The organism is Actinophytocola sp. (assembly GCF_009379765.1).
GTDB lineage: Bacteria > Actinomycetota > Actinomycetes > Mycobacteriales > Pseudonocardiaceae > Actinophytocola.
The window spans coordinates 1-87,120 of sequence record NZ_WHTD01000010.1; the positions used below are offsets into that span (position 1 = coordinate 1).

At 69.2% G+C, this 87,120-nt stretch carries 64 protein-coding genes and 5 pseudogenes; 31 read left to right on the forward strand and 38 right to left on the reverse strand.

Annotation, left to right across the window (positions count from 1 at the left end; all coding sequences use genetic code 11):
• Window positions 1-580: 580 nt before the first annotated feature.
• From GEV28_RS04650 to GEV28_RS04660, 3 genes and pseudogenes are all read right to left on the reverse strand, one after another.
• Window positions 581-1,738 carry an MFS transporter gene (locus GEV28_RS04650; RefSeq protein ID WP_291409044.1) on the reverse strand — a complete coding sequence of 386 codons (1,158 nt, stop codon included), beginning with the start codon at window positions 1,736-1,738 and terminating at the stop codon, window positions 581-583.
• A gap of 65 nt (window positions 1,739-1,803) precedes the next feature.
• A pseudogene (locus GEV28_RS04655) lies at window positions 1,804-3,134 on the reverse strand (FAD-dependent oxidoreductase).
• Between the two features lie 106 nt (window positions 3,135-3,240).
• On the reverse strand, window positions 3,241-3,609 hold the full coding sequence (locus tag GEV28_RS04660) for a helix-turn-helix transcriptional regulator (protein ID WP_291408922.1): 369 nt from the start codon (window positions 3,607-3,609) through the stop codon (window positions 3,241-3,243).
• A 122-nt stretch (window positions 3,610-3,731) separates the two neighbouring features.
• On the opposite strand from GEV28_RS04660, the gene GEV28_RS04665 reads away from it, so the two are divergent.
• The 4 genes from GEV28_RS04665 (at window position 3,732) to GEV28_RS04680 (ending at window position 7,382) form a co-directional block, all read left to right on the forward strand.
• A complete protein-coding gene (locus GEV28_RS04665; RefSeq protein ID WP_291408924.1) occupies window positions 3,732-3,965 on the forward strand; it encodes a hypothetical protein in 234 nt (77 codons plus the stop codon).
• Window positions 3,962-5,140 (forward strand): M28 family peptidase, encoded by a 1,179-nt coding sequence (locus tag GEV28_RS04670; RefSeq protein WP_291408927.1) that lies wholly within the window; start codon window positions 3,962-3,964, stop codon window positions 5,138-5,140. The genes GEV28_RS04665 and GEV28_RS04670 overlap by 4 nt, the downstream gene beginning before the upstream one ends.
• A gap of 32 nt (window positions 5,141-5,172) precedes the next feature.
• Window positions 5,173-6,039, forward strand: a complete 867-nt coding sequence (locus tag GEV28_RS04675) for a GNAT family N-acetyltransferase (RefSeq protein WP_291408928.1) — start codon at window positions 5,173-5,175, stop codon at window positions 6,037-6,039.
• Between the two features lie 170 nt (window positions 6,040-6,209).
• On the forward strand, window positions 6,210-7,382 hold the full coding sequence (locus tag GEV28_RS04680; protein WP_291408930.1) for an MFS transporter: 1,173 nt from the start codon (window positions 6,210-6,212) through the stop codon (window positions 7,380-7,382).
• A gap of 109 nt (window positions 7,383-7,491) precedes the next feature.
• Here GEV28_RS04680 and GEV28_RS04685 read toward each other — a convergent pair whose 3' ends face one another.
• From GEV28_RS04685 to GEV28_RS04730, 10 genes and pseudogenes are all read right to left on the reverse strand, one after another.
• The gene (locus GEV28_RS04685) at window positions 7,492-8,094 is read right to left on the reverse strand and encodes a hypothetical protein (protein WP_291408932.1); all 603 of its coding nucleotides are present in this window, start codon (window positions 8,092-8,094) and stop codon (window positions 7,492-7,494) included.
• Between the two features lie 22 nt (window positions 8,095-8,116).
• On the reverse strand, window positions 8,117-8,944 hold the full coding sequence (locus tag GEV28_RS04690) for a helix-turn-helix transcriptional regulator (protein WP_291408934.1): 828 nt from the start codon (window positions 8,942-8,944) through the stop codon (window positions 8,117-8,119).
• A gap of 177 nt (window positions 8,945-9,121) precedes the next feature.
• Window positions 9,122-10,216 (reverse strand): ABC transporter ATP-binding protein, encoded by a 1,095-nt coding sequence (locus GEV28_RS04695; RefSeq protein WP_291408935.1) that lies wholly within the window; start codon window positions 10,214-10,216, stop codon window positions 9,122-9,124.
• Between the two features lie 9 nt (window positions 10,217-10,225).
• Window positions 10,226-11,968 (reverse strand): iron ABC transporter permease, encoded by a 1,743-nt coding sequence (locus tag GEV28_RS04700; protein ID WP_291408937.1) that lies wholly within the window; start codon window positions 11,966-11,968, stop codon window positions 10,226-10,228.
• 205 nt (window positions 11,969-12,173) lie between these two features.
• On the reverse strand, window positions 12,174-13,241 hold the full coding sequence (locus tag GEV28_RS04705; protein WP_291408939.1) for an extracellular solute-binding protein: 1,068 nt from the start codon (window positions 13,239-13,241) through the stop codon (window positions 12,174-12,176).
• A 41-nt stretch (window positions 13,242-13,282) separates the two neighbouring features.
• Window positions 13,283-14,641: an MmgE/PrpD family protein gene (locus GEV28_RS04710; protein ID WP_291408941.1), complete on the reverse strand. Its 1,359-nt coding sequence runs from the start codon at window positions 14,639-14,641 to the stop codon at window positions 13,283-13,285.
• A gap of 94 nt (window positions 14,642-14,735) precedes the next feature.
• On the reverse strand, window positions 14,736-16,094 hold the full coding sequence (locus tag GEV28_RS04715) for an MmgE/PrpD family protein (RefSeq protein ID WP_291408943.1): 1,359 nt from the start codon (window positions 16,092-16,094) through the stop codon (window positions 14,736-14,738).
• Window positions 16,095-16,229: 135 nt separating this feature from the next.
• Complete coding sequence (locus GEV28_RS04720; protein ID WP_291408945.1) at window positions 16,230-17,048, reverse strand: alpha/beta fold hydrolase; 819 nt, start codon at window positions 17,046-17,048, stop codon at window positions 16,230-16,232.
• A gap of 11 nt (window positions 17,049-17,059) precedes the next feature.
• A complete protein-coding gene (locus GEV28_RS04725) occupies window positions 17,060-18,001 on the reverse strand; it encodes an ABC transporter substrate-binding protein (RefSeq protein WP_367115031.1) in 942 nt (313 codons plus the stop codon).
• Window positions 18,002-18,478: 477 nt separating this feature from the next.
• Window positions 18,479-18,661, reverse strand: a pseudogene (locus GEV28_RS04730) (GntR family transcriptional regulator); the annotation flags it as partial.
• A 315-nt stretch (window positions 18,662-18,976) separates the two neighbouring features.
• On the opposite strand from GEV28_RS04730, the gene GEV28_RS04735 reads away from it, so the two are divergent.
• The 9 genes from GEV28_RS04735 to GEV28_RS04775 all read left to right on the forward strand — a co-directional run bounded on the left by GEV28_RS04735 (window position 18,977) and on the right by GEV28_RS04775 (window position 28,555).
• On the forward strand, window positions 18,977-20,194 hold the full coding sequence (locus GEV28_RS04735; protein WP_291408947.1) for a hypothetical protein: 1,218 nt from the start codon (window positions 18,977-18,979) through the stop codon (window positions 20,192-20,194).
• The gene (locus GEV28_RS04740; RefSeq protein WP_291408949.1) at window positions 20,191-21,855 is read left to right on the forward strand and encodes a thiamine pyrophosphate-binding protein; all 1,665 of its coding nucleotides are present in this window, start codon (window positions 20,191-20,193) and stop codon (window positions 21,853-21,855) included. Before GEV28_RS04735 ends, GEV28_RS04740 begins: the two co-directional genes overlap by 4 nt.
• A 50-nt stretch (window positions 21,856-21,905) precedes the next feature.
• Entirely contained in the window at window positions 21,906-22,880 is a 975-nt protein-coding gene (locus tag GEV28_RS04745; RefSeq protein ID WP_291408952.1) for a tripartite tricarboxylate transporter substrate binding protein, read from the forward strand.
• Window positions 22,881-22,906: 26 nt separating this feature from the next.
• Entirely contained in the window at window positions 22,907-23,356 is a 450-nt protein-coding gene (locus tag GEV28_RS04750) for a tripartite tricarboxylate transporter TctB family protein (protein WP_291408954.1), read from the forward strand.
• A gap of 172 nt (window positions 23,357-23,528) precedes the next feature.
• Window positions 23,529-25,112 carry a tripartite tricarboxylate transporter permease gene (locus tag GEV28_RS04755; RefSeq protein ID WP_291408956.1) on the forward strand — a complete coding sequence of 528 codons (1,584 nt, stop codon included), beginning with the start codon at window positions 23,529-23,531 and terminating at the stop codon, window positions 25,110-25,112.
• A gap of 68 nt (window positions 25,113-25,180) precedes the next feature.
• Window positions 25,181-25,870 carry a GntR family transcriptional regulator gene (locus GEV28_RS04760; RefSeq protein WP_291408958.1) on the forward strand — a complete coding sequence of 230 codons (690 nt, stop codon included), beginning with the start codon at window positions 25,181-25,183 and terminating at the stop codon, window positions 25,868-25,870.
• An 18-nt stretch (window positions 25,871-25,888) separates the two neighbouring features.
• Complete coding sequence (locus GEV28_RS04765) at window positions 25,889-26,563, forward strand: DUF4286 family protein (protein ID WP_291408960.1); 675 nt, start codon at window positions 25,889-25,891, stop codon at window positions 26,561-26,563.
• Window positions 26,564-26,694: 131 nt separating this feature from the next.
• Window positions 26,695-27,954, forward strand: coding sequence for a flavin-dependent oxidoreductase (locus GEV28_RS04770; protein ID WP_291408962.1), 1,260 nt, complete (start codon window positions 26,695-26,697; stop codon window positions 27,952-27,954).
• Window positions 27,955-27,973: 19 nt separating this feature from the next.
• Window positions 27,974-28,555, forward strand: a complete 582-nt coding sequence (locus tag GEV28_RS04775; RefSeq protein ID WP_291408964.1) for an amino acid synthesis family protein — start codon at window positions 27,974-27,976, stop codon at window positions 28,553-28,555.
• Here the strand turns inward: GEV28_RS04775 and GEV28_RS04780 are convergent.
• Both GEV28_RS04780 and GEV28_RS04785 read right to left on the reverse strand, forming a co-directional pair.
• Window positions 28,500-29,144, reverse strand: coding sequence for a hypothetical protein (locus GEV28_RS04780; protein ID WP_291408966.1), 645 nt, complete (start codon window positions 29,142-29,144; stop codon window positions 28,500-28,502). The genes GEV28_RS04775 and GEV28_RS04780 overlap by 56 nt on opposite strands.
• On the reverse strand, window positions 29,134-29,376 hold the full coding sequence (locus GEV28_RS04785) for a hypothetical protein (protein ID WP_291408967.1): 243 nt from the start codon (window positions 29,374-29,376) through the stop codon (window positions 29,134-29,136). The genes GEV28_RS04780 and GEV28_RS04785 overlap by 11 nt, the downstream gene beginning before the upstream one ends.
• A gap of 335 nt (window positions 29,377-29,711) precedes the next feature.
• Between GEV28_RS04785 and GEV28_RS04790 the strand changes: the two genes are divergently transcribed.
• The 4 genes from GEV28_RS04790 to GEV28_RS04805 are packed head-to-tail and all read left to right on the forward strand — an operon-like array spanning window position 29,712 to window position 33,712.
• Window positions 29,712-30,545, forward strand: coding sequence for a tripartite tricarboxylate transporter substrate binding protein (locus tag GEV28_RS04790; RefSeq protein WP_291408969.1), 834 nt, complete (start codon window positions 29,712-29,714; stop codon window positions 30,543-30,545).
• 28 nt (window positions 30,546-30,573) lie between these two features.
• Complete coding sequence (locus tag GEV28_RS04795) at window positions 30,574-31,080, forward strand: tripartite tricarboxylate transporter TctB family protein (protein ID WP_291408971.1); 507 nt, start codon at window positions 30,574-30,576, stop codon at window positions 31,078-31,080.
• 15 nt (window positions 31,081-31,095) lie between these two features.
• Window positions 31,096-32,622, forward strand: coding sequence for a tripartite tricarboxylate transporter permease (locus GEV28_RS04800; RefSeq protein WP_291408973.1), 1,527 nt, complete (start codon window positions 31,096-31,098; stop codon window positions 32,620-32,622).
• A gap of 55 nt (window positions 32,623-32,677) precedes the next feature.
• On the forward strand, window positions 32,678-33,712 hold the full coding sequence (locus GEV28_RS04805) for a CapA family protein (RefSeq protein WP_291409048.1): 1,035 nt from the start codon (window positions 32,678-32,680) through the stop codon (window positions 33,710-33,712).
• A gap of 2 nt (window positions 33,713-33,714) precedes the next feature.
• Here GEV28_RS04805 and GEV28_RS04810 read toward each other — a convergent pair whose 3' ends face one another.
• From GEV28_RS04810 to GEV28_RS42140, 10 genes and pseudogenes are all read right to left on the reverse strand, one after another.
• On the reverse strand, window positions 33,715-34,446 hold the full coding sequence (locus GEV28_RS04810; RefSeq protein WP_291408975.1) for an ABC transporter permease: 732 nt from the start codon (window positions 34,444-34,446) through the stop codon (window positions 33,715-33,717).
• Between the two features lie 128 nt (window positions 34,447-34,574).
• Complete coding sequence (locus GEV28_RS04815) at window positions 34,575-35,633, reverse strand: ABC transporter substrate-binding protein (protein WP_291408977.1); 1,059 nt, start codon at window positions 35,631-35,633, stop codon at window positions 34,575-34,577.
• A 52-nt stretch (window positions 35,634-35,685) separates the two neighbouring features.
• Window positions 35,686-36,501, reverse strand: coding sequence for an ABC transporter permease (locus GEV28_RS04820; RefSeq protein WP_291408979.1), 816 nt, complete (start codon window positions 36,499-36,501; stop codon window positions 35,686-35,688).
• A gap of 53 nt (window positions 36,502-36,554) precedes the next feature.
• Window positions 36,555-37,352, reverse strand: coding sequence for an ABC transporter ATP-binding protein (locus GEV28_RS04825; RefSeq protein ID WP_291408981.1), 798 nt, complete (start codon window positions 37,350-37,352; stop codon window positions 36,555-36,557).
• A complete protein-coding gene (locus GEV28_RS04830; protein WP_291408983.1) occupies window positions 37,345-39,066 on the reverse strand; it encodes a hydantoinase B/oxoprolinase family protein in 1,722 nt (573 codons plus the stop codon). Before GEV28_RS04830 ends, GEV28_RS04825 begins: the two co-directional genes overlap by 8 nt.
• A complete protein-coding gene (locus GEV28_RS04835; RefSeq protein WP_291408984.1) occupies window positions 39,059-41,191 on the reverse strand; it encodes a hydantoinase/oxoprolinase family protein in 2,133 nt (710 codons plus the stop codon). The genes GEV28_RS04830 and GEV28_RS04835 overlap by 8 nt, the downstream gene beginning before the upstream one ends.
• Entirely contained in the window at window positions 41,188-43,380 is a 2,193-nt protein-coding gene (locus GEV28_RS04840) for an acetate--CoA ligase family protein (RefSeq protein ID WP_291408986.1), read from the reverse strand. The genes GEV28_RS04835 and GEV28_RS04840 overlap by 4 nt, the downstream gene beginning before the upstream one ends.
• Window positions 43,381-43,756: 376 nt before the next feature.
• Window positions 43,757-44,761 carry a CoA ester lyase gene (locus tag GEV28_RS04845; RefSeq protein ID WP_291408988.1) on the reverse strand — a complete coding sequence of 335 codons (1,005 nt, stop codon included), beginning with the start codon at window positions 44,759-44,761 and terminating at the stop codon, window positions 43,757-43,759.
• A 108-nt stretch (window positions 44,762-44,869) separates the two neighbouring features.
• Window positions 44,870-45,490, reverse strand: a complete 621-nt coding sequence (locus GEV28_RS04850) for a GntR family transcriptional regulator (protein ID WP_291408990.1) — start codon at window positions 45,488-45,490, stop codon at window positions 44,870-44,872.
• Between the two features lies 1 nt (window position 45,491).
• Window positions 45,492-45,677 (reverse strand): annotated as a pseudogene (locus tag GEV28_RS42140) (ABC transporter permease); the annotation flags it as partial.
• Between GEV28_RS42140 and GEV28_RS04855 the strand changes: the two are divergent.
• From GEV28_RS04855 to GEV28_RS04885, 7 genes are all read left to right on the forward strand, one after another.
• Window positions 45,631-46,023: a hypothetical protein gene (locus GEV28_RS04855; protein WP_291408992.1), complete on the forward strand. Its 393-nt coding sequence runs from the start codon at window positions 45,631-45,633 to the stop codon at window positions 46,021-46,023. The pseudogene GEV28_RS42140 and the gene GEV28_RS04855 overlap by 47 nt on opposite strands.
• 237 nt (window positions 46,024-46,260) lie before the next feature.
• Complete coding sequence (locus GEV28_RS04860) at window positions 46,261-47,292, forward strand: tripartite tricarboxylate transporter substrate binding protein (RefSeq protein WP_291408994.1); 1,032 nt, start codon at window positions 46,261-46,263, stop codon at window positions 47,290-47,292.
• Window positions 47,293-47,324: 32 nt separating this feature from the next.
• Complete coding sequence (locus GEV28_RS04865) at window positions 47,325-47,828, forward strand: tripartite tricarboxylate transporter TctB family protein (RefSeq protein WP_291408996.1); 504 nt, start codon at window positions 47,325-47,327, stop codon at window positions 47,826-47,828.
• A 145-nt stretch (window positions 47,829-47,973) separates the two neighbouring features.
• Window positions 47,974-49,530 carry a tripartite tricarboxylate transporter permease gene (locus tag GEV28_RS04870; protein WP_291408998.1) on the forward strand — a complete coding sequence of 519 codons (1,557 nt, stop codon included), beginning with the start codon at window positions 47,974-47,976 and terminating at the stop codon, window positions 49,528-49,530.
• A gap of 17 nt (window positions 49,531-49,547) precedes the next feature.
• Window positions 49,548-50,396, forward strand: a complete 849-nt coding sequence (locus GEV28_RS04875; RefSeq protein WP_291409000.1) for an alpha/beta fold hydrolase — start codon at window positions 49,548-49,550, stop codon at window positions 50,394-50,396.
• A gap of 226 nt (window positions 50,397-50,622) precedes the next feature.
• Window positions 50,623-51,627 (forward strand): LLM class flavin-dependent oxidoreductase, encoded by a 1,005-nt coding sequence (locus GEV28_RS04880; RefSeq protein WP_291409003.1) that lies wholly within the window; start codon window positions 50,623-50,625, stop codon window positions 51,625-51,627.
• Between the two features lie 8 nt (window positions 51,628-51,635).
• Window positions 51,636-52,448: an LLM class flavin-dependent oxidoreductase gene (locus GEV28_RS04885; RefSeq protein WP_291409005.1), complete on the forward strand. Its 813-nt coding sequence runs from the start codon at window positions 51,636-51,638 to the stop codon at window positions 52,446-52,448.
• 472 nt (window positions 52,449-52,920) lie between these two features.
• Here the strand turns inward: GEV28_RS04885 and GEV28_RS04890 are convergent, their stop codons facing one another.
• The 12 genes and pseudogenes from GEV28_RS04890 to GEV28_RS04945 form a co-directional block, all read right to left on the reverse strand.
• A complete protein-coding gene (locus GEV28_RS04890; RefSeq protein WP_291409007.1) occupies window positions 52,921-53,346 on the reverse strand; it encodes a carboxymuconolactone decarboxylase family protein in 426 nt (141 codons plus the stop codon).
• Window positions 53,347-53,455: 109 nt separating this feature from the next.
• On the reverse strand, window positions 53,456-53,770 hold the full coding sequence (locus tag GEV28_RS04895; protein ID WP_291409009.1) for a hypothetical protein: 315 nt from the start codon (window positions 53,768-53,770) through the stop codon (window positions 53,456-53,458).
• A gap of 23 nt (window positions 53,771-53,793) precedes the next feature.
• Window positions 53,794-55,140, reverse strand: coding sequence for an acyclic terpene utilization AtuA family protein (locus GEV28_RS04900; protein WP_291409011.1), 1,347 nt, complete (start codon window positions 55,138-55,140; stop codon window positions 53,794-53,796).
• 253 nt (window positions 55,141-55,393) lie between these two features.
• On the reverse strand, window positions 55,394-56,149 hold the full coding sequence (locus GEV28_RS04905; RefSeq protein WP_291409013.1) for a spermidine synthase: 756 nt from the start codon (window positions 56,147-56,149) through the stop codon (window positions 55,394-55,396).
• 413 nt (window positions 56,150-56,562) lie between these two features.
• Window positions 56,563-58,212 carry a glutamate--tRNA ligase family protein gene (locus tag GEV28_RS04910; protein WP_291409015.1) on the reverse strand — a complete coding sequence of 550 codons (1,650 nt, stop codon included), beginning with the start codon at window positions 58,210-58,212 and terminating at the stop codon, window positions 56,563-56,565.
• A 365-nt stretch (window positions 58,213-58,577) separates the two neighbouring features.
• Complete coding sequence (locus GEV28_RS04915) at window positions 58,578-58,724, reverse strand: hypothetical protein (RefSeq protein ID WP_291409017.1); 147 nt, start codon at window positions 58,722-58,724, stop codon at window positions 58,578-58,580.
• Window positions 58,725-58,876: 152 nt separating this feature from the next.
• Window positions 58,877-59,107: a hypothetical protein gene (locus GEV28_RS04920; protein WP_291409019.1), complete on the reverse strand. Its 231-nt coding sequence runs from the start codon at window positions 59,105-59,107 to the stop codon at window positions 58,877-58,879.
• A 206-nt stretch (window positions 59,108-59,313) separates the two neighbouring features.
• A pseudogene (locus tag GEV28_RS42145) lies at window positions 59,314-59,400 on the reverse strand (hypothetical protein); the annotation flags it as partial.
• 332 nt (window positions 59,401-59,732) lie between these two features.
• Complete coding sequence (locus GEV28_RS04930) at window positions 59,733-60,455, reverse strand: MgtC/SapB family protein (RefSeq protein ID WP_291409023.1); 723 nt, start codon at window positions 60,453-60,455, stop codon at window positions 59,733-59,735.
• Between the two features lie 577 nt (window positions 60,456-61,032).
• Complete coding sequence (locus tag GEV28_RS04935) at window positions 61,033-63,252, reverse strand: hypothetical protein (RefSeq protein WP_291409025.1); 2,220 nt, start codon at window positions 63,250-63,252, stop codon at window positions 61,033-61,035.
• Window positions 63,222-70,031 (reverse strand): neuraminidase-like domain-containing protein, encoded by a 6,810-nt coding sequence (locus tag GEV28_RS04940; protein WP_291409027.1) that lies wholly within the window; start codon window positions 70,029-70,031, stop codon window positions 63,222-63,224. The genes GEV28_RS04935 and GEV28_RS04940 overlap by 31 nt, the downstream gene beginning before the upstream one ends.
• Before the next feature lie 228 nt (window positions 70,032-70,259).
• Window positions 70,260-77,210: a SpvB/TcaC N-terminal domain-containing protein gene (locus GEV28_RS04945; RefSeq protein WP_291409029.1), complete on the reverse strand. Its 6,951-nt coding sequence runs from the start codon at window positions 77,208-77,210 to the stop codon at window positions 70,260-70,262.
• Window positions 77,211-77,477: 267 nt separating this feature from the next.
• On the opposite strand from GEV28_RS04945, the gene GEV28_RS04950 reads away from it, so the two are divergent.
• Window positions 77,478-80,390 carry an AAA family ATPase gene (locus tag GEV28_RS04950; protein WP_291409031.1) on the forward strand — a complete coding sequence of 971 codons (2,913 nt, stop codon included), beginning with the start codon at window positions 77,478-77,480 and terminating at the stop codon, window positions 80,388-80,390.
• Window positions 80,391-80,747: 357 nt separating this feature from the next.
• On the opposite strand, the pseudogene GEV28_RS04955 reads toward GEV28_RS04950, so the two are convergent.
• A pseudogene (locus tag GEV28_RS04955) lies at window positions 80,748-81,057 on the reverse strand (flavin reductase family protein); the annotation flags it as partial.
• Between the two features lie 145 nt (window positions 81,058-81,202).
• Here GEV28_RS04955 and GEV28_RS04960 point away from each other — a divergent pair.
• The 6 genes from GEV28_RS04960 (at window position 81,203) to GEV28_RS04985 (ending at window position 86,918) form a co-directional block, all read left to right on the forward strand.
• Window positions 81,203-81,448: a WD40 repeat domain-containing protein gene (locus tag GEV28_RS04960; RefSeq protein WP_291409033.1), complete on the forward strand. Its 246-nt coding sequence runs from the start codon at window positions 81,203-81,205 to the stop codon at window positions 81,446-81,448.
• Between the two features lie 185 nt (window positions 81,449-81,633).
• Entirely contained in the window at window positions 81,634-82,893 is a 1,260-nt protein-coding gene (locus GEV28_RS04965) for an amino acid ABC transporter substrate-binding protein (RefSeq protein WP_291409035.1), read from the forward strand.
• A gap of 6 nt (window positions 82,894-82,899) precedes the next feature.
• Window positions 82,900-83,769 carry a branched-chain amino acid ABC transporter permease gene (locus GEV28_RS04970; RefSeq protein WP_291409037.1) on the forward strand — a complete coding sequence of 290 codons (870 nt, stop codon included), beginning with the start codon at window positions 82,900-82,902 and terminating at the stop codon, window positions 83,767-83,769.
• Entirely contained in the window at window positions 83,766-85,655 is a 1,890-nt protein-coding gene (locus tag GEV28_RS04975) for a branched-chain amino acid ABC transporter ATP-binding protein/permease (protein WP_291409038.1), read from the forward strand. The genes GEV28_RS04970 and GEV28_RS04975 overlap by 4 nt, the downstream gene beginning before the upstream one ends.
• Window positions 85,648-86,352 carry an ABC transporter ATP-binding protein gene (locus tag GEV28_RS04980; protein WP_291409040.1) on the forward strand — a complete coding sequence of 235 codons (705 nt, stop codon included), beginning with the start codon at window positions 85,648-85,650 and terminating at the stop codon, window positions 86,350-86,352. Before GEV28_RS04975 ends, GEV28_RS04980 begins: the two co-directional genes overlap by 8 nt.
• A 308-nt stretch (window positions 86,353-86,660) precedes the next feature.
• Window positions 86,661-86,918 carry a hypothetical protein gene (locus GEV28_RS04985; protein WP_291409042.1) on the forward strand — a complete coding sequence of 86 codons (258 nt, stop codon included), beginning with the start codon at window positions 86,661-86,663 and terminating at the stop codon, window positions 86,916-86,918.
• Window positions 86,919-87,120 lie beyond the last annotated feature (202 nt).

Here is an 87,120-nt window from a genome sequence, read left to right on the forward strand (position 1 = left end):
CGAACTCGCCACCACTGGCCGCCGCATACACGGCGAGTTGTTCCAGCGAGTGTCCCTCGTTCTGCCAGGCCGCTCGCGTGAACCCGCGTGCCGTCGCCAGCGGTATGGCTCCGGGGGTGGGGTCCTCGGGTAGATCGACAAGCGGCTCGCACATATGTTCAGTCTACCGAAGACCGTGCGCAATTTCCGTTGTGTGGCAAGGATTTCACCCCATCGGGTCAGCATGCACCCACCGTGTCCGCTCCGACCGCGAGCGGCGGGCCGTGGTCCCGGCCACCAACCTGCCGCTTTCCCGTGGGTTGGCGCGACACTCGGTCTGAATACACGGAAGTGCCTGTCCTGCAAGGGGAAAATCGGGATTGCGACGGTCCGAGGTCTGGCGCAGACCGGTCGGGTGTGGGCTCGAGCGGGCGCTCTCGGCGGCGTTGAGGCCATGGCGACCGCGGTTGGCGGCGCATGGACCCGGGCAAGATCGTGGCCGACCTGGCGATCGCGGTCACGCCGCGCAAGCAGCGGCCGGGGTCGCTGACCGGCGCGTGCGGCGGAGTGCGGAGCAGGTGCCCGATCGGCCCGACGACGTTCATGAGAGTTCCTTGTGGAGCTTGGGAACGGTCAAGTTGGCGAGCGCGGCGGCCACCGCCGCGAGTGCGCCGAGGATCAGGAAGGTCGTGCTGTAGCTGCCGAGCAGGTCGGCGGTCGCGGCGCCGGCGAACGGAGCCAGCGCCATGGTGATCGTCATCGGGGCGGACAGCAGACCGGTGAGGTGGCCGTAGTACCGGCGACCCCAGCGGTCGGTGACCGCGGTGGCCTGCAGAAGGGTGAACACCCCACGCGCCATGCCGGCCACCACCGCGCCGGCGACCAACGTGACCACGGTGGTGAGCACGCCGAGCAGCGCGGTGGTCACCGCGATCGCGAGCAGGATCGCCACCGTCCGGGCGAGCACGCTGGTGCGGCGGACGATCGTGGCGTAGCCGAGCCGGCCGACGACCTGGCCGGCGCCACCGAGCCCCAGCGCGACCGCGGCAACCCCCGTCGAGATGCCGCGCTCGGCGAGCAGCGGCACCAGGTTGATCACCGCGGCGAACGTGGCGAGTGCGGTCAGGCTCAGCGCCACGGCCAATGTGACGAACGCACCGCTGCGGGCGGTCTGCCGCGGATCGGTGTCGACGGGGCCGGGTTCGGGACGTGGCGGCCAGGGCTGGCGCAGACCGAACCAGTGCGCCGGAATCGTGACCACCGCGAGGATCCCGGCGAGCACCAGATAGGTGGCGCGCCAGTCCAGGTGCGCGGCGAGCACGGCGGTCAGTGGGGCGAACACGGTGCTCGCCAGCCCGCCCGCGAGGGTAAGGATCGTGAGCGCCCGCACCGGGTCGGGGCCGTGCCAGCGGGTCAGCGCGGCGAACGCGGGCGGGTAGAGCACCGCCCCCATCGCCACCCCGACCGCCAGCCAGGCGGCGAGGAACCAGGCCAGGTTCTGCGCCGTCGCGACCGCCACCACCGCCGGCACGGCGAGCACCGACCCGGCGGTCATCACGGCCCGCGGGCCGTGCCGGTCGAGATGGCGGCCGATCGGGATCCCGACCAGCGCGGCCACCAGCTGGCTGGCCGACAGCGCGGCGGTGATCGCCGCGGTGGACCAGCCGGTGGCCGCGGTGATGTCGCCTGCCAGCACGGGAAAGGCGTAGTAGAGCACACCCCAGCTGGTGACCTGGGTCGTGCACAGGGTCGCGAGCACCACCCGCTTCCCCGTGCGCGACACCTCCCCCGGCGCGGTGGTCCTCGTGCCGCCGCGCGGACCGGTCACCGCGCCGACGGCGCCGACAAGGTCAGCATCTCCGGCGCCGCAACCGGACCGCAGCAACCACCCGACTGGTCCTGCGCGGGATCGTCGAACACGCCCGCGCCCCCGCACACCCCGGTCTCCGGCAGCACCAGCTCGACCCGCTCCGCGGCCGCATGGTCGCCGGAGATCGCGGCGACGATCGAGCGGACCTGCTCGTATCCGGTCATCGCCAGGAAGGTCGGTGCGCGGCCGTAGCTCTTCATGCCCGCGAGGTACACATCGGGCTCGGGGTGTGCCAGCTCCTTGACGCCGTGCGGGTACACGGTGCCGCAGGAGTGGACGTTCGGGTCGATGAGTGGCGCCAGGGCGACCGGCGCCTGCAGCGTCGCGTCCAGCTCCAGGCGCAGCTCCGAGAGCCACGACAGGTCCGGCCGGAACCCGGCCAGCACCACTACCTGGTCCACATCGGACACCCGCTGCCCGTTGCCGGACAACAGAACGAGGCGTCCTGCGTCATCGCGCTCGACGGCCTCAGTCCGAAACCCCGTCACCACCTGGACATGGCCAGCGGCCACCGAACCCCGCGCGCGCCGGCCGAGCGCGCCGCGCGCCGGCAGCTGGTCGGCATCGCCGCCGCCGAAGGCGTCACCCACGACGCCCCGGCGTAGCACCCAACTGATCCGCGTCCCCGTGTCGGCCAGGTCGGCGAGCGCGACCAGCGCGGTCAACGCCGAGTGTCCACTGCCGACCACCGCGACATGCTTGCCCGCGTACCGGGCCCGCACTGCCAGGTCCGACAGGTCCGGCACTCGATACGAGACCCGATCCGCCGCCGCGTGCTCGCCGAGCGCGGGCAGCCCGTCGCCGCCCACGGGTTCGGCGTGCCCCAGGTCCCCGACGCGTCGACCACGGCCCGGGCATTGACCCGCTCCTCGCGACCGTCCAGCTGTCGGATGTGGACGGTCAACGGCTCGGTGTCCCGGCCGGCGTCGACCACCCGGTCGCGCCCCCGCCGCGCCACCCCGATGACCTCGGCGCCGAACCGGACCCGCTCCCGCAACACGGCGGCGAGCGGCCGCAGGTAGCGGCTCGCCCACTCCTCACCCGTCGGGTAGCCCTCGCCGCCCGGCCGGACCCAGCCCGTGGTCTCGAGCAGCCGGCCAGCAGCGGGCGCGACGAGTTCGGACCAGGGCGAGAACAGCCGCACGTGGTGCCACTGCGCCACGGCCGCACCGGCCTGATCCGCCTTCTCCAGCACCAACGGCTCCAGCCCACGCCCGACCAGCTCGGCCGCCGCCGCCAGACCCACCGGCCCAGCCCCGACCACCACCACGGGAAGCTCCGACATCACTCAACTCCATTCATCGATCCCACTCGATTAACTGCGGCCGACAGTATCGACCATGTTCGATGAACGCAACCATCGATTCGAATCGATTATCGGCCGCGTGCTCCTACGCCGGGGCGAGCCCAGGCGTGTCGAGCAGGGCGGACAGCCGCTCGAAGACCTCCGGCCGTGGCCAGTAGTACACCCACGTGCCTCGCCGCTGACTGTCCACCAAACCCGCCTCACGCAGCACCTTGAGGTGGTGCGAGATGGTCGGCTGGGTCAGGTCGAACGCCGCGGTCAGATCGCAGACGCACACCTCGCCGCCGGCCGAGGTGATCAGCGACAGCAGCCGAAGCCGAACCGGGTCGCCCAGCGCCTTGAACATCCGGGCCACGGAGTCCGCCTGGTCGACCGCGAGCGGCGCGGCCGTCAGCGGCGCACAGCACCCGCCGATCTCGACCCGCACGTCCTCGGCCACATCCTGGTTCGACATACTTCTATATTGACACTCATCGAAGCAACGGGCAAGCTGGCCTCGTGCGGCTGCTTAGACAGCCATCTAATCAGAGCCCTGGACCGCGCCCGCGGTCATCGCATCGACACGAGGAGTGGGACATGAGCACGGACGCGACACCTGGCGGCTTCGTCGGCGACCCCGCCGAGGCCTTCACCCCGCCGGCCGTCGGTGGCTGTTGCGGCGGCACCGTTGCGGCCGGGACCGGCACCGCCGGGACCGGTTCGGCGGCGGGCGGCTGCTGCGGTAGCGCCGAGGCCACCGCCGCGGGCGAGTGCTGCACGCCGGCCGCTCGCACGGAAGCCGTCGACGCCGGTGCCGGGTGCTGCGGATGAAGCCGCGAGTGGGGTCGGCGCCGGTCGCCGACCCCGGCCCGGCCGAGCTCGACGCCGCTCGGATGACCGCCACCGTCTCCCACCTCGCCGCCGACGCGTTCACCGGTCGCCGGGTCGGGACCTCCGGCGGGCGAGCGGCCGCGGACTGGCTCGCCGGACAACTGGCCGAGCTCGGAGCGACGGTGAGCATGGAGAAGTTCCCGGTCGCGGCGGTGCGGGAGCTGTACGCGACGCCAACCCTGCGCTGGTGGGACGAACCGCTCGTCCACCGGCGGGACTTCGCGGAGCACCTTGCCTCGGCCGACCTGCCCACCCCGCACACGGGCGCCCTGGCCATCGAACCGGTGCGCGGGTGCTGGGTGCTGGCCGCCGCGGCCGACCACGACCTCGCCGCCCGGGCCGGTGCGGCCGGCGCCCTGGGGCTGCTGGTGCCCCGCGGTGTCGACGCCGAGGGCTGGATGCCGAAGATGATCGCCGGCCCGCCCCCGCTCGCGCTCCCGATCCTCGCCGTGCGGACGGATCTCCACGCGCGGATGGTCGCCGAGCTGGGCGAGGTGGTCGCGTCGATGCCGTTGCGCACGGTCGCGGCAACCGGCACCAACGTGCACGGCATCGTCGCGAAACCCGCGGACGGGGCCGTGTCGGTACTGCTGACCGCGCACTACGACGGTGTCGGCGACGACCCGGACCAGCGACTGCCCGCCGCCGGCGACAACGCCTCGGGCGTGGCGGTCGTCCTCGAGGCCACGCGCCTGCTCGCGACATCACGACCCGCCGGGTTCGGCCTCGCGGTCGCGCTGCTCGATGCCGAGGAAGCAGGTGCGCACGGCTCCGCGCACCACGCCGCCCAGCTACCCGCGGAGACCAATGTGATCAACATCGACGGCGCCGCCGCGCTCGACGACGCGGCCGCAGTGGAGGCCGGCGGCCCGGCGCAGTCGCTGCTCGCCGCGCTGGACCGCGCCGGCCGCGAGGTGGGAGTGCCGCTGCGCGCCGGGTCGATGGCCTCGGACAACCGCCGCTACGCCGCCGCGGGCCTGCCCGCGATCGGCATCGGCATGGGCATCCCCGGCTACCAGACCCCCGCCGAAACCCCTGACCGCGTCGACCCCGCCACGCTCACCACCGCGGCCCGCCTGCTGGTAGCCACGGTTCGCCGGCTCACTATCGATTGACGCATCATCGATCCGTATCGATAATCGGCGGCATGACGACCACCGCCCCACCCGCACAGGTTCTCCCGGAGCAGGAGGCCGCGACCTACGCCGAGTGGTTCGCCAGCCTTTCGGAGCCGACCCGGGTGCGCCTGCTGCACGTCGTCGCCACCACACCCGGCGGGATCACCGTGGGCGCGCTGACCGACCTGCTGGGCATCAGCCAGTCCACCTGCTCCCACCACGTCCGCAAGCTCGCCGACGTCGGCTTCCTGCTGCTGCACAAGGAAGGCACCAGCACCAGGGTGACCGTCAACCAGGCCTGCTGCGTCGGCCTGCCGCACGCCGCCGACGCCGTGATGGGGCTGCTCGCACCCCGCCCCTGCTGCCCCGCCGACGTGCCGGACGACGTCACCGTCCGCGCGCTCGAGCCCGCCGACTGGGCCGCGGTGCGCCGCATCCACGCCGAGGGCATCGGCACAGGTGTCGCCACCTTCGAGACCGCAGTCCCCAGCCGCGCGTCGCTGGACGCCAGGTGGCTGCCCGACCACCGGTGGGTCGCCGAGCTCGGCCAAGGCGGCACCCGCGAGGTCGTCGGCTGGACCGCGCTGTCCCCCGTCTCGGCCCGCGAGTGCTACGCAGGCGTCGCCGAGAGCTCGATCTACGTCGCCGACGGCCACCGCGGCCGCGGCATCGGCAAAGCCCTCATCCGCCAGCAGGTCCTCGCCGCCGACGAGGCCGGCCTGTGGACCCTGCAGACCGCGATCTTCACCGAGAACCGCGCCAGCATCGCCCTGCACCACTCGGCCGGCTACCGCACCGTCGGCGTGCGAGAGCGGATCGCCCAGCTGGGCGACACCTGGCACGACACCGTCCTCGTCGAACGCCGCGCCGACTCCGTCGCCGGCCCCGCCTGCTGACCGTCGCGTGAGGACGCCCCGAGGAGAGCGGAGTGAAGGTCGTGGTGGACGACCTCGAGCACATCGTTCGTTCATGACGAGGGTGCTCCGACGATGACTCGGCTCCCGCGACGGCGTCGGTGATGGCGTCCAGCACCGGCGGTCGGCGGTCGTGGAGCGTCCCGGCATGGGTGCGGCGCCCTCGAGCACAGTCGCTCGCCTATCCCGTACTGCTCATCCTGAGCGCGGTCGACTCCGCCGGCTACAGCGTGATCGCCCCGACCCTGCCCACCCTGGCCGAGCGCCACCACGCCGGCCCCGCCGTCATCGGCGCACTGGCCAGCACCTTCCCCCTCACGATGATGGTCGGGTTCGCCGCCGCCGGACGCCTCGTCCGCGCCGGCCGCACCCGCACCACCCTGCTCACCGCCATCGCGCTGGCCGCGGCCGGCGCGATGCTGTTCGCGACCGCACCCGGGCTCCCCGCGCTGTTCGCCGCCCGCGCCCTGATGGGCCTGGGCTCCGGCGGACTCTGGATCGGCGTCACCTTCGCGACCCTGGCCTACTGGCCCGGCCAGGAGTACCTGTGCATGAGCCGCATCTACGCCGCCTACTCCGCCGGTGCCCTCCTCGGCCCGATGCTCGGCGCACTCGGCGGCACCGCCGCGCCGTTCCTCACCTACGCCCTGCTGCTCGCGATCGTCGCCCCCGCCGCGGCCGCCCTCCCGAAGCCGGCGGCCGACCAGTTCCACCCCGACCGCGCCGCGCTGCGCACCCGAGGATTCTGGGTCTCCGCCATCGGGATCATGCTCGCGATCCTGGCCACCGGCGCGCTCGACGGCGTCCTCCCCCTCCACTTCGCCGACCGACTCTCCCAGACCGGCATCGGCCTGACCTACCTCGGCGTCGGCGCGCTGATCGCGATCGGCTCCGCCGCCGCCGGCCACCAACCACCCGCCCGCATGCTCATCGCCGGCGCAGCAGCCATCACCACCGGACTCACCCTCACCGGCGCCACCACCACCTACGCCCCCTGGGCAGCCGGCCTGCTCCTGATCGGCCTCGGCGCCGGCGCCGCCCAAACCGGCGCCACCGGCCTGCTCCTGGCCGCCGTCCCGACCAACCGCATCGTCACCGCCATGGTCGTCTGGTCCCAACTCGGCATCCTCGGCTACCTCGCCGGCCCCGCCCTCGGCGGACTCCTCGCCCAACACCTCGGCTACGCAGCCCTCGGCCTCCTCCCCGCCGCCACCCTCGCCCTACTCGCGTTGGTCGCCGGATCCACAAAGGTCTCGTCCGCTGCTCGGACTCCACATCCGCCGCCCGCGCCACCGCCTCGGCGTCAGCCGCCCGGTCATCGATGATCGAGTAGTAGGTGGTGACCGTGGTCCCGCCACCCGGTACGAGGACGAACCGGCGCCTTGCCAGCAGAAACCTGGATCCGCCGATATAAGCAACAGACTTCGCGGAACGCTAGCGCCGGTGGCAACCGACGCGCACCGCGGTGTCCCAGGTCTGCCCGCTGTCGGTCGTCTCCTGTTGCAGCCATTCGAACGCGTGCGTGGTGATACCGGCGAACACGTCGCGACTTGTCGTGCCGGTGCTGAAGTACAGGTCGCCGCCCTGCTGGTGACCCGGCATCGACTGGGTAACCGGGCCGAACCCGGCGACGTCGCTCGCGCCGACGAAGCGCCACTCGCCCGCCTGCGGGTCGTACAGCGTCAGTGCCTGCGAATACAGGTCACGGCCGAGCGGGCGCAGCGGCGGCACCAGGTCCTTCTTCGCCTGGTAGTACAGGTGCTCGACACCGAAGCCGCCGACGCTGTACTTGAATGCCCAGGTCGACGGGAAAGCCGAGGAGCCGTCGTCGAAGCGGAGCGCGCAGCTCCACACGCCGACCAGCCGGGCGAACAGCCGGTTCTGCGCGGGCGCGGCGAGCGCCGGATGGCCGAAGCCGCCGGCGAGGAACTGGCGGATCGGGGCGGGTAGGCCGGGAGTGGCGCTCGTGGTGGGTGCCCCGCCGACAACCAGGGTGGCGACCACCAGCAGCGCGGCCGTCAGGTGACGTGTTCTCACCGGGCCAGCATCGCCGGACGTGTCACGTCGAGGCTTGTACTTTCGTGCTCAGTTCGGTCCGGAGCCGCCCCGGCGTGGTGTTCGCGTGCCGGCGCACGATTCGCGTGAGGTGTGCCTGGTCGGTGAAGCCGTACCGCGCGGCAAGCGCGACGAGGCTCTCCGCTCCACTGGTCAGGTCCTCCAGCACGGCCCGGACCCGCAACTCGTTGCGGTAGTGGGTGAGCGTGCGCCCGGTCACCCGGCGAAACGTCCTGCTCAGATGTGCTGGCGACGCGCCGACGAGCGCGGCCAGATCCGGCAGTCCCGCGGTCAGGTGCCCGCCGGACAACGCGTCGAGCACGGAGTCGGCCAGCCGCCGGTGTGCCGCCTCGGTGCCGGGCCGGCGCCCGGTCGGGACGTCTTCCCTCGGGGACAGCGAGCCGAGCAGGCCGAGCAGGCGTTCGGTGATCTCGAACCGGTCCGCTCCGCGCGCGCACGCGGCCAGCATCGCCCGGTGCCGCACGTCGAACTCGGTGTCGGTGCGCAGTCGCCAGTCGACGAGGTCATGCAGGTGCTCGTCGTGGGCCTCGCGCGTCAGCCCGATCAACGTGACCCGCTGCGTGCCACCGGCCGGGTACGCCCACCGCTCCTCCACGCCGTGCACACTGACCAGACCGCCGCTCGGGTCGATGACCGCGTCCTGGCCGGCGGCCTGCCGGCGGAACGCGCCCGCACGCACCAGGATGACCGCGTATCCCTCGTCGGCGGCGACCGGGGTCCAGCGCGGGGACCCGCCAGCACACCCGATGTCCTCGACGATCATGCTGTCGGTGTTGGCGAGCCGGCGCCTCGCCAACACCCGCTCACTCATGACCGCATGATCGCACTTTCCCAGCCGGCCCGGCCACAACCCTCCGCCGAAGCGGCTCGCCGGGCTCCCGGTCACCACGATCCTCGTGGCCCGCGACCCGGTCCTCGCCCGCTTGACGTCGTCCACCATCGCACTCGGCCGTCCGGGCCGCCGCCCGGCCGAGGTGGCCGCGCGGGGTCAGGGCCGGCCGTCGTCGGACACCAGTCGGCATCGCGGGATCGGGATGGTCACCGACACGGCCTCGCCGGGCGCGAAGTTGGTGCTGGGTGGGGTGATCACCCGGATGGTCCGGTCGGAGGTGGCGAGGCGCAGCACGTAGTCGCGTGCGTGACCGATGTAGGCCTGCCGGGCCACGGTTCCGTGGAGCATGTTGTGGTCGCCGCGGACGGCCGTGCCGGTCGCGGTGAGGGTGGCGTCGTGCGGCCGGAACGCGATGGTTACCTTCGCCCCGGCCGATATCGTCGAGTCTGCCGGCAGCCGCAGGGTCTCCGGGCACTCGGACAGCTCGACGGCGTCGGGTCCGGCCGCGGTGGCGGGCAGCAGGTTGACGGGGCCGATGAACCCGGCGGCGAACGCGGTCCTGGGGTTCTCGTACAGCTCTTCGGGTGAGCCGATCTGCTCGATCCGGCCGCCGTTCATCAGCGCGATCCGGTCGGAGGCCACGATGGCCTCGGAGATGTCGTGTGTGACGTACACGGTGGTGATCTTGAACTCGTCGTGGATCCTTCTGATCTCGAACCGCATCTCCTCGCGCAGCGATGCGTCCAGGTTGCTCAGCGGCTCGTCCATCAGCAGCACCCGCGGCTCGACGGCCAGCGCGCGGGCCAGGCCGACCCGCTGCTGCTGGCCGCCGCTGAGTTGTCCGGGGTAGCGGTCGGCGAGGTGGGCCATCTTCACGACCTCCAGCGCGGCCAGCACCCGCCGCTTGGTCTCGGCGGCCGGGAGCTTGCGCAGCCGGACCCCGTAGGCGACGTTGTCGAACACCTTCTTGTGCGGCCATACGGCGTAGCTCTGGAAGATCATCGACATGTTCCGGCGCTCCGGCGGGACGAGCAGCGTGCTGTCGCGCGAGAGCGTCCGGCCGTCCAGCTCGACGGTCCCGGACGACGGGTTGAGCAGCCCGGCGATCATGCGCAGCGTGGTCGTCTTGCCGCAGCCGGACGGTCCGAGCAGGGAGACGAACTCACCGGCGCGTACGCTCAGGTCGATCCCGTCGACCACCAGGATGTCGTCGAAGTCCTTGCGCAGCCGGGATATCTCCAGTCCGTCCACAGTGGTCCCTCAGTTCGTCCGCATGTTCACGATGTCCTTGCCGATCACCCGGTAGCCGATCCCGACGATCACCAGGGTGACCGCGAGCAGGAGGATGCCGACGACGGCGGCGTCCTCGTACCGGCCGTCCCCCTGCAGGTCCAGCAGCACGATCGAGAGCACTCTGGACTTGGAGGTGTAGAGGAGCACCGAGGCGCTCAGCTCGTGCAGCGACACCATGAACACGAGGATCCAGGCGGACATGATGCCGCCTTTCATCAGCGGGAACACGATGCGGGTGAGGGTGCGGGTCCGGGTGGCGCCCATGATCCGGCTGGCGTCCTCGAGATCGGTGTCCAGCGAGCTGATCGCCGAGCTGGTGTTGATGTAGGCGTAGGGCAGGAACTTCGTCACGAAGGCGATGAACAGCACCCAGATCGTGCCGTACAGCACGAACGGCGGCCGTGCGTAGGTCATGAACAGGCCGACGGCGAGCACGAGGCCCGGCAGCACCACGGGCGCCATCGTCAGCACCGGCAGCACCTGGTGGCCGCGGACCAGGCGCCGCGAGGTGACGTAGGAGATCAGCGCGGCGAGCACGGCGGCCGCGGTCGCGGCGAGGATGGCCAGGGTGAGGCTGTTGAACAGGGCCGAGCGCGCCGGCCGGTAGTCGAACAGCACGTAGGTGAAGTTGTCGAGGGTCAGGTTGGACAGCCCGAAGCCCTGCCCCCAGGACTTGGACAGGGCCACCCACAGCAGCACGGCCACCGGCAGCACCAGGGACACGACCACCAGAAGCCAGCAGTAGCCGAGTGCCAGCCATTTCCACCTGCCGAGCGCGACCGGCCGCCGGCCGCCGGACTTGCCGGTCACCGTCACGTAGCTGCGCCGGCCGATGAACCGCCGTTGCAGCCAGACGAGGATCAGCGTGATGACGAGCAGCGGCATCGACAGTGCCGCGGCGAGCTCGAGGTGCTGCGGGTACTGCAGCAGGGCGTAGATCTGGGTCGTGATCACGTGGAAGCCGCTGGGGATGGCGAGCATCGCGGGTGGCCCGAACACCGAGATGGCCTCGAGGAACACCAGGATGAACCCGCCGAGGATCGCGGTGGTGACCAGCGGGATGGTGATGCTGACCGCGACCTTGCGCCCGCTGGCACCGAGGATGGTCGCCGCGTCCTCGGAGTCGGCGGGGATGTTCTCCAGCGCCGTGGAGAACAGCAGGAAGCACAGCGGGTACATGGACATGGTGATGACGAAGATCAGCCCGCCGAGGCTGTAGATGTCGACCGGTCCCTGGGCGGCGCCGGTGATCGCGCGGTAAGCCCGGTTGAGCAGCCCCGCGTTCGGCCCGGCGAGCAGGATCCAGGCCAGCGCGCCGAGGAACGACGGCAGCACGAAGCTGCCCACGATGAGCGTGCGGATCGTCGTGCGGTGCGGCATGTCCGTGCGGGCCACCGCCCACGCGGCCGGGGCCGCCAGCAGGATGCACAGCACGCCGACGCACCAGCCGATGAACAGCGACCGGCCGATGGCGCTGAGGTAGCGGTCGTCGGACAGCACCGTGGCGAAGTTGCCGAGGGTCAGCCCGCCGCCGCCCTCGACCCGCGTGCTCAGGACCAGCAGCCAGCCGAGCGGGGGGAGGATCAGCACCGCGAGGACCAACCCGGTGACGACGGGCAGCGGGTAGCGGTGCAGGGCCGACCTCGCGCGGGAGCGCAGGCCGGTCCCCTCGCTGTCGTCGCGCAGGTCCGGCGCCGTCATGGTGGCCATCGTCATCCTTCCTGCCCGGTGGTGATCCCCTCCTCGTGTGGCTAGCGTCCCCCGCCGGGAGTCTGTTGCTTGAGTCGGTGAGTCCAGGTTTCTGCTGGCAAGGCGCCGGTTCGTCCTCGTACCGGGTTGTACTCGGGCGGACCGGCAACGCCGCCAGCAGGACGCTGGGCCGGCGAATCAAGTGACGAACTTCCGGCGGGGGACACTAGACCCCGAACACCTTCTGGAAGTGGGTGACGATCTCGTCGTGCTTGGCGGCGAACTCCGCGGGGTCGACCACGTAGAGGTTCTGGTCCCCGCTGGTCGGCGGCACGTAGCCGGCCGGGTACGTCACATCGTCGCGGAACACCGTGCGGGACGCGTCGGCCATGATCTGCTGGCCCTCGCGCGACAGGATGTAGTCGAGCAGCTCGCGTGCGGCGTAGGGGTGTGGCGCCTGCTTCGCCACGCCGACACCGCCACCGGAGGTCGGCACGCCCTCCGTCGGGTAGACGGCCTCGACCGGCGCGCCCTTGCCGTCGGTGTAGAACCCGGCGTCGTTGACCACGACCGCGACCTTGCGTTCGCCGGAGATGACCGCGGCCATGCTGTCGTGCACGGACTGGTTGATCAGGGGCTTGTTCGCGGCGATCTTGTCCATCAGGTCGAGGCCCAGGCCGGGGGTCTGGGACCAGAAGAACGGCACGATGGCCGCGCCGACGCTGTAGCCGGGGTGGGAGATCGCCAGCGCACCGCTCCACTTGGGATCCGCGAGGTCGGCGTAGCTCTTCGGCGCCTCGGACTCCGGCACGAGGTTGGTGTTGTACACCATCCAGAACCGGTTCGCGTACGGCACGTAGTAGGCCAGGTCCTCGTCGTAGTAGGCCTTGTCGAAATGCGACAGCTCGGCCGAGCGGTACGGCGCGAGTAGGTCCCGCTTCTTGAAGTCGACGAAGTTCCCCTCGTTGCCGGTGTAGATGACGTCGGCCAGGTGCACCTCGGCGTCGCTTTCCTGGAGCAGCCGGGTGGCCACCTCCTCGCCGCCGAGCCGGATGGCGTCCACCGAGATGCCGGTCTTCTTCTCGAAGCCGGCCACGATCGTGTCGACCAGGCTCAGCTCCAGCCCGGCGTACCAGACCACCTCACCCTCGTCCTGGGCGAGGGAAAGCTGGTCGTCCTGCCGGTCGACCTCGTTGGCGCCCGGCTCGGGCGCCGCCTCGCCGCAGCCTGCGGCCACCAGCACGGCCGTGCACAGCAGGGCTCCCAGGCGTAACCACCGGTTGCGCAATCTCATGTCGTCGCCTTTCTGGAATGGGAAGAGTGGGGCCGGCTAGGCTAGGCGAGCAGCGCGACGATGTCCCGGACATCGCCGACACCCTCCAGCCGGAGGATCAGGTCCTTCGCCTGCTCGGTCCGCGAATCGTCCAGCGGCTTCGCGCCCGCCGTGACGCAGTCCCGGTACCGGTCGACCAGCTCGTCGGTCGTCTGCGGGTTCGACCCGTGGCCCTTCGCCGCACCGACCGGCTTCGACCGCAGGACCTCGCCGCCGGCGAGCTCGACCTCGACGTGGCAGTCCTTGCGGTCACCGTTCAGGTCCACCTCGATCCGGCCGGCCAGCGACCGGATTCGCGGGTCGGCGAGCGCCTCGTCCTCGAAGTGGCGCAGCCGAAGGTCGCCGTCCACCGCCACGCAGGCCACCACCCACGGCAGGCTGAACTGGGCCTCGACGTGGCTGCGCGGCGCACGCCGGTGCTCGGCCGGCTCGCACATGATCTCGGCTCGCGGCGTTGCGAAGACCGTGATCCGGGCGAGCTCCTGGCCGGGTTCGACGCCGAGGGAGCGCAGCGCGTCGAGCGCGGGGTGCGCCACCGCGCCGCACGGGTAAGCCTTGTAACCCAGCCTGGTGCCATGGAAGTCCGCGCCCAGATCGTCCACGATGGACTCCTCGTCGACCTCGAGGCCACCGAAGTGCAGCCGGAACATCCCGTACCTGCCGGTGAGGAACTCCGCGGTGCCGGTGGCGCCCAGCTTGGCCAGCTGCGCCGCGCTGATCCCGTTGCGGACGCCGAACCCGCTCTGCATCCGCACCCCGAGCACCCCTTCCACCTGACCCTGGAAGTTCCCGCACGCCTGGGCGTAGGCGAGGCCGAGCGCGTTGGTCAGCCCGGGCCCGGTCAGGCCGAGCACCTTCCCGGCCGCCATCGCCGCGCCGAACGCGCCGAAGATGTAGGTGCCGTTCCAGCCACTCTCCAGCAGGCCGTGCACCGAGCGCACCAGCCTGGCCTGCACGTCGGTCGCCGAGGCAATGGCAGCGAGCAGGGTCCTGCCGTCCACGCCACCGACCAGCTCCGCGGTGGCCAGCGCCGCGGGCACCACCGAGGTGCCGATCGCGTAGCCGTGGCCGTCGTCGATCCACAGCTTGTCCTCGTACTCCAACGCCTTGGCGAAACAGCCGTTGACGAACCCGGCGACGCTGGCCGGCAGCCGGTCGCCGACGCCCAGAACCGTCGCTTGTGGACTGCCGCCGAGGTCGCCGGCGAACCGCAGGATCAGGTCCGAGCCCTCCGCCCCCGACCCGGCGACCGAGGTCCCCAGTGTCCACAGTGTCTCCCGCCGGGCCGCGTCCACCGCGTCGGGCGGCAGGTCGTCGTACGACACACCGGACAGAAAATTGATGAGTTCCTTCTCCAGCATCCTGGCGACTCCGCTCTTCGGGCTCTCGGATGGACCGCGGCGACCGCGGGACGTGCGGAACGGGGTGCGACAGGGCGTGCGGTAGCGGGCGCGGTCAGGTCCGTGGTACGAGCAGCCGAGTCAGCGCGCTCAGGTCGTCGACGCCGTCCAGCCCGGCGATGACGTCGGCGAGCTCGTCCACTTGGGCCGGTCCGAGGTCCTCGTCGACCATGCCGTGGCACTTGCCCACCAGCTCGTCCCAGGTAATGTCCCCGGCGCGGCAATGGCCGTGCGGCCAGCGCACGTGGCGGAACAGCTCCCTGCCGTCGGTGGTCCGCAGGGTCACCGCGGCTCCGCGGCCCCGGTGGTTCTCCCGGTCCATCTCGGCGTCCGCGGTCAACGTCATCGTGTCACCGAGCCGCTTGACCTCCGGGTCGCGGAGGTTGTCCTCGTTGTGGGCCTCGGCGAAACCGAGCTTCCCGGCGATCATGGCCACCGGCAGCATCACCTGCGCGCTGATGCTCGGCATCCGCCTGCCGTCGACCACCTCGACGCACTCGGTGGTGGCGCGAACATCGATGCCGGCGATGTCCGCGGTCCGCAGCCCGTGGTCGCGCATGAGCCCGAGGGTCGCCTCGATCTGGGCGTGGATCGGGTACCCGGCCGAGTAGAACTTGAAGTTGACGTCCATGACAGCGAAGTCGGTGCCGAGCCCGGCCAGGAGAACGCCGGCCCGGTCGTGCCCGCCCCATGCGGCGAGGACGCCGTGCTTGGCGCCGAACACGTCGTCGTTGCCCTCCATACCCAGCTCTGCGAGCACCGCGGCGGTGACCCCGGCGTAGGCGCCGTGCCCGTAGGTGAACGACTTGCTCAGGTGCTCGCGCTCCTCGAAGAATGCCGCGAGGCTGATCGCCTGGCACGCGGTGAGTGCCCAGGCGTGCCGGTGCTGGTCCGCCGACAGGCCCAGCAGCCGGCTCGCGCCGGCCGCGGCCCCGAAGGCGTGCAGGAAGTCGGTGTGCACGTGCCGGGTGGTGAGCAGGTGGTACCGCCCGCCGACGGTGTCCACGAGCCGGGTCGCGAGGTCGTAGCCGAGCACGAGCGCGTTGAGCAGCTCGCGGCCCGATGCCCGCTGCTTCTCCGCCACCGCAAGGCACGTCGCGACCAGGGTGGCCCCCGGATGGCCCTCGGTGATGTGCGCGCCGTCGAGCTCGTCGGCGTGCCCGGCGGTGCCGTTGGCCAACGCCGCGAACGCACGCGGCGCCCGGACCGCGGTGCCGGCCACCGTGGCCTCCTGGCCGCCGCCGAGCGAGGCGACGTACCGGCCGAGCAGCTCGCCCGCCGGCAACCGCCGGCCCAGCACCATGCAGCACAGCTCGTCGAGAAGCACGCCCTTCGCGCGGAGCACCGCAGCGGCGGGCACCGCCTCGTACCTGGTCGACACGCAATAGTCGGCCAACTCTGTCGACAGTGACATCGCGGTACCTCGGTTCAGCCGCATCGCCTGACGGTGACGATATATCGTAGATTATAGGGTGTCAAGAATGATCTGCTCTGCGCCTACACCTCGCCGAGCTCATCCCGATCCGGAGCCGCGGGCCGCACCCGGGACTCAGGAGCTGTCCAGGGACTGCCAGAAGGTCAGGGCCTCGGTGACGCATCGGTCCGGGGCCAGGAGGTTCGCGCCGTGGCCGTAGTCGTCGAAGACCACGGTGCGGGCGTTTCGCAGGCGGGAGGCCGAGGCGATCTGTTGTTCGGCCACCCAGCCGCTGGCGCCGCCGATCAGGAGCAGGGTCGGGGCCGCCACCTCCTCGATCCGGTCGGCGATGCTCACCCGGCCGAAGCAGTTCGTCAGGCCCGCCGCCACGTGGACCGGGGTGCGGCCCATCTGCTCGACGTACCAGGCGACCAGCCTGGGGTCGGCGTGCCGGGTGTCCAGGCGGTAGTCGATCGTCTTCGCGCACCATTCGGCCACGCCGTACTTCTCCAGGGCGGCCGCCGTGCTGGGCTCGCCCATCGGGTACACGTCGTCGTGGATGCGGCGCGGGATGTGGGTCGGGGCGTCGCACAGGACGAGGCTCGCCACCCGGGACGGGTCGGTCAGGGCGACCATCATGCCCAGCAGGGAGCCCGAGTGCTCGCCCACCCAGTGGACGCGCTCCAGCCCGAGGCCGTCCATCACGTGCAGCAGGTCGGTCGCCAGGTTCGCCGCCTCGAACTCGAAGTCCTCGGGCGGCACGGGTGAGTCGCCGCAGCCGCGGATCTCCGGGCGGTAGACCCGGCGCTGGTCGGCGACCCTCGGCACCCAGCAGTCCCAGAAACGCGCGTTGCGGCCGAACCCGTGCACCATGAACACCGGCACCTCGTCCGCCCACGGCCATCGGTAGTCGTCCACGAGGCAGTTCAGCTCCGCGCCATCCGGAAGCGTCACCGTCGCCATGCTCACCGTCCCTTTGCGAGTGCCTTGGTCACGAAGTCCGCCGGCACGATGTCGGCGTAGTCGAAGTCCGCCGTCGAACCGTTGCCGCGTTCGAAGTCGGCCAGCACGTCGAACGACTCCTCAGTGATGAGCGGCGAGTCCGGGATCACCGGCAACACGTCGACGAACGCCGCGTCGAACGCCTCCGGCTTCATGTCCGGGAAGGACTTCCGCACGATCTCCTTGCACTCGTCCGGGTTCGAGTCGAGGAACTCGAACGCCCGCTGCAGCCCGCGGATGACGCCCTCGAACCGCTCCGGCTGGTCGGCGAGTTGCTTCTTGGTCGTCGAGCCGATCAGGTACGGGTAGTCCTTGAGCCCCGGCACCTCGGACGGCCGCATGAAGAGCGCGCCGGTGCCCTCGAACTCCGCGGTGACGCCGACCGGCGGTGATCCCGCCATCACGTCGATCTTCCCCTGGCGCAGGGCGGCCATCTCGCCTTGCGGGTTGTTCAGGGCGGTCATCGTGGTGTCCTTGTCCGCGTCGAGGCCGTACAGCTTGAGGACGTGGCGGTAGAACCGATCCATGGACCCGCCCGGCGTGTCGTAGCCGAGCCTGGCGCCGCGCAGCGCCCGCACCTTGTCCTCGATGGCCGAGTCCGCGGTGATCCCCCGGTCCTTCAGGAAGTCGGCCCGTCCGGTCAGCTCGACCGAGTAGCCGAGCCCGACCGTCACGAGCAGTTGGAGCGGGGCGCCCTGGGTGATCGGCTGGATGACCGACGGCCCGCCGGTGAAAGCCATGAACGAGTCGCCCTGGATCATCGACGCGAGCGCGGTCGGCGCCCCGTGCTGGATGTTGACCAGGTCGACGTCGAGGCCCTCGTCCTTCCAGAAACCCTTCTCCAGGGCGACATGCGGTGCAGCGAAGTTGATGGTGTTGCCGATGACGATGGTGACCGGGGTCAGGGATCCGGTGCTCTCGGCCGAGTCCTGCCCACAGGCGGCTAGTACTACAGGGCTAGATCAACTTCTGCCGGCCCGAAGCTCGCTGGTCACGGTCGTGTCCGGTGGTTGGCTCCCCGGGCATTGCCGCAGGTCGCGCGAAGATCTGTCCCTGGAGCACTAGTGGGAATGATCACCAGCCGGACTCGACGGCGTACAGCTCCAGCTTCGGGCAGGCGGCGCAGCGGTACGCCCCGATGTCCAACCGCTCTCGCCCGAACGGCTCGACCCGCCGAGGATGCCGCTGACACGGGCCGTGGGGTGGGACGACACGCGTCCATCCCACCCCACAGGTCAGTCACCGGATTGACGTTTGGTGATCTCTTCGTTCAACAATGCGACCAGCTCACGGAGCCGCCTTGCATATTTGCGCTCGTACTCGTCGGGGTGGTGCTCGTATCTGGCGACCAGGTCTTCGGCTGCCCGCACAAGGATTTCGGTGACCTGCCCCTCCCCTTCCAGGATCTTGAGCGCTTCACGCACCGGAACCCGGCTGACGCCCAGCCGCTCCGCCACCACGTCCTGCACGATCTGCTGGCCCGGCACGAGCTCGCCGGACACGATCGCGCGCCGCAGTTCGTTCAGGACCGCTTCCTGAGCGGTGGGGGGTCGCCGGAACGCCACTGTTGGTGTACCTCCCTAGTCGCCTACTGCATCCGCGGGCACAGGTCGTACCGGTTCGAGCACCGTCTTGATCGCAGACATCACGTCCTGCTGACGGTCACGGCCGGCCCGGTTGATCCAGCAGACGCGACCGTCGCGCAACTCCTCGACGACCGAGTTGGGTGACCCGAAGCAACCGGCCCGGCACGTTTCACCATCTGGACACGAAGAGTTACTACTTGCTTGTCGTCAACTTTTCTGTCCTAATGAACCACCGACAGACAGTCGGCCTGTCTGTTTGTCCGACAGATAGGCTCTGAAGTAGGGAAATGGTCGATGGTGGCGGACGTCGAAGTAGTCACGGTCGTCAATGCGGGCCGGCTGCTGAGCGGGGACCTGAGCGCTCCCGTCGCTGAGGGTGACACCATCCGCGTCGTCGGTGGTCGGATCGACGCTGTTGGCGGGCCCGAGGTCTCCGGCGGCGCGGCGGGCACGGTGATCGACGTCCGGGGGATGACCGTCGCTCCCGGACTGATCGACTCCCACTCCCACGTCCTGTTCGGCGACTACACCCCCCGTCAGCAGTCCGTCGGGTTCCTCGAGCGGTACGTGCACGGGGCCGTGGTCCAGGTCGTCTCGGCCGGAGAGATCCACATCCCGAACCGGCCGCAGGACCGGGAAAGCGTCAAGGGTCTCGCCCGGCTCGCCGCCGGGTCCTGGCGCCACCACCGGCCCGGCGGGATGAAGGTCAACGCCGGCGTCGTGCTGCTCACCCCCGGTCTCACCGCCTCGGACATGAGCGAGCTGGCCGCGGAGGGGATCCGGCTGGCCAAGTACGGCTTCGCCGTCTACCCCGACCTGGCGGCCGCGCGGGAGGACGTGCGCAACGCGCAGCGCAACGGGATCGTGGTCACCGCCCACTCCGGCGGGCCGACCGCCGCCGACGGCGTGCCGGTGGGCGCCGAGCTGCTGATGGAGCTCGGCCCGGACATCGCCGGCCACGTCAACGGCGGCCCCACCTCGCTCGACGACGACGGCGTCCGCTCCCTGGTGCGCCAGACCGACATGAAGCTCCAGCTCGTGCAGGCCGGCAGCCTGCGCTCGGCGCTGGTGATCCTCGATGCCGTCCGCGAGGCCGGCGCCCAGGACCGGGTCATCCTCGGCACCGACACCCCGACCGGCACGGGGGTGATGCCCCTCGGACTGCTCAAGACCGTCGCCGAGCTCAGCTCGCTCGGCGCGGTCGAGCCCGCCCGGACCTGGGCGTGGGGCTCGGGCTGCGTCGCGGACGCCTTCGGCCTGTCCGGGGGGCGGCTCCAGGTCGGCCAGCCGGCCGACCTCGCGGTCATCGACGCGCCGTTGGGTTCGGTGGCCGCCGACGCCGAGGGCGCACTCGCCCGCGGCGACATACCCGCCGTGGCCATGGTGATGATCGACGGTGTCGTCCGCGTCGATCCCAGCGCCGTCTCGCCAAGACCCCGCGAGACGGTGCTGACGCGGCCCGCCTCGCCGCACACCGAACCGCCCGCACGACCCAGGAGTGGATCGCATTGACCAAAGCCGGCGCAGTGCTCGTCGAGGTGCTTGCCGCACACGGTGTGACACACGTGTTCGGCCTCATCGGCTCCTCCACGATGGAGGTGTATGACGCGCTGTTCGACCACAAGGACGTCCGCTACATCGGCGCGAAGGACGAGCGGGCCGCCGCCGGGATGGCCGACGGGTTCGCCAGAACCGCCGGGCGGCTGGGCGTGGTGATGGCGGGCCAGAGCGGCCCCGGCGTCACCAACCTCGTCAGCGGTCTCGCCGCGGCCAAGGCCGCCCGCTCCCCCGTGGTCTCCATCGGCGGTGCCGTGTCGACCGGACACTGGCAGCTGGACGCCTTCCAGGAGGTCGACCAGGAGACGCTCCTCGCGCCCGTGACCAAGGCCGTGCTCGCCGCCTACCGGGGTGACCGGGTGGCCGACGTCGTCGACCGCGCGTGCCGGCTGGCCCTGACGCACCCGATGGGCCCGGTGCACGTCAACGTGCCGCGCGACGTGCTCGCCGAGGAGTGCGCGCCGACCGACCGGGCCGACATCGCCCCCATCACGCGCCCGGCCGTGGCCGACCGGCGGGCCGCCGACGAGGCGGTGCGCCTGCTCGCCGCCGCCCGCCGCCCGGTGCTGGTGGCCGGCGCCGGGGTCAAGTGGACACACTCCGGTGAGCTGGTCGTCGCGCTGTCCCAACGGTTCGAGGCGCCGGTCGCGACCTCGGCCGGGCACCGCGACAGCGTGCCCAACGACCACGGGCTGTTCCTCGGACAGATGGGGGCACGCGGGTCGGCGCTGGCCAACGAGGTGATCAGGGAGGCCGACCTGGTCCTCGGCATCGGCACCCGCTTCGGGTTCAACTCGACGTTCTTCGACCCGACGGTCTTCGCCCCGGACGCCACGGTCGTGCAGTCCGATGTGGACCCCGCGATGCTCGGTCGCTACGTCACCGGCGCGCACACCGTGCACGCGGACAGCCGCGCGCTGTGCGAGCTGCTGCTCGACGCCACCGAGGGCGTCGAGCCGAGCACCGACACCAGCTGGGCGACGACGGTGGGCGCACGGGCCGATGCCATGCGACGGGACCGGCGAACGGCGCCGCCGGACGCGCCTTCGCTGAACCCCGACGTGTTCTTCCACGTCATGCGCGGGCGGCTGCCGAGGAACACGATCGTCACGCTGGACGCGGGGACGTGGTGCCTCAAGGCATCCGAGCTGCTCGACTTCTACCAGACACCGTCGATGCTCACCCCGCTGGACTTCGCCTCCCTCGGGTTCGCGTTCCCGGCCGCGATCGGCGCCAAGATCGCCAGTCCGGACCGTCCGTGCGTGGCCGCCATCGGCGACGGCGGCGCACTGTTCGCGATCAGCGAGCTGGCGACCCTGCGCGAGTACGACGTGCCGGTCGTGCTCCTCATCATGGACAACAACGCCTGGGGCGCGGAGAAGGCGTACCAGCAGGACTACTACGAGGGCCGGTTCATCGGCAGCGACCTGCCGTCGAACGACTTCGTCGCGATCGCCGAAGGCTTCGGCGTCCGCGCCCGCCGCGCGGCCACCGCCGCGGAGCTGGCCGACTGCCTCGACGAGGCGATCGCCGCGAACGAACCCAGGGTCGTGAGCGTCGCCGTCGACCCCGGCATCCTGCACAGCTTCCGCAAGGACATCTTCGGCAAAGCCTGACCACCGACCCGGTTGCCGGACCGCGCTGGTCACTCAGAAGGAGTTATGTGATGCGAACCAAACGATTCACCGCCGTGGTGGTGAGCGGCCTGCTGATCATGGCGGCCGCCTGCACGAGAAACGACCCGGCCAACCAGGACGACGCGGCGGCGTCGGACTACCCGAGCCGCCCGCTGGACATGACCGTCGCGTTCGGCGCCGGCGGTGGCGTGGACATCATGTCCAGGACGATCTCGAAGCTGCTCACGGAGAACGACCTGTACCCCGGCGACATCTCGGTCACCAACCGGGAGGGCGGCAGCGGGTCCAAGGGTTACGGCTACGTCTTCAACCGCAAGGGCAGCGCCTACGACATGACCGCGACCAGCGGTAGCTTCATCTCCACGCCGATCCAGGCATCGACCCCGTGGAGCGCCACCGGGTTCACCCCGATCGCGCTGCTCGGCACGGACGAGGACGTCGTCTGGGTCAACGCCGACTCGCCGTGGAAGTCCCTCGACGACCTGGTCAAGGCGTCGAAATCCACGCCGCTCACCGTCGGTGGCGCGGGCCTGACCACCATCGACTTCATCGCCTTCAAGCAGTTCGCCGACGTGGCCGGCGTCAAGTTCAAGTACGTCGCGCACGACAGCGGCCCTGAGGCGGCCAACAGCCTGCTGTCCGGCAGCATCAATGTCCTGTCCCACAGTGCCAGCTCGCTGTACGGGCTCTACAAGTCCGGTGACATCCGGCCGCTCGCGATCGGTGGGGTCGATCGGCTGGATCAGCTGCCGGACACCCCGACCTTCCACGAGCTCGGCTACGAGATCACGGTCAGCCAGCCGCGCGGCCTGGTGATGCCGCCCGACGTGCCCGACGAGGTCGTGCAGTGGTGGCAGGACGCGGTGACCAAGCTCGTCGAGCTGCCGGAGTGGAAGGACTACCTCAAGCAGAACTTCGTCTCCGAGCGCGTGCTGGTGGGCAAGGACTTCGCCGACTACCTCAAGGAGACCGTCGCCGGCTACACCCAGGCGCTCAACGCCTGACCGCCGCGACGGCGGAGGGAGATGCCATGACCCGAACTGTCACCGCCTCGGTCTTCCTGGTCTACTCGCTGGCCTTCCTGCTCATCGGTCTGCAATACCCGCTGCTCACCGACGACGGGCAGTTCGGCCCAGGGTTCTTCCCCAGAACGACCGGTGTCGTGCTCGTGGGACTCTGCGCGTGGAACCTCTATCGTGAACGCGGAGCCGAGTCCGCGAAGCCGCAACCGCTCGACGTTCGCGACGCGCTGGCGGTGCTGGCGCTCATCGTCGGCTACGTCGTCGGGATGCACCTCGTCGGCACGACGATCCCGACGTTCCTGTTCGCGGTGTTGCTGCTGCTCTGGTTCAACCGTGGTCACCTCGTGGCCAACGTGGTGTTCTCCTGCGTGTTGACCATCGTCGTCTACCTGGCCTTCGACGTCTGGTTCCGGATCTCCCTGCCCGAAGGCCTGTTCACCGTCGGCGGTCTGCCATGACACCCCTTGTGCCAACCTCAGCCAGTCGAGCAACCGGGAACCCGCACGAACCACGTGCCTGCCAACCGCACCCAAGGGGAACGGGACGCAACCCAGCCACCAGTACGCGCCGAACCGGACGGCACCAACGCACGGTGACCACAACTGTTAATTCCGGGGAGGCGGTCTAGTCATGACCGTTCTCGACAACGTCCTCGGCGGGCTGCAGTCCGCGTTCTCCGCGCAGAACCTGCTGTTCCTGCTCATCGGGGTGGCGCTGGGCGTCGTCGTGGGCATCCTGCCCGGCCTCGGGCCGACCGCGGGGATCGCGATCCTCATCCCGATGACCTTGGGCATGGACCCCACCGCGGCGGTCATCATGCTCGCGGCCATCTACTACGGCGCGATGTACGGCGGGTCGATCACGGCGATCCTGATCAACCTGCCCGGCGAGTCGGCCTCGGTCGCGGCCACCTTCGACGGCTACCCGCTGGCCCGGCAGGGCCGCGCCGGGCCAGCGCTGGTGATGCAGGCCGTCGCCAACTTCGTCGGCGGCATCTCGGCGGTCATCCTGCTGTCCGTCCTCATCGGACCGATCAGTGGCGTCGCGCGGTCGTTCGGGCCGAGCGAGCTCCTGCTGATCGTGCTGCTCGGCCTGGTCACGATCATCGCCGTGGTCGGCCAGGACAAGGTCAAGGGCGCGATCTCGGCGCTGTTCGGGTTCAGCCTCGGCACGGTCGGGGTCGACCTCGCCAGCGGCGCGAGCCGGTTCACCTTCAACGAGCCGTCACTGATCAGCGGTGTCAGCTTCGTCGCCCTGGTCATCGGGCTGTTCGGCATCGCCGAGGTGCTGCACAACATCTCCGACGGCCAGCATCGGGTCACCGGTGCGGTCATCGCGCCCTCGATGCGCAAGGACTTCCTCCCCTCCCGGCAGGACTGGCGGGAGAGCAGGTTCACCTTCCCCAGGGCCACCGGCGTCGGCTTCCTGGTCGGCCTGGTGCCGGGCGCCGGCGCCTCGGTCGCCTCCTTCATCGGGTACGCCCTGGAGAAGTCGGTGTCCAAGGTCAAGCACAAGTTCGGCAAGGGCGCGATGCCCGGACTGGTCGCGGTGGAGTCCTCCATCAGCGCCTCCTCGCCCGGTGCCATGGTTCCCATGCTGGCACTGGGAATTCCGGGCTCGGCGGCGACGGCGGTGCTGCTCGGGGCGTTCGTGCTGTGGGGCCTCACGCCCGGCCCGCAGCTGATGACCGAGCACCCCGACTTCGCCTGGGGCGTCATCGGAAGCCTCTATCTCGGCAACATCGCGCTGCTGGTGTTCTGCGTCGCGGCGATCCCGCTGTTCGTGCAAGTCCTGAAGGTGCCCTACGCCTACCTCATCCCGAGCATCATCGTGCTGTGCGTCATCGGCACCTACGCGGTCGGCGCCAGCTTCATCGACCTCGGCATCGTGATCGCGCTCGGCGTGGTCGGCACGTTGATGAAACGCCACGGCTACTCACCGGCCGCGGCGGTGGTCGCGTTCGTGCTCGGGCCGCTCGCGGAGAACTCGCTGCGCCAGACGATGATCATCTCCAGCGAGGACCCGACGTTCATCCTCGGCCGCCCGTACTCGATCGGTCTCGGCGTGCTGCTGCTGGCGATCCTTGCCGGCTCGGTGGCCATGCGCGTTCCCGCGGTCCGCGACCGGGTCCGGCGCCGGCGGCCGGCACCGGACGACGGCGACTCGGGCGACTCGTCGAGAACCGGCTCGGACGGGGAGGGCGTTCGCCGATGAGGTCCGGTCCGCTGGTCGATCTGGTATGGGTAACCGACTCGGCACACGCAAGAACAGGATGGTGACCAATGGCCGCCGGCAAGCGTCCGATCGCACTGACCAGGACCGTAGCGCCGATCCGCACGCAAGTCGCGGACCTGCTCCGGGCGATGATCGCCGACGGAACGTTCGCACCGGGTGAACGCCTGGTGGAGCGCGTGTTGTGCGACATGATGGGCGCCAGCCGGTCCACCCTGCGCGAGGCGTTACGCGAGCTGGAGACCGACGGCCTCGTCACGGTCGTTCCCGGCCGGGGACCGGTGGTAGCGGAGGTGGACGAGAAGGGCATCCGCGACCTCTACGCCGTCCGGGAGTCGTTGGAGCAGCTGGCGATCACGCTGTTCCTGCAGAACGTGACCGACGAGGCGATGGCCGCGCTGGAAGGCGCCTTCGGCCTGCTCGAGGCGGCCTACCACGCCGGCGACATCAACCGGATCATGCGGGAGAAGCAGACCTTCTACCGCGCCCTGTTCGCCACCGCGGACAACGCGGTCATCGGCGACGTGGCGGACAAGCTCTACGCCCGCACGACGAGCGTGCGGCTCCTCTCCTATGCGCGCGAGGGCCGCCTGGCCGAGGGCCTTCGGGAGCTGGAGCTGGTGATGGCGGCGATCCGGAGCTCGGACGCGGCCGCCGCGCGGGAGGCGTACGCCACGCACATGGCGAACGCGATGAACGCCGCGGTCGCCTCCCTCCAGGACAAGCAGCCCAGCTCCTAGCAAGAAAGGACCTCACCCGTGGCAACGTCCCCCTCGGCCCTGCTGTTCTCCCAGATGACCCCGCCCGCCGCGCTGGAGCCGGAGTTCAACGCCTGGTACGACGAGGAACACGTGCCGGCACGGCTGGCCCTGCCTGGGTTCCGGTCCGCGCGGCGCTATCGGTCCACCGAGGGGACCGGCGAGTACGTCGCCGTCTACCACGTCGACGAGTTGGCCGCCTTCGACACCGACGGCTATCGGCGGCTGCGCGCGGCGCCGTCCGCCCGCACCACGGCGATGCTCGACGCGGTCAGCGGCTTCACCCGGTTCACCTGCACCGTGGACACCGAGGTCGGCACCATGCCGGACACCGCGTACCTCTATGTCGTCGCCTTCGCCGTGCCGGCCGACCGGGTGGCCGCCTACGACGCGTGGTACGAGCAGGAGCACACCGAGATGCTCATGGCCGCCGACGGCTGGACCGGGGTGCGCCGCCTCGTGGTCGTCGACGCCGCCGGAGGTCCGTGGACGCACCTGACGTTCCACCATCTGTCCACATTGGACGCGCTCGACTCGCCGGAACGGGGGGCCGCCCGCGCGGCACCGATGCGGGCGAAGCTCGTCGAGGAGCCATGGTTCAGCCGCTCGCGCCGATCGATCTACGCGCCGCTACCCGTCACCACCGTACCGAGCAACGAAAGTGGGCCAGCATGAGCGAGCTTGCGAGCGAATCAGTGTCACAGGGCGACCGCGAGCCTGCGAGGGGGAGTCATGAGCGAGCTTGCGAGCGAATCAATGTCACAGGGCGACCGCGAGCGGCTCGACCGAGCCTGCGAGGGGGAGTCATGAGCAAGGACACGGACGTGGTGATCATCGGGGCCGGAGCGGCCGGGCTCGTGCTCGCCCTGAGCCTGCACGAGATCGGCGTGGCGTGCCGGGTGTACGAGGCGGTGCCCGAGCTCGAACCCCTCGGGGTCGGGATCAACCTGCTTCCGCACGCGGTCCGCGAGCTGGACCAGCTCGGGCTGGTGGACGCGCTGGACGCCTGCGCGGTACGCACCAAGGACGCCTCGTACTTCACCCGGTTCGGCCAGCACATCTTCACCGAGCTCGCCGGCGAGAGCGCCGGGTATCCCTGGCCGCAGTTCTCCATCCACCGCGGCGACATGCAGGGCGCGTTCCTCGACGCGGTGCTCGAGCGGCTCGGCCGCGACAGCGTGGCCACCGGGCACCGGTGCGTGCGCGTCGAGCAGGACGAGTCGACGGCGACCGCCCACTTCGAAGACCCGGACGGCGCGCCGCTTCCGCCGGTCACCGGGTCGGTCGTGGTCGCCTGCGACGGCATCCACTCCGCGGTCCGCAAGCAGTTCCACCCTGGCGAGGGCGAGCCGGTCTACTCGGGACTGACCAGCTACCGCGCCGCCGTGCCGTTCCCGCCGTTCCTCAGCGGTGCCAACACCGCCCGGGTCGGCTGGATGGACGTCGGCAAGCTCATCATCTACCCGATCCGCGACAACATCGACGACGCCGGTCGCCAGCTGGTCAACTTCGTGGTCACGTTGAAGCGCCCGCACCCCAACTCCTACAGCTGGACCCGGGAAGCGGAGCCGGCGGACTACTTCCCCCCGTTCGCCGACTGGCATTTCGACTGGCTGGACGTGCCGGAGCTGCTCCGCTCCGCCAACCCGGTCATGGTGTTCCCGATGGTCGACCGCGATCCGTTGCCCCGCTGGAGCTACCAGCGGGCCACCCTGATGGGCGACGCCGCACACCCGATGACCCCGCGCGGATCCAACGGCGCCGGCCAGGCCATCCTGGACGCACGATTCCTCACCGGCTGCCTCAAGCGTCGCGGTGTCGGTCCCGATGCCCTCGCCGAATACGAAGCCACCCGCCTGCCGGCCACGGCGAAGGTGGTGGCGATGAACCGCACCAACCCGCCCGACGCCATTCTGCGCGAGGTCTACGAGCGCAGCGGCGACCGTCCGTTCGACGACATCAACGACGTCATCCCGGAGGCGGAGCTGCGGCAGATCATCCAGCATTACCGGGAGGTGGCCGGGTTTGACGTCGAACAGCTCAAGGCACGACCGTCGTTCGTCTGACCAGGAGCTCGGGTACGCCGTGCGAAAGTGGGTCGGCCACGTCGAGGAGATCGAGCACGACGGCGGCCCGCGCCCGCACGAGCCGATGCGCAGGGCGGTCGCGGCAGTGGTGATCGCCAACCCGCTCGCCGGCCGGTACGTCGAGGACCTGGGAACGCTCGTCGAGCCGAGTGGCCAGCTTGGCGAGGAACTTGGCCGCCGGGCACTGGCACTGCTCGACGGGCGCCCGGTCGAGGGCTACGGCAAGGCGGGCATGTGCGGGGTGCACGGCGAGCAGGAGCACGTCGCGGCCTGCCTGACCACCACCTTCGGCGACGGGTTCCGCCGCGGCGTCGGCGGCGGCCGCGCCTGGCTCGCGTCCACGAAGAAGGTCGGCGGCCCGGGAGAGAGCCTGGACATCCCCCTCGCCTACCGCCACCACCTGTACGTGCGCTCCCACTACGACACCGCGACCCTGCGGGTGGTCGACGCGCCCCGACCGGACGAGCTGCTCCTCGCGGTGGCGGTGACCAGCGGGGGCCGGGTACACGCCCGGGTCGGCGGCCTCACCCGCACCGAAGCCGACACGCGGGCCGACCCGAACCAGAGGATGCGCGGCTGACCCGGTCGCGCGAACCACGTCCTGCCGCTCGCACACCGCTTACCTCGCGACCCCGCCGCCACCAGCTCGTCCACCTGCGCCGGGGTGAGGCCGAGCTCGGCCAGGATCTGCGCGGAGTCCCTCGCCGACCACCGCGGCCGGGCGGCGTCGAGCAGTCCTGGCACGCCTTGGCCATCCGGTAGCCGAAGGTGTTGCGTTCCTCGTCGGCCTCCAGGATCTGCTGCTCCTCGGTGATCACCGCCGGCCGGCCGAGCTCGCCCCAGACGTCGGCGTCCCGCGCGGCGAGCTGGCCGGTCGAGCCGCCGATGCCGATCACGTGGCCGGCCCGGCCGGCGAAGTGGGCGATCAGGTACCGCAGCCGGCCGTACTGCGCGATCACCACGTCGTACTCCGCGGTGCCGAGGGCCGAGGAGATGGTCTCCGGGAAGTGCGGGTCGCCGTGGATGTGCCGGACGTCGCCGGTGAAGTCCACCTCGTGGAATCCACTGTGGAAGGTCGTGACGTCGTAGCCCCGGGCGCAGAGCCCGTTCACCACGTCCGGTCCGGTCGGTCCGGTGCCACCCACCACCAGTGCGGTTTCATGCCCCACTCCTCCTTGCCGGTCGGCGCGCGGCGTTCGCCCTTCGCAACCGTGGCTTGCCGAGCCAGACCATGATCATCACGATCGGCGCGGTGATCGCGGTCATGACGAGCGCGAGCGCCGCCACTCGGTTGAAGATCCCCTGGTCCCACCCGTCGAGCAGGACGAAGCCGATCACCGGGGTGCGTCCGGTGGCGAGCGGTACCGCCACCGGCAGGTCGCCGAGGACCCGGACGAACACGAGTGCCCACGCGGCGAACAGCGGGCCGGAATCTGGCGGTCAACGCCGGGGTCCGCTGATCAGCAGCCAGCCAGCCTGCCGCACAGCACCTTGACTGCTGCGCGCGACCTGCGGTAGCGTCCGCTATCTAATATATCCTATGGGATGCGGGTCCGAAGATGCACCCTGTGCAACGTGGTACTTCCCGGCGCTCGACTGGAGTCCTCGCCCTGCTGGCCGTGCTGGCGCTCGGCGCCTCAGCCTGCAGCGAAGGATCGACGGCGTCTGGTTCCGACGATGACGGTTATCCGCAGAAGCCGATCGACATCGTGATTCCGTACGATCCAGGCGGAGGTGTGGACACCACGGCACGCCGGGTCATCGAGACCATCGGCAAGTACGTGGACGCTCCCGTTCGCGCCGTCTCCCGCCCGGGCGGCGGTGGGACCGTCGGAACCCAGCAGGTCAAGCAGGCCAAACCGGACGGGTACGAGCTGCTCATGGCGTCCAGTGGCGCGGTCGTCACGCCGCCCCTGACGCAGGACGTCGGTTACCAGGCGTCCGACTTCACGCCGATCGCGCAGGTGGCCGATGTCTCCTACGTCCTCGTGGTTCGGCCGGACTCGCCGTACAAGTCCTTCGACGAGATCGTCGAGTACTCCAAGTCCCATCCCGGCGAGATCACCTACGGCACGTCCGGGCCGGGAAGCACCGGCCATCTCATCGTGTCCGCGCTGACGGACGAACTCGGCGTCGAGTGGAAGCATGTGCCCTTCGATGGCGGAGCCTCGGCGGTCGCGGCCGCGCTCGGTGGACACATCGAGGTGGCGGTGCCGGGGTTGGCCTCCACGACCGGGCAGCTCGCGCAGGGCGTGGTCCGTGGGTTGGTGAGCACCGGTACCGAGAGTCCAGAACAGTTCCCGGAGCTGCCGACGCTCGAGAGCCTTGGCCACCACGTGGCATTCCGGGCCGCCTGGATCGGGCTACTGGCACCGCCCAAGACACCCGACAACGTCGTCAAGTACCTCGAAGCCGCGCTGAAGAAGGTCGTGGCGGACCCCGAGTTCGTCGAGGCGCACAAGAAGGAAAGCGGCGAGCCGCCACAGTTCCTCGGGTCTGCCGACTTCGGCAAGCGTATTCAGGACGAGACCGCGGTGCTGAAGAAGATCGTGGACAAGGGCGGCTTGTAGGCCGGCGGCTCGAGAGGAGCTAGTTGGCATGAATCCGGATCCTCAACCCGGCGAGCCCGACGCTCGCACCGACGAGGACGGCGGCGAGCAACGGCATTCCTACGGGCACCTCATCGTGCCGATGCTGTTGACCGCCGCGGGCACCTTCCTCATCGTCGAGTCGGTGCACAGCCTGCCCTACCGCACGACCGAAGGACAGCCAGGTCCGGGGTTCCTCCCGATCTGGCTGGGCGGAGTGTTGATCGGCATCTCGGGTTTGATCGTTTTCCAGGACCGGCGGTCGCTCCGCGGCGACACCGCGTCGCCCGCGGCGAACCCGGCACGCTGGAAGATCGTGAAGTTTCTCGCGGTCATGGCGGCGGGCATCCTCGCCATCCAGTTCGCCGGAGCACTGGTCGGCATCGCACTCCTCATCGTCGCCGAGTTGTGGTGGGTCGAAGATCAGCCCTTCTGGCGCTCGGTGGCGGTCGCGGTACTGATCTCCGCCGCCACGTACGCGTTGTTCGAAGTCGCCCTCGACGTGCAGCTCCCGTGACCGGCGAAGGTTGACATGGGCGTCCTCAATTCCTTGCTCGACGGATTCGCCGGGGCGTTGGAGCCGTTCAACCTTCTGATGGGCTTCACGGGCGCGGCGCTGGGCACCCTGGTCGGCGCCCTCCCCGGGCTGGGGCCGGTGACCGCGATCGCCTTGTTACTGCCGGTCGCCTACGGCATGGATCCGATAGCGGCCCTGATCATGCTGGGCGGCCTGTACTACGGCGCGATGTACGGCGGAACCATCACGGCCGTACTGCTCAACGTGCCCGGCGAGGCGTCCTCGGTGATGACGGCCGTCGACGGCCACCAAATGGCGAAGCAGGGTCGAGCGGGGGTCGCCCTGACGGTGTCGGCCGTGGCCTCGTTCATCGCCGGGACGACGAGCGTCGTGCTACTGATGTTGCTGGGACCGGTCATCAGCAAGTTCGCGCTCAGATTCGGACCACCCGAGTACTTCGCTTTGATGTTCCTGGGGCTGACCCTTGTCTCCGGCCTGGTGGGAGACCGGCGGGCCAAGGGTTACGCGATGGTGGTTCTCGGCCTGGCCATTGCGGTGGTCGGGCTGGACCCGATCTCCGGTGTCGCCCGGTTCACCCTGGGTTTCCTGTACCTGGACAGCGGGTTCGGCTTCCTGCCCATCGCGATCGCGTTGTTCGCGATCGCCGAGATCATGTCGAATCTCGAGCGATCCGTCCGCAACGGCGGCCGGATCGACAGCATCCCGCCGGGACCGATGCTCCCCGGGAGGTCGGACTGGCGACGTTCCGCGTTCCCGATCGTCCGCGGCACCGGGTTGGGGTTCGGCATCGGCGCCCTGCCCGGAGCGGGCGCGACGATAGCGTCTTTCATGAGCTATGCCGTGGAACAGAAGATCTCGCGGGAGCCACAGAAGTTCGGAAAGGGAGCGATCGAGGGGGTGGCGAGCGCGGAAGCCGCCAACAACGCGTCGACCGGCGGGTCGCTGCTGCCGATGCTCACCCTGGGCATTCCCGGCTCGGGGACGACGGCGCTGCTCCTGGTCGCGCTCCTGCAGTTCGGCTTCGCCCCGGGCCCCCGGTTCTTCGTCGACCACGCCGAGGTCGCCTGGGTGTTCATCGCCAGCATGTACGTCGGCAACGTGATCCTGGTCGTGTTGAACACCGCCTTCATTCCCGCGTTCGTTCGCATGGTGCGATCCAGCACCCGATACATAAACCCGATCGTCATGGTGCTCGGCATCGTCGGTACCTTTGCCGTGCAGTACGCGTTGTTCGACGTCTGGATCATGTTCGGCTTCGCCGTCGTCGGCTACCTGTTGCACCGGTACGGGTATCCCCCGGCGCCGCTGATCCTCGCCGTCGTACTCGGACCGCTCGCCGAGCAGAACCTTCGGCGTTCGCTGATCTTGTCGGACGGATCGGTAGGCGTCTTCTTCACCCGCCCAATCGCCGCGACGATGATGATCCTGGCGATCGTCGTGATCACCTGGCCGTTGGTCAAACCCGGCATACGTTACCTGCTTGGAAAATCGAGAAGGGTCGAGCCCGCAGGGAAAGTATGAGGCCGGTCGAGGTTATGGAAAAGGAGTAGTGCCGATGTCAGATTCAACCGTGGAGATGGTGTTCGTCGGCGATGTGTACATCAAGCGGGACAACCCGGCTTCGATGTTGACGTCCGTCAGGTCCGTCCTCAGCGACGCCGACATCTCATTCGGCAACCTCGAAGCCCCGATCACCGACCGCGGGCAACCGCTTCTCGGCAAGCCGATCGCCGGGGTGCACTTCCAGTCGCCGCTCAATACGGTGACCGCCCTCTCCGATGGCGTGTTCGACGTCATGTCGCTGGCCAACAACCATTCGATGGACCTCGGCCCCGAAGGCATCATGCAGACGGTCGAGGTGCTGGACAAGGCAAATATCCAGCACTGTGGTGCGGGGGCGGACGACGCGGCCGCACGGATGCCCGCGATCATCAGTCGAGGTGGCAGCCGGTTCGCCTTCCTGTCCTACAGCTCCGTCTTCCAGCCTGGCGCCTTCCCGGCGACAGCCGATCGACCGGGCATTGCGACGGTCAGGGTGCATACCGCTTATCAGCCCTCGCCACGGGTGTTCGAACAGCCCGGGTCGCCCGCCATCCCGATCACCAGGGCGGACGAGGTGGATCGTGAAACGCTGATGGCGGACATCCGCCAGGCCCGGGAGGTGGCCGACTTCGTGGTCGTCTCCTGGCACTGGGGCATCTCCCAGTCGTACCGCAAGATCGCCGACTACCAGGTGGAGCTGGGACGAGCCGCGATCGACGCCGGCGCGAACATGGTCATCGGTCATCATCCGCACGTACTGCAGGGGATCGAGTTCCACGGCAACGGACTGATCTGCTACAGCCTGGGCAACTTCGCGTTCGACCGCGAAAGTCCCCACTTCGACAGCGAAACCATCATCCTGACCTGCCGCGTCGTGAACGGCAAGATCGACCAGGTGACGGTGATCCCGGTGCTCATCAACGACTCCCGTGAGCCGGAGATCGTCGAGAGCGACCGCGCCGGCGCGGTGCTGGACCTGGTGGAGCGCGAGTCGGCACCCTTCGACACCTCGGTCATCAGGAAGAACGGGGTCGGCGTCCTCCAACCCGCCGCCGCATCCGCCGGCTGACCTCAGATGACACTGGCATCCGATCGCCACGCGCCGGCCTTTGCCCGGCCCCACGTGACGATCGCGTTGACGATGGTCGACAGCAGGACGATGATCACGATCGCGGCCAACACCTCGGCGACGTTCAGGGTCCGGGCGGCGTCGCGGACCAGGAACCCGAGTCCCTGTTGCGACACGATCATCTCGCCGCCCACCGCGCCGATGAACGCGCTGGGCACCGAGATCTTGAGGCCGTCCAGAATCCACTCCCAGGTCGAGGGCAGGATGACGTGGCGCAGCAGCTGCCCGCGCGACGCGCCGATGACCTGCACCGCCTCGCGGAGGTCGACGTCAACGGCCCGGACGCCGTTGAGCGTGTTGTAGAAGATGAAGAAGAAGACGATGATCGCGACCAGGGCGATCTTCGACACGAGGCCGACGCCGAACATCAGCACGAACATCGGCGCCAGCGTGATCTTCGGTAGCGCGTAGACCGCGGTGACCGCCGGATCCAGCGTGCTGGCCAGGAACGGGAACACGCCGAACAGGGCACCGACCGTGATGCCGAGGACACCACCGATCAGGTAGCCGACCGTTGCCTCATAGAACGTGACGCCGACATGCGGCAGCAGCTCCAGGGGTTCGCTGACCCAGCCGATCAGCACGGACCAGACCTCGCCTGGGCTGCTGACCATGTTGGCCGGTAGCACCGGCCCGGACAGGAGCGACCAGATGATCAGTATGGTGGCCAGCACACCGAGTCGCTCGAGGTTTATCCGCCATCGGCTTGGCTTCGACATTGCACTGTTTCCCTTGGCGGTCTCGGCGCGACGGGCGAAGACGCCGACGAACAACTGTCTTCGCCCGTCGCAACCGGTCGGTTCTACGGCTTGAAGTCCGCAACGGCGTCCTGGGCCTCGGTGGCCAGATCGGTGTTGATGATGTCCTCCTCCGCGACCGCGGGCTCCTTCCCGGCGATATCCCGCTCCAGCGCGTAGTAGTTGTCCACGTCTTCCTTGTCGATGACGGGGTCCGACGGTATCCCCGCCTTGAGGGTCTTCCAGGCGGCACCGAAGACCGCATCATCCAGATCCGGGTCGACCTGCTTGTGCACGAACTTCTCGGTCTCGTCCGGGAACGTCTGCGCGTAGATCATCGCCTTCGCGATAGCCCGCAGGAACGCGACCAGCTTGTCCCGACTCCCGTCGATCGTGGCGTCGCGCGTGATCAGGACCGAGTGGAGATACCCACCGTCCGCGGCCAGCTCGTCGGCGCCGATGAAGACCGAACCGTCCGAGGTCGCCCCCAGGATGTCGACGTCAGGGTGGCTTCTGGCCACCGCGTCGATCTGCCCCTGCTGGAAGGCCGCCTGGTTCTCGCCCATTCCGCCGAGGGCGACCAGCTGGAGCTCGGTGTCGCAGTTGACGTTGTACTTCTTGCACACGCCCCGCATGAAGGTGTCCGTCCCGGAACCGGCCGAGCTGATGCCCACCTTCGCACCATATTTGGCCAGCGCCGCCATCTTCTCCTCGGGCGAGGCGTCGTCACTGACCCCCAACTTCGCTATGACGTCGTTGCGGACCACCAACGAGACCGCGTTGATCTCCATGATCGGCGCGATCGCGCGCAGGTCCAGGCCCTGCTCGCGGGTCGCGATCACGTTGCCCAGCGTCGCCTGGATGACGTCGGCGTCGCCGCTGACCAGCGCGGCCGTCACGTCCTGCCCGCCCGCCGTCCCGCCGAGCAGCTCGACGTTCACCCCTTCGTCCTCGAAGTACCCGCGTTCCTGGGCGAGATAGGTGGAGAAGTAGATGATCCCCACGCCGGCATCCATCACCCGGACCGTTTCCAGCTCCTGAGCGGGTCCCGTGTCGCCGCAACCACTCAGCAACACGGAAAGCACGACGGCGGTCCCCGCACCGATCGGTTTCTTCCAGTTCATAAGGTCCTCCTAGATGTACGGGTACCGAGGCGCACGAGGCGACTGCCGTGGCTCAGCGGGTGGACGGCACCCACCGCTGGAGCAAGTCGATCAATGCCACGAAGGTCAGGGCGACGATCATGATGACGATGAGCGCGGCGATCATCGCGCTCATGTTGTACGTGCCCCGGGCAGAGGCGAGCAGATAACCCAGCCCATTGTGTGACGCGATCAGTTCACCGATGATCGCCCCGTGCAACGCATAGGGAAATGACAGCCGAAGTCCGTTCAGGATCTGCAGGACCATCGTGGGCAGGATGACCCGCCAGACAACCGTCCACCGCGTACCGCCGAAGAGGTACACCTGGTCGGTGAGATCCTTCTCCACGTCCCGGACCCCGGCGACGCTGGTATGGAAGACGAGGAAGAACGCGATCGCGGCCGCGAGCACGACCTTTGGCGTCAGGCCGAGCCCGAACCAGATGATCAGCAGCGGCGCTATCGCGATCTTGGGAACCGAGTACCCGGCGTTCAGGAACGGGTCGACGACGCGGTACAGGTGACGGTTCGTACCCAACAGGACGGCGAGCGGAACCGCCACGGCGGTCCCGATGAGAAAGCCGAGCACGGTAGCCGACACCGTGTACCCGATGTGGTCGAAGATGAAGCCCGATCCGACCCAGTCGACCAGAATGTCCCAGACCCGCCACGGGTTGCCGACGAAGAACTCGGCAACGACCTCGCGCCGGAGGAAGTCCCAGCCGACGAGGAACAGCACCAGCACGACGATCCGTGCCGTCCATACCGCTCGACGACTCTGGTGCAGGCGGCGTCTACGCTTTCGGTTCACCGGCTTGACGACGCCGGCCGGCGTTTCCAGCGTGTGCATCTACTCACCCCGTACTCGCGGTTGGGCTCCAGCAGCCGGGATGATCGCCGCGGTCATCGCAACGCTTTCCGTTCGACAACCTCCACGTCCGCGCGGAGTGCCTCCCACAGCTCGTGCGCGAGCCGCTGCGGCTCACCCGACTCGAGTCCCAGCTCGACGACGTTGCGGGGCCGCGGGATGGGCACGTCCATTTCGAGCTTCACGGTGCCCGGCCGACCGGAGATGACGATCACCCGGTCCGAGAGCGCGATCGCCTCGCGGAGATCGTGCGTCACGAAGACGACGGTCTTGCCCGATCCCGACCAGATGCGCAGCAACTCCTGCTGCATAACGGCTTTGAGCTGCGCATCGAGAGCGCCGAACGGCTCGTCCATGAGCAGCGTCGTCGGATCGTAGATCAGGGTGCGGATGAGCGCGGCTCGCTTGCGCATGCCGCCGGACAGTTCCCGTGGGTAATGCTTCTCGAAGCCGGTCAGCCCGACGCGATCGATCTGCTCCCGGATCCTCGCGGCGCGTTCGGCCTTCGGCACCCGCTGGATCTGCAGCGGGAGTTCGGTGTTGTCCCAGACGGTACGCCACGGCAGCAGGGTGTCCTTCTGGGTGAGATAGGCGACCTGCGTGTTGATCGCGGTAATCGGGTTGCCGCGGTAGTAGACCGATCCGCCCTCCGGGCTGAGCAGACCGGCCGCTAGGTTCAGCAGGGTGCTCTTCCCGCATCCGGAAGGGCCCAACAAGCTGACGAACTCGCCCTCCTTCACCCCTAAGTTGACGTTTCGGAGCACTTCGACCTCTGCGTCGTCCTTGGTGAACGACTTGTCGACGGCACGCCATTCGAGGTTGAGCTCACTCATGAGCGCTCCTGAGGGCCGCGGTTGCCTCGGTGTTCAGCTCCAGCGTCGCGACGTCGACGACGACGCCGTACCCCCGCCGGGCGTATTCGATCGAGATCTTCTCGTTCCGCACGTCGTGCGCCACGGCCTCGGGCTCGCGCAGGAACGGGTCCCCATAACCGCCGGAGCCGGGCGTGACGTAGAGGACGCGGTCGTGCTTGTTCATGTTCAGCACGAACTTCGCCGGCAGTCGCTCCTCAGCCGCGGATCCGGAATTCTTGACATTCTTCGAAAGCGTGCCGTCCTGGCCGCCCAGGACCCCCCATGGCGCGTGCTGGAAGCGGTCGGAGCGCTGCTGGAAGATCACGTTGTCGACCAGCAGCTCCCACTCACGCATCAGCGCGAGGCCGCCCCGGTACCTTCCGGCACCACCGGAGTCGGGCACGAACCCGTACCGGTTGATCCGAACCGGGAACTCCGCCTCCACGACTTCGACCGGCTGGTTGGACAGGTTCTGGCCGGGGTTCACCAGGCCCTCGACCCCGTCCTTGTTCGGCCGGCCGCCCCGGCTGCCGCACACGACTTCCTGCAGAATGAACTGTTTCCCGTCCGGCTGGGTCCCGGAGATACGGCTGGAGCAGTTCCCACCCTCGCTGGCCGCGGGGATCTTCTCGGGAAGCGCGACCGCGAACGCCCCGAACAGGGCGTCGTCGAGTCGGTGCCCGGTGACCCCTCTGGCGGCGCAGGCGGCCGGGTACTTCGCGTTCACGAACGAACCTTCCGGTGCCACCACGGTCACCGGCCGGAACGCCCCGTCGTTGTTGGGCGCGTAGCGCGGCAGGACGCTGCGCAGGACCGTGTACACGGCGGACAGGGTCCACGCCATGACGGAGTTGATGGCGCCCGGAGTCTGCGCCGAGCTGCCGGCGAAGTCGATCTTCAGATCGTCGCCGGAGACGGTCAGCTCGACCTGGATTTTGAGTGGCTCGCCGGTCACTCCGTCGTCGTCCACATAGTCGGCGAACGAGTACGTCCCGTCCGCGATGTCCTGGATCGCGGACCGGCACAGCCGTTCGCCGTAGTCGATGAGCTCGTTCCAGTACAGGTCGATCATTTCCCGCCCGTACTTGTCGAACATCGCCCGGACTTCCCGCTCACCGATCCCGCAGGCGACGATCTGGGCCCGAAGATCGCCCATCAGCATCTGCGGCAGCCGGACGTTCTTGCGGAGGATCGCCATGATCGCCTCGTTCTCCACGCCGCGCGCGTACAGCTTCAACGGCGGGATTCGGATGCCCTCCTCGTGGATGCTCCGGCTGTCCGCGGCCATCGATCCCGGCACCCGGCCGCCCACGTCGATGTGGTGTGAGCAGTGGCAGGCATACGCGACCAGCTCGTCTGCCCAGAAGATCGGCTTCACAAGATAGATGTCGGGAAGGTGGGTGCTGCCTTCCCACGGATCATTGGTGATCACTATGTCGCCGGGTTCGAGCGTGTCGCCGAACTTTGCCCGCACGGCTTCGATCGCACCGGGCATGGCGCCAAGGTGATGCGGCATGGCGACGCCTTGGGCGATCATCCGGCCGTCCCGATCGCAGAGGGCGGCGGAGAAGTCCATCAGATACTTGATGGACCCGGAGTAACCCGTGCGGCGGGTCGTGATCATCATTTCGTCCATCACGGCCGACAGCGCGTTGTTCAGCAGTTCCAGGGTCACCGGATCGGTCTTAGTCACTGGTCGTCGCCTCCGCTCGGGTCATGATGATGTTTCCAGCGGCATCGAGTTGAGCCGTCCAGTCCGGTGGAATCAGCGTGGTGGAATCCAGTTCCTCCACGACACACGGACCACGGGTACCGCGCGGATCGAGGAGCGATCGGTCGGGCAGGACAGTGGTCGACAGGTAGCCGATGTCGCGGCCGAAGTACGCCTTGCGGATCTCCCCGGCCGGCGCGGCTCCGGACGAGTCCGACAGCTGGCGGCGCATCGCGTCGAACGGGAGACCGCGCCGCTCGACGGTGACCACCCGCACGCCGGACAGCTCGACCTCGCTGTCGAGGGCATGGTGACCATAGGTTCGCTCGTGCTCGGCATGGAACGCGGCGACGATGCCGTCAGTGGTGATGGAGTCCAGCGCGTCGTCCTCGTCGTGTATCGGAATGTCCAGTTCGAACCGTTGTCCGACATAGCGCATGCTCAGGGAGAGGTCGGTGGCTATTGACTGCTTCTCATGCTGGCGGAAGAACTCCCGAACATTCGTGCGAGCTGCCGCGATGATGGACCGCAGCGACGAGCTGGGCATCTCGGTCAGCGACTCGCGCATGCTCAGCATGTGGTGATGGGTGACGTCCGCGCCCAGCAGGCCGACCACGCTGAACACGCCCGCCCACTGCGGGACGATCACCCGAGGCATGCCCATCGCGGACGCGATCTCGGCGCCGAACAGCGGTCCGTTCCCGCCGAACGCGAGGAGATCGAAGTTGCGCGGGTTGCGGCCGCGTTCGACCGATACCGCCTTGATGGCGCGCATCATGTTCGCCGCCGCGATGAGGTAGACGCCGTGCGCGGCCGCCTCGATCGGCTCCCGGAGGCGGGCGGCCACCTTCTCCTCCATCGCGCGGCGGGCCAGCCCGGCGTCGATGTCCACCGTGCCACCCGCGATGCTGCGCTCGTTCAGGTAGCCGAGGACCACGTTGGCGTCGGTGACCGTCACCTCGTCGCCGCCGCGGTCGTAGCAGATCGGGCCGGGGACCGAACCGGCACTTTGCGGTCCCACGTGCATGCCGCCGGCCTCGTCGAACCAGACGCACGAGCCGCCGCCGGCGCCCACCTCGGTGAGCTTGATGACGTTCGACCGGACCGGATACCCGCCCGCACCGAGCAACTCGTTGCCGAACGACATGTCTCCGCCGACTTCGAGCTGCGGGCTGTAGCTGATCGCACCGTTCTCGATCGTGCTCGCCTTCGCCGTCGTGCCACCCATGTCGAAGGTGATGAGATCGCCGTAGCCGACCGAGTCGGCCAGCGCCTTCGCCGCGACCACCCCGGCTGCCGGCCCAGACTCGATCATCAGGGCGGGCTTCTCCCTGGCCGCGCCGACCTCCATCAGCCCGCCGTTGGAGCCCATGACCGAGAACGTGCCGGCAAAACCCAAATCGCGCAGGTTCGCGTCCAGGTTCAGCAGGTAGTTCCCCACGATCGGCATCACGTAGCTGTTCACCACGGCCGTGCTGGTTCGCTCGTACTCACCGATTTCCTGGAGCAGCTGATGCGACAGGGTGACGTCGAAATCGCCGCCGTGCCGCTCGACGAGCCGGCCGAGCGCCAGTTCGTGCACCGGGTTCACATAGGAGTTGATCAGGCACACCGCCAGCGCCCGAATGCCGGCACCAGCCAGCTTGTCGAGCAGTTCTGTCGCGTGCTGCTCGTCAAGTTCGACCAGCACTCGTCCCTGGCCATCCACGCGCTCGCGCACCTCGAGGCGCCACTGGCGTTGCACCAGCGGGGGCGGCTTGTCGTACTCCAGGTCGTAGAGCCTGGAGGCTTGCAGGCGACCGATCTCCAGCACGTCCCGGAAGCCCTCGGTGGTGAGCAGTGCGGTCCTGGCGCCCTTGCCCTCGAGCACCGCGTTGGTGGCGACCGTGGTCCCGTGGTTCAGCTGGCCGATCGTCTCGGGCGGCAGGTCCAGCCTGGCCAGCAGCTCGCCGATGCCGTCCCTGATCGCCACCGAATAGTCGTCCGTGGTGGACCGCACCTTCACCACGTCCACCTGGCCGTCCGGGCGAACCAGGACGATGTCGGTGAAGGTTCCGCCGATGTCGACGCCGACCAGGGCTTCCGCGCGCGTTGTGTTCGCTGTCATCGCCGGCCCGCCTCAGCGGGTTCGCGGACCTGTTCATCGCCACCGACGGCGAGGGCGTCGACCGCCCTGACCCCCGAACCTTCCTTCCCCACCATCAGCGGGTTGATCTCCAGTTCGGTCAGCTCCGGCGCTGCGGCGAAGATCTCGCTGAACCGGACGATGGTGTCGGCCAGCGCGTCCACATCGCATCGCGGCCGGCCCCGATGGCCCTCCAGCAGCGGCGCCCCGTTCAGGCTGCGGATCATCGCGTGCGCGGTGGCCGTATCGACCGGCGCCGGCCGGAACACCCGGTCGCGCAGGAGCTCCACCAGGATTCCGCCGGATCCCAACATGACCACCGGACCGAAGATGGGATCCCGCACTCCGCCGAGAATCACCTCGACCTCACCGGCGACGAGCTCCTGCACCAGCAGCCGGGGCGGTTCCCCGCGCCGGTCGAGGATACCGGTCAGATCCTCGTATGCCTGCCGAAGTTCTGCCCGATCCGCGATCCCGACCCGGACGCCGCCCAGCTCGGTCTTGTGCGCGACGCCCGGCGAGTGGACCTTGACAACGATCGGGTAGCCGAGCTGTTCGGCGGCCGCCACGGTCGCCTCCCAATCCTCGGCAACCAGGCTGCGCGCGACCGGAATCCGCTCGGCGCCAATGCTCTCCAGCAGGTTGTCCCGCAACAGCGGGCTGGCCCCGGTGGCGGGCTCGGCCTGCGCTGGCGCACCGGTGATCATTCGCGGGAACGCGGCCGGCTCGGCTTCCCGCCTGCGGCGCCGATACAAATGCCGCAGAGCGCGTGCGCACTTCCGCGGTTCTTCGAAGACCGGGACGCCGGCGTCCAGCAGGATCGTGATGCCGGAGTCGTCGGTGGTGGCCTTGCCGGCCGTTTCCAGATCTCGTGACGATGCCCAGAGAACCACGACGGGCGTCTTCGTCGTCTGCTGGGCGGCGACGATGTTGCGGGCGATCCCGACCGCGTACGGCCCGGAACCCGATGGGGTGATCCCGATGACCGTGAGGTTCACGTTCTCGTCGCGGTCGTACGCGACGATCATGTCGCGCAGCGTGTCGCGCTTGATGTGCCCGGTGATGTCCGCGGGGTTCGCCGCGCTGCCGAAGCCCTGCAGGATCTCCCGCAGGACGTCGACGGTCGTCTGGTCGATGGACGCCAGGGCGAGTTCCTCGACGCCGCAGAGGTCGGCGAAAAGGGAGTTCAGACCGCCGGAGTTGCTGAGCACGCCGATGCCGCCGTGCCCGCTCATACCGCTGGTCGAGGCGATCAGGTTTCCCGTCTGCCACAGCTCGTCGAGATCGTTCACCCGGACCACGCCGGCCGCTTCGAAGCAGTCGTCGTAGATGGCGTCATCGCCGGTCAACGACCCGGTATGGCTGGCGGCCGCGGCCGCTCCCTGGCTGGTCCGGCCGACCTTCAGCGCGAGCACCGACTTGCCGGCATCGGCAGCCCGCCCCGCCGCCTCCAGGAATCGCCTTCCGTCGCCGGGCAGCAAAGCCTCGAGCAGCACGCTGACCACGCGCGTTTGCTCGTCGTGATCGATCAGGTATTCCAGGAAGTCCACTATGGCCAGATCGGCCTGGTTCCCGACCGTGGCGATCTTTCCGATCCCCACGTGGTGCTCGTGCGCCCGGGCAAGAACGGAGTTGAAGGCCATCGCGCCGCTCTGCGACACGATGGATACGTTGCCCGGCCGTAGCTCGGACAGGTTCCAGGCCAACGAACTGGCGGAGGCGAACACGTGCTCGGTTATGTTGGCTATGCCGAGGCAGTTCGGCCCGGAGAAGCGCATTCCGTACTCGCCGGCTATCGCCAGGATTTCCCGCTGCAGGGCGGCGCCTTCGTCGCCTCGCTCGGCGAAGCCGGCCGAGACGATACTGCAGGCGGGAACACCCTTCTCACCGCATGCTCGCATGATGCCGGGAATGAGCTCGGCCCGCACGACCAGCACCGCCAGGTCAACCGGCATCGGCACGTCTCTGATGTCGCGGTAGGCCTTCAGCCCCTGCACTTCCTCGTACTTCGGACTGACCGGAACGATGTTGCCGGTGAACCCGGCACGCACCAGGTTCCGGAGCACCCGGCCCCCGTAACCCCCGTAGCCAACGTTCTCGGAGGCGCCGACCACGGCCACGGTCTGCGGATTGAACATGCTTGAAAGGGATGCCTGATCGACAACCTTCATGGAGGTACTTCCTTCCATAGCCGACTGCTGCGCGCCAAGATTTCCCTGGGAGAGTTCAGACCGGGTTCCCAACGAGCCATGTTTGGGCTCGTCGTCGGATGGCCGTGTCCATGTGCCGCACCCTGCTCAGCAGGTGCAGTTCGACGGTGGCACGCTGCGCGGATGAACCCGGCGCGAACCTGTGGGTAGTCGATCAGAGGTGACCGTGCTTCGCGTTGTCCTTCTGGCGGCCGCCCGAGCGAGCTGCCGCCGGGCGGGAACCGCAGCGGCTGGCCGACACAGGCAGTTCTATATAGTATATTGACGCGCATTGTCAAGGCCCCCACCCGGGCAAGCCGGTGGCGATGACATCGCTGCCTCCGGGCCAGGTAGTTGATCAAACTCCCGCATGCGCCGTATCCTTGCGCGCTATCGCGTCGGCCCGCATCAAGATCAGGCGAGCCCGCTTGGCCGTGGGAATGTCGATCATCTTGCCGTCCAGCGTGGTCGACGCGCGCCCGCGCGACTCCGCCTCCTCGTACGTGGTGATCACCCGGCGGGCATAGTCGATCTCGGCCTCATCGAGTGAGAACTCACGGTTGAGAATCGGGATCTGGCCTGGGTGAATGGCAGTGGACCCCTTGAAGCCGAACCGCTTGGCGTCGCGGATGGTCGATGCCCAGGCGTCCAGGTTGGTATAATCGGCCACATTTCCGAGCCGGCCATGGGCCTGAATTCCGGCGTGTGCCGCGACCATGACCATGCGAGCATTTCCGTAGAATCGCTCCTTGCCTTCGGCGGTCGGCTCGATTCCCAGCTCGAGCGTGACGTCTTCCGATCCGAATGTCATGGAAACGGTGCGCTCACTGGCCGTTGCAATCGACACCGCGTTCGTCAGCCCAACTGCGCTTTCCACCGGCAGGCCGAGCTGCAAGGTGCCGATCGGAATGCCCGCCTTCAGTTCTCGCTCCGCGATCAGCGCATCAAGGATCGTGACCTCTCGGGCTGATTCCACCTTCGGGAAGAAGATGCCGGTCAGGCCATCACAAACCACCGCATCGAGGTCGCGGACCGCGAGTTCGAACGGCTTGTTGATGCGGACGAGAACGTCGGCTCCCCCGCGACCGACTTGTGGAATCGCCTCCCTGGCCATATCTCGCGCGGTGGCCTTTTCATCGTCGGGAACCGCATCCTCCAAGTCGAGCATCACCGCATCCGCCGCGCGCAGGTGCGCCTTCTCCACGAAGCGCGGAACGTTCGCCGGCACGATGAGAGTTGACCTTCGAACGAGGGTCATGGCGTTCGCGACCCGCTCGGACCGGTACGCCACCTGCCGTCCCTCCCGACGCGACGCCCAACCGCTGTCTTGCCCGAGATCGTTCTGCACGTAGAACCCTCCCATTTGATGTACTGTAACTAGTATATTATAGCGGACCCTCGGTTCAGCTGAGTATTTGCCGGGACCGCGGGGCAGCCGCGGCCAGCGGTGGTCAGCGGTGGTCAGCGGTGGTCAGCGGCCGTCGTGCGCACCATGCCGAAGCCAGCCGAGGATGGTGCCCCGGTGCCGCTCCATCAGGCTGAGCAGGGCGTCCGGGTCTCTGGCCCTGGCGGCGGCGAGGATCGGCCGGTGCGCGGCGCTGGCGCTGCGCAGGCCCGGGCGGGTGCGCAGGTACCGGGACCGGTAGAGGTCCGAGGCGTCCCACGCCTGGCCGAAAATGCGGGTCAGGCTCGGCATGCCCGCGCTCTCGTACAGCGCGAAATGGAACGTGCGGTGTGCCGCGCCCCAGGAGGCCAGGTCGCCGGCCTGCTCGTGGTGGTGCATCTCGGTTAGCGCGGCGTTCATCATGACCAGGGCCGCGGCGGTGATCTTGGGGGCGCCGACCCGCACCGCCTCGTCCTCCAGGATTTCCCGGAGCCGCTGCAGCTCCAGTAACTCCTCTTCGGTCAGCCGGGTGATCTGGTAGCCGTGGTGTGCGGTATAGCTGACCAGTCCCTCGCCCTCCAGCAGGCGCAGCGCGTCGCGCACCGGGATTCGGCTGACCCCGTACTCGGCGGCCAGCTCCTCGCCAGGTGTCGACCCGACCGGCGCCCATGACTCGCGCGATGACCACGAGATCGCGGTCGACCGCACGGGTTCCCCTGAACGTCACGAAGAAGACGATGAAGAAGACCATCAGCGCGACGAGCATGACCTTGGCCGAGATGCCGACGCTGAACACGAGCACGAACAGCGGGGCCAGCGCGACCTTCGGCAACGCATAGAACGGCAGGATGATCGGCTCGAGGATGTCGCCGAGAACCCTGGACCAGCCCAGCACGAAGCCGACCAGCGCGCCGAGCGCGAACCCGACGACCGTCTCGGTGAGCGTGACGCCGAGCGCCGTCCACAGTGCACCGTCGCGGATCCACCGGACGATCTGCTCGACGATGGCGTCCGGCGAGCTGGTCCAGAAGTCGGTGCCGAACCAGGTCGCCACCAGCTGCCAGGCCGCCAGCAACCCGACGATGACCGCGGTTTGCATGGTCAGGAGTAGTCCGGGAGGCCGCCTGGCGCTCCCGGTCGGGCCGGCCCTGTCGACTGTCGTCGTCGATGCCACGCTCACCCTGCCAACTACTCGCCGGTGCCCGCATCGTTCGATGGAGCACGGTTGCGCGAATATATGATATTGAAAACTAGGCGTCAACGGCCTAATTCTGCAAACCTGACGAGCCATCCTGGCGCCGGGCCCGCCCACTTGGCGCAGGTCATCCCGGTAGACACGCTCTTGTTTCGGCAACCTGGTCGATATATTATAGCGCCTGTACGTCAGTCCTGCCCGTCGCTGCCTATCCCGAGAGCACTCATCGACGAGCACGGACCGCACCAGTACTACCCAGGGGCGAGTGTTGGGAGTTCGGTCGATGGGCGTTCGCAGCACGACGAGGTGTTTGCTGGCCGCGACGGCCTTGGTCGCACTGACCGCCGGGTGCGCGAACGGCGGCGGTGGGGGTGGCGCGCCGAAGGCCGGGGCACTGCCCGCCAATCCGGACGGCTACCCCGACAGCGAGATCACGCTCCGGCTGCCCGCGCCCGGTAGCCAGACCGAGGCCCTCGGCCGAAGCCTCGTCGAGAACGGCATGTCCGAGCTGTCGCCTGTGCAGGTCCGGGTCGATCCGCTGCCCAACGGCGGCACCGACGACTCCGCGTCCTCGGTGGTGCACGACCCCCGGGTGCGCGACGGGCACCTGGTCACCATGATCACGAACTCGACCGTGGCGAGCACGGCGATCGGCGCCGCCCCGTTCGCCTTCGATGACATGCAGGGCGTGGCCAGGCTCGCCTCGCAGCCGCTGGGCTTCGCGGTCCGGGCCGACTCGCCGTGGCAGACTCTCGACGACCTGGTGCAGGCGGCGCGGCAGGACGCCACCAAGATCAGGGTCGGCCTGTCCGGCACGGCCGGCGGCTTCATCCACATCGCGGCGATCCAGCTGAACAAGGCGATCGGCGCCGACGGCGACTTCGCCATCGTGCCGCACAAGACCTCCGGCGAGTCCACGCTGACGCTGCTCGGCGGCGGCGTCGAGATCGCCATCGGCATCGCGTCCGGGCTCACCCAGCAGGCCGAGGCCGGCAAGATCCGCATCCTGGCCACGATGGGCGCCGAGCGCACCGCGGACGCGCCGGACGTGCCCACCCTGAAGGAGTCCGGCTACGACCTCGTGGTCGAGAACCAGATGCAGGTGGTCACCGGACGCGACGTACCGGCGGACAAGGTGGCGTGGCTGAGCAAGCTCGTCACCGAGTCGGTGGGGGTCAAGGCCGCCCAGGACGCCATGGTGAAGCTCGGCTGGACCCCCGCGCCGCTCGACGCCGCCGCGACCCAGGAAGCAATGCGGACCGCGTTCGACGACGCTCGCGACCTCGGCGAGCAGCTCGGCCTCATCTCCAAGTAGGGCACCGGTCCTTCGGTCAGGGAGGAGTGTGGATGCGCAGCCGCGCCGACCTCGCGCCGGGCATCGTCCTGCTCGCGTTCGGCATCTGGGTGATCGTCGAGAGCCGGAACATCAGCTACACCAACCTGATCGGCAACGACCCGCTCACCCCGGCCACGGTGCCGACCGCGCTCGGCGTGTTGCTGTCCGTGCTGAGCATCGGGCTGATAGTGCGGTCGCTGGTCTGGCGGCCGACGACGGTGTCCACTGAGGACAGCTCGGACCCGGTGGCCGAGGCCGTGCCGCGTGGGCGCGCGGCACAGGTCGTCCTCGCGATCGTCGTGTGTGTCGGCTACGCGGTGCTGCTCCCCCGCCTCGGCTTCGTCATCACCACCCCGCTGCTGGTCGCCGCGCTGATCGCGGTGGCGGTGGGCCGCGAGCGCCCGGTCGTCACCGCGCTCATCGCGATCATGCTGCCGGCCGCCTGCTACCTGCTGTTCATCGAGGCGCTCGGCCTGGACCTGCCCGTGTGGCCGGGCGCCGGGCCGATGCCATGAGACAGCGTGCGAGCGAACCAATGTCACAGGGCAACCGCGAGCGACGCGACCGAGCCCGCGAGGGGGAGTTCGTGAGCGAGCGTGCGAGCGAACCATCAACACAGGGCGACCGCGAGCGGCTCGACCGAGCCCGCGAGGGGGGGTCATGAGCTACTTCCTCGACGGGCTGGCGGCCTCGGTCACCCCGTTCTCCTTGCTGGTCATCATCATCGGCGTGCTGTGGGGCATGGTCGTCGGCGCGCTGCCCGGGCTCGGGCTGGTCATCGCGGTCACGCTGGCGCTGCCGTTCACCTACTCGATGAGCGTCTCGGACGCGTTGCTCCTGCTGGTGGCGACGGCGGCCGGCGCCCAGTTCGGCAACGGGGTCACGGCCATCACCGTGGGCATTCCCGGGTCCCCGTCCGCCGTGCTGACCGTGGTCGAGGGCTACGCGATGTTCAAACGCGGTGAGGGTGGCGAGGCGCTGTTCCTCAACCTGGTCGCCGCGTTCATCGGGCAGGTGCTCGGCGCCGTCGGCTTCGTGCTGCTGATCGTCCCGCTCGCCGCCGTCGCGCCGAACTTCCTGGCCCCGGAGATGTTCGCGCTGACCGTGATCGGGCTCCTCGCGGTCGCGACGCTCACCGCGGGCGACACGCTGAAGGGCATCTCGGCACTGGTGGTCGGGCTGATCTTCGGCACCGTGGGGGCCGACCCGGTGGCCAGTGTCCCCCGGTTCGTCCTCGGCATCCAGGAAAACTACCGCGGCCTGGACATCGTCGCGGTCACCGTCGGGCTGCTGGGTCTCGGCGAGCTGCTGCACCAGCTGTACACCGGCACCTTCGCGAGGTCCGGGGCCACGTCGGCCGCCGCCGCCAAGGCGCACGCGAAGCAGGCGCCACAACGGCTGCGGGTGTGGGCGCCGCTGAGCAGCCTGCCGCCGGTACTCGTGGCCGCGGCGTTCGGCTGCGTGGTCGCCTTCTTCATCGGCGTGATCCCCGGCCTCGGCGCCACCGCCGCGACGTTCATCGTGTACCAGCAGCTCCGGCTGGTCGCCCGCAGACCGGATGAGCTCGGCAAGGGGTCGCGGGAGGGTCTGGTCGCGCAGAACACCGCGGACAACGCCGTGGTCGGCGGGGAGCTCGTGCCGACGCTCGGGCTCGGCATCCCCGGATCCGGCAGCATGGCCGTGCTGATGGGAGCGCTGGTACTGCAAGGGATCGAGCCGGGGCCCAACGTCCTGCAGACCAGGCCCGAGCTCACCGGAACGGTGGCCGCGGGCCTGGTCATCGCCGGCCTGTTCCTGCTCCCGCTCGGCTGGGCGTTCTCCTACTACGCGTTCCAGCTGACCCGGGTGTGGCCGGCGGCCATCTTCAGCGGCGGCATCAGCCTGATCCTGCTCGGCGCGTTCGCCGCCGAGGGCCGCATCTTCGACATCTACATGATCATCCTGTTCGGCGTGGTCGGGTTCCTCCTGCGCAGGTTCGACTTCCCCGTCGCCGCGACCGCGATCGGGTTCGTCCTCAGTGGACTTCTGGAGACCAACTTCCGGCACGGCGTGCTGATCACCGAGGGCAGCATCGGTGCCTTCTTCTCCCGGCCCATCACGCTGATCCTGCTGCTGTTCGCCGCCGGGATGCTCGTGCAGCAGTGGTTCTGGAACCGGCGACGGACCCGGCGGCGGAAGGACGCCCCGGAGACCACCGAATCCCCTGTGACCAAGTGACCGGAAGGCTGGTATCAATGCCCGTCATCGAGACAAGCGACGCGTGCACGATGTACTACTCCGAGGAGTGTCATGCCGACCCCTGGGGCCCGGAGCCGGAGACCGTGCTGCTGGTACACGGCATGGCCGAGTCGTCCCGCTCATGGACGGCGTGGGTGCCGCACCTGTCCAGGCGGTACCGGGTGGTCCGGGTCGACCTGCCAGGCTTCGACCGGTCCACAGTGGACATCGAGACCTACGACTTCTCGATCGCGTCGCTGGCCACGGAGCTCGCCAACTTCCTCGCCGTGACCGGGTGGGAGTCCGCGCACATCGTCGGCGCCAAGCTCGGCGGCAGCATCTCCCTCGACTTCGCCTCCCGGTTCCCGGAGCGCACCCGCAGCGTCACCGCACTGACCGGTCCACTGTGGGCGGAGGGCAACGGGCGCATCTCGCACCAGCCGGACATCCCCGGCAAGGTGACCGCCGCCGGCACCGAGCAGTGGGCCGGCGAGACCATGGGCTACCGGCTCGGCTCGGGTGTCTCGGACGCGCAGCGGGAGTGGTGGGCCAAGCTGATGGGCGCCACGAACAAGGACCTCGTCGCCAGGGCGGCCAGCCGCAACGCCGGCCTCGACCTACGACCGCGGCTGGCGCTGATCCGGGCCAAGGCGCTGATGATCACCAGCCAGGCCAGCAGGCTCGCCAACGGCCCCTCCCGAGACCTGTGGAACGCAGAGATCCACGACAACTACGGCTTCCTGGTCCTCCCGGTCGACGGCTACCACATCGCGGCGGCGATCCCCGACCTGTGCGCCGACATCGTGGCCGCCTTCATCGGCGGCGCCTCCCCCACCGAACTGGCTCAGATGGACGTCCGGGTCTGACGCCACCCCGCGGGGCTGAACTCGTGCCGTAGCTCACGCCGGCCACCTACTGGCAACCGGCAGTTGCCACGCTCCGGCGCCCAACCGGCCGGACCGCGAGTCCCCGCAGCAGCCGAGAGCGCCCGGCGAAGCCGGCCTTGACCAGGCAGGGAGTCATCGATACTCGCAATGCATGACGAGTGATGCTATATCATAGACTCAACGCTTCGTCGGCTCTGGAGGTCACGTGGAAGTCGGCTTTCACCTGGGCCCGGTGGTACTCACCGGAACGGACCTCGGTACCCAGTGGCGCGAGCACATCGATCAGGTCGCCGCCGCGGCCGACCACGGCTTCGGCTTCTTCTCGGTCGGCACGCATTTCGCCGTGCATCCGTTCCAATACTTCAACATCTACCCGTGGCTGGCCCGGCTGACCGCGGCCGCGCCCGAGCTGACCGTGGTGTCCTCGGTGGTGCTGGTGCCGCTGGCCAACCCGCTGGAGGTGGCCGAGCAGGTGGCCACGCTCGACGTGCTCAGCGGGGGCCGGTTCCGGTTCGGCTGCGGGCTGGGCTACCGACCGGTCGAGTTCGACATGTTCGAGACCAGCCTGCGCCACCGCGCGGCCAGGTTCACCGAGGCGCTCGAGGTGATGCGCCGGCTGTGGGCCGAGGACACGGTCACTCACCACGGCCGGTTCTTCCACTTCGACGAGGTGCGCCCCGGAGTCCGGCCGGTGCAGGACCCGCACCCGCCGGTCTGGATCGCCACCAACTCCGAGCCGGCCACCCGGCGCGCGGCCACGGTTGGCGACGCCCCGTTCTGGAGCCCGTTCCTTGGCGGCGAGGCGCTGCGCCGGCACCACGAGCTGCACGAGCGGACCCGGCGCGAGCACGGCCGACCGGCACCGGCCGAGGTGCCGATCGCCAGGGAGTTCTCCATCGGGCGGACCAGAGCCCAGGCGATCGAGGACGGCCGGGCCGGCATGATCCGCAAGTGGGAGGTCTACGCCGAGCACGGCCTGCAGGACTCGCTGTCCGAGAAGGACAAGGAGCTGACCGGCGACTTCGAGGAGATGGCCAGGGAGACGTTCATCCTCGGCGATCCCGGTGAGTGCGCCGAGGAGATCGCCAGGTACGGCGAGGAGTTCGGGATCACCCACATGAAGCTGCGGGTGCAGTACCCGGGCATGCCGCACGACAAGGTGATGGAACGCATCGCGCTGACCGGCGCGGTCATCGAGCGGCTGCGCTGAGGAGTCGTATGCGGATCGCGGTGGTGCTCTCCGACGGCCATCCCACCGGGGTCGACCCCAAGGCCGCGCTGGCCGCCGACCTGGCGCTGCTGGCCGCGGCGCGGGACCGGCTGGACGGGGTCACCCTGCGGCACGGCTGGGGCACCGCGCCGCGGTGGAATCCGCAGGTGCTGACCACTGCCGCGTACCTGTCCGGGGCTGCCGGACAGCTCGCGGTCACCGTGCACGGGCTGCCGTTGGGCGTGCGCAACCCGATCGAGCTGGCCGAGCAACTGGCCACGGTGGACCATGCCTGGAGCGGTCGGACCCGGGCCGGCCTGGCGGTCGGCACGCCGGCCGAGTGCGCCAGCCACGGCATCGACCCGGCGCACGCGGCCGACCGGTTCGCCGAAGGCCTGCGGCTTCTCCGGTCCATGTGGACGGACGAGACGGTGCGCGGGACCGGGCCCGGCTACGTGTTCGACGAGGTGCGCCCGACGCTGCGTCCGGTCCAGCCGAGCGGGCCGCCGCTGTCGCTGGCCGCTAAGGACGGCGCCGACGCGGAGACCGCTGCCCGGCTCGGGCTCGGCCTGCATGCCGAGCTCGGCCCGAACGGCGAGTGGGAAGGGCTGGTCGGCAGGTACCGGTCCGCCGGCGGATCCGGCGAGCTGAGCCTGACCATCGGCTTCGGTGCGACCGGCGCGGGCGAGCTGGCCCGGCTGGCGGCGGCCGGGGTGGATCAGGTGGACGTCCGGGTGCGGGCGCCCGGTGCCGACCCGGCCCACGTAATGTCCACTGTGGACGAACTGGCCGCGCGCGGCCAGTCGGTCCGGAAGGGCTGAGGGTCGTGGACCCGCCGCCGCTGCCAAGGACGGTGCGGGTCGATCCTGACGACCTCCGCGTCGGCGACGGGCACCGATGATCCCCCGGTCACGGTGCGGCTCGAGTCGGTGCCCGGCGCCTGGGATGCCACCTGTCGCTTGGCAAGGCTCCCAACGCGTCCACCGGTCGGGCCGTGGCCACGTTGATCCGGGTGGTCGGCGAGGCAGTGCCCGGGACCATCGACGTGGCGGTCACCGGCCACGTACGGCCTGTGCTTCGCCGGAGCTGCCGGGAAAACAGGGCGGGCCGGCACCGCATACCGAGCGCGGCCTGCCGGACTCCCCCAGGTGCGGCACGCTCGATCGGTGGCCACCATGACCGGCGCGGCCAGGCTCGCAGCCGAGCACGGACACCGAAGGGCGCCGAAGCCGAACACTGGGGCCGGCAGGTCCGCTCGGCGGTCCGCTCGAGGTCCTGCGGACCATCCGCAGCTCAGCCATCCGTCTCCACGTCTACCGCCATTGCGGCAAGGAACCGCGACACCGCGAGATAGTAGGCGACCAGGCCGGTCAGCTCGACCAGCTCGGCATCCGCCAGCCAGCGCAGCACCGCCTTGGTGTGCCGGTCGGTCACCGCGGCGGCGAGCACCGCGTCGGCGTAGTGGATCAGGTCCCGCTCCCGGTCGGTGAACAGACCACCCGGCGGATCGGTGTGGTCCAGCGCGTCCAGCTGGGCTCGGCTGACTCCGGCGGCCAGCGCGAGCGGGGTGTGGTGGTGCAGCTCGTATGCCGACCGGGTGCGCGCACCGACCCGGCAGATGATCAGCTCGCGGGTGCGGTCGTCCAGCCGTCCCCGGTAGCGCAGCCGGCTGCCCAGCTCCAGCCAGGTGCTGGCCAGGGACGGCTCGTGCAGCAACATTCGGTACAGGTTCGGTAACTCACCGTTCCTGGCCTGACCGACAGCGTCGGCGGCGGCCCGAATCTCCGAGTCGCCGCCAAGGTCTGGGTACTGAATGCGAGCCACTCGTTCAGCCTTTCTGCTGGTCGAGGTCGATCAACAGCAGACCGTAGGACAGGCTCTTGCCATGCGCGTCCAGCTCCAGAGCCGCGGACACCCCGCCGGGCCTCGTTCCGTGCAGGACGAAGTTCAGCCCGCACACGGTCGGCACCTGGTAGCGGTGCACCTCGCCGGTCACGATGCCGGCGAAATGCGCCGCCACCCGCTCCACGGTCAGCAGCTCGACCAGCAGCGGGTAGTCCTCGTCCCGGTACGGGAACACGCAGATGTTGGTGATCTCGCCCTTGTCGCCGGCTCGGGCGTGGGCGATCTCGTGCAACAGCATGGCCGATCTCCTCAGCAGCGGAATCAGGTGGTCGCCGTGTGCAGGGTGGTGTGCACGAGCGAGCGCGGGATCGAGGTGGAACGCACCGAGACCACGGCCCGGGCCGAGGACCGCTTGCCGGCCCCGCCGGCCGGGCCGGTGATGGTCAGCGCCTCCACCTCGGCCCCGACGATCGCCGCCGCGCGCTCGGTCGCCGTCCGCGCGGCGATGCGCAGCCGGACTTCGAACGGCTCGGGCGGCTCGGCCCGGCGGGCGATCGGGCCGAGCACAGAGTCGTACCCGATGAACTCGGTGCGCAGACCCGTGTAGTGCACGCCCTGGCGGTCCAGCCGGTCCCGGACGATCTCGGCGCTCAGCCTGGCTCGGCTCAGCGCGCCCGGCCCGGCGTAGGACATCTCGCCCTCGCCGATGAATCCGTCCCGGACGCCCATCACCACCTTGAGCTCGTCCGGCCGGACCCGGCCGGATCCGCCGGAGACGGCCACCCGGTCCTGGCCGGCCGGCGCCAGCGCCGCCCTGGAGAAGTCGGCGGTGACGTCCGGGGTCAGGTACGCCGCCGGATCGTGGATCTCATAGAGCAACTGTTCCTTGCAGGTGCGCTCCGACACCTGCCCACCGGTCCCGGGTGTCTTGCAGACCACCGCGGTGCCGTCCGGGTCCACCTCGGCGATCGGCATGCCGATGCCGGTCAGGTCGGGCACGTCCTTGCGGCCGGGTTCGGCGAAGTAGCCACCGGTCACGCTGGAGCCGCACTCCAGCAGGTGGCCGACCATGGTGCCGCGGCCGAGGCGGTGCCAGTCGTCCGCGGCCCAACCGAACTCGTGCATGAGCGGGGCGACGAACAGCGACGGATCGGCGATCCGGCCGGCCAGCACCACCCGGCAGCCGGCCCGCAGCGCGGGCAGCAACGCGTCCGCGCCGAGGTAGGCGTGCGCCCAGTCCACCTCGCCGAGTGCTTCGCCGATCGGCTGGCCGGTCTCCCACACGGTGCGGTCCAGGCCGTCGAGCTGCTCGAGTACGTTGTCGCCGTCGACCGCGCCGATCAGCATCCCGGTCAGACCGAGCCGGCCGGCGATCTCCACGGTCGCGTCCAGCGCGCCACGCGGGTTGGCCGCGCCGAGGTTGGAGACCAGCGTGGTTCCCCTGGCACAGGTGGGCAGCAGGGTCTCCATCCTGGTCCGCAGCCCGGCGTCGTAACCGAGCGACGGATCCCGCCGCTTCCTCGCATAGGCCAGCGCCAGGGTTCGCTCCGCCAGGCACTCCAGCACCAGGTAGTCCAGGTCGCCGCGCTCGGCCAGTTCGGCCGCGGCCTCCAGTCGATCCCCCGCGTATCCGGCGCCGCATCCGATCCGCACCACGCCGGCCGTCACTGCTCTTCGCCCTTCATGAGATTTAATCTATCGTATATCTTTGGAGTTCAGGAGGGTCATGTCGCGCTCGATCCGGACTCCGAGATCATCACCGCCGCCGAGGCCCTGCTCGCCGACGTCCTGCCCTCCGAAGCCGGACGACGATGGATGACCGCCGACGACAAGCCTCCAGATCGGCGTCGTCTACCTCCATCCGCATCCCCACCATGGCCTGCGGTTGTGCTCGAGCCGGATCTGCTGTGCTCCCGCCCTGCTACTGGGCAGGCGCCGTCTTCGCGAGATAGACGGTGGCAGTCGCCTCGCGCTGCTGCAGCGGGTTGTCGAAGCGGACGATCTCCGCCCGCGCCTCCTCGAAGGTCTGCGCGAGCGCCGAGGTGAACTCCGCGTCCGGCGGGTCATTCGACCACAGCGCGAACACCCCACCCGGGTGCAGTCGTGCACCGAGACGCCGCAGGCCAGCAGGCAGGTACAGATCGGCGTGGCCGGGATGAAGGAGATGGCGCGGCGAATGGTCGATATCGACGACAATGGCGTGCCAGAGCCGTTCGGGCACCATCGGCTCCACCGCGGGGTCGAACCCGGCACCAGAACGCAGCATCGCGAAGAAATCGCCATGAACCAGGCGGCACCGTGGATCGGCCGTCAATTCCGCGCCAGCAGGAATCAACCCGCGCTCGTGCCACTCGATCACCTCGCCCAGCGCGTCGACGACGACCACGCGGCGCACGGCCGGGTTCTCCAGCACCGCCTGCGCCGTGTAGCCAAGACCGAGCCCGCCGACGACCACATCCAGCGGCGTGGGCGCCAGCTCCGCAAGCGCGAAACGCGCCAACTCCACCTCGGCGACCGTGAACAGGCTCGACATCAGAAAGTCGTCATTCAGCTTGATCTCATGCACGTCTCTACCGACAACGGGATCCCACCGCCGCCGCAGAACGAGCTCCCCCAACGGCGTCACCCGCCAATCAAGCTCCTCGAACCGCGCACTCACCCGATGCCCGTCACGCATGAACTCACCCCCGCACGATAGCCACCCGTCATCGCCGGAGTGACGGTGGCACGCACACCCACGCCTCGCCGGCCGGGCAGCCTCCCGGGCAGCAGCCGCCGGGTGGCCACCAGCCGGTGGACGGGACCGGGAGCCCCGCTCCTCAGGGATCGGCCAGCGTTCCTGGGCCTCGGCACGTTCGCGCTCGCCGCCGTCATGGCTTTCACCAAACCCGGACGCCGGTGAGACGTTGCACCCCATCAGCGTCCCGTTGACCGGTATCGGCATGCTGCTCATCGGAGTCGCCACCACTTCACACCGGACATTGGCGCGGCTTTCGGCGCTTCACCCCGCTGGATCACACGTGGCTCATCCGCAACACTGCACTGTGGACCAACCCGGGGTGAGGTCGGGGCCGACCAGCGAGGAGCCGGTCAGTTCGCGAGTGCGCGGAGGCGGCGTTGGACTTCGTCGGGGCCGAGTGTGGCGGCGACGGCGTGGAGGTCGGGGCTGCGGGTGGAACCGGTGAGTGCGACCCGGATGAGTTGTGAGGCTTCGCGGATGGACCCGGGGTAGGCGGCCGGGTTCTTCTTGTATTCCTTGGCGTTGGGGGCGAAGCCGTGTTTCGCAGCGAGCCGGCGGATCTGGTCGAACCATTCCTTGGGGTCCTCGAGCGGCTGGTGGCCGCCGGCGAAGTCGCCGAGGAACGCCTGGACCAGTTGCGGATCAAGGCCGCCGAGCCGGCGGTCGGCCGGATCCGTGACCGGCGCGAACAGCGCGGAGAAGAAGAACCCGTAGGCGGGCCGGAAGTCCGACCATTTCCGCAGGTCTTTGCGGGGGTTCTCCACACCCTCGCCTCGTTCCACGGCCAACGCGCGCAGGGCGAGGCCGAGGTTGGCGTCGAGGACTGTGACGATCTCGGAATCGTGGGTGACCGCCCAGGGTCGGAGGGCGTCGAGGATCTGCTCACCGGAGAGGGTCGCAATGTGATCGGCGGAGATGTCCTCCAGCTTGGCCAAGTCGACCAGAGGCCCGGCGACGCCGCATTCCTGGAGGCGGATCGGCTCGGCGAGAGCCTCGGACAACGGCAGCTCGGCGAGCCGGCCATTGGCCAGCCCGCGCAGGTAGTACAACACCGCGTCGGCCGGGTAGCCGGCACCGATGTAGAAGTCGACGCCGGCCTCGGGGTCCTTGCGCTTGGACAGCTTGCGCTTGCCGCCGGAGATCTGCTTCATCAGCGGCGCGATGTGCGCGTACTTCGGTATGTCGAAGCCGAGGGCATCGAACAGCTGCAGGTGCAGCGGGACCGAGGAGATCCACTCTTCGCCGCGGATGACCAGCGTGGTCCGCATCAAGTGGTCGTCGATGGCGTGCGCGAAGTGGTAGGTCGGAAGCCGCAGCGGCTGGTCAGAGGACTTGAGGATGACGACATCGTTGCGGTTGGCCTCGTGTTCGAGCTCGCCGCGGATCTCGTCGACGAACCGCGCGCGCTGCCCGGCCGCGGCGTCGGGGGCGCGGAAGCGCACGACGTAGGGAGTCCCCTTCTCCAGCTCAGCGAGTACGGCGGCCTGGTTGGCGTCGTGCCAGATCGCCCAGGTGCCGTAGTAGCCGGGTGGGACCTTGGCGGCCTGCTGGCGCTTCGTGATGTCAGCCAGCTCGTCCCGGGTGGCGAAGCACAGATAGGCCTTGTTCTGGCGCAACAGGTGCCGCACGTAGGTGAGGTAGATCTGCTCGCGGGCGGACTGGTGATACGGCCCGTAGTCGCCGGAGCCCTCGCCCTCGGTGGGCTCAAGATGGAAGTAGTCGAACGCCCGGTCGAACTGGGCCAACGCGCCTTCGACCTCGCGGGACTGGTCGGTGTCCTCGACCCGCACCACGTACCGGCCGCCGGAGCGAGCGGAGATGTCCCGGTCGATCATCGCGACGTACACGCCGCCGATGTGCACGAACCCGGTGGGTGACGGCCCGAACCGGGTCACTTCGGCACCGGCCGGCAGGTCGCGTGCCGGGTACCACTGTTCCCAATGCTCGGGCTCGGGCAGGTCAGCAGGGAACAACGAGTCGATGACCGCGTGGTCGAGCAACGCTTCTCCTCCGCAGGGCGTGCGGGTCGCACGCCACAGTGTTGACAACCCAACAGGTGCCGCGTCGATTCTGCCTGGTTGGCTACGTTGCCAGGTGCCGGGGCCGTGAGCGGACAGGACCCGCTCAGCGGGAGTCAGCCCAGGTCGTCCACGGCGACGGTAGCCTCGTCCGGGGCCCGTCGAGCGCCCGGACACCACCGAATGACCGCCACCAGCACAACGACTGCTCTTCGCGCACCGGCTTGTACAACCACGTCCACGAGCAACTGCGACGAACGGGTGGACAACAAGGGCCGACCAGCAAAGATCGAACACGTGTTCGATGGTGGCTCGTCGGCGGGACCGAGATCGCGCCAGGCCGTCCATTACCTGGTGGTCGTGTGGCGCATGGCTTGTTCGGTGATGGCCTGGGCGCGGGCTGCGCCGATGCGGTCGCCGGTGTCGCGGTGGATGGTCAGGGCCTGCTCGGCGAGTTCGAGGGCCCGCCCGGCGTCGCGGTCCAGGTGGATCACGGCGAGGGCGGTGAGGGCGTCGCCCTCGAGGACCCGAAAGTGTGCCCGCCGGGCGATCGCCAGCCAGCGTCCTGTTCCTGATCACCATCGTCGCCCTCATCGGCTACCTGTCCATGGGCTCGCGGCCCAGCGCCGCCGCCGTCCCGATGCGGCTACGGGGTGACCACCGCGCGCAGGAGCTCCTGCGGGTCGTCGATGCATTCGCCGGTCCACACGATCGAGCTCACCGCGAGCACCGCCGGGACGACGACCAGGATGCGTGCATGCACGCGGGTGTCGAGCAACGCGGCCACCCGCGGAGGCACCTCACCCGAGCGCGAGCCGACGTGCAGTGCGCCCGCCGACGCCGAGGCGCCTGCCTGCGCGCAGCGCGACGGTGCCAATCGCGCTGGGCCACCTGCCGCCTGTCGCTCAGCGCGTCAGCCGCCGCCTCGTCGGCCGCGCGCTCGACCAGAGATTCGACGTGCCGGACCATCGGCGCGAGCAGCGGGTGGATCGCCGACGCGCGCCGGGCCAGCCCCACCAGATCATGGTGGCGACCCTCGAGATGGCACCGCTCGTGGGCGATCGTCGCGGCGTACCGGCCGGCGTCGAGCGCGACGCGCATCCCGGTGGTGACCACGATCCGCGCAGGCCCGGCGGCGAACGCGTCGACGCCCTCAGTCGGCACCAGCACGACCTGTGGGTGGATACGGTCTCGTGGCCCGCATTAGGCGCTTGCTGGAAGGCCGACTGATTCCGATCGTCGACGTGGTGTCGGAGGAACTGGACGGGGTGGCGGTTGAGGAGAGAGGCCGGTGGCCACACGTCGGCACCGGCGACCTCGGGCGCGCTCATCTCGGGCAGCGACGGCGCTTGCCGGCGGTCGTGGTGTTGGGAGGAACTGCGGCCGGTCGCGCGCGGCGGCACCTGCAGCCCACCGGGTCCTGACGGTGGTCCGGCGCCGAAGTCGGCGAACGCGCCGCTGGTGACGAGCGGCGTGCCAGGAGCACGTCGCCTGCGCCGGACCTACAGCGCCATGTCGTTGGCGTCGTCACCGAACACCGTGAGCACGCCGTCGACGTCGACCAGCGCAGCGATGAGGTCGTTGACGGACCCGCTGCCCTGCACGCTGAACCACACCGTCACCGTGCGCGCGCCGCGTTTCTCACCGTGCTGGTCCACGGACACCTCGCCGACGGAGACGTTGCCCCCCGTGCATTCAGCAAGTACCAGCCGCAACACTCCCCGACCATCCACATAGGTCAGCCGGATCCGGGACGACGCGTACTCGGAACGCGGCAGCCGAGCGGCGAGCGGCGCAAAACCGAACACGACCACGAAATGCCCCGCGGTCACCGCAATCGCGAGCAGCCACAGCCCGGCACCGGCGGCCATCCCGACCGCCGAGGTCAACCAGACCACCGCGGCCGTGGTCAAGCCGCGCACAGCGTCGCGCCGGACGAAGATCAGCCCACCGCCGATGAACCCGATCCCGGAGACGATCTGCGCGGCGACCCGCGACGGGTCGAGCGTGACGTGCTCACCGAGCACGTCGAAGAACCCGTACTTGGACACCAACATGATCAGCGCCGAGGCGAACCCGACCAGAGTGTGCGTGCGCAGCCCGGCGCTCTTCTGCCGGACCTCACGCTCCAACCCGATCGCCGCCGACAACACCAACGCCAGGCCCAACTCCGCTATCTGCGACCAGCCCTGACCGGCGGCCTCACCCGACGACGGCAGTGCCATCGCCCCAGGCTAGCCGCTCGCCACCGCGAGCTCTGATCACAGGGTTCTCCATCACCGACCTGTTCACCCCGGTAATCGACACGGCCGACGAGCGACTCGGCGGACTCGCCCCGCGACAGGTCCAGCCGTTCTCGGCGACGTCGCCGACGGCCACCAGCCGCTCGAAGACCCAAGGAGTGGTTCCATCAGTTCCGCCGGCTCGCCGCCGCCTCCGCGCACTCGACAGGCGACCTGATTTGCGCTGCGTAAGGCGAGGACTGCGGGTCCTGCGAGTCCACAGCGCGAACGGATGACCTATTCGGACTGATCGCGACACCGGACCGATGAGCGGAGGCCGGCCAGACCGCCGCGGATGACCGGGCCGCGGCGGCCGGCGCGGTGCTCGCCGACACCGACCTGCTGCCAGGACACGCAGACGCGCGTGACAGGCGATATCGGTCCGACAAGAACCCACCCACCGCAGCGAGTATGGGAGTCGACGCAGCCGGCGACGGCGTCCTCCCCAACCGGTGAGAGCACCATCGTCGTTCGGACGGCGGCCACGTCGACGTTGCCATGTCGGGCCTACGTGGCTGGGTCAGGACGGCCAATCCGGAAGTTGGCCGGCGAATGTGGTCACGAACAGGATGTCCTCGATCTGCTCGTCCTTGAAACGCTTTCTGACCTCCTCGGTGTTCGGCAGCTTCAGCTCCCAAGTGCCGACCGGTTTCTTGCCGAGGATGGCCATCCATGCGCCGGCGTTGCCCTTGAGCGTGCTCGCCACTCCGCCGCTGGTGGTGGCGCCGCCGCCAGCCGGGGTGGTGCCGCCCTGCTCGGTGAAGCGGAGGGTGGCGCCGGTGATCTCGGATGCTGGTTCGTCGGCCTGTGCGAAGTACAGCGCGACCTGGGCGATCTTGAGCTCCTCGAGGTTCGGCGGAAAGTCCTCGCGCCTCGTCTGGAAGCGCACGGTCATCGGGGCGTCGGTCTGGTCCGGGTTGTGTAGGTCGAACCACTGGTCGGCGAGCTGGTGCCGGAAGCTGTACGGGCGATCCCCGCTGTATCTCGTGGGCAGTTCCTGGAGCACCTGTTGCCGGTAGTCGAAGCTGTTCAGCGCCGTGTACTCGAAGGTGACGAGTACGTCGGCGATGGTGCCATAGTCGATTCCAATGTTCGCCGCCTTGGGCAGGCGCAGCTCCCAGCCGGCCTCCATGCCGATGCCCTCGAACGGTGCCAGCAGTTCCGGTTGCGGATTCAGCTCGAACACGCCGGTGGCGTCGCGTGGTGCGGTGAACGCGATCGACTGTGGCCCGTGGTACGCGGTCACGGTCTGGAAGACGTTGCCGCCCACGACCACCCGGGAGGTGCCGGCGGCCGACAGGGTGGCCCTGACGCCCTGCGTGGGCGGTATCAGGGCGACGAAGGTGGTGCGCACCCGGTGGATCAGCCGCAGATAGTGCCCGGGGAACTCGAGGTCGAGGTCCCGCAGCGTGGTGGTGAAGCCCATGACGCCGGTCTGCCGGAACCGTTGGAACTCGGCGGGGGCCAGCGCGGCGAGCGAGACCGTCCTGGTCAACTGCAGCTTGCGGGTAGTGGTCTCGAACGCGTATTGGTCCAGGCCGGTCAGGTCGGCCAGCAGCCGGGCCGAGCCGGTGAGCCCGCGGCGGTCCGGCCCCTCCTCGCCGAGGCCGCTGGCCGCAGGCGCGGTCCAGTAGTCGGCCTGGATGATCACCGGCGGCAGCTGTTGGCGCTCGAAGGCGAGCTGGTTCTCGGCCAGCTTGGCCACCGCGGTGGCGTGCCGCAGCAGGTAGGCGTACACCCGCTCCAGCTCGCGGACCATGAAGCTCCATAGCTCGACGCCGGTGAACTTGGTGGTCAGGAAGTCGATCGTGGCCTCGGCATTGTCCTGCTGCAGCTCGGAAATGGCCTGCTCCTGGACGACGACCCGCTCGTGCGCCTGGGCGATCTTGACCTGCTGCCGGCCGATCTTGACGTCCTGCTCGGCGAGCGACTTGTCGTACTCCCATCCCTGCGCACGCCGCTCGTAGTCGGCCATCGTGCCCAGCATCTGCGACTGGGTCGACAGGGCCTGCGCGACCTGTGCGTGAATGCCGGCGAAGTCGATAATCGAGGCGACGGACATGCCGCCGATGATGTTCGGAATCGCGGCGCCCACCGCCGCCTCGAGGGAGAACCGGATGGATTCCTGAAGAAGACCCAGGCTCGCGGCCTCCAGCATGCTGATCGGCTCCTCCAGCAGCTCGGTGAAGTAATCGACCGAGATCTGGGCGCGTTCCTCCTGCAGCTCGGCGAGCGTGACGCCCTCGCCGGCCTCGGTGACCCGCAGCCGCTGCAACTGCACCCCGGCACGAGCCATGCCGAGGTCCTGCTTCGCCCGCAGCAGCGTGTACCGCTCGGCGTCCTCCCCCTGCAGGGCGGCGAAGAAGAGTGCCTCCACCTGCTGGGCCAGGCCGACGAGTTGTTTGGCCCGCTCGACCAGCACCGGGTAGCGGTACTGGGTGGGCCGCAGCGTGACCGCACCGGGCACCACGAGTTGGCCGCCGGCGCCGATGAACGGCAGGCCGCTCTCGGTGTCGGTCGACGCGGCGTAGGGCTCCAGCTGCCGGCTCATTCCCTCGATGTTGCGGCAGGTGCGGATTTTGTACAGGTTGAGTTCGGCGCGCAGCCGCAACGCTTTGAGGATCGGGTTGGGCGGGATGCAGAACGTCGGCGCGGGTGTCGGCAGGAAGCCCGTCCAGACATGGTGGTCATACAGGACCTTGGTCACCGTCAACGGCCGCGCCACGGCCGTCTTGACCAACTGGCTGAGCTGGGTCGGCGCAATCGGGTTGTACCAGCGCCGCGCGGTATCCGAGCGGCTGGCCAGCGACGGGTGTCGGTGGGGGCCGGCGCCACGCTCGCCCGTTCCCGCAACCAGGGCAGGCTCACCGGCTCGTCGACCAACGTCTGCGCGGTGACGCCGGAGATGAACGAGACCGTGTTCACCAGCTGCCGGCCGGCCGAGGACGCCACGCGCCGCGCGGCAGCGTCCACCGCGGTCCAGCTCAGCGTGGCCGCGTGCAGCCGGTCGGCGAGTTGCGTTCTCTTGTCCAGCACGGCGCCGACCGTCACGGCGGCCGGCGGGGTCTTGGCCGCGGCGATGATCTGCTGTGCGTTGGTGAAGCGGACGTCCCACGACGCCTCGGCGCCGACGGCCTGCTGGACCTTCGCGATCGTGTCGGCCAGCACGGCCTGACCGGTGATCTCGGACATGCCCTTCTTGAACACCGTGACCACCCAGGTCCAATGTGGATCGTTGATCTCGATCTCCAGGCTGCCGATCACCTCAGCGCAACCCGGCACGGTCCGCGCCAGCTCCGGCGAAGCGAGCAGGTCGAGCGCGAGCTGGTACAGGCCGCGGGCCCGCGGCACCGACTCCGGGGTGTCGATGGTGAACTCCGAGTCGGCGAAGTCGAGCAACAGGTTGACGATCGTCAGGATGGTGTACCGGGTGTAGGCGTCTTTCCTGGTGCCGGCGATGGCGTGCGGGTTGAGCGGATCCAGCAGCCAGTCGGCGCGGCGGTCGTACTGGCCCTCCGTGTCGATCTCACTTTCGGTGCGCAGCCCGTGATAGATCTTGCGGTCGTCTTGGGGAGCCGCGTAGTCGTACACGGTCCGCAGCCAGTCCAGCGCCGCGACATGCTCCCCGGTGAGCTGGGCGGCGAGGTGCACTGGGATGAAGTAGTAGGCCTCCTCCAGATAGGTCAGGTTCGACCGCGGCGAGCCCGGTGCCGCGTTGGGGACCCAGGCGTCCTCGATCGCTTCTCGCCGCGCCTGGAGATCGGCGCTGGACAAGTGGTTGGGGATCTCGAACGGGCCGCTCAACAGTGGTGCGGTTCGCCAGAAGTCGCCGTGGACCTGATAACCGCCGTCCTTGTACCGGATGGCCCTGCGCCGCGGCCCGTGATAGCCGCCGACGCCCTGGTAGACGCGCTGCCGCCAGGCGTTGATGCCGATGCTGTCTGTGCTGTCCCGGCTCGCGGCGGCCAGCCTGCCCACCGCTGGCAGCGCGCCGCCGGCTGTGCGGCTCATGTCCCATCGCCGGAACGTCACCGACTGGCCGACGATGACCAGCCGCCACAACGCCCTGGTCAGCTGCGACGACCCCATCGTGGCTTGGCCGATGATGTCGAAGGCATGCTTCCACGGGCCGTACTCGCCGTCCTCGTTGGAGTCGGCGTCCTTGATCTTGCTGTACAGCGTCAGCAGGGCGTCCATCTTCATAGCGACGAGGTACAGCGTGGTGAGGTCGTCCGCAGTCGAGTCCGGCAGGAATCCGCGGAGGAGGTGCTGAAAATGCTGCAACAGCGGGTCGTCGAAGGTTGTCGCCAACAGGTCGAGCAGTGTTGTGGCGGAGATGTACCCCATCGCGGGTACCGGAATCTGTCGGAGACTCATCCCGAGGTTGTCAACCAGCCACTGCTCGAGCTCGCCCAGAGTGGCCCATTCTCCGTCTTGATCGGGGAGGGCGACCACGTCCATGTATCGGGTACTGGCGCCGGCCGCGTAGGTGTAGGCGAAGCCGAAGTTCTCCGCGTGCAGCAGCCCTCGAAAGCCGGCGAGACCATGGGTGTGCCAGACGCCGTCGGTGAGCTTGTCCACCACTCGGAAGTGGATCTGGTCGGTGTTGGTTCGCACGAACAGAAACCTCGTCGGAAAGCCGCCCACCGCCGGCCGCTGGACCAGCGCCAGGACCTCCGCGAAGTCCTTGCCCTTGCTGCTGCCGACGACGACCTGCCAGTCGCCCTCCCGCCAGCCGCTGCCGGAGACGTCGAGCCGGCGCCAGTAGATGGCGCCGCTCGGTACCCGGATCGCCACCAGTGGTGCCGCCGTGTCGTAGTAAGTCTGCATCACCACGGCGCCGAACTGGGTCGCGCCCTCCGGCAGCTCCAGCTCGGTCGGCTCCTCGTCCCAGAAGCCGCCTTCGAGGTCGAAGCGGGTGAAGACCAGCTTCCGCACGCCCTTCTCGTGGGTGATGGCGAACAGGTAGATATGCCGTTCGTTGCTGTCGGGAATCTTGTACGGGGCGGAACCGATGAGGCGGTCGCACTGCTCCAGTCCGGGAATGGTGTCCCAGAACGACTGGCGGTACCCGGCGTCGGGGTCGGACATGACGATCGGCGGCGGCGGGTCGTAGGTGGACCAGTACGCCTGCCGGCTGTCCTTGGCGATGGCGTACATGTGCAGCAGGTCGGGGTAGCCGGCGTCGGTCTTGGCGCAGGCACCGCCTTTGGTCATCCGGGTGCTCGCCTCGCACGAGACCTGCACGTCGAGGGTCGCCACATCTTTGAGGTAGTCGCTGTAGGCGCGGGCGGCCGCGCAGGCCCGCTCGGGGGTGAAGTGGCCGTCCCGGGTGTCCTTGACCAGGTCGAGGAACGCCGGGGTGGCGCGCGGCCGCAGGCTGGGCGCGAGCACCAACTCGGGGTACAGGTGTACCAGCATGGCACCGCGCCAGGTGGCGTAGGAGCCAAGCGTCTCCCACTCGGTGTCGAAGTGGTCGGCGTCCAGTTCCAGGTCCGGGTAGACCTCGGAGAGCTCACCGATGCGAGCGGCGAACAGCACACCCTGGATTGTCTCGATGGCCTGGGCGATCCGGGTGGTGAGCTGGCAACCGCCGGCCTTCGTGTCGATGAGCAGCCGCTTGGTCAGCCAGGTGGCCTTCTCCCCTGGGTAGCCAGGTGGCGCGTCGATGGCGCCCATCAGGGCGTCGCGCAGCGCTGGCAGGGTCTGCTCCTCGACCGCGCTCACCATGTCGGCCAGCGCGGTGACCGTGGTCTGCTCATGCTCGATGCGGGACAGCAGGGTGTCCCGCCAGCTGTTGCGGGCCTGCGTGGTGGCCCGCCAGGCTGGCAGCTCGTCCGGTTCCGGTGGCGGGAACACCGTCGGGTCGATCTCCGGAAGGTGGAACTCGTCGGGGCCGAGCGCGAGGCCGAGCGTCCGCTCGTCCTCCCGCCACCGGGTGGCCAGCCGCCGCTTACGCGCCTGGACGAGGATCGAACGCACCTCTTCCCACTCGTCGGCCAGCACCGGAGCCTGCGCGGTGAGCAGGTTGGCGACTCCGATCAGCCGCCGGAACGCCGGGAACGGCAGGGGGAACTGGTCCAGCCGCGGCACGACATCCTCGCCCGCCGCGTGTGATTCATCCAATGTGGACAGATCATCGAGTGGGACGCCGAGCGTGGACAGCACGATGGACTGCAACGCGGCCAGTGTTTCGCCCTCGGCCTCCAGTTCGGCGATCCAGTCGTTCACCGTGTCGTGGCGGGACTTCCACGTCTGGTAGACGAGACCGGAGGCGGGGTGCTCGAGATCCTTCGGGCCGATCAGGTCGGGATCGATGATGGGCGGCTCGCTGCGGGTCGCCAGCGCCTGTTGCCATTGCGCCCTGCCGGCCGCGCCGGGCCGCCACTCGGGGAGCGCGGCCTTGCGTGCCTGCCAGTAGGTGACGCCGGTTGTCGCGTGCTGCTCGGCGGTGACCCAGACCGGGTACTCCTTGCGTTGTTTCTGCGCTGAGGTGAGCGCGGTCTCCACCCGGGCCCACTCCTCGGCGGTCGGCTGGGCGTCCGGGTCGCTGCTCTGGGTGCGCGCGTGCACCGCGAGCAGGAACTGGAAGTCCTCAATGGACAGTCCAAAGTCAGTCTGGATGGTCTCGGTCGCCGCCGCCACCGTCGCCGGATCGGTGCTGGCCAGATCGCCCTGCAGGGCAAGCAGAACGGCCAGCAGCTGGTCGGCGGTCTGGCCGGGCGAGCCGAGGGCCAGCAGCAGCATGCCAGGGTAGTCGCCGGCCTTCCGCTCCGCCCGCAGTGCCTCGGTGATCTCTGCCAGCCGCTCGACCCGCTCCTGCCAGAGCTCGGCGCCCCGGCCAGTGGCGGCGATGTCGGGCAGGTCGGTGAGCTTGTCCCGCTCAGGGTCGATCAACGGCGTCCCGGCCGGGAACTCCGGCGGCCAGGTGCCGAGCTGCGGCTCGGTCAGCGAGACCCAGAACTCGGCAGGTTCGAGCAGCACATCGAGAGCGTGTTCCTCGGTTCGCCACGGCTGGTTGAAGGCGTCCTTCTGTGCTTGGACCAGGATGTCCACGACGGCGGACAGGTCTTCCGGGGCGGCCGGTTCTCCGTTGTCCAGCAGCGCCCACACGGTCACCAGCCGGCCGAACGCCTCGACGCCGAGCCTCAGGTCGGTGGCGAGCCGCTCGGTGATCTCCTCGACGTTCTCGCCGTCGCGAAGCTGCTCGTCCAGTGCCGCGAACTCGTCCGGCTGGGTGTTCGCCGCCCACGGCGTCTCGGTGACCGGCCCCTGCTGGGCGTTGTAGCTGACCAGTTGGTACATGGCGGCGAATGCCTGGGTGAGGTCGGCCGGATCGCCGAGCAGCGCGCGAGTCGCGGTGAGCCGGTCGTCGGTCCAGTCCCGACGTTTCAGCCACAGGTCGAACGGTGCCGCGCCGGGCCCGGGGTGGCGCAGGTCGTCCGGGCCGACCAGGTCCGGGTCGATGACCGGCCGCAGCTCGGTCGCCGGGAAGGCCGGCGACGGGTGGGTATCGAACCGGTCCGGTGGCCGGTCCTGCGCTTGCCACACCGTGCGGAGATGGCTCAGCCGCCAGTCGCGGAACTCGGCGTCCGGCTCTGGCGCCGGCTGGGCGACGGTGGTGTCGACCAGGCCGAAGCGCTGCTGCAGCGCCTGTTCGGTGAGCTCCGACGGGCTGGCGTTGACGTCGAGGAGCAACTGGTCGAGCTCATCCGGCCGGGCGCCCGCCAGGTCGATGCCGAGCCGGTCGGCCAACGCGGCACGGTCCTCCCGCTTCGCCGTCCTGGCCAGCCTGATCTCCTCGTAGGAGGTGCCGATTCCGGTCAGCAACGCGGCGTAGGCGTCGACCAGGTAGTCGCGGATCCTCTTCGCGAGCAACGCCTTCTTGATCGGGTGGGCCGAGGGATGCGCCTTCAGGTAGCCGCGCAGCACCTCGACGCACAGCCGGACCTGGCGGACCTTGCGGTCCATCTCCTCGCACGCGGTCGGCAGCTTGCCGAACGGCTGGTGGAACACCGAGGTGAGCAGGGTCAGCGTGGTCTGGCCACCGCCGAGGTGCTCGAGGTGCTCCTTGGCGTAGTTGAGCAGGTCGGCGAGGTAGGCGAGCGGGCTGGTCGCCGCCTGGCAGTCGTCGCAGTGGCAGCCGGTTCCGGCGAAGTGCCCGAGCAGCAGCTGCGGGATCTTGTAGGGGACCTTGTCGCTGTCGCCCTTGATGACCACCTCGGCCAGCGCGCCGGCCAGCACGTTGTCGACCATCTTGGCGTGGCTCGCCGCCGCGACGTAGGTGCGCGCCGCCCACATGTCGCCATTGATGTCGCCGGCGGCGGTGACGAACCTGGCGCGGGTGGTGGTGGCGATCTGCCGCACCCCGGCGAAGCCGCGTTCGATGAGGCCGGCGTTGTGCTCCGGGTCCGGGGAGATCGCGGCGAGGCTGGTGTGTCCCTCCAGCGCGCGCACTCCCTGATCGTCGAGATCGACGTCGAGGTCCTCGATGTTGGCCAGACCGCCGGCCCGGCGCAGATCGGTAAGCGTGTGCAGGCCACGTTCCCGCAGCCGGTCGAGCAGCCCCGCCGGCACGTCGATCCCGAACCGTTGCACGATCTCGGCCACGTGCGGAGCCGGCGGCTCGTCCGACGGCGGCTCCACCGGCACCCTGATCTCGTGCACGGTTGGCTCGCGCCCGACCTGGACCTCGGTCGCCAGCACGCGCTCGCCGTCAGGGTCGTCGATCTCCAGGTGGACGATCCTGCTCTGCTGGTCCGGGTCGGGCCACGGGATCGTGGCCAGGCCGAAGTAGCCGCGGTGGTCGGTGGCGTCGGTGCCGAGGTCGGCTGGCTGTACCCGGGCGGCTGGGTCCATGCCGTGCACGGTGAACCCGGCCAGCGGCGTGCCGTCCCGCTCGGTGACCAGCCGGCCGACGACGGGCGTGGTCTCGGTGTCCGGGTCCGGCTCGTCCAGCCTGACGCCGAGCTCGAGCAGCCGGGCCTCGATCGCGTCGAGCTGATCCTCGATGCCGGCCGGGATGATGGTGCGGCCGATCGCCCGGACCAGCGCGGCCCGCAGTTCCCCCACCGGGTAGCCGAGCAGCTCGTCGAGCACGAGCGGGTAGTCCAGCCGCCCCCAGCCGTATCCCGCCTCGACGGGCAGCTCGTGCTCGGCGCCGAAGGCCGTGGCGTCGGACAGCGTGCGCAGCTGTGCCGCCTCGATCCCGGTGTCGCCGGCCAGGAACCGCACGTCGGCGTCGGTCAGCTCGGCGAGCTGTGCCCCGTCCAGCAGCGGAGTGACCGTCGCCAGGTTCCGCTCGTACTCGGAAAGCCGGCCGTTCGGCGAGTCGAGCACGAGGTCGATGGTCGCCCGGGGCGGCGCGTTGAACAGCGTCCTCGAGGCACCGAGCAGCTCATCCCGCTCGCCGTACACCCGCACCACCAGATCGGCGCTCGCATGCTCCGACCGCGCGAACGCCTCACGGGTGTAGGTGATCTCGTACTCGCCACGCTCCCCGACTTGTGTCTCACCCAACCGCTCTTCGGACCGTAGATCCAGATCGAACGCCCGCGCCACCAGTTCCGCAGGATCGATCCCATCAGCACCGCTCACCGATCCACGAACGACAAACGCCGCAGCGGCCGCACCCACCTCTAGTTCACTCATGATTCCTCATCCTGCTGCGTTGTCACGATCGGCGAACGCCAGCCTCTACTTCAGGGACGTTAAGAAATCGAATCTTCCTGTCAATTGATTCGCCGGTTACTCTTTGCTCTTCCCGTGCCATGTGTAGGAACTACCCAGTGGAGAGATTCCTGGAGAGATTCCCCCAGAACCGTTCCCGCTGAAGCTGAATGCCCACGCGTCAGGGCTAGCCAAGACCTGCATCGGCGAATAGTGCACACCTTGAGAATCCTTGGATTTGGCCAGGGAGAAGTTCAGACCGAATGCGCCTATGCCAATAGTCTGCGAGAGGCCGCTAAATGCGCTTTCGCGGGTGGCTCCGATATTGATCGCAGGCCCGATGGATGGCAGCGAGACGCCAGTATTCGCACCGGCGCTTGCATACGCGCCTGGGAGAGACCCATCAAAGGTAGCGCCTACCTCGACGGATCCGCTGACCACGACGATGCTTCCTTCCAATTTGATTCCGCCATGCGCGATCCACGGATCAGGCGACGTCCTCCAGAGCTCACCCAAGTCTTGCAGCTCAGGTCCACTCAGCTCAGTAATCCTGCGAGGTGCTTCCAAGAAACTGTAAGATGGCTCATGAGAATTCGGCGCACCACCTATCCCGGTCAACTTCCACGCTTGCTCCTCCGCTGATTGCTCGACCTGTTGGCCCACGTCCTGCTCTTCCAACATCTGGAGACTAGAAACCGTCTCCACGGACTCGGACTCCATCTGCGTAACCCATTCGGGCGTGAGGGTAACGGAGGCCTCTTGACTCGCTGGGACCACTGACGGCTGCTGATCCATGATCTCGGAGGCTGGTGGCGCCTCGCTCGGCTCACGTGGCAGGGAAACTTGACCTTCGACCTCGCGAACGGCGTGCTGGTCGACGGACTCAAGTACTGGTTCGTCGGCTTCGCTGCTCTGCAATCCGTTTGGATCACGCCATGACATGGGAGCTGAACGTGCGTACCGATAGAGATTCATACCGTCAACAGCGCCGGCCGGATCCGTGCTCATCCATCTGTCTAGCCAGGGGGCGTAGTAGCGGGCGCTGTGGTAGGTGAGGCCGCTTTCTTCGTCGCGTTCCTTGCCGGTGAAGCGGTAACGCTTGTATGCGAAGCTGCCGAAGCTGGTTTCGCCGTACGGGGTGTACTCCTCGCGGTTGATCCATCCGCCGGCGCCGTCGACCACTAACGAGCTGCTGCCGAGGTGGTCGCCGAGGTGGTATTTCACGGCCGGGGTGGTGTCGTCGGGGAACGGCTGTCCGATTCGGACGGTGGCGATGCGGGACTGGTCGTCCATGACGTGCAGCGTGTTGTTCTCGACGGTCGAGCCGGCCGTGACGACGCGCTGATATTCGAAGGCGCCGTCGATGTAGACGGTGACCTCGACCCGGCCGCCCTGTTTGCGGATGAGCTTCTTCACCCGCTGGCCGGCCGCGTCGTACAGGTAGTGGGCGTGCACCGACGGCTCGGTGTTGCCGACTTGGGTGCGGTAGACCCGCATCCGGTCGGCGCGGTCCCAGTCGAAGTGGCGGGAGGAGGTCTCCCGCAGCAGGTTGCCGTTGACGTCGTAGGCGTAGCCCGCGGTGGTCTGACCGCTGGTCATGGTGTTGAGCCGGTTGTTGCCGGCCACCATGTCGAACTCACGCAGGAAGCCGCCACCCGTGGTCTGGTGGCCGAGGGTCGCCACGTTGCCGGCCAGGTCGTAGCCGTACCGCTCGGTGTATGCCCGGGTCAGGTTCACGTCCTGCGGTTTGGGCGTGTCCTGCCACGGCGGGGCGGGTGGCGGGACGTCGGACTCCCGGCCGGTGGCGGAGCGCAGCCGGTAGAGCGCGTCGTAGCCGAAGATCCGGTCGAGGGCGTCGACGCCGAGCGGGGTGTTGGGCACGCCGCTGCCCGGCGTGCGGTCGTGGATCGCGGTGATGTTGCCGGCCAGGTCGTAGTCGTAGCCGAGCTCCTGCAGCGGCACGCCGGTCGGCTGGTACACCAGTGGCACCGCCACCGCGTACCGCTCGGTGCGCATGCGCACCAGGCGGAACGTGCGCGGGTCGTAGGCGTGCCGGGTGAGCACCCCGTTGCCGTAGGCGATCAGGGTTCGCTGGCCCTTGGCGTCGTGCGCGATCCGCTCGACAAAGATCTCGCCGTCCAGTGTGACGCTCTCCAGTGCGCCGGCGCGGTTGTAATGCGGCCGCAGTTCCTTGCGCGCGCCGGAAACGTCCTGCGGGCACCGCGCGGTGGTGACGCGGTTCAGCGCGTCGTAGGTCAGCGTCGTGTGGTGACCGTCCGGCTCCAGCAGGGTTTCCACGTCGGCCGGCGGTGTCCAGTCGAGCTGGAACGGGGGTACCTGCCAGTCGGGCGGCGGTGGGTCGAACACCGAGAGGATCGCCGAGTCGCGAACAACCCGCCGGGCCTTCTCGGCGACGTTGCCCTTGAAGTCGTAGCGGTCGAACGTGAGCAACCCTGCCTCGTCGAAGTGGCGGTGCGGCCGGCCCAGCCGGTTGGCCAGCCGGTTCGCGTCGTGATCGCCCTCGTCGCCGTACTCGACGAGCTCGCGCAGGGTGACCGGCTGCCCGAGGCCGTCGCGGGCCCAGGTCCAGTCCGGACGGTGCAGCACGTCGTAGGCGTACAGCGTCAGCGCGCCCTTGCTGTCCCGCTGCTCGACCGGGCCTCCGGCGGCGTCCAGGACACCCCTGCGCTCGCCGGCGTCGATGTTGATAGTCCTCAGTGGACTGTTGGCGAGGTCGTAGGTGTAGGTGAAGGCATCCCGGCCGAGCGTGTCGGTCACCACGAGCGGGTTGCCGCGAATGTCGTAGCTGGTCCGGGTGCGATGCTCGACAATCGGGCTCGACGCGTCGTCCCGGTTGCGCTCCACCGTCTCGACGGTGCGGCCGAGCGCGTCGATCACCGCGCTGGCCGGGGTGTCCCAGTGGTGCGCGTAGCCCAACGAGGCCGCCTGATGGGTGCGGCCGGCGTTGTCGTTGGCGTCGTAGGTGTAGACCTCCCACGGGGTGGCGGCGAACACCGCCGGGTTGGTCAGGTCTGCCGGGACGCCGTAGAGGACGCGCTGCTCGGAGCCGTCCGGGTTGACCGTGCGGATCACCTGACCGCGGGGGTCGTAGAACATCCGGACCCGCTGGCCTAGCTGCGCGCCGGCCGGCGGCCGATAATCCCACCCGGTGTCGAAGAACGGCTCGTACTTCTCCACCACGCGGCCCTTGTTGTCGTAGAGCTGCCAGCCGCTGACCACCACGTTCTGCGGGTCCGCGGCACCGCGTTCCCGGCCGGCGACCTCACCGCCCGACCCGGTCGCCTGGTCCGGCGACAGCACTCCGCCGCCGAAGTCGGGATCGCCGAACAGCACGTCCTCGGCCTGGGTGCGGGTCTGCAGCAGCCGCCCGAAACCGTCGGAGTACTCGACGGTCTCGATGGTCGCGTCCCGGTCCGGCGCGGGCACGGTGAGATCGGTGACGTGCTGCTCGCGGCGGATCGTGCGCACCGACGCCGGCTGGCCGCGCTCGGCGAAGGCGTGCAGGTCGTAGACCAGCCGGGCGCCAGGCACCTCGGCGGCGTCCCCGACGTCCTCGCCCTCCTTGCCCATGACGGCCGTCGACGCCAGCAGTCCCAGCGGGGTGTGGACGTAGCGGGTGCGGTTCCCGTTCGGGTCGGTGACCTCCAGCGGAGCGAGCACCCGGTAGTCGTAGGTGGCCAACTGGGTCAGGCCGACCGGGTCGGTGACCGACACCGGCAGCAGGTCGTACTCGTCGTACTCGATGGCGGTCTCGGCACCGAACGGGTCGCGGGTGGCCAGCACCAGGCCACGGCCGGTGCCGATGAGCTGCACGTCGTAGGCGCGCCGGCTGGCGACCGTGAACCAGCCGCGGACGTCGCGGGGATCGGCGCCGCCCGGATGGAACACATACCCGGCGAGCGGCGCCAGCCGGTCCCGGAACTCCTGCCGGTACTCGGCCGGCCAGCTCGCCGGACCCGGCACCAGGTAGGGCGGCACGTCGCCGGCGAGCACGTCCTCGGTGAGCACCAGCTGCTCGGTGCGCACCGGCGCGCCATGGTCGCCGAGCTGGCTGAGCGGCAGACCGACGAACGCCGGCCCGTCGTAGAAGTTGCGCGTCTGGCCGAACAGCCGGCGCTGCGCCTGGCCGACCTCGACGGCGGCACGCAACGCGGCCGCCGAGGTGCTGCCGTCGTTGACGATCTCGAAGCTGGTGGACCTGGCCACCCGGTCGACGCAGTACCGCTCCGCGTCGTCGCGCTGGGCGTACTCGGTGACCACCTGGGTCGCCAGGTACGGCTCGGCGGCCGGGCCGGCCACCCGAGGGTCGCGCCCCCTCGGCACCGCGATGTCCACCGCCGACCGAGGCTGGCCGTAGGCGTCATAGTCGCCGGTGAACCCGAACCGGGTCATCGGCTCGCTGCCGCGTTCCCACTGGGTGGACCGCTCTGCGACCGCGAAAGGGAAGAATACCCGCGACCGGTCCTCGCCGGCGGTCGGCGGGTCGACCTCGCGCACGCCGTAGCCGTGCTCGGTGACCGTGTACGGCCGATCCGTTCCGTCCACTGTGTACAGCTCGGTGCGCAGTACCCGCCCGCGCAGCGCCCGCAGCGCGTCCCGGCGCGCGCGCCGCGGCAACGACGACAGCAGCGCGTCCAGGTCGGGCGACCGGGACAGCATCGCCGGATCACCGGCCCAGAACTCCCCGGTGAAGTCGCACTCCGCCCAGTCGCCGAACTCGTCGCCGACCGGTCCCTCGTGGAACCAGGTTCTGGACTCGACCGGCGGGGAGAACGCGACCCCGGGCGTCGCGGACTCCTCGGTGTCGCGCTGGTCGACCCGTCCGAAGCCGCGGAACTCGCGCTCCGCGCCGTCCCAGTAGCCGTGGCGGTAGGAGTACTCGGTGGTCAGCCGGCCACCCGAGATCGCGTCGATCGACACGACCTTGGCCACCACCTGCACCGGAAACGGCAGCGGCGTCTGCCACCTGGTCGACCGATGCCGCTGGTCGGTGAGGTAGCACCGGGTCGACGGCGCGTAGTCGACGCGGGTGACCGCGCCGAGGTGATTGTCCATTCCGGACATCAGGTACGGCTTGACGCCACCGGTGAAGTCCAGGAAGAACATCGACCGGCCGGCACCGCCGTCGCCGGACCACAGCACCCCGCCGACGCCGGTGCCGAGCAGGTCGGTGATCCGCACATCGCCAAGATCCGAGACCGGCGGCGTGCCGGTGATCTCGATGGGGTCGCTCCATCCGTTACCGGACTGGTTGAGCCACAACGTGACCTTGGTGTCCTCGACGTAGACGAGGTCGGCCAGGCCGTCGCCGTCCACGTCGCCGAGCAGCACCCGCCGCGGGTCGTGGCCGGCGGGGAACCGCGGGCTGCCCACCATCTGGATCCGGGCGCCGAACTCACCGTGGCCGAGCGCGGGCCAGTAACAGATCCCGCCGTCGGTCACCAGCACGACGTCGGTCAGACCATCCCCGGACATGTCCGACCACCGCACCCGCGGGTCGGCGAAGTCAACGTCCGGGAACACCTCGGCCGCCTGCCGTGCCTGCCAACGCACCTCGCCCCAGCCGGTCTCCGGGTCGTTGAAGAAGCACTCCAGCCTGGTTCCGGAGCGGATCGCGTCGGTCACCCCGTCGCCGTCCAGGTCGACCAGCCGGACCGCGGGGTCGCCCAGGTCGAAGCTCGGTGCCGTGCGGTACCGGCGAAACGACCGGCGATCCCACAGCCCGCCGTACCGCATCGGGTAGTAGCCCGACATCTGCTCGGTGCTGACCAGCAGGTCGATCCGGCCGTCGCCGTTGGCGTCGATGAGCTGCACCCCGGGATCGGTGAGCCGAGCACTCGGCGCGTCGGCCATCGGCCGCGGCAGCCCGAACCGGCCCTCGCCCTCGTTGGCCCAGACGCGAGCGGCGCCGTTCAGCTCCACCAGGTCCGGCAGCCCGTTGCCGGTGACGTCGATCAGCTCGAAGCCTGGCGCGCCCAGCACGTTGGCGGGCAGGTCGGTGCCGGTCACCGGGCGCAGGTCACGCCGGTCCGGCTCGAACCGGGTGTAGTCGAACGACACCGGCGGCAGCCACTCGGACAGCTCGCCGTCGTGCCCCTGCACCCGAATCTCGCCCAGCATCGAGACACCGTTGCCGGGCCCGGCCTGATCAAGGTCGAGGTAGCCGAGGTGATAACTGCGCCAGCGCCGCTCCGGCCCGGCGTGGGTCGCGACCTCGATGCCGGTGCAGCGCCGGACCGTGCGGATCTCGAACCCGGCCCGGTAGTCGGCGAACGGATCGGGTCGCGGCTCGTGCTGGAACGTGACGGTGACCAGGAAGCTCGCCGGGTCGGCCTGGTCGGTGTAGCGGATCTCGGCCAGGTAGAGCTGGTCCCAGTGGTGTGGTCCGTCCTGCTGGACGGGGTCGCGCTCGTAGGCGTACTCGACGGTGTTGCCGAACGGGTCGGTGGTTCGGGTCAGCCGCCAGGCGAACACCCGGCGCGGATCCGTCGGATCGGTGACCGCGGCCGGATCACGCCAGCCCGCGTCGGCGTTCGGTGGACGTGGTGTGCCGTAGACGCTGACCAAACCGTCCCGCCCGGCCACCGACCAGTAGTCGCCAGCACCGCGGCGGTGCTCGATCCGGGCGAAGAGCCCTTCCGTTCGTGGTCGGTACCGCTGCACGTCGACGTCGCCACCGGGAACCGGCACGAGGTCCTCCGCGCCGGAGAGCACGAACCGGTCGCGGGCGTCGTCACCGAGCGGCACGCCCTTGGCCGTCGACCGGGCGACGCCGGGGACCCCCAGCGCCCAACCGAGGCCGAGCGGACCGTTGCCGTTGCCCGTGCTGTACGACAGCACCAGCTCCGGCTGCAACCCGTTGCGGCCGGCCGGGATCGCGATCGGTATGGACACGTTGCCGGTGCCGGTGTGCGGATCGGGGCCGAACTTCTCGCCGAGCCCCTTGACCGCGCCACCCCCCTGCGGCAGCGAGATCACCTGCTCCGCCGTTCCCGCTGAACCGTTCACTGGTGCCCCCGCCCAACCAACCGCCCGCTCGCTCGCCAGGGCGCCGACGTCAACATGGCAGACCACGAGACCGGAGCACATCCGGGAAAACCCGTACATTCGGGGGACCGCGTGCAAGACCATTCAGCCGCAATGTCTGCACCAATGGGCGGTAAGGTCGGGATGGCGGTGTCTCACGTCTGGTGGGAAAATCTCTGGCGTCGTGGTGAGGCCGGTCGTCGCCGGTGCACCTGTCCCGATTGATCACGCACCCCGGATGGTGTCGGTATGCCCGCTGTTCCATTCGACCCTGACGCGCTGGTCGGACGGGCCGAGGAACTCGCCACGGTGCGGCGCGTGCTCACCGGCATCGGGGCGACGACCGAGCGGGCCACGCCGGCCGTCCTTGCCGTGATCGGCGACCCGGGGATAGGCAAGACCCGGCTGCTGACCGAGCTCCGAGCGGACGCCGGCCGCCAGGGGCTCCTGGTGATCAGCGGTGTAGCCACCGAGTTCGAGCAACACCTTCCGTTCGGTGCGTTGGTCGAGGCGCTCGACGACTGGTTGCGGACTCGGGCGTCCGGCTCGGGTCGAGCCGAGCGCGAGGCGTCTGAACTGCTGCGGAGTCTTACCACCGCGTCCGCGGAGCCGCAGACCGCCGGCGTCGGCGGATCGGTGTGGTTCGGGCTGCACCGCACGATCCGAACCGTGCTGGCGGAGCTGGCCGCGCCGCGAGGTCTGGTCGTGGTGCTCGACGACGTGCATTGGGCCGATGCCGCGCTGATCGAGCTGGTCGGGTACCTGCTACGCCGGCCGCCACCGGGGCGGATCGTGCTGGCGCTGGGATACCGACCGCGTCAGGTCGACCACCGGGTGGAGGAAGCGGTTCACAGCGGCACGGCCGGGCTGGTCCACCAGTTGCGCCTCGGCCCCCTGTCCGGCCAGGAGAGCTGCCAGCTCATCGGACCGGGCCTGAGCAGGGCGGCTCGCGAGTCGCTGCTTCGCGAAAGCGCCGGCAACCCGCTGTTTCTCAAGGCGCTGCGGCATGCGGCCAGCCAGCCGCAGCGCCGGGCTCGCGGAGAGGACGAGGACCTGCCCCCTGCCGTGCATGCCGCATTGCGGTCCGAGGTCCACCGCCTACCGGCCGACGCACTGACCGTCGTCCAGGCCGCCGCCGTGGCCGGCGATCCGTTCGACTACGGGCTCGTCGCCACGATCGCCCATGTGGACGACGGCGATGTGGTGAGGATCGTCGACGAGCTGATCGACCGCGACCTCGTTCGGCAGGATGGCTCGCTGCCACGGTTCCGCTTCCGCCATCCACTGTTACGCCGCATCGTCTACACCTCGATGCCACCCGGCAGACGCCGCGACGCTCATCGCCGGGCGGCCGCCGCCATGCAGCGCCACGGCGCGGCGCCCCTGCTGCGCGCCAGTCACGTGGCACGTTCCGCCGCCTACGGCGATGTCGTCGCCTCACGGTTGCTGTCCGATGCGGCGCGGGCGACGCTGTGGCAGGCGCCCGCTACCTGCGCTTGGCTGCTGGAAGAGTCACTGCGCTTGCTACCGACCAACTCGGACAACGCAGGCGAGCGCCTGGAACGAACGCTCACCCTCGCCCGAGCGCTGGTCCTGCTCGGCCGGCTTCGCGACGGACGCCAGATCGCGCACATACTGCTGGCCGAGCTACCCGACACCCAGCCTGAGAGCCGAGCCGAGGCCGCGACCCTCGCTGCCACGGTCGACCGACTCCTCGGCAACTACGCCCAGGCCCGCGCGGTCCTGCTCGGCGAACTCGACCGGCTCGACCAACAGGAACACGCTGATGTCGCCTGCTCGATCCGGCTCGAGCTGGTCACCGGTGGACTGCTCGCCGGCGACTTCACCCCCGACGAAGCGGACATCCGCGCCGCAATCGCGGCCGCCGAGGCGACCGCGGACCGCGCACTCAAGGCGGCCGCCGCCGCGGTCAGGGCCTTCGCCAGCTATGCCACCGGCCGGTACTCCCTCGCACGCAGCCAACTCGACACCGCCACCTTGCTGGTCGACGCGTTGCCCACCACCGAGCTCGCCCGGCGCCTGGATGCGGCCGTCTGGCTCGCCTGGGCCGAAGTATTCCTCGAGCGTTTCGACCTTGCCATCAACCGCTTCGAACGGGTCCTGACCTTGATCCACGCCACCGGCCAAGGGCACCTGGCAACCTATGTCATGGTGGGCATATCCCAGGCGCACGCCCAAACCGGACGGTTCACCGAGTCCGCCGAATGGGCAGCGGACGCCGTGGAGGCAGCCGAGTTGTCCACCAGCGACGAACTGCGCACCATGGCCTACACCCTGCAATGCCTCGCGGCGACCCACCTGGCCGACCTGGACACCGCGCTGGACGCCGGCACCCGGGCCGTCAACGCCGCCGGTCGCTCGTCGGACTGGTGGGCGGCCAGCGCCGGCATCCTGCTCGCCCAAGCGCGGCTCGCCGCCGGAACCGACCCGACCCAATGCATCAAACAGATGCTGCGCGCCGGTGGTGGACCGCGACTGGAGTCGATCGACCCGGCGAACCGATCCCACTTCTACGAGTCACTGGCCCACGCCGAGGTCGCCCGGGGCGACACCACCGCCGCACTGGCCTGGGCCGACCGGATGGATCACGCCGTGTCCCAGCTCGGACCAGACGCACGCCACCGGGCCGGGATGGCACAGCTGCTCCGCGCCAGAGTCCTCATCGCCGCCAACCAACCGCAGCCAGCCGCGCAGTTCGCGCTCGCCGCACTCGACACCTTCGCCGGCATCAACGCGCAGTTCTTCGTCGGCCGCGCCCACCTCGCGGTCGGCCGGGCACTCATCTCCACCGGCGACCGCCAACACGGCCTGGCATACACCCGGCAGGCACAACAAATCTTCACCGAACTCGACGCCCACCGGCATACCGACAAGGCGATCCACACCCAGCGCCGAGCCGGGCACCGCGCCATCAGACACGACTCACCGGACAACCCCCCGGGCATCGGGGCGCTCACCAAACGCGAAACTCAGGTTGCCCGACTGGTGGCCCAGGGCCGGACCAACCGCCAGATCGCCCAGCAACTCCTGCTCAGCGACCGCACCGTGGAAACCCACGTCCGCCACATCTGCATCAAGCTCGACGTCTCCTCGCGCACCGCCGTCGCCGCCGCCGTCACACGCGAAGAAGCCACCCGCTAAACCATCCGCACGGAACTGGTCAGCATCGGAGAGGCCCAAGGCTTGACCGAGCGCACCGATGTCACCACCAGGACGAAGTAGCACAGAGGGCCGGCGTCAACACCATCCCGCGCACCGTCGGGGGGCGATCGGCGCCCAGCTGAGCGCCGCCCTTCTGGCGAGCACCAGTGCCACCACCACATCACCACCAACCGAAGGCGGATTTGTGCTCGCGTTCCTCACCTTCGCCGGCATCGCCGTACTCGCGTTCGCCGCTGCCCTGGCCATCTCACGCCGACAACCCTCGTCGCCGTGGGGTCCGCGGCACGGCGGCGGGCCGGTCCCTGCAGGACTCATCTCGTGGACGCCGTGACGGAATGCGCCGTCGACGAGGACCGCTCCCCCGTCGGTCCGCGCCCACGCGACGTTCCGGAAGCGGTCGCCGGGTCCGGCGAGCGAGCGGCAGATGTCGTCCTGCCCCTCGGCCAGCACGCTGACGCCGACCCGGGGCAGCGTGGCCAGGTCGTCGACGTCTTCTGGACGCAGACCGATGCCAGGGGCGAGACCTGGGTGAACGAGCTGGCGGCGATGCCCGCCGGCCGGTCAGCGCGCAGAGCGCGGTGACCCCGCTGGGAAAGCACGCGTAGGTGTGGCTGAGCCGGACCGGGTCGGTCGGCGAGGGTTGCAGGTTCCTGGAGTGTCCTCAGTGGATTCGGTGTACCCGGCCCGCCCAAGCACGCTCGGCACGAGGAACTTCTGGATCTTTCCGGTGGAGGGTCTTCGGCAACTCGCCGAACGCCTCGCTCCTCGGTGCCTTGAAGCGAGCCAACCGGGTGCGCAGCGGTACCGACATCCTCGTCGGTGCGAGGGATCGCCGTGGATGTAACGCCCCGCGGCGCACCCTGCGCGGCCACGCCGACGCGGTCGAAGATGTGGCGTTCAGCCCCGACGGCCACACCCTGGCCAGTGGCGGCTACGACCGAACCATCCGGCTGTGGGATGTGCGCACCGGCAGGACCACCGCCACCCCAGCGGATCGCTGCTGGAAGGCGGCAGCTTCGACGCGACCGTCCAGCTGACGCCCGTTGTTCGGCCGCAGAACTCGTGCGGGCCGGGGCGCCATGACGGTGACCGCATTTGCGTCCACATTGGAGAAGCGGTCCCGAAATCATTGCACATCGGCAAAGTCAATGCATACACTTGCCGCGACAACTACCCGGGTCGTGCCAAGACCGTTCACAACACCGGCGAGGTGAACTGAGGCATGGGACGTCGTGGTTCCGTACTCGTGGCAATCGTGGCGCTGATCGGGCTCAGCACGGCCTGCGAGACGAAGTCTGGACGTGACAGCGGCGCGCCCGCCGACACCGACGAGCCGATCGTGGTCGGCTCGACGCTGTCGCTGTCCGGCGCGTTCGCCGCGACCGGCGCCATTCACGAGCTTGCCGGAAAGCTGTTCGTCGACCGGCTCAACGCCGACGGCGGTCTGCTCGGCCGCGAGGTGCGGTGGGTGGTCCGGGACGACGAGTCGGACCAGGCGAAGGTCAGTACCCTCTACGAGCAGTTGATCAGCCAGGACCAGGTCGACCTCATCATCGGTCCGTACGCGACGCCGAACATCCTCTCGGCGATGGCGGTGGCGCTGCGGCACGGCTTCACCATGCCGCAGCACACCTCCGTGCTGGCCCCGCTGATGGACTACGAGTGCCAGTTTCCCGGCTGGTCGATCGGACCCGAGCCCAACAAGTTCGTCCCCGACCAACTGTTCGACGCGGTCGCCAGCCTGCCGAACCCACCCACCAAGGTCGCCATCGTGACCAACCAGAACGGTTCGACCGACTTCATCTCCTACGGGTCCGACGCCGACCGGACCGGCGCGGTGTCCATCGCCACGCAACGCGGACTGGACGTCGTCGCCGAGGTCCGCTACCCACCGACGACCACCGACTGGGCCCCGATCGCCACTCAGGTGCGCGACGCCGCACCCGACCTCGTCATCAACAACGGCCTCGGCGTCGACCCGGTCAACCTGCTGCAGGCGATGGCACAGCTGAACTACACGCCGCCACTCATGTTCAGCCTGTTCCCCGCGCCCGGCCCGCCGCTGGGCCTCGGCGCCACCGCCGACGGTCTGCTGTCCGTCACCATCTTCGAACCCAACAAGTCCACTCTGGATAAGCTCGGCCCGGAGGCGACCGAGATCGTCGACGAGTTCCAGAGCCGAGCGGAGGCGGCGGACCTCCCCTACACGGTGTTCGAGACGCAGGCCGCTGCGTCGTGGACGGCCTGGGAGATCCTCGCCGCCGCGGTCGAGGGCAGCGGCGGACTCGACCAGCAGGCGCTGTGCGACGAGCTGCACGCCAACGGCGCGACCACGACCTTCAACGGGGACCTCACGTTCGACCCGGAGGTCAACAACTTCTGGCCGCCCACCCAGGCCATCAAGCAGATCCAGGACTCCGATTGGGTCACCGTGTGGCCGACCGACCGGGCAGCCGCGCAGCTGCGCCGGCCGGCGTCCTGAGCCGGGATGAGCACTGTCCAGGCGGCTCTGGCCGGAGTGCTGCTCGGCGGCCTCTACGCGCTGATGGCGGCCGGCGTCTCGGTGATCTGGGGCGTGCTGCGGATCATCAACCTGGCGCACTTCGGCATGATCCTGATCAGCTCCTACCTCACCTTTCAGCTCGCCTCGGCGTGGGACGTGGATCCCATCCTGACGCTGGCCGTCACCGTGCCGGGCCTGGCGGTGCTCGGCGGAGCGCTGCAATGGGGTTACGAACGGCTCGGCATCACCGATCTCAACTCGCTGCTGGTCAGCTTCGGGTTGCTCATCATCACGGTGCAGGTGGTGAGCAATGTCTGGAGCGCCGATTTCCAGCGGATGAGCTCGGCGGTCAACCCGTACGCCACGGCATCGGTTTCCGTTGGGCGCCTCGTGTTCCCGGTCACCACGCTGTTCGCGTTCCTGATCGCGGTCACCCTCATCACGGGCGCCCACCTGGCCCTGCAACGGACGTTCATCGGGCGGGCCATGCGCGCCAGCGCGCAGGACCACACCATCGCGGCCGCGTTCGGGATCAACCACCGCAGCCTGGGCGTCCTGCTCGGCGGAGTCTCCGGTGCCACCGCCGCGGTCGCCGGCATGCTGTTCGCGCTGGCCAACGCGCTCACCCCGACCACGGCGTTCGAATGGTTCGGCACGGTGTTCGCCGTGGTGATCCTCGGCGGCATCGGCCATCTGATGGGCACCCTCGTCGCCGGCCTGCTGGTCGGCGCGCTGTCGGGCGTGGTGTCGTTGCTGCTCTCCCCCGCGGCCGCGCCACTCGTGCTGTTCTCCGTGATCGTCCTGACCCTGCTGCTGCGGCCGCACGGACTGTTCGCACGCAGGGCGTTCCGATGATCCCGCGGGGACTGGCGGGGATCGTGCTCGCGGTCGCGGCGCTGGCCATGCTGTCGTTGTACCGGGAGACCCTGGGCTTCCCGGTCTCGTACCTGGCGCTGCTGACAACCATGCTGTTCTGGGTCAACCAGGCGACGAGCTGGAACATCCTGTCCGGGTACAGCGGGTACTTCAGCTTCGGCCAGGCCGCCTACGTCGGTGTCGGGGCGTACACGACAGCAGTGCTTTTCGGCCGGCACGAGGTCAACTTCTACCTGACCGTAGCGATCGCCGCTCTCCTGTGCGCGGTGCTCGCGCTCGGGATGGGCATCGTCGCGTTCCGGCTGCGATCCCTGCGCGGCGAGATCTTCGCCCTGCTCACCCTTGCCGTGCCGTTCATCCTCGCCGCACTGGCCCGGATCAACAACGCGATCGACGGGGGCCAAGGGGTCCCGGTAAGCATTCCACCCTTTCCCGCCCAGCTCGGCCTGCCCCAGGACTTCCTGTACCTCGCCAGCCTGATCGTCGCGGGCGTCGCGGTGGCAGTGGCGTTCGTCATGGTGCACACGCGATCCGGCCGGGCGCTGGCGTCCATTCGGGACGCCGAGGACGTCGCCGAGACACTGGGGGTCGCGACCTTCCGGTACAAGCTTCAGGCACTCGTGGCCAGTGCGGTGATCGGTGGGGTCGGTGGCAGTCTCTTCGCCCTGCAGATCGGATTCGTCACCGTGGAGAGCGTGTTCGGCCTGACCGTACCGCTGTTCGTGATCGTGATGAGCGTGCTCGGTGGACGCACGCACTGGTCCGGGCCGCTGATCGGCGCGGTGCTGGTCGTGCTGCTGCAGGATCGCCTCACCGCCCTCGGTCTCACCGGCTGGCCGCTCATCGTCCTGGGCGCCGTGCTGGTCGTGCTGGTCGTAGTGGCACCCGACGGGCTCTACGTGCGAGTACGGACCCGGTGGGCGAGCACGCTGACCGCCTTCGGCGCGGTCACCGCGGTGCTGTGGGCGGGCGGCGTCGTCGATGAGCCGCTGGACGCGATCGTGATCGGGATGCTCACCGGCACGGCGGTCGCCCTGTGGCCGCTACGGCGGCGTACTCATGTCGAGGCACAGCCCCGACCGGAACCCGCGCCGTCCACAAAGGAGGAACCAGCGTCGCCTGTGGACGAGATCGGTCCGGTGCTGGTGGAGTGCCGAAATCTCACCCGGCATTTCGGCGGCGTGCGTGCGGTGGTGGACCTCACCCTGGAGATCCGGGAGGGGGAACTGGTCGGCCTGGTCGGACCGAACGGCTCGGGCAAGACCACCCTGGTCAACCTGCTCGCCGGGAGCCTGCGACCGACCAGTGGCCGCATCCTCATCGCCGGCCGCGACACCACAACCCTGCCGCCACACCGGATCGCCCACGCCGGCGTGGCCCGCACCTATCAGATCCCGCAGCCGTTCGCGTCGATGAACGTACGGGACAACGTGGCCATGGCCGTCATGTTCGGGCGGGTGCCGGGACAGCTTGCGCACGCCCGCCGCGGCGCCGCCGAACACCTGGCCGTGGTCGGGCTCGACCAGCTGGCCGACGCCTACCCGTCCGCGCTCAACCTGCACCAGCGGCAGCTCCTGGAGCTGGCACGAGCACTGGCCACCGCACCGAAGGTACTGCTGCTCGACGAGGCCCTGGCCGGGCTGAACCCCGCGGAGATCGACAACGCGGTCGCGGTGATCCGCCGCATCCATGCCACCGGCGTGTCCATCGTCATCGTCGAGCACCTGCTGCGGGTGGTCAAAGCACTGTCCACCCGAGTCGTCGTGCTCGACCGCGGGTCGTGCCTGGCCGACGGCGACCCGGAAACCGTGTTGGCCGACCCCGCTGTCGTCGCCGCCTACCTGGGAAGGCGCGCACATGCTTGACATCAGGCAGCTGGACGCGTTCTACGGCGACGCGCAAGCACTGTGGGGCGTCACCCTCGACGTCGGCGCCGGTGAGACGGTCAGCCTCATCGGTCCCAACGGCGCCGGGAAATCCACGCTCGTGGCGTCGGTTGCCGGCCTGCACGCTTCGGTCCGGGGCCACATTGACATCGGCGGTGTCGATATTGTCGGCCTGCCGGCACACCGGGTCTGCGCACGCGGCGTGGCGGTCGTCCCCGAAGGGCGCCGGATCTTCGGGGACATGTCGGTGTACGACAACCTCTGTCTCGGTGCCTACCGCCGCGCGGCCCGGGCCAGGTACCGGCAGATCCTGACCGAGGTGTTCGAGCTGTTCCCCCGACTGTCGGCCAGGTCCACGCAACTGGCCGGCAGCTTGTCGGGCGGAGAGCAGCAGATGCTGGCCATCGGCCGCGCCCTGATGACTGGACCGAGCCTGCTGCTGCTGGACGAGCCGTCGCTCGGCCTCGCCCCGATCGTGGTCGACGAGGTCTTCGAGGCCATCACCACCATCAACCGGAGTGGCGTGAGTGTTCTGCTCGTCGAGCAGGACATCGACCGCGCCCTGGAGATCTCCACCCGCGGCTACCTGCTCGCCGAAGGCCGGATCATCGCCAGCGCCCCGTCGGATCGGCTACGTGACAACGAGGACGTGCAACGCAACATACTGGGTGTCTGACGATCCGACGCTAGGTCGCGGGCACCGCCTGCGCCTCGATCGGGTCGCCCACCGGGTTGTGGCGGTGAACTCGATGAGTCCGCGGAAACTTGGCGCCCACGTGCCTCACTCGATCTCGACACGGAGGGCGCCGCCGGTCTGGCCATGGCGGTCAAACCGATGGCGGGCGCCGACGAGCAGGCGCGCACGTTGCGCAGAATCGACCGGACCGCGGACTTCACACCGGGGGCGGACACACTGGTCTCACTGTTCGAAACGCAGGTACGGCACCCGAGCGGAAAGCCGCCGCCAAGAGATCAGCGATGACAATGACACTACCCGCCGATCTGACCGCGCTGCTCGCGGACGCTGGCATCATCGACGTGGGTATCGACAAGGCGGTCGATGACGAGCACGTGCGGTCGCACGCATATCAACGCATTATTTCAGTGGCCGCCGCCTCGCAACGCCGCGACGGTGGCCGGTCACACGCCGACGCCCGCCGAATTGCCTTCACCCCCGACCGATGGCAGATCATCACCGTCAACGGAGCGAACGTCGGATGCTCCACGTCGAGCGCCTCTTGACAATTACTCACGGGTAGGAAGTGGTGATCGCTGAGACGGGTCGGGTCAGCATGGATAGCCTTCAATGCCGCTAACTTTAGGGTGATCTTGTTGTCAGGCGCCAAAATATGATCTTGGTTTTGGGTGGGAGGGGTTTCTTGTACTCGTCGGTTTGGCGGGGGAAGCGGCCACCGGCCTGTTTCTGTTCGCGGGCGAAGGATCG

Excerpts from the sequence above, each read along its gene's own strand:
- GEV28_RS04660 (WP_291408922.1), bottom strand. The coding sequence starts at position 3,609 with ATGTCGAACCAGGATGTGGCCGAGGACGTGCGGGTCGAGATCGGCGGG.
- GEV28_RS04665 (WP_291408924.1), top strand. The coding sequence starts at position 3,732 with ATGAGCACGGACGCGACACCTGGCGGCTTCGTCGGCGACCCCGCCGAG.
- GEV28_RS04670 (WP_291408927.1), top strand. The coding sequence starts at position 3,962 with ATGAAGCCGCGAGTGGGGTCGGCGCCGGTCGCCGACCCCGGCCCGGCC.
- GEV28_RS04675 (WP_291408928.1), top strand. The coding sequence starts at position 5,173 with ATGACGACCACCGCCCCACCCGCACAGGTTCTCCCGGAGCAGGAGGCC.
- GEV28_RS04690 (WP_291408934.1), bottom strand. The coding sequence starts at position 8,944 with ATGAGTGAGCGGGTGTTGGCGAGGCGCCGGCTCGCCAACACCGACAGC.
- GEV28_RS04700 (WP_291408937.1), bottom strand. The coding sequence starts at position 11,968 with ATGGCCACCATGACGGCGCCGGACCTGCGCGACGACAGCGAGGGGACC.
- GEV28_RS04705 (WP_291408939.1), bottom strand. The coding sequence starts at position 13,241 with ATGAGATTGCGCAACCGGTGGTTACGCCTGGGAGCCCTGCTGTGCACG.
- GEV28_RS04710 (WP_291408941.1), bottom strand. The coding sequence starts at position 14,641 with ATGCTGGAGAAGGAACTCATCAATTTTCTGTCCGGTGTGTCGTACGAC.
- GEV28_RS04715 (WP_291408943.1), bottom strand. The coding sequence starts at position 16,094 with ATGTCACTGTCGACAGAGTTGGCCGACTATTGCGTGTCGACCAGGTAC.
- GEV28_RS04735 (WP_291408947.1), top strand. The coding sequence starts at position 18,977 with ATGGTGGCGGACGTCGAAGTAGTCACGGTCGTCAATGCGGGCCGGCTG.
- GEV28_RS04745 (WP_291408952.1), top strand. The coding sequence starts at position 21,906 with ATGCGAACCAAACGATTCACCGCCGTGGTGGTGAGCGGCCTGCTGATC.
- GEV28_RS04750 (WP_291408954.1), top strand. The coding sequence starts at position 22,907 with ATGACCCGAACTGTCACCGCCTCGGTCTTCCTGGTCTACTCGCTGGCC.
- GEV28_RS04755 (WP_291408956.1), top strand. The coding sequence starts at position 23,529 with ATGACCGTTCTCGACAACGTCCTCGGCGGGCTGCAGTCCGCGTTCTCC.
- GEV28_RS04760 (WP_291408958.1), top strand. The coding sequence starts at position 25,181 with ATGGCCGCCGGCAAGCGTCCGATCGCACTGACCAGGACCGTAGCGCCG.
- GEV28_RS04770 (WP_291408962.1), top strand. The coding sequence starts at position 26,695 with ATGAGCAAGGACACGGACGTGGTGATCATCGGGGCCGGAGCGGCCGGG.
- GEV28_RS04795 (WP_291408971.1), top strand. The coding sequence starts at position 30,574 with ATGAATCCGGATCCTCAACCCGGCGAGCCCGACGCTCGCACCGACGAG.
- GEV28_RS04800 (WP_291408973.1), top strand. The coding sequence starts at position 31,096 with ATGGGCGTCCTCAATTCCTTGCTCGACGGATTCGCCGGGGCGTTGGAG.
- GEV28_RS04805 (WP_291409048.1), top strand. The coding sequence starts at position 32,678 with ATGGTGTTCGTCGGCGATGTGTACATCAAGCGGGACAACCCGGCTTCG.
- GEV28_RS04815 (WP_291408977.1), bottom strand. The coding sequence starts at position 35,633 with ATGAACTGGAAGAAACCGATCGGTGCGGGGACCGCCGTCGTGCTTTCC.
- GEV28_RS04820 (WP_291408979.1), bottom strand. The coding sequence starts at position 36,501 with ATGCACACGCTGGAAACGCCGGCCGGCGTCGTCAAGCCGGTGAACCGA.
- GEV28_RS04825 (WP_291408981.1), bottom strand. The coding sequence starts at position 37,352 with ATGAGTGAGCTCAACCTCGAATGGCGTGCCGTCGACAAGTCGTTCACC.
- GEV28_RS04835 (WP_291408984.1), bottom strand. The coding sequence starts at position 41,191 with ATGACAGCGAACACAACGCGCGCGGAAGCCCTGGTCGGCGTCGACATC.
- GEV28_RS04840 (WP_291408986.1), bottom strand. The coding sequence starts at position 43,380 with ATGAAGGTTGTCGATCAGGCATCCCTTTCAAGCATGTTCAATCCGCAG.
- GEV28_RS04845 (WP_291408988.1), bottom strand. The coding sequence starts at position 44,761 with ATGGGAGGGTTCTACGTGCAGAACGATCTCGGGCAAGACAGCGGTTGG.
- GEV28_RS04855 (WP_291408992.1), top strand. The coding sequence starts at position 45,631 with ATGATCGGCTCGAGGATGTCGCCGAGAACCCTGGACCAGCCCAGCACG.
- GEV28_RS04860 (WP_291408994.1), top strand. The coding sequence starts at position 46,261 with ATGGGCGTTCGCAGCACGACGAGGTGTTTGCTGGCCGCGACGGCCTTG.
- GEV28_RS04865 (WP_291408996.1), top strand. The coding sequence starts at position 47,325 with ATGCGCAGCCGCGCCGACCTCGCGCCGGGCATCGTCCTGCTCGCGTTC.
- GEV28_RS04870 (WP_291408998.1), top strand. The coding sequence starts at position 47,974 with ATGAGCTACTTCCTCGACGGGCTGGCGGCCTCGGTCACCCCGTTCTCC.
- GEV28_RS04875 (WP_291409000.1), top strand. The coding sequence starts at position 49,548 with ATGCCCGTCATCGAGACAAGCGACGCGTGCACGATGTACTACTCCGAG.
- GEV28_RS04885 (WP_291409005.1), top strand. The coding sequence starts at position 51,636 with ATGCGGATCGCGGTGGTGCTCTCCGACGGCCATCCCACCGGGGTCGAC.
- GEV28_RS04890 (WP_291409007.1), bottom strand. The coding sequence starts at position 53,346 with ATGTTGCTGCACGAGCCGTCCCTGGCCAGCACCTGGCTGGAGCTGGGC.
- GEV28_RS04895 (WP_291409009.1), bottom strand. The coding sequence starts at position 53,770 with ATGCTGTTGCACGAGATCGCCCACGCCCGAGCCGGCGACAAGGGCGAG.
- GEV28_RS04905 (WP_291409013.1), bottom strand. The coding sequence starts at position 56,149 with ATGCGTGACGGGCATCGGGTGAGTGCGCGGTTCGAGGAGCTTGATTGG.
- GEV28_RS04930 (WP_291409023.1), bottom strand. The coding sequence starts at position 60,455 with ATGGCACTGCCGTCGTCGGGTGAGGCCGCCGGTCAGGGCTGGTCGCAG.
- GEV28_RS04950 (WP_291409031.1), top strand. The coding sequence starts at position 77,478 with ATGCCCGCTGTTCCATTCGACCCTGACGCGCTGGTCGGACGGGCCGAG.
- GEV28_RS04965 (WP_291409035.1), top strand. The coding sequence starts at position 81,634 with ATGGGACGTCGTGGTTCCGTACTCGTGGCAATCGTGGCGCTGATCGGG.
- GEV28_RS04970 (WP_291409037.1), top strand. The coding sequence starts at position 82,900 with ATGAGCACTGTCCAGGCGGCTCTGGCCGGAGTGCTGCTCGGCGGCCTC.
- GEV28_RS04975 (WP_291409038.1), top strand. The coding sequence starts at position 83,766 with ATGATCCCGCGGGGACTGGCGGGGATCGTGCTCGCGGTCGCGGCGCTG.
- GEV28_RS04980 (WP_291409040.1), top strand. The coding sequence starts at position 85,648 with ATGCTTGACATCAGGCAGCTGGACGCGTTCTACGGCGACGCGCAAGCA.
- GEV28_RS04985 (WP_291409042.1), top strand. The coding sequence starts at position 86,661 with ATGACACTACCCGCCGATCTGACCGCGCTGCTCGCGGACGCTGGCATC.